A 102,690-nucleotide genomic window follows, 5' to 3' on the forward strand; every position below is an offset into this window, starting at 1 on the left:
AGGTGACGGTCGCCTTCACCGTGGAGCGCGAGGGCGGCGACAAGCCGGTGTGCGTGGCGGAGTCGGTCTCCCGGTACTACCTGTGACGAGCGGGCGCCCTACCCGGCGCCCACCATCCGCAGGACGAGGTCGGCGTAGAGCGCGCCGACCTCCTCGGGGGTGCGCGGGCCGTTCACGGTGAACCAGCGGGCCACGTCGATGCAGAGCGAGAGCACGGCGAGCGTGGTGCCCCGGACGTCCAGCACGTCGAACTCGCCCGCGGCCACGCCGTCCTCGATGATCCCGCGCACCTCGGCGTCGACCTGGCGGCGCAGCGCCACGATCTCCGCGCGGGCCTCGGGGCCGAGGGCGTCGAGTTCGTACTGCACGACCCGCGCGGTGGTGCGCCGCCCGGCGTGCCACCGCACGAAGGAGCTGACCGCGTCGGCCAGCCGCTCGGCCGCGGTGCCCTCGCGCCGCGCCGCCGTGCGCAGGATGTCGAGGGCCTTGTCGTGGCCGATCCGGCTGATCCGGTGGAGCAGTTCTTCCTTGGTCTTGTAGTGGATGTAGAGCGCGGCCGGGCTCATGCCGGCGCGGCCCGCGATGTCCCGGGTCGTCGTCGCGTGGTAGCCGCGCTCGGCGAAGGCCTCGACGGCGGCGACGAGCAGCCGCCGGGCCGCGTCAGGGGTGACCTGTTCCCACGGCTCCATCTCGCCGCCGGTCGTCTCCTGCGCCGCACTCATCGCTCGCTCGCCCCTCTCGATGACAGGAGCACCACCATACCGCCGAAGGTGAGCGGTCGCTTAGCGCGCCTGCCCGGATCTTCGCGGTCCGGATCTTCGCGGTTCAGATCTTCTCGAAGGGGTCGTGCTCGGCGAGGAGCTTCTCCAGGCGGGCCTGGTCGACCCGGCTGACGATCTGCCCGGCCTCCTGCCGGTCCCGGATCACCTTGGCGAGCGTGAAGGCGGAGGTGACGAGGTACAGGACCGCGATCGCGAGGAAGGCCCGGACCCAGGCGCTGGTGTCGAGCTGGTAGATGCCGATGGCGGTGGCCGCCATGGCGATGGCGAAGGAGGCGACGGACTGGCCGTAGAAGGCGGTCGTGCTCTGCTGCTTGACCGGTGTGTCACTCATGGGGAAGAGCATCGGCGGACGTGGCCCGCGCCACATCCGCCGAGATACTCAGACGACGTACTCAGCGACGTACTCAGAACGCCGAAACCCCGGTCAGGGAACGGCCGATGAGCAGTTTCTGGATCTGGGTGGTGCCCTCGTAGAGGGTCATCACACGGGCGTCGCGCAGGAGTTTGCCGACCGGGTACTCGTCGATGTAGCCGTAGCCGCCGAAGACCTGGAGGGCGTTGTTCGCGGCGCGTACGGCGGCCTCGGAGGCGAACAGCTTGGCCTTGGAGGACTCGACGGCGAACGGCTGCCCGCGGTCGATCAGATCGGCGACCCGCCAGGTCAGCAGCCGGGCCGCGTCCACGTCGACGGCGATGTCGCTGATCAGCTCCTGCACCAGCTGGTGCCGGGCGATCGGCTTGCCGAACTGCTCGCGCTCACCGGCGTAGCGGACGGCCGCGTCCAGTGCGGCCTGCGCGATGCCGACGCATCCGGCGGCCACCGACATGCGCCCCTTGGCCAGCGCCGACATGGCGACCGAGAAACCCTTGCCCTCCTCCCCCAGCATCGCCGAGGCGGGCACCCGGACGTCCTCGAAGGCGAGTTCGGCGGTGGCCTGGCCGCGCAGGCCGAGCTTGCCGTGGACGGTGCGGCGGGTCAGACCGGGAGTGTCGGTGGGCACGAGGAAGGCGGAGACTCCCTTGTGACCGGGGGCGTCGGTGGAGCGGGCGAAGAGCAGGACGACGTCCGCCCAGGTGCCGTTGGTGATGAACATCTTCGCGCCGTTGATGACGTAGTCGTCGCCCTCGCGTACGGCGCGGGTGGTGAGGTTGCCCGCGTCGGAGCCGGTGCCGGGCTCGGTGAGGCCGAAGCAGCCGACGTACTCCCCCGAGGTCAGGCCCGGCAGCCAGCGGCGCTTCTGCTCCTCGTCCCCCCAGGCGGCGACGGTCTTGGCGACGAGCCCGAGGGAGACGGAGACGATCCCGCGCACGGAGGAGTCGCCGCGCCCCAGCTCCTCGGTGACCAGGCAGTACGCGAGATGGTCGCCGCCGGAGCCGCCGTACTCCTCGGCGACGGTCAGCCCGAGGAAGCCGACCTCGCCGAGCTTCCTCACGATGCTCCGGTCCACCTCCTCGGCGCGGTCCCAGGCCACGACGTGCGGGGCGATCTCGCGCGCCACGAAGTCCCGGGCGAGCTGCCGTACGGCGGTCTGCTCCTCGCTCAGCTCCAGGTTCACCACGCGATCACCCCACACCAGACGTAGCTTGAAATCCGTACATTTAAATTAGCACTGCTAGTTTCTGTTCCCAGCCCTACTATGTGCGCCATGGCCCGACCGCGCAAGCCCCTCCTCAGCACCGACCGGATCGTCGAGACGGCCCGGGAACTCGTGGACCGCGAGGGACTGGCGGCCGTCTCCACCCGCCGGCTCGCCGCCGAACTGGGGGTGAGCGGGCCCTCGCTCTACAACCACTTCCGCACCAAGGACCAGATCCTGGAGGCGGTCGCGGACTCGGTGAGCGCCCTGGTGGACCTGGCGATGTTCGAGGACGGCCGCGACTGGCGCACCGCGCTGCACGACTGGGCCGTCTCCTACCGGGCCGCCCTGCGCGACCACCCCAACATCGTCCCGGTGCTGGCCCGGGGCCCGGGCCGCCGTCCGGCCGCACTGCGCCTCGCCGACGCGGTCTACGGCGCGATGGTCGACGCGGGCTGGCCGCCGGCCCAGGCGACCTCGATCGGCGCGCTGATGCGGTACTTCATCATGGGCTCCGCGCTCGGTTCGTTCGCCGGGGGCTTCGTGGACGACGCGAGCGCGTACGACCCGGCCGACTACCCCCACCTCGGCCAGGCCCACCTCCTCGCCGAGCAGCAGGAGAAGATCGACGAGCGGGCCTTCGAGGCGGGGCTGACGGCACTGCTGGACGGGCTCGAGCGGCAGTACGAGCAGGTCGGGCAGGACGTACAGCGATAGTTCGGCGGGCGCCGAAGTGTCCGTGCGGCATGCTGGGACGCATGACCACCAAAGATCCGCGGGCCGCCGCACTGGCCGCGCTCGCCGCGTTGATCGCCGACGAGACCCGGGCCACGTGTCTGCTGGCGCTGCTCGACGGGCGGGCCTGGACGGCGGGTGAGCTGGCCCGGCACGCGCAGGTCGCCGCGTCCACGCTCAGCGAGCATCTGGGCCGGCTGGTCGCCGGTGGTCTGCTCGCCGAGGAACGGCAGGGACGGCACCGCTATGTACGGCTGGCCGACGCGCGGGTCGCGGGGCTCGTGGAGGATCTCGCCGCGCAGGTGCCCGCGGCGGCGCTGCGGCGCCCTCCCCGGACGCTGCGGGAATCCGGTGCCGGGTCGGCGATGGCGCGCGGACGCACCTGTTACGACCATCTCGCGGGGCGCGTCGGCATCGCGCTCACCGACGCGCTGACGCTGCGGGGGCTGCTGCGGCAGGACACCGGGTTCGCACTCACGGACGCGGGGGTGGCGTGGTTCCGGGAGGTCGGTGTTCCGCTGGAGGTCTCGGGCCGGCGTCCGCTCGCCCGCGCCTGCCTGGACTGGACCGAGCGGCGGCCCCATCTCGCGGGAGCGGCCGGGGCCGCGCTGTGCCGGCACGCGCTGGATGCCGGGTGGTGTGTGCGGATCGGGTCGGAGCGGGCGGTGAAGGTGACCCCCTCGGGGGAGCGGGAGTTGTCGGAGTTGCTCGGCGTTCCGCCGGAAGCGTGGCGCTGAGTCCGCGCCCCCGCACCCCTTCGGGGCACGCACCTCAGAACACCACGAGTGCCCGGCCGCCCTTCCCGGCGAGCATGTTCTCGAAGGCCGCCGGGATGCCCTCCAGGCCGATGCGATCGGTGACCAGTGCGGACAGGTCCAGGCGGCCCGCGCGGACGTGCTCGGCGAGGACCGGGAGGTCGCGGGCCGGATCGGTGTTGCCGTAGACGCAGCCCGACAGGGTGCGGCCCCAGTGGAAGATCTCCAGGGCGTTGAAGGTGACCTGCTCGTCCTTGCCGCCGATGCCGACGACCGTCGTGCGGCCGCCCCGGCGGGTGGAGTCCCAGGCGGCGCGGATGCTCACCGCACGGCCCGCGCACTCCACGGCGACGTCCACGCCCTGTTTGCCGGTGAGGGCGCGGATCTCGCGGGCGGTGGTGTCGGAGGCGAGGACGAAGTCCGTCGCGCCGGCCGCGCGGGCCAGTTCCTCCTTCGCCGGGGAGACGTCCACGGCGACGATCCGGGACGCGCCCGCGATGCGCGCCGACTGGAGGGTGGCGAGGCCGACGCCGCCCACACCGAAGACCGCGACCGTCTCCCCGGGGCGGACCTTCGCCGAGTGGTGGACGGCGCCGTAGCCGGTGAGGACGGCGCAGCCGAGGAGGGCGGCGTCCACCAGGGGCACGCCCTCGGGGAGGGGAAGCACGCAGGACGCGGGGACGACCGTCTCCTCGGCGAACGCGGCCACGTTCAGGCCGGGGTGGAGGTCGGTGCCGTCGGCGGTGCGGGCGTGGACGTCGGCGGCGCCGTTCAGCGCGTTGGCGCACAGCCAGACCTCGCCGAGCGAGCAAGCGTGACAACTGCCGCAGGAGGGAGCCCAGTTGAGGACGACCGGGGCTCCCGGGGACACATGGGCGACGCCCTCGCCCACCGACACGACCGTGCCCGCGCCCTCGTGGCCGAGGACGGCCGGGACCGGCACCCGCATGGTGCCGTTGGACAGGGACAGGTCGGAGTGGCAGACGCCCGCGGCCGCGAGGCGGACGCGGACCTGTCCGGGACCGGGGTCGGGCAACTCGACGTCGGTGATCTCCAACTGCGCGCCGACGGCGGGCAGGACGGCGGCTCGTACAGCCATGGGTCACGTGCTCCCTTGGAACTGGAAGGACTTCAGAACTGGAGGGACTTGGTCTGGAGGTACTCGGCGAGTCCGTGCGCGCCGAGTTCCCGCCCGACCCCGGACTGCTTGTAACCGCCGAAGGGGGCGAGAGGGTTGAACCGGCCGCCGTTGATGTCGACCTGGCCGGTGTCCATGCGGCGGGCGAAGGCGACCGCCTCGGCCTCGTCGGCGGCCCAGACGGCGCCCGCGAGGCCGTACACCGTGCCGTTGGCGATGCGCAGCGCGTCCTCCTCGTCGTCGTACGGCAGGATCGCGAGGACCGGGCCGAAGATCTCCTCCTGGGCGATGGCCATCTCCGGGGTCACGTCGGCGAAGACCGTCGGGCTGACGAAGTAGCCCTTCTCGTGCGGCGATTCGGGGCCGCCGGTGACGAGGCGGGCGCCCTCGGCGACGCCCTTCTCGATGTAACCGCGCACGCGTGCCCGCTGCTTGGCGCTGACCACCGGCCCGATGCGGTCGCCGTACTTGACGGCCGCGGTGCGGGCCAGTTCGACGGCCTCGTCGTACCGGTCGCGGTGGACCAGCATGCGGGTCCAGGCGCTGCACGTCTGGCCGGAGTTGGACATCACGTTGGCGACGCCGACGTTCACCGCCCTGGCGAGGTCGGCGCTCGGCAGGATGACGTTGGCGGACTTGCCGCCGAGTTCGAGGGCGACCCGCTTCACGGCCGCTCCGGCGACGGCGCCGATCTGCCGGCCGACGGCCGTGGAGCCGGTGAAGGAGACCAGGTCGACGTCTGGGTGCTCGGCGAGGGCCTGGCCGGCGACCGGGCCGAGGCCGGTCACCAGGTTGAACACCCCGGCCGGCACGCCCGCCTCGTGGACGGCCTCGGCGAACAGCTGGGCGGTGAGCGGGGTGTCCTCGGCGGGCTTGAGCACGACCGTGCAGCCCGCGGCCAGGGCCGGGGCGACCTTCGCGACGATCTGGTGCAGGGGGTAGTTCCAGGGGGTGATCGCACCGACGACACCGACCGGCTCGGCGAGGACGGTGGAGTTGCCGACCTTCTCCTCGAAGGAGTGGGCGGCCGCCAGTTCGGCGTAGGAACCGGCGACCGCGATCGGCACCGCCGCGTGCACGGCCTGGGAGAACGGGAGCGGGGAGCCCAGTTCGGCGGTGACCGTCTCGGCGATCTCGTCCTTGCGGGCCACGAGGGCGTCCCGCAGCGCCGTGAGACGTGCGGCCCGCTCGGCGGGGGGCGTGGCGGCCCAGCCGGGCAGGGCGGCCCGGGCCGCTCGGACGGCCGCGTCGACGTCCGCCGCGCCACCGGCCGGGACACGGCCGATGACCTGCTCGTCGGCCGGGTTCACGACGTCGATCGCGTCCGCGCTCGCGGCGGGGCGCCAGGCGCCGTCGATGTACAGGCCGTCATGTGCCTTCATGATGGTGCTTCCTCCCGGCGGGTCGGCGTCGTCCGGCACACAAACTAGCGGCGTTAGTTTTTCTGCGCCAGACACCGCCGGCTCCACCGGACGCTCCCGGACATCATCGCCGGACCGGGCGGCGGTCACTCGTCCAGGTCGGGCAGCCGGTCGGGGGACGGGCAGATCCGGTCGCCGTGCCGGTCGAAGACGAACAGTCGCTGCAGGTCGACGAGGAGCGGGACCTGCATGCCGTGGTACAGCCGGACGTCCGGGGTGGTGCGCACGACCAGGTCACCCGGGAGCCGGACGCCGGACCGCGCGGATTCGGCTTCCGCCGTCGCGTCCTGCGGCGGCTGCTCCATGACGACCACCGGACCGGCCACCGGACCGCCCACCGGCCCCGCGCGCCGGGACCCCGCCCGCTCCCGCAGCCGGTCCAGCATGCCCGGCTGCCCCTGCCGGCGCAGCCGGCGCGGGGGCCGGGCGGCGGGGCGCGGCGCCTCCAGTTCCGGCACGACGGCAGGCCGCGAACCGGTGGTGAAGTGCACGAGGACCTCGTGCCCCTGGAACTCCACGTGCTCCACCAGCCCGGTGATCAGCGCCTCGCTCGGCCGGGCCGCGTCCCGGTCGGCGATCCGCACCACCTCCGAGCGCAGCCCGACGATGACCTCCCTGCCCTGCTGCACCCGCAGCAGCCGGTGGTCCTGGCAGAGGGGTTCGGGCAGCCGCAGCGCCTGCTTGCCCAGGCTGATCGTCATGGCGCCGTCGAGCGGGGCGCGGACCACGCCCTGGAGCAGGTTGATGCGCGGGATGCCGATGAAGGCGGCCACGAAGACGTTGCGGGGCAGGGCGTAGACCTCGCGCGGGGTGCCGACCTGCTGGAGCACTCCCCCGCGCAGCACGGCGACCCGGTCGCCGAGTGACATGGCCTCGGCCTGGTCGTGCGTGACGTACACCGTGGTGATCCCCAACTCCCGGGTCAGCTGGGATATTTCGGCCCGCAGCCGATTGCGCAGCTTGGCGTCCAGGTTGGACAGCGGCTCGTCCATCAGGAACGCCGAGGGGTGCCGGGCGATGGCCCGGCCCATGGCGATCCGCTGCCGCTCGCCGCCGGAGAGCTGGCTCGGGTAGCGGTCGAGCAGGTCTTCCACGCCCAGCATGCGCGCGGTGGCGGTGACGCGCGGGGCGGGGTCGGCGCCGGGGTCCTCGATGCGCAGCGGGAAGCCGATGTTGTCGCGGCTCGTCATGCTCGGGTAGAGGGCGAAGTTCTGGAACACCATGGCGATGTCCCGGCCGGCGGGCTGCCAGTCGTTGGCGCACTCCCCGTCGAGCAGCAGTTCGCCCGCGTCGATGTCCTCCAGGCCCGCGATCATCCGCAGCACGGTGGACTTGCCGCAGCCGGACGGGCCGAGCAGGACCAGGAACTCGCCGGGCGCGATGTCCAGCGAGAGGCCGTCGACCACCCGCGTGCCGCGCATGTAGGACTTGCTCACGTCGTGCAGTGAGATGGCGCGTGTCATGCCTGCCGCCCCCGGGGGCTGTCCGGAGCGCCGCTGCTCCGTGGTCCGAACGCCCCGCGCGGTCTCACGGGGCCTGTGGGTCACGGAAGTTAACGGAATGGGCCCGGGCGGGGAAGACGCGCGAGGACGGAGAGAACGGCGGGGCAGGTGGGAGCGGAAGCGGAGGCCCGAATTCAGCGGGCGGCGAGGGCGTTGTCCGTATGACGGACGCCTCACGTCCCGGCGGACGGTCGCTCGCCGGGCCGGCTACAGGCTGCCGTGGCTCAGCGGGTCGCCGCCGTGCCCGGTTCGCGTACGGCGGTGAGGTGGGCGAAGACGACCACGTTGCTGGTGTAGCCCGTCCGCCGGCTGTAGTAGCCGCCGCACGTCAGCACGCGGAGCTCCGGACGCAGGGCCGGGGCGTAGACCTCCCTGTCCGGGAAGCCCGCCTTGTCGTAGACCTTCATCCGGTCCACCGTGTAGACGGCGGTGCGGCCGTCGGCCCGCTCGACCTCGATGGGCTTGCAGGGCTCGACCTGGGCGAGCCCGGCGAAGACGGCCGGGCCGGTCGACGTGTCCCGGTGCCCGACGGCGATCGCGGTGCCGGACTCGCCCGGTGTGGGGCCTCCCTCGTACCAGCCGACCAGCTTGGGTCTGTCCATGGGCGGGGTCTCCAACTCCCCCGCCCTGCCCAGCCGAAGGCCCGTGATCCGGCCGTCGATGCCCAGCGAGGGGATGCGGAAGGACGTCGGCCGGGACCGTGGCAGCGGCACGGGCGGGGGTCCGGGGGGCGCTTCGCAGATGCGCGCCCCCGCCCCCGCTCCATGGGCGGCCGTCATGCCGCCCGCCCGGCCAGGCCCGGTGTACCCCCCCGCGCACCGGCGCCCCGCCGCCACCAGGACGGTCACCAGGAGGGCCGTCCTGGCGAGGCGGTAGGCACGGGTCCGGTGCCAGGGCCTGCGTCGGCGTCTACGCGGCGCCATGAGAACGCCGGCGGCTGCGGCGGAGATAGATCACACCGCCGACCGCGCTCAGCCCCACGGCACCCGCGGCGGCCACCGGCGAGTACGCGGCGGCCGTGTCGACGAGACCGCCCCCGCCCGCGTGCACACCGCCCCGCGGCGGGTCGTGGCGGTCTCTCCCGTCCCAGCCCGGACCGTCCTGCTCATGGTGGTCCCGGTGGTCCTCGATCTGTCCGTTCGCACCGTGCTCGTCGTCGTGCCGGCCTTCGTGGCAGTTGACGCGGAAGAGCTTCTCCTTGACGGCGCCCGCCGCGACCCAGGTGAGCTTGTACTGCCCGTCGGTCAGGCCGATCGCGTCGGTGTGTCCGGCGCCGCCGGCGAGCGTGATGACCCCGGTGACGGTGGCGGCAGTCGGCAGCGGGGGCTGCGCCTGGATGATGTAGGGGATATTGGGCAGGATGTCGAAGTTGACGGCATCGAGGTAGAACTTGCAGACCGTCGGCTCATCCTTCGTCACACCGTAGGGCACGCCCACGCTGTGCACCCTGATGTCGCCGTTCTCCCCTTGGGCGGCCGCGTGCGGCGCCGCCACCCACGACGCGCCCACCGCGGCGAGGGCAGCGATGGCGACAGTGACGCCCGCACGGGGGCCGAGAACACGTGGTGAGGTCTGAGTGGGCATGCACGTTCCTCCGAGTCAGATGATTTTCATACAAATCCATCTTTTGTCTGGACTCTGCGCGATGGCCGCCTCCTCCCACGGCACCGACGTCCGGCGCGCCGTCAGAGATCGCTCGTGCGGCGCAATCCCGTGCCCCCCGCCCGCTCCCCCGCCACCCGTCCGGCCCCCTCGGACCGCCCCGGCGAGCGCACCGCCACCCCCGCCGACAGCAGCAGCAACGCCCCCGGCATCACGAACGGCGCCGCCGCACCCATGACCCCGGCGGCCAGACCGGCGGCGGCCGGGGCGGCGACCTGGCCGAGCCGGTTGCCGGTCAGGCGCAGGGCGAGCGCGGTGGACCGGGCCTCGTCGGGCGCGGCCTGCACCACCGTGGTCATCGACAGCGGCTGGCCCACCCCCAGAAAGAAGCCGAGCGGCGTCAGGAGCAGGCCGAGCGTCCACACCGGCAGCGGCAGGGCGGTGCCGGCGCACACCAGCGCCACCGGGGAGCAGGTCACGGTGAGCAGCGCGGCCCGGCCCAGCAGCCGCAGCAGCGGGGTGAGGACCAGCCGGCAGGCGATCGTCGCCCCGGCGCGCAGGCTCAGCAGGACGCCGAAGGCCGTCGGCGCGATGCCCCGGTGTTCGCCGACGACCGGGAGGTAGGCGGTGAGGACGTCCGTGGCGGACAGCACGGAGAGGCTGACGAGCAGGCCGGCCGGGACGCCCGGGGCGCGCAGGATGCGGCCGACCGGGACCCGGTCGCCCCGCCCCGCACGGGACGTGCCGGCCGTAGAGACGGTGCGGGTGACGCGGGCCGCGTTCCCGAAGGGGAGCCTGGCGATCCGGGTCCGGCGAAGACCATGCCGGAGACGTCGAGCACGTTCTCGGCGTGGGCGGCGATGCGGGCCTTCTGGCCGGGCTGTGCGGCCGACGGCTCAGTCCAGGACGCGGCCCAGGTACGCCCGCAGCAGTTCGCGGGTCTCGGTGATGATCGGCTCGTCGCCCTGGGGGTCCGTGCGGAAGGCCAGTTGGACGAGGGCGTCCGCGCTCTCCACGGCGACCAGGAAGACCCGCCGCAGTTCGTCGTCCGGGGCGCGGCCGACATAGCCGGAGAGCAACTGGATGAGCCGCTCGGCGACCCGGGTGTTGGGTTCGGCCCGGTGGACGCCGACCGGTATCTGGTTGCCGAAGTCGACCAGCGAGAAGCCGGGCGCGGTGCGCTTCATGGCGAGGTACTCGTCGAGGACGGCGTCCATCGCGGCCCGCCAGTCTCCCGCACGGGTTTGCTTCAGCCGCTCGGTGACGCGCTCGGTGTAGCGCTCCAGGTTGCGCTGGGCGAGGGCGTCGGCCATCTGCCGCTTGTTGCCGAAGAAGCGGTAGACGGAGCCGATGGGCACACCGGCGCGCAGCGCGACCGCGCGGGTGCTCAGGTCGTCGTAGCCGACCTCGTCGAGGAGTTCGGCGCAGGCGTCGAGGATCCTGGTCAGCCGTTCGGCACTGCGCCGTTGGACGGGCGCACGGCGGAGCGATGTCGCATGGGGCACGGGCTTCATGATGCCTCTCCGCCCTGGGTCCGGTGAACCTCGCCCTCCCGTACGGACGACGACGGGTGATCCGCTCACCGCACCGGGGAGCCGCCCATCGTCGGCGCGGACGACGCCTTCCCCCCGGACCGCGCCGAGCCGGGCGACGAGGCCGGCGCCGGGCTCCGCGAGGGCTCCGGGTCCGACACGGTGATGTCGGCGGTGCTCTGCACCGGCTTGCCGTGCACGGCCCACGCGGTGCCGTCGTCGGCGTACAGGCGGGCGGTGACGTGATGGGTGCCGCGCGGGACGAGCCGGCCGGGCAGGTGGTAGTCGTACGAGCGCAGCCGGGCGGTCTCGTGGCCGTCGACGAAGAGATAGGCGAGCCCGCGTCCGGTGGCCGCCGCGCGTCCGGCGCCGGGTGCGGAGCAGTGGAAGCGGCGGAAGGTCAGCCGCACGTCCCAGCCGTCGTGCGTGTCCGGCGTGACCTCGACACCGACCCCGGGCGCGTTCTTCGTGCCGGCCTCGCGCAGGTGGCGCCCCGCCCCGTCGGTGTCGCCCAGGACCTTGCCGACCGGCGCGGGCGACGGCGCGCCGCCCCGGGTGTGACCGCTCGTGCAGTCCGCCGCACCGAGCGGCAGCAGGACGCACGCCGCGAGTGCGGTGAGGGTTCTGCGGGTCCACGGCGTCCTGGGCATGGTCGCGAGAGTAGAACAACATTCCGGTCTTTCGAATCCGTCTGAAGTCTGGTTCCAGCCGGTCTCCGTGGTCCCTCGGACGGAGTGGGCGAGATCCTCTTGCGTCCGCCCCCACTCATTCCTACGGTGTTACATAGGAATCGGGAACGCAAGGGAGCGATCATGAGCGGGGACCCCCGGAAGACCGCCGCGGGACTGTCGTACCTGACCGGGTTCGGCAACGAACACGCCTCCGAGGCGGTGCCGGGCGCCCTGCCCGAGGGCCGCAACTCGCCGCAGCGCGCGCCGCTCGGGCTGTACGCGGAGCAGCTGAGCGGCTCGGCGTTCACCGAGCCCCGGGCGCACAACCGCCGCTCCTGGCTGTACCGCATCCGCCCGTCGGCCGCGCACCCCGCGTTCACCCGCACCGACAACGGCGCGCTCCGCACGGCGCCCTTCACCGAGTCCGTGCCCGACCCCAACCGGCTGCGCTGGAACCCGCTGCCCGAGCCGCCCGTCGGCACCGACTTCCTGGCCGGCCTGTGGACGCTCGGCGGCAACGGCGACGCGGCCCAGCGCACCGGCATGGCCGTGCACCTGTACCACGCCAACTCCTCGATGGAGCGCGTCTTCTCGGACGCCGACGGCGAGCTGCTGATCGTCCCCGAGCGGGGCGGGCTGCTGCTGCACACGGAGTTCGGGCGCCTGCAGGTGGAGCCCGCGCACGTGGCGCTGGTCCCGCGCGGGGTGCGGTTCCGGGTGGAGCTGCTGGACGAGTCCGCGCGCGGCTACGTCTGCGAGAACTACGGGGCGCCGTTCCGCCTCCCCGACCTGGGTCCGATCGGCGCCAACGGGCTCGCCAACGCACGGGACTTCAGGGCACCGGTGGCCGCGTACGAGGAGGCGGCGGGCCCGGTGGAGGTGGTGAACAAGTTCTGCGGCAACCTCTGGGCCGCGACGTACGACCACTCCCCGCTCGACGTGGTCGCCTGGCACGGCAACCACGTGCCCTACGTCTACGACCTGCGCCGGTTCAACGTCATCGGCAGCATCTCCTACGACCACCCGGACCCGTCCGTCTTCACGGTCCTGACCTCCCCGTCGGACACCCCGGGCCTGGCCGGTGTCGACTTCGTCGTCTTCGCGCCGCGCTGGCTGGTGGGCGAGGACACGTTCCGGCCGCCGTACTTCCACCGGAACGTGATGAGCGAGTACATGGGCCTGATCGAGGGCGCCTACGACGCCAAGGCGGAAGGCTTCGTGCCGGGCGGCGGGTCGCTGCACAACATGATGTCGGCACACGGCCCGGACCGGGAGACGTTCGACCGGGCGAGCACGGCCGAGCTGACGCCGCAGAAGATCGACGACGGTCTGGCGTTCATGTTCGAGACCCGCTGGCCGGTGACCCTCACCCCGCACGCGGCGGGCGCCGACCACCTCCAGCCCTGCTACGACGACGTGTGGCGGGGTCTGGAGCCCCACTTCCGGGCGTGACACCCGTGTTGCGCCCGATGTTCATCGACAGGTACGGATAATCGTGTGACCTCCTTCGCCCCGGACTCGATCGTCCTGAACCGCAAGCTGCCGCTCTGGTACCAGGTGTCGCAGTCGCTGCGCGCGTCGATACTCGGCCGCTCGGCCGAGGCCCCGCTGCGGCTGCCCACCGAGGAGCAACTGGCGGAGCACTACGGGGTGAGCGTGCTGACCATGCGGCAGGCGCTGAAGGAGCTGGAGGACGAGGGGCTGATCAGCCGGCACCGGCGGCGCGGCACGTTCATCGAGCCGGACGTCCACCGGGGCGCCCCGGTGCGGCTGCTCGGCTCGGTGGACGCGATCGTGGCCCAGCAGTCCGGCATGACGACCGAGTTGCTGGACCACGGCAGCGCGCCCGTGCCCGCGCCGCTGGCCGAGTACTTCCCGGACCTCGACGAGGTCGCGACGTACCACCGGCTGCGCAGCGACGAGCGGACCGGCGAGCCGACGAACCACGCCGTCAACCACATCCGCCCCGAACTGGCCGCGCACGTCGACCTGGAGGACCTGATCCGCTGGCCGATGACGAAGGTGCTGCGGGACGTGGTCGGGGCGGACATCAGCCGCATCACGGACACGGTGGAGGCCCGGCTCGCCGACCCGGAGACCGCCCGCCTCCTCCAGGTCCCGCTGCTCAGCCCGATCCTGCACTACACGGGCGTGACGTACGACACCGAGGGCCGGGTGCTGGACGTGGCGGTGATCCACTACCGGGGGGACCGGTTCTCGTTCACGGTGACCCTGGAGGCGACCTGAACCGGTCCGCGCGGCGAGCCCGTACCATGCCCTGCGTGCCGTACGACGACGCTCCGCTGCTGGCGGACCTCATGCCGTGGTCCGTCGCACCGCCGCGGCCGGGGCGCGCCTGGCCCACGGCGCCCGATCCGGACTCCCTGACGGCCCGCTGGGACGCGCTGCTGAGGGCCGAAGGGCCGGACCGGCTGGCCCTGTTCGAGCCGAGCCGCGCCCGCACCCTCGACTCGGCGGTGGGTCAGCTGCCCGGGCAGTCGACCGGCACGGAGCGGCTGGCCCGCGCCGAGGGCCCCTGCGCGCAGCCGGTACGGGTGCTGGCGGCCCCCTTCGACGAACAGTGGCTGATCCCCGACCACCGGCTGCTCGACGCCGCCCGCCCGGAGCTGTGGCGCGTGGCGGACGCCCACCAGGTGTTCACGGCGGAGACGGCCGACCCGGGTCTGCCGCTACTGGCCACGTCGCTCCTGCCCACCCTGCGCGGCACCCGGATCCGCCCCCTCTACCGCCGCCCGGGCGGCACGGAACCCAATCTGGCGCCGGGACTGCTGGACCTTCTGACGGACCGCCTCGGCAGTCGTCCCACGCCGTCGGACCTGCTGGCCTGGATCCTGGCGGCGGTCCGCCCGGACCTCACCGTCCCGCTCACCGGGGACGCCGAAGTCTGGGACCGGGGTGTCGCGTTGGGCCGCCGCACCCGGTGGCTGATGCGCCGCGACGGCGACCGCCCCAAGCTGCCGGGCGGCCGCCGCCCCTACGTCCGCGCCCCCCTGCCGCCCCGCCCCCTCACCATGCGCTACGACGCCGAGGAGGAGACCCTCCACCTGGACGACGGCCGCATCTCCCCCGTGCCGCCGCAGGCCTGGGACTTCGAGGTGGCGGGGGTCCGGGTGTTGGAGTCCTGGTTCACGGCCCGTACGGCCCCGCCCCCCGCCGGCACCCTGGCGGCGATCCGCCCGGCGGTCTGGCCGCAGGGCTGGACGTCGGAGCTGCTGGAACTCATCACGGTCCTGTCCCTGCTGGCGGAACTGCGGCCGGGCCGCGCCGAGTTGGAGACGATCTCGCCGATCACCGCCACCGATCTGCGCGCGGCCGGCATCCTCCCGCCACCGGCCGCGTCCCGCCGCCCCGCCTCCGTCCTGGACCACCACGAGGAGGGCCCGGAGGGGCAGTTCGCCCTGATCTGACGCTCCCGCAGGGCCCTCTCCAGCCGGGCGACGTCCTCGGCATCCTTCGGCCGTCGGGGACGGGAGGGGTCCCACACGGGCATCATGCGTTTGATCTCGATCTGGGCGAGCGGGGCGACGATCGGGGCCTCGATCTCTCCGATGCGCCCCGGCTCGGCGTCCAGCAGCCCGTCGGGCCAGGGGGTGCCGGCCCAGGGGCCCCCGGCGACCGTGACCCGCCCGGCCGCGTCCCGGTCGACGAGGGTGAAGCTGCTGTCCAGCGCGTCCCGGACAAAGTCCAGCCGGAGGTCGGGGGGCGGGCCGGGCACGGGCGTGTAGCCGAGCCCGCGCAGCAGTTCGGCGACGGGCACGGCGTCCCGCGACCACGCGAACCAGTCGATGTCCCCGTGCTCCCGGGTGACCTCGCCGAGGAAGAAGTCCATGGCCCAGCCGCCGCGTAGCCAGAGCGGCACGCCCTGGCGGCGGGCCGCCGCCAGGGTCTGTGCGATCAGGGCGAGCCGATGCCCGGCGCGTTCCGCGTCCACCGGTCGGCGCTGTCCGGTGTGAAGCCGTCGAGCAGCCGCCCGACCGCCCGCTCGAAGACCTCCTCCAGATCCACCGGCCCCGTGTCCTCGCCGAACGCCTCCGCCATCCTCGGAAACGCACCGGAGGCCAGCTGCCGCCCCAGATACGCACCGCGCACCCCGTTCTCCTCGGCCTCCGACCACGGCAGCGCCCGCACCCGCTCGGCGGTGTCGAGTTCGCCCCGGACGTACGTCGTCACCACGCCGTTGATCATCGCGATGAGCTCCAGCTTCGTGCCGTAGCGCGCCTCCAGCGGGTCCAAGCAGGCCAGGCAGTGCTCCAGATAGCGCAGGGCGTGCGGGCTGAAGCCGTAGACGGGGGACATCAGGCGCGGCATCCACGGGTGCCGGCGCAGCAGCGCGCGCGTCTCGTGCGCCACCCTTGTCATGTCGGCCCGCCAGTCGCCGCTCGGCTCCCACAGGACGTGCTCCGCGCTGGCCGTGTCCATCATCAGCTCGTACAGGTCCTCCTTGCGGGGGACGTAGTTGTAGAGCGACATGGTGCCGCAGCCCAACTCGGCCGCGACGTGCCGCATCGACACCGCGTCGAGCCCCTGCGCGTCGGCGATCCGGACGGCGGCGGCCGCGACGTCGTCGCGGGTGTACGCCGGTTTCGGACCCCGCCCGGTGCGCTCGGGGCGCGCCCAGATCACCTCGGGGACGGCCCCTCGGACTGCCATCGGTCATCACCTCGGCCACCATCCTAGTTACGTACGGCGTACGTAGTGCGCTATGGTCGGCACATGACGACTACGTACGCTGTACTTAGTGAAGGCCTGGAGAAACGCTTCGGGGCCGTCCACGCCCTGCGCGGACTGGATCTGGCCGTCGCCGGGGGCACCGTCTGCGGACTGCTCGGCCCGAACGGCGCCGGGAAGACGACCGCCGTACGGCTGCTGACGACGCTGCTGCGGCCGGACGGCGGATCCGCGCGGGTCGCCGGGCGCGACCTCGTGCGCGAGCCCGCCGCCGTACGGAGCCGGATCGCGGTCACGGGGCAGTACGCCTCGGTCGACGGCGACCTCACCGGCCGGGAGAACCTGCGGCTGTTCGCCCGGCTGCACCGGGTGCGCGGACCGGCCGCCCGGGCCGGTGAACTGCTGGAGGGCTTCGGGCTCACCGAGGCCGCCGACCGCAGGGCCTCGACCTACTCGGGCGGCATGCGGCGCAGGCTGGACCTCGCGGCGAGCCTCGTCCGCCGCCCCGACGTGCTCTTCCTCGACGAGCCCACCACCGGGCTCGACCCGGCCAGCCGTCACCACATCCACCGGGCGGTACGCAAGCTGCGGGCGGACGGGACGACGGTGCTGCTGACCACGCAGTACCTCGAGGAGGCGGACCAACTCGCCGACGACATCGCCCTGGTGGACCGGGGCCGGGTGGCGCACACCGGCTCGCCCGCCGAACTGAAGGCGCTCATCGGGTCGTACGCCGAGGCCGTGGTCGCGGATCCGGACGCGCTTGCGAAGGCCGCCGCCGTGCTCGACCAACTCACCAGCAAGGAACCGGTGTTGGACCGTGCGCGCAACGCCGTCGGTGCGGTCACCACCGACCCGACGCTGACCCTGCCCCGTCTGGTGCGCGAACTCGACGCGGCGGGCGTGCCGTTGCTCGACGCGAGCCTGCGCCAGCCCACCCTCGACGACGTCTTCCTGCGGCTCACCGGACAGCCCGGGGCCGCGTCCGTCGACAGCAAGGAGCCGGTGACATGAGCGCGTTGGCCCACGACGGACTGGCGATGACGGGCCGGCAGCTGCGCCGGGTCCGCAACACCCCGGGCCTGGCGGTCCTGACCCAGCTGATGCCGATCAACATGCTGCTGTTCTTCGGCTACGTCTTCGGCAGCGCGCTGGCGATGCCCGGCCGCGAGTACCGCTCCTTCCTGGTGCCCGGACTGCTGGTCGCGACCGCCGCCGGCGGCCTGATGAACGGCATGTTCCAGGCCGCCGCGGACACCCACCGGGGCGTGATGGACCGGTTCCGGACGATGCCGGTGAGCCGGGCCGCCGTACCCCTCGGGCAGGCCGTGGCGGACCTCGTGGTCACGACGCTCGGCACGATTCCGCTGCTGCTGGTGGGGCTCGCGGTGGGCTGGCGGATCGAGGGCGGCGCACTCGACGCCGTCGGCGCACTCGGACTGCTGCTGCTCTTCCGGTTCGCCTGCACCTGCGTCGGGATGCACCTCGGGCTGCTCACCCGCAGCGAGGACGCGGCCGGGCAGCTCGGCGCCTCCTCCTTCGTGCTGCCGCTGCTGTCCGACGCGTACATCCCCACGGACAACCTGCCGGGCTGGCTGCGCACGATCGCCGAGTGGAACCCGATCAGCGCCGTGACGACCGCCCTGCGCGATCTGTTCGGCAACGCGCCCGTCCCGCGCGGCGCCGCCTGGCCCGTGGCGCATCCGGTCGCCGGGTCGCTCGCCTGGAGCCTCGCGCTCGTCGCCGTGTTCCTGCCGCTGGCGGTGCGCCGGTACAGCCGCGGCGGGTGACCCCGCACTACTGACAACCCGGCCGCTCAGAGGCATGATCCACCTCATGGATCAGCCCCTGGACCAGCCCCTGCCCCTGGAGGGCATCACCGTCGTCGCCGTCGAACAGGCCGTGTCCGCGCCCTTCGCGACCCGGCAGCTCGCCGACCTGGGCGCCCGGGTCATCAAGGTGGAGCGGATCGACGGCGGCGACTTCGCGCGCGGCTACGACACGGCGGCCCGCGGACTCGCCTCGCACTTCGTGTGGTGCAACCGCGGCAAGGAGTCCATCGCCCTGGACCTGAAGGACCCGCGCGGCCTGGCCGTCGTACGGCGGCTGGTCGCGGACGCGGACGTGTTCGTGCAGAACCTCGCACACGGGGCGGCGGCCCGGCTCGGCCTCGACGCGGCCACCCTGTGCGCCGCGCACCCACGGCTGATCGCCGTCGACATCTCGGGCTACGGCGGCTCGGGGCCGTACGCGGACAAGCGGGCCTACGACATGCTGGTGCAGTGCGAGGCCGGTCTCGTGTCGGTGACCGGGACCCCGGAGCGGCCGGTGAAGGCGGGGATCCCGGCGGCGGACATCGCGGCGGCCATGTACGCGTTCTCGGGCGTGCTGGCCGCGCTGGTGCGGCGGGGGACGACCGGGCGGGGCGGGCCGGTGGAGGTGTCGATGCTGGAGGCGCTCGCGGAGTGGCTGGGGCATCCACTGCACCATGCGATACACGGGGGCGAACCCCCGGCGCGCACCGGGCTCGCGCACGCCGTGATCGCGCCGTACGACGCCTATCCGACGGCGGGCGGCGGGCGGGTGCTGCTGTCCGTGCAGAACGACCGGGAGTGGCGGCGGCTGGCCGAGCAGGTCATCGGGCGCCCGGAACTGGGGGGCGATCCGGCGTACGCGACGAACGCCGCACGGGTCGCGCACCGGGAGCAGACGGACGAGCTGGTGGCGGGGGCGCTCGGTGCGCTGGACGCCGAGGAGGCGATGGAGCGCCTGGAGAAGGCGGGCATCGCCTGTGCGCGCCTGCGGGACGTGCACGAGCTGGCGGCACATTCGCAGCTCGCGGCCCGGGAGCGGTGGCGTCAGGTGGGTTCGCCGGTCGGGCCGCTGAAGGCGCTGCTGCCTCCCATCACTTTGCCGGGCGGGGACGAGGCACGGATGGGTGATGTGCCCGCGCTCGGGCAGCACACCGGGGCGCTGCTGCGTGCCGTGGGGATGACGGACGACGAGATCGCAGCGATGCGCCGGGACGGCGTGGCGGCCTGAGCGCGGGCACCCCGGATGGAGTCCAGGGGGCCGCCCACTCGGTCAGCGGCGGCTCACCGCCCGCTCGGCTCGTTCAGTGCCCGCGTCCGTGGCCGCCGAAGAGCGAGCGGCGCAGCCGGCGCAGCGGCGCGAACAGGGAGACGCGGCTGACCCGCTTGCCCCGGTCGCTGCGCTGGTGCGCGGTGTCACGCGCCGTCAGTTCGAGCATCAGCGAGGTCGCCTCGATCGTCTTCTGCTGCGGTATGGCGGGTCCCGCCAGCACCGACAGATGGCGGTCCAGGCGCGAACTGGTCGCGCTGCTCCCGCAGGTGATCGCAGGGACCCTGGCCCTGCTGCGCACTGTTATCTGATCCATGTCACTCCCCACCCGTACGAGTCCACCCGGCCCGGGCAGGGTAACCCTATCGCCCCAGGGCGGCACGCGTGTATCGCGGCCACAGGATTCACCTTCCCCGCAAGGAGGTTGACCATCCCTCGATGACTACTCTCCGAATCCGACCGATTTCAGGGTGAGTTGGACAATGGGCTGGCCGGTGGGCTGCGCTGAGCCGCCGTCAGGCTCGACGGTTACGGCGAGTGACGTCGAGGAGGTCTCGAGCCCCCTGGCGATCAGAGGCGTGTCGCCCGCGAAGAGCCCGAGGGAGCGCGGTTGTGCATGGGGGCGCATCTGCCAGAGCTGGTGGACGCGGCCGCCGGACGGAGTGCCGTATCCGCTGAGGGTGACGACGGCCTCCTGCTCCGAGGCGGAAGCGATCACTCCGATACCGCGGCCCCGATCGTCCTTGCTGCTCGTGGCGCGGACGTCGGGAGCGGCCAGAACGTGGGCGATCTCACGTGCCCGCATCTGTGCGGCGTCGAGCCGGTCCTGTGCGCGGTGCGCCTGGACCCCGAAGAGCGAGGCGACCACGAGGGCCGCCGCCGCGGTCGCCGTGGCGAGCGGCACGAACAGGGGGCGCGTGCGGGGCGTACGGGTGCGTCCCGGCGGCGGCTGGGTGCCCCAGACATGCGGCGGCAGCCGGCGCGCGCGCTCCGCGCCCGGCATCGCGGCGCCCGGCGCCGGGTCCTGCGGTGTCGCGCGTACGGCGGCCAGCACCCGGTCCCGCAGGGCGGCCGGCGCCGGGGCCGCCGTGGACCAGGCGAGCCGCACCGCGTCCTCGGCCAGCGCCCGGGTCTCGGCGCCGCAGTGCTCGCAGTCCCGCAGATGCTTCTCGTACCGGCGCCGCTCGCCGGGTTCGAGGGCGTCGAGCGCGTACGGGGCCGCGAGGGAGTGCGGATCGCCGTGGCGCAGCAGCCTGCCGAGGATGCTCATGCGGCGCCTCCCAGGCACTGGCGCAGCCGGGTGAGTCCGTCGCGCATCCGCGTCTTGACCGTGCCGAGCGGCAGCGAGAGCCGCTCGGCGACCTCACGGTAGGTGTAGCCGTCGTAGTAGGCGAGGGTCACCGACTGGCGCTGGAGGTCCGTGAGCCGCTGCAGACAACGGCGCACCCACTCCCGTTCCAGCCCCGCCTCGACCTCCTCGGCGACCTGGTCGAACGCCGGTTCCCCGGCGCGCTGCGCCTCCCGCTGCTCGCGCTCGCCGGCCGCGCGGGCGCTGCGCACCCGGTCGACGGCTCGGCGGTGGGCGAGGGTGAGGATCCAGGACAGCGCGCTGCCCCGGCCCGGGTCGAACCGGGCGGCGGACCGCCAGGTCTCCAACAGCACCTCCTGAGCCACCTCCTCGGACTGGGCGGGGTCCCGCACCACCCGCCGGACGAGCCCGTACACCGGGCCGGACACCAGGGCGTACAGGTCCTCGAACGCCCGGTGATCGCCGCCGGCGACGAGCACGAGCAGCTCGTCCGCCTGTATGCGAGCCCCCTCGCCGTGGCCGCAGCCGGCCCCTCCCCGTGCTCCACGCATCCGCACGAACGCCCACCTCCCGCCGGTGATACGGATCAGCGGGCCGAAAACGCGGGTCGGGGGCCGCCCAAAACTTTTTCTCCGTCCGGCCAATCCGATCCCCTGCCCGGCTCCGAATGGGCGTCCGTCAAGGGCAAGTCGGCACCGAGGACGGACGGACAGACGGCATGACACCTCTTGTTTCCAGGCGCGGCCGGGGCCACACGGGCCTGGTCACGCTCCTGTGCGGCGTGCTGGCGGCCGGCGGGCTCACCGCCGCGGGCGTCGCCGCGCTGGCCCCCGGGACGGCCACCGCCTCCTCGCACCGGGAGGCCCCGTTGATCTCGGGGACCCCGCAGTACGACAACACGGACCTGTACGCGTTCGTCAGCCCGGACAAGCCCGATACGACGACGATCGTGGCGAACTGGATCCCGTTCGAGGAGCCGACGGGCGGGCCGAACTTCTTCACGTTCGCCGACGACGCCCAGTACGACCTGCACATCGACAACAACGGTGACGCGCACGACGATCTGGTCTTCCGCTACACCTTCAGGACCCACACGAAGAACGGCAACACGTTCCTCTACAACACCGGTGTCGTGAAGAGCCTCGACGACCCGAACCTCAACATCACGCAGACCTACGACATCGACCTGCTGCGGCTCAGGCACGACCGGGTGGTGTACCGGACCAGGCTCGCGAACGACGTGCCGGTGGCCCCCTCGAACGTCGGCAAGGCGTCCATGCCGGACTACGCGAAGCTGCGCGCGCAGGCCGTCCGCAGGACCTCGGGCGGCGGCACGACCTTCGCCGGGCAGGCGGACGACCCGTTCTTCGCCGACCTGCGCGTCTTCGACCTGCTGTACGGCGGCAACCTCAGCGAGGTCGGCAACGACACCCTCAAGGGCTACAACGTGAACACGATCGCCCTGCAGGTGCCCACCGCCCTGATCCGCGAGTCGGCGGGCCAGCCGGTGGTCGGCATCTGGTCCACCACCCAGCGCCGTAACGCGCAGGGCTACTACAGCCAGGTCTCCCGCCTGGGCAACCCGCTGGTCAACGAGGTCGTGAACCCGCAGAAGGACAAGGACAGGTTCAACGCCTCGCAGCCCGCGTACGACGCCCAGTTCCTGAACAACGTCACCCACCCCGAGCTGCCGAAGCTCATCGAGCAGATCTACCGGATCAAGGCGCCGAGCGAGCCGCGCAACGACCTCGTCGACGTGTTCCTCAAGGGCGTCAAGGGCCTCAACCAGCCGCCGAACGTGCGGGCTTCGGAGCAGCTGCGCCTGAACACGTCGATCAAGCCGAGCGCGCACCCCAAGCGGCTCGGCGTCCTGGACGGCGACAACGCGGGCTTCCCGAACGGGCGTCGGCTCGGCGACGACGTGGTGGACGAGGCGTTGCAGGTCATGGAGGGCGCGCTGGTCGGCCAGAAGACCGGCCTGAGCGACGGGGTCGACGCGAACGACCAGACCTTCGAGAAGTCCTTCCCGTACGTCGCCGAGCCCAACTCCGGTTCGCACGGCCCGCTCGCCAAGGGCACGAGCGCGGGCACGGACGTCCGCAGCCAGCTGGGCGACGCGCTCCAGCCGGCGGGCTCCTCCGCGGGCTCCGGCGACACGATGCTGATCGCCGCCTCGGCGGCGTCGGGCGCGGCCGGGATCCTGCTCCTCGGCACCGCCTTCGCCTGGTGGCGCCGCCGCCTGCAGCGCCCGTACTGACCCGTCCCCACCCCAGACCGGCGCGGCCCGTATTCCCCCCCCCACGGCGGGCCGCGCCTCCCATCCCATCGACGGAGCAGACGGAGCAGAGGAGAGGCGGAAAGGCCATGGGCCCGCGCGCGAAGAACGAGAACGACGATCCTGCGGCCGACGAGCGGGTTGCCGCCGTGCGGCGCGTCGCCGCTGCCGTGCGGCGGTGGCGGTCCCTTCAACTCGGGGGAGCTGCCGTGCTGTTGGCCCTGGCTCTGACGGGTGGTGCGGTGGCCGTCGGCGCCGGCCGGGCGCCCGCGGCCGCGCCGGCCGCGTCGCGCGCCGTGGATCCCGGGGTCCTCGGCACCGGGAACCTGGACGCGAGCATCGCCTCGCTCCAGGCACATCTGCGCACCCAGCCCAAGGACGCCGGGAGCTGGGCCACGCTCGGACTCGCCTACGTCGAGCAGGCGCGGACCAAGGGCGACCCGGCGCGGTATCCGCAGGCGGACCAGGCGTTGCGGCGCTCCCTGGCGCTGTCGCCGGACAGTGACCAGGCCCTGGCCGGACGCGCCGCGCTCGCCGCCGCACGGCACGACTTCGCGGACGCGCTGACCTACGCGGACCGGGCGCTGCGGCAGAACCCGTACAGCGAACGCGCGTTGTGCTCCCGCATCGACGCCCTGGTGGAGCTCGGCCGGTACGACGAGGCGGCGCGGGCCGCCGACACCGCCGACGCGCGCAGGCCGGGCGTGCCGGTCTTCACGCGGTACGCGTACGTGCACGAGCTGCGCGGGGACGTGGCGACCGCACGCCGGGTGCTCCAGCAGGCGCTGTCCTCCGCCACCTCGCCCGGCGACATCGCCTACGTGGCCGCCCAGCTCGGCCAACTCGCCTGGAACCAGGGCGAGTACGCGGCCGCGCTCGGCGAGTACACGCGCGCCCTCGCCGCCGACGAGACCTACCTTCCCGCGCTGGAGGGCCGGGCCCGGGCGCAGGCCGCGAGCGGTGACCGGGCCGCGGCGATCGCGGGCATGGAGTCGGTGGTCTCCCGGTATCCGCTGCCCGCTCCGCTCGTCGAGCTGGGCGAGCTGTACGAGGCGCGCGGCGCGGCCGGGGACCGGGCCAGGGCGCGGCAGCAGTACGCCCTCGTGGACACCTGGGTCGCGCTGGCCCGCGCGAACGGCGTCGACGCGGACCTCGACACGGCGCTGGCCGCCGCCGACCACGGCGACAAGGCGGCCGCCCTGCGCGCCGCACGCGCCGAGTGGGCCCGCCGGCACACCGTGCACACGGCGGACGCGCTCGCCTGGGCGCTGCACGTCAACGGCCGGGACGGAGAGGCCCTCTCCCACGCCCGTGAGGCCACCGCCACCGGCTACCACAACGCCGTCTTCCTCTACCACCGCGGCATGATCGAGCTGGCCACCGGCCACCGCGCGGCCGGCCGCGCCTCCCTGGCCGCGGCCCTGAAGCTGAACCCCGGCTTCTCCCCCGTCGGCGCGGCCGCGGCCCGCACGGCCCTGGAGGCCGGGAAGTGAGACTGCGTCTGCCGTTCGTCCTCGCCGCCGTGTGCGCGCTCGTGTTCCTGCCGGCCGCCGGCGCGAGCGCGCATCCGCTCGGCAACTTCACCGTCAACCGGTACGACGGACTCGTCCCGGCACCGGGGCAGCTCCGGGTCGAGCACGTCGAGGACCTGGCCGAGATACCGGCGACCCAGGCGAAGCCCGACATCGCGCGGCTGGGGATGACCCGCTGGGCCCGGCAGCGCTGCGAGCGGGACGCCCGGGACAGCGAGGTGACCGTGGCCGGGCGCCGGGTCCCCCTCACCGTGCGGGACAGCCGGGCCACACCGCGGCCCGGCCAGGCGGGGCTGAGCACCCTGCGCGTGGAGTGCCGTTGGACCGCCCCGCTCCCGCGCGCCGGGTCGCTCGCCCTCGGCTTCCGCGCCGACGCGAACTGGTCGGGGCCCGGCTGGCGGGAGATCACCGCGCGCGGCGACCGGACGACGCTCACCGGCTCGGACGTGCCGAAGACGTCCGTCTCGCACGAACTGACCACGTATCCCAAGGACTTGCTGTCGTCCCCGGCCGACGTCTCCACGGCGTCGCTGCGGGTGCGCCCCGGCGGTCCCGCCCTCGCCGAGGAACGGCCGGACGCCCCGGCCGCCTCCGTGCTGCCCCGGGGCGCCGACCGCTGGACGCGGGCCCTCGACGCCCTGGTGGCCCGCCAGGACCTCACCGTCGGCTTCGCCGCCCTCGCGCTGCTCGTCGCGGTCGCCCTCGGGGCTCTGCACGCCCTCGCGCCGGGGCACGGCAAGACCCTGATGGCGGCCACCGCGGCGGCGCGCGGCGGCCGGGCCGGGCTCCGGGACGTGCTGCCGCTGGCCGCGTCGGTCACCGTCACGCACACCCTCGGCGTCGTCGCCCTGGGCCTGCTCGTCACCGCCGGGTCCGCCGCCACGCCCTCGGTGATCGCCTGGCTGGGCCTGGCGAGCGGGGCCCTGGTCCTGGCGGCGGGCGTGAACCTCGTACGACGGGCACTGCGGAACCGGGCACACGGACACACCCACACCCACACCCACACCCACACCCACACCCACGGGCACGGTGAGCACGCCCACGCCCACCCTCATGGCGGTCACACCCACGGTGAGCACACCCACACCCACACCACCGTGCCCACCCTGCGCGGCACGGTCCTGCTCGGCTTCGCCGGGGGGCTCGTGCCCAGTCCGTCGGCCGTGGTCGTGCTCGTCGGCGCCGCCGCACTCGGCAAGGCCTGGTTCGGGCTGCTGCTCGTCGTCGCCTACGGCGCCGGGCTCGCGCTGACGCTCACGGCGGCCGGGGTAGCCGTGGTCCGGCTGGGCTCGGGGGCGTCCCGGGTGCTCGAACGGCGCCCGCGCTGGAGCGTGCACCCCGTGGCCGCGCTGGTGCGCCGGAGCCTGCCGCTCGCCTCCGCGCTCACCGTCCTGGCCCTGGGCGCCGGATTGGTGCTCAAGGGGGCCGCAACAGCCCTCGGTTGAGCTACGTTTGTGGAGAAATCACGCGACATGCCTGGGGGCGCTCGTGTCCGAAGATCCGGACCGCGACCGTGTGATCGCGGACCGCTACCGTCTGCTGTCCCCGCTGGGCGAGGGCGGCATGGGCACCGTGTGGCGGGCCCGGGACGAGGTGCTGCACCGGGAGGTGGCCGTCAAGGAGGTGCGCGCCCCGGCCGGGCTGCCCGCCTCCGACATGGAGCGGATGTACGCCCGCCTGGAGCGGGAGGCGTGGGCCGCGGCCCGGGTCGCGAACCGCAACGTGGTCACGGTGTACGACGTGGCGGTGGAGGGCGGCCGGCCCTGGATCGTGATGGAGCTGGTGCGCGGGCTGTCGCTCGCCGACCGGCTGGAGGCGCAGGGCCCGCTGCCGCCGCAGGAGGCCGCGCACATCGGTGCCGAGGTGCTCTCCGCGCTGCGCGCCGCGCACGCGGCCGGGGTCCTGCACCGGGACGTGAAGCCGGCCAATGTACTGCTCGCGAACGACGGCAGGGTGGTGCTGACCGACTTCGGGATCGCCTCGGTCGAGGGCAGCTCGGCGCTCACCATGACCGGCGAGGTCGTCGGCTCGCCCGAATTCCTGGCTCCGGAGCGGGCGCTCGGCCGCACGCCGGGGCCCGAGTCGGATCTGTGGTCGCTGGGCGTGCTGCTGTACGCGGCCGTCGAGGGCGTCTCCCCGTTCCGTTACGACACCCCGCTGAGCACCCTGCGGGCCGTGGTGGACGAGGAGTTGCCGCCGCCGTTGCGGGCCGGTCCGCTCGCGCCGGTGATCGCGGGGCTGCTGCGCAAGGACCCGGCCGAGCGGCTGGGTGCCGAGCGGGCGGAGCGGGAGCTGCGCCTCGTCGCTGCCGGGGGTGCCCCCGCCGGAGGAGGGGCGCCCCACCCGCAGCCGCCACCGGATCCGTCCGCGTACGCCCGGACGGTCGTGGCCCAGGAGCCGTGGTCGCGGCAGCAGTCCTGGCCGCCCCAACCACCGCCCGTCGCAGCGCAGTTACCGCCCGGCGAGCCGGAACCCGGGCGCCGTCGCGGGGCCGTGGTCGCACTGGTGGCGGGGCTGCTCGTGATCGTGGTCGCGTTGGCGGGGCTGGCGTACGCCCTGCTCAACCGTGACAACGGCGGTCACGGGAGCGCCGGCACGAGCGGCACGGGCGGTCCCCTGGTGAGCGGCAGTGCCCAGGCGTCCACGCATCGCGGCACGGACGCGGCCACGGACACGCCGTCGGCCCCGCGCGGCAGCGCCTCGTCGTCGGCCCGGCCCGGTCAGTCCGTACAGGTCACGCTGGTCGGCGCACACACGGCGTACTCCGGCCCCTGTCCGCCGCCGAGCGGTCAGGCGCCCGCGTTCACGGCGACGTTCGCGGTGGGGCGGGTGCCGGCGCGGGTGGAGTACCGGTGGGTGCTCGCGCACGGCTCGGTCGCGGATCCCGGCTGGCAGACGCTGTCGTTCGGGGCCGGTGACGGGACGAGCCGGCGGGTGCGGGTGACCCTGACGACGTACGCCCCGAACGGTTCGGCCGACAACGCGGTCAGCGTCGAGGTACGGGCCCCGGTGCGGGCCACGTCGAACGCCGTGCCGTTCTCGGTGAGCTGTGCGACGGCGACGGAGACCCCGTCGGGCGGGGCCTCCGCTTCCGCTTCGGACTCGTCCGGAACATCACCCTGACGAGTGAGCCGGTACGGGTGACGCGTTGACGTACGGGTCACCCGTACCAGGTACGGCCGGTTACGCGTTGTTGCTGAACACCGGCAGATAGCCGCCGGAGTGGCCGGCCGCGGTGGGGTGGTACGACTCGGTGATGTCGAGCCAGTTCACACTGTGCAGCCACGAGTCGCCGGAGCAGATCTCGTGACTGGAGAAGACGGAGCGGATGTCGGCGAAGACAAAGCCGTGTGCCGCGGCACGCGCCTGGATGGCGGTGTCGATGTAGTCGGCCGCGCCGTTGATCGCGGAGCGCTTGGTGTCGGACAGGCCGAGGCAGGTCTGGCCGAGCAGGTAGAAGCGGGGGTAGCTGAGTACGACCACCTTGGCGTTCGGGGCCTTGGCGCTGATCTGGTTGTAGACGTTGTCGAGCTTGCCGGGGAGCGTGGAGTCGACGTACGCCTTGGCGGTGTTGATACGGCTGATGCAGCTGCTGTCGGACTGGAGCACGCAGGTCGTCATGACGTCGGAGAACCCGGCGTCGTTGCCGCCGATGGTGATGGAGACCAGTGAGGTGCCGGAGTTGAGCGAGCCGAGCTGGTTGCTGAGGACATCGTCGGTGGTGGCGCCGGAGCAGGCGTTGAAGGCGAACGACGACGGGGAGTGGGCCGCGTTCCACAGGTACGGGTACGCGTTGGTGCTGCGGTCGCAGCTGCCGCTCGAGCTGATGTAGCTGCCCGCTCCCACTCCGGAGGAGTAGGAGTCACCGAGCGCCACATAGCCGCCGGTTGCCGCTGTCGAGGCCTGGGCCGCCGCGGCTCCACTGAGTCCGAGGCCGGCGGCGAGGAGGAGCGAGGTCACGAATCCGGTAAGTCTGAAACGACTCATGGTGCCTCCCTATAGCAGGATCTCTGCCTACAACTGTGGTAACTCCTACGCGCGTTGACCGGAAGTGTTCATGCCAAGAACTTTTGAAGTCTGAACAAGATCGGCCGAAGAGGTTCACCGCTCGGCATCTTGCGTGCGCATGCCAATCGTGTTGACCACGAGTCAACTCGGCCCCGGATCGCGTCTTGACGCCCCGCCCCGGCCTGCGTCACATTGAAGCCCGACATCCCGCGCGTCGGGGTCATATCGGGGGGCACGGTCGCCAATGCAGACCTTACGCATCAAGTCACGTTCATCGGACGGCGCCACCGAGGACCCCACAGGGGCGCGGCCAGGACCGGGGAGGGGCCTGTCGCCGCTGCTCATGGGGGCCGCGACAGCCGTCGCGGCGGTCGGCGCACTGCTCGCCCTGACCGGCTCCGGCTCACCGCTGCGCGGTCCGTGCACACTGTTCTTCCTGCTCGCCGCGCCGGCCGCCGCCGTCGCGGCGGCACTGCGCGGGCTGGATCCGTACGCCCGGACGCTCGCCGCCCTTGCGGGCTCGGTCGTCCTCAACATGCTGGTTGCCCAGGGCATGCTGGCCGTGCACCGCTGGTCCGTCCACGGCGGAGTGATCGCCGTGACCGCGCTGAGCCTGCTGCTGCTCCTGTGGGTTCTCCTACGTAAAAGTGAGTAACTCCGGCCAAAGTTATGCAACGGCCAAACCAACAAAAACGTGGGGCTGATATCCAGGTCTTGCCATTCTGGTTCAATCGTCAATACCGTCATACGTCTCACCCGCATCGGTCCGTCAGCACGCGGCTCAGGGGAGGGCTCAGGGCCGTGACGTTCCGGCGCGGGGCGCGGTAGGGGGGTGCCGTGCTCGGTGACCACAGCTGTGACCGAGTCGTGCCGCGCGACCGGCTGCCCTGTTTCCCGGGCAGACCGGCCAGTTCTGCCAGCTCGTCCACGTGCACGGAGATCGATTCGCCGTGCCGAAGATGAGTAACCCCCCTTTCGAACCGGACAGACAACTGGGCCGCCCGGGGGTGGGCGATCCACCGGACGAGAGGGAAAAACCCATGAGTTCCGTTCTGCGACCGCCGGCTTCGGGGCAGGATCCGTTGATCTCCGCGAACTACCGGCCCATCTCCTCGCATCTCGCGATCACTCCGCCGGTGAGCGTGGTGATTCCCGCGATGAATGAGGCGGAGAATCTGCCCTACGTCTTCAAGACCCTTCCGGACTGGATTCACGAAGTCGTACTGGTGGACGGCAATTCCACCGACGACACGGTCGAGGTGGCCCGGTCCCTGTGGCCCGGCGTCAGGGTCGTCGAACAGAGTGGCAGGGGCAAAGGGGATGCCCTGATCACCGGGTTCGAGGCCTGCCGTGGCGACATCATCGTGATGGTCGACGCGGACGGCTCGGCAGACGGCGGCGAGATCGTGTCGTACGTCTCCGCGCTCGTCTCCGGCGCCGACTTCGCCAAGGGCTCCCGCTTCGCCAACGGCGGCGGCACCGACGACATGACCTTCATCCGCAAGCTCGGCAACCGTGCGCTGTGCGCCGTGGTCAACCGCAAGTTCGGGGCGCGCTACACCGATCTGTGCTACGGCTACAACGCCTTCTGGCGGCACTGCCTCGACAAGATCGACCTCGACTGCACCGGCTTCGAGGTCGAGACGTTGATGAACATCAGAGTGGTCAAGGCGGGGCTCAAGGTCCAGGAGATACCGAGCCACGAGTACCTCCGCATCCACGGCACCAGCAATCTGCGCGCCGTACGCGACGGGTTCCGGGTGCTCCAGGTCATCCTGAAGGAGCGCTCCAACCGGCGTGAGCTGCGCCGCCAGGAGCGCCACTCGCCGATGCTCGAAGCGGTGCGGGGAGAGGTGTCTTGAGAGATCCCGACATCTCCGTCGTGATCTGCGTGTACACCGAGGACCGCTGGGAGGACATCCTCGCGGCGGTCTCCTCGGTGCGCGCGCAGTCGTATCCGGCGCTGGAGACGCTCCTGGTCGTGGACCACAACCCGGCCCTGAAGGACCGGCTGGAGCGCGCGTACAAGGAGGAGGAGTGCGCGGCGAGCGGGGGCGTCCGCGTGCTGGCCAACACGGGCCCGCGCGGCCTGTCGGCCGGCCGCAACACCGGCATCGCGGCCTCCCACGGCGACGTGATCGCCTTCCTCGACGACGACGCCGTGGCCGAGCGGGACTGGCTGCGCCACTTCGCCGCCGGGTACGCCGACCCGCGCGTCATGGCGGTCGGCGGCCGTACGGTGCCGATCTGGGCGTCGGGCCGGCGCCCGGACTGGTTCCCGGAGGAGTTCGACTGGGTGGTGGGCTGCACCTACAAGGGTCTGCCGCCCGGCCGGGTGCGGGTCCGCAACGTGCTCGGCGGGAACGCCTCGTTCCGGCGTACGGCCTTCGACGCGGCGGGCGGCTTCGCCACCGGCATCGGCCGCGACGGCGACCGCCGCCCGCTCGGCTGCGAGGAGACGGAGCTGTGCATCCGCCTCACCCGCGCCCGCCCCGACGCCGTCCTGCTCATCGACGACCGGGCGGTCATCCACCACCGGGTGCCCGCGCCCCGCGAGCACTTCGCCTACTTCCGCACCCGCGCCTACGCCGAGGGCCTCTCCAAGGCGCTGGTCGCCCGCAGCGTCGGCGCGGACAAGGGGCTGGAGTCCGAACGCCGGTACACCACCCGGGTGTTGCCCGCCGGAGTCGCCCGCGGTCTGCGCGACGCCCTGCTGGCCCGCCCAGGTGGCGCGGCCCGCGCGGGCGCCATCCTCACGGGCGTACTCGCCGCCGCCGGCGGCTACGCCGTGGGCAGCGCACGGGCGCGGCGGGGCGGTACGACGTTCTCGTCGGCACCGATCCAGACGGCGCGGCCCGCGACGCCGGGCCCCCGGACACGCGCCGCTGCCGCAGGGGGCACCGATGGCTGACGCGCCCGTGCCCATCCTCATGTACCACTCCGTCGCCGCCGCGCCCAACGACGCCACCCGGGCCCTGTCGGTCACGCCGGAGGCGTTCGCGGAGCAGATGGCGCTGATCGGTGACCTGGGTCTGGCCCCGCTGACCACCGCCGGTCTCGCGGAGCGCTGGCGCACCGGCCGTCCGCTGCCCGCCCGGCCGGTGCTGATCACCTTCGACGACGGGTACGAGGGCGTGCACCGGTACGCGCTGCCCGTGCTGGCCGAGCACGGCTTCCGGGCCACGCTGTTCGTCTCCACCGGCTGGCTCCGGGGGGCGTACGACACGGGAGGCGGCCTGGACACCATGCTCGACTGGCCCCAGGTGCGCGAACTGGCCGCCGCCGGCGTCGAGATCGGCGGCCACAGCCACACCCACCCGCAGCTCGACCAGCTCGGCGACGACGAGCTGCGTGCCGAGCTGGACCGCTGCACCGAGATCGTCGACGGCGAACTCGGCGCCCGCCCGCTGTCGTTCGCCTACCCGTACGGCTACTCCAGCCGCCGGGTCCGCCGGGCGGTCCGCGCGAGCGGGTACGCCCAGGCCCTCGCCGTCGGCAACACGCTCGCCCGCCGCCGCCAGGGGCCGTACGCACTCGAACGGGTCACGGTCCGGCGCGGCACCGGCGTCGAGGAGTTCGAGCGGCTGCTCCAGGGCCGTGCGATCGCCCGCGCCTTCGCCGCGGACCGCGCCCTCACCAAGGGGTACGCCCTCGTCCGCAGAGCCCGCCAGGTCCGCCGGAAGGCCATCCGTTCCCGTGTCTGACACGACGACCACCACCGAGGCCACGACCGGCGCCGCCGAGGCGCCCGGGACGGGCCGGTCCCCGCACGGCGGCAGTCCGCTGTTCCGCAACGCCTACGCGCTGATGCTCAACACCGGCATCAGCGCCGTCCTCGGGCTGGGCTTCTGGCTGGCCGCGGCGCGCTACTACTCCGAGTCGGCGGTCGGGCAGGGCTCGGCCGCCATCGCCGCGATGAAGTTCCTCGCCGGACTGACCGCGGTCACCCTGACCGGTGCCCTCGCCCGCTTCATCCCGGTGTCCGGGAAGCGCACCGGAACGCTCATCTTCCGTACCTACGCGGGCAGTTCGCTGGTGGTCGCGGTCGCGGCCGGTGTCTTCCTGCTGACCCTGGACTCCTGGGGGCCGTCGTACCGGTTCCTGCACGGCACGCTGCACGGGCTCGGTTTCGTCGTGGCCGTCATGGCCTGGAACCTGCTCACGCTCCAGGACGGTGTGCTGACCGGGCTGCGCAGCGCGACCTGGGTGCCGGTGGGCAACACCGTGTTCTCGGCCGTGAAGCTGGCCCTGCTCGCCGCGTTCGCCGTCGCCATACCCGCCACCGGCGTGTTCGTCTCCTGGGTGGCCGCGATCGCCACCTCGGTCGTGCCGCTGGGCTGGCTGGTGTTCCGACGGCTGGTGCCCCGGCACGTCAGGGCGACCGAGGGCCGCACCGAAGCGCCGACGCTGCGGCAGGTCGGCCGGTTCCTGGCCGGGGACTACACCGGCTCGCTGTTCTCGCTCGCGGTGATCTACCTCGTCCCGGTGATCGTCGCCTCGCAGGTCAGCTCCGCGCAGAACGCGTACTTCTACATCGCCACCACCATCGGCGGCACGACCGACCTCCTCGCCATCAACATGGGCGCCTCCCTCACCGTCGAGGGCTCGCACGACCCGGACCGGCTGGCCGCCCACACCCGTGCGGCACTGCGGCGGATGGCCCGGATCATGCTGCCCATCGCCGCCGTGCTGATCGTCGGCGCGCCCTGGATCCTCGGCGTGTTCGGCGCGGGCTACGCGGACGCGGCGACCCCGCTGCTGCGCTGGCTCGCGCTCGGCTCGGTGCTGCGGGTCGTGATCGAGACGTACTTCGCCGTGCTGCGCGCACGCAGCCGTACTGGCGGACTCGCCCTGTTCCAGGGCCTGTTGTGCGCGCTGGTGCTGGGGGCGACCCTGCTGCTCCTGCCCCGGATGGGGCTGACCGGCGCGGGTGTCGCCGAGGCCGGCAGTCTCGCGGTGGTCGCCGCGCTCGCCGCCCCGCGGCTGTGGCGGACGATCCGGAGCGCCCCCGCCACCGCGGCCGACACGGCCGCACCCGACGGGGACCTCGCCGACCTGGGTCCGCCCGAGGTCCCGGCCACCGGTGTCACGGCGCGCCGGCCCGGTCCGGCCTGGGCGCTGGACTCGGACACCCTGGCCCTCGGCATCCACGTCGACTTCGACCACGCCGAGCGCCGCCCGGACGTCCGTCCGGGCCCCGGTACCCCGCCCACCGGCATACCGCTGCCCGCACCGGGACTTCCGGTGGAAGGGCGCGAGCCCGGCAGCGAGACCTCGCTGGGCCCGGCCGAGGCGGCGCTGCTGCGGGAGGCGGCGGAGGCCGACGCGCCGTTCACGACGGGGGAACCGGACGCGTCCCTCGCCGCCGGACGTGCCGTACCGGAGGAGGAAGAGGCCCATGGGGCGCACGTGCCGCTCGCGCAGCGGCTGTCGCCCACCCGCTCCGGAGTCGTCCTCGGCTGTCTGCTGATCGCCGCCCTGTTGCTGTACTGGGTGCCCGCGCTGCGGCTCGGCGACGCCGACCTGGACCGGATGGACGGACTCGGGCTGGTCTCGGTGCTGCCGCTGCCGACCCTGGCCGGGGCCGGGCTGCTGGTCACGGTGTTCGCCGCGCTGCTGTGGCTGCGCCGCGAGCACCGGGCACTGCTGCTGCTCACCCTGCTGGCGACGGTCGTGTCGCTGCACGCGCTGCCCGCCGTGATCGAGACCGAGCCACGCTTCCCCACGGCGTGGCAGCACCTCGGTTTCCTCGACTACATCGACCGCACCGGCTCCGCCGTACCCGACCTGGACGCCCGCTGGAGCTGGCCCGGGTTCTTCGCGGTCGCCGCGTTCGTGGGCCGGGCCTGCGGGGTCACGGACTTCACCGAGGTGATCCGCTGGTGGCCGACGGCCGTCCAACTCGCCTATCTGGCACCGATGTTCCTGCTCACCCGGTCGCTGCGGGCGGGCTGGCGGGCGAAGTGGACCGGTGTCTGGCTGTTCGTGCTGTGCGGCTGGGTCGGCCAGGACTACTTCTCCCCGCAGGGCTTCACCTACCTGCTGTACCTGATGTTCGTGGCGATCCTGCTGGTCTGGTTCCGGTCGCCGCGTGTGATCTGGACGAGGTTCCGCCCCGGCGAGGCCGAGCCGGCGCCGGCCGACCGGCGCGGGCGGGCGGTTCTGCTGCTGGTGTTGATCGGCCTGTACGCGGCGAGCGTGCCCGCGCACCAGCTCACCCCGTTCGTCATGCTCGGCGTGCTCGCGGCCCTGGTCCTGCTCGGCCGGTCCGAACTGCGCGGCCTGCCCCTGCTGTTCGGGGTGCTGGCCGCGGTATGGCTCGGCTTCATGGCCGAACCGTACTGGTCGGGGCACTTCAACGATCTGTTCGGCGGGGTCGGCGGGGTCGGCAGCAATGTGTCGACCTCCGTCTCCGGCCGGATCCAGGGCGGCAGTTCGAGTCACAAGCTGGTGCTGTACGTCCGCGTCCTGCTGGCCGGCTCGGTGCTGGCGCTCGCCTGCTGGGGCTGGTGGCGCCGGCGCTCCCACCGCTACCGCGAGCGCTCCCTGCTGGTCCTCACCTTCGTGCCGTTCCTCGGCTTCGGCATGCAGTCGTACGGCGGGGAGATGGCGCTGCGCGTCTTCATGTTCGCGGTGCCGGGCGCGGCCCTGCTCGGCGCCCTGGCTCTCTTCCCGCGCGCCGGAATCACCGCGAAGGAGCGCGCGAGGAACCGGGTGAGCCTCGCCCCGCTGGCCGCGCTGCTCGCCGGGCTGCTGCTGGTGGGCGGCTTCCTGGTGGCGCGCTGGGGCAACGAGACGTTCGAGCGGACCCGGCCGGGCGAGGTCGCCGCGATGAACTGGGTGTACGCCCATGACAGGCCGACGGTACGCCTGCTGTGGCTGACGCAGGACACGGTCAACGACGTGACCCCGGCGCTGCCGTGGGGCGCGAAGGACATGGAGCGCGTGAACTACGTGCCCACGCTGGCGCCGACCGACCCGGTGCTGGTGTCGGGCCTGGTCAAGTCGTTGAAGGACGCGGGCCCGAACTCGTATCTGATGATCAACCGCAGTCAGGTCACCTATCTCCGGCTGGACGCGGGCTATCCCGCGACCTGGGAGCGGCGGCTGATCGAGAACCTGGACGACCGGCAGGACCTGACCAAGGCCTACGTCGACGACGACGTCACCGTGTACGCGATGCGGCAGCGGCCGGCCGGCGCGGTGCCGAAGCCGGACCCGGGGCCGATCGGGCCGATCGTGACCTGGACGCCGTGGTCGGTGGTCGGCGCGCTGGCCGCCGTCGTGCTGATCCTGCTGCTGGCCGCACGCGAGGTCGTACGCGTCGCGATGCGTCCGGGCGTACGGCAACTGGGCCTGCTCCAGGGCTCGTTCTGGTTCTCGCTGCCGCTGCTGGCGGTGGTGCTGGCCTCGCTCGTGCAGCGGTTCCTGACCATGAAGTGAGGGTGGCCCGGCCGCTCAGCGGCCGAGCCACTTCACCTCGTACGGCCCCATGTCGAACCGTTTGCCGTCGATCTGTGCGCTGATCGTGCGGTCCTGCGTGTTGACCACGAGGACGGTCCTGTCGCTCGCCAGGACGCGCACGTTCGGCACGTCGTCCGCGGCGACCGACACACTGGTGTACCGCGTGCCCGGCGGGAACGCCTCGGCGAACCGGGACACCAGGTCGTACATGGGCAGTTCCCGGCCACCGCCGGCGCTGTCGGTCGGCGTCCACAGACAGCCCGCGCATCCGCGGCCGGACCTGTCCTCCGGGTTCCAGTAGAAGCCGGAGCCGGCGCCGCCCTTCACCAGGGCGATCAGGCCGGTGGCCTGCGCGGCGACGCGGCGAGGCTCGGTCCAGCCGGTGCGGTTGCCGTTGCCGTCGGCGGGTTCGACGTAGTACTCGGCCCACCACAGCGGCAGATCGTGCGTCTGCCGCCGGATCCACTCGCCGACCGCGGTGAACTTGTCGGCGGCCGCGAACTCGTCGGGCAGCAGGTCGTCGTCGCGGGTGTAGCTGGAGCCGTCGACCGCGGTGAAGTCGGCGCCCGCCTTGTGGGCGTTCCAGTAGGAGAAGGCGTCCAGCACCCGCTGGTCCACGGCGCCCCAGGGGCCCTTCACCGCAGTGGAGGCGTTCTGCTCGCGCGGGTCGACGCTGTCCATGTCCAGGTACGGCCCGCCGACCATGATGTCCTTGTCGACCTTCTTCAGTGCCGTGTACACGAGGTTGTAGAGCCTGGTGTAGCCCTCGTAGTCCCAGCGGGACCTGGCGTCGTTCCAGAAGCCCTTGAACTCGTTCCAGACGATGAAGTGCTTCACGTCCGGGTAGCGCCGGGCGACGGTCGCGGCGAGGTCGGCGTAGTCCTGGTAGTGGTCGGGGGTGGGGGCGGTCTCCAGGGCGGACTGGCTCCAGTTCGTGTTGCCGACCCCGGCCCGCCCGCCCTTCATCCAGTCCGGGGCGCAGCACAGGGTGATCACCGGGGTGCCGCCGGAGGCCCGCATGAAGTCGATGCGGCGGTCCAGGGCGCCGAAGTCGTAGTGCCCCTGGACCGGTTCGGGGTTGTCCGCGCCCCAGCCCATGATGGCCTGGTTCTGCGCCAGCCCGCGGCTCCGCGTGAGCAACTGCTCCACGCGCGTGGTGGCCGCGCCGGCGCCCTCGTCAGCGCTGTACCGGGTGTGTGTGAAGCCCCAGCCGACGTACGGCTCCGGCGCCGCGCTCGGCCGGGCCGGAGTGCCGTGGACCGTGGCGCCGTCGCGGGTGGTGCCGGTGGTGCCGGGACCGCCGGACAGCGTGCTGACGAGGGTCACCACCAGGGCCAGCGCGACCGCGCCGACGCCGAGCAGGGCGGTGAACCGCCACCGCCGAGTATCCGAATCCCACCCATGACGTCCCATCAAGGACAACAGTAACGGCGGAGGGCATCCGTCCGGCGGGAGTTCGCGACACCGGGAACGGCTCTTCGGAACACCCGGCACAAGGGGAGGAAATGCCGTGCGCGGAGGTCATCGGTGTCGGATCATGGCGGCATGTCTGCGAACCCACACGACGCTCTGCCGATCCGGCTCCACGTCGACGACTCCGACTCGCCGTCCGACGTCGTCGACGCGCTGTTCCTCGGCCGCTTCGCGACGGGCGAGCAGCCGTACTCGCACTCCGTGAACATCGACCGCGTCCGCTCCGGCGCGACCCTGCTGCCCGAGGGCGCGCGCGTGCTGCGCGCCGCCCGCGACGACGACCGCAGCGCCACGCTCGCCGAGGGCGACGGCTGGACCCTGCTGGTCTCGCGCTGGAACCGCGGCGCGGACGTCACGGTCACCGCGACCAGCGCGGACCTCGCCGAGCGGGTCCTCGACCAGGCCACGGACGGCGCGGCCGACGAGCCCGAGCCGCAGCCCGAGAACGTGACGATGGGTTTCTGGTACGTCTCCCCGCGGCGCGGCCCGCACCGCACCACCCGGCAGATCTCCGCAGGCACCTGGGACGAGATCCGGCCCAACTACACGGCCCCGGTGGCGGACGCGATGGACCGCCTGATGAAGACGACCCCCGAGGACATCGCCGGCCGTCTCCTGCTGCTGCATGGCCCGCCCGGCACCGGCAAGACCTCCGCGCTGCGCACGCTCGCCCGCTCCTGGCGGGACTGGTGCCAGGTCGACTGCGTCCTGGACCCCGAGCGCCTCTTCTCCGACGTCGGCTATCTGATGGACATCGCGATCGGCGAGGAGGACGGCGCGGGCAAGGGCCGCTGGCGCCTGCTGCTCCTGGAGGACTGCGACGAGCTGATCCGCGGCGAGGCCAAGCACACGGCGGGCCAGGCCCTGTCCCGGCTGCTGAACCTGACCGACGGCCTCCTCGGCCAGGGCCGCAACGTCCTGGTCGGCGTCACCACCAACGAGGACCTGGAGCGGCTGCACCCTGCGGTGGTCCGCCCCGGCCGCTGTCTGGCCCGTGTCGAGGTGGGCCCGCTCACCCGCCGGGAGGCGGTGAACTGGCTCGGCACCGAGGAGGGCGTCGGCCGCGAGGGCGCCACCCTGGCCGAGCTCTACGCGCTGCGCCGGGGCACGGCCCCGACCTCGGTGCCGGGGGCGCGGGACGGCGCGGACGCGGGGCTGTACCTGTAGTGCTTTGATGGTGGTGTGACCTTGTTCGTCGGCACCTCCGGCTGGCAGTACAAGGACTGGCGGGACCGGGTCTATCCGCCCGGGGTCCCGGCCCGGCTGTGGCTGGAGGAGTACACCCGGCTGTTCGCGACGGTGGAGCTCAACAACGCCTTCTACCGGCTGCCGACCCGGGAGAACTTCGAGACCTGGCGCGAGCGCGTGCCGCTGGACTTCGTCGTCGCGGTCAAGGCGAGCCGCTATCTCACCCACATCAAGCGCCTGAAGGACCCCGCCGAGCCGGTCGAGCGGCTGATGAACCACGCGGCGGGCCTCGGCGGCCGCCTGGGCCCGGTCCTCCTCCAGCTCCCGCCGACCCTGCGCGCGGACCCCGCGCTGCTGGACGCGTGTCTGGCCCGTTTCCCGTCCGGTACGCGGGTGGCGGTCGAGCCCCGCCATGCCTCCTGGTGGACGTCCGAGGTGCGCCAGGTCCTGTCGGCCCGGGGCGCGGCGCTGTGCTGGGCGGACGTGCAGGCCCACCCGACGACCCCGCTGTGGCGCACCGCCGACTGGGGCTACGTCCGCTTCCACGAGGGCCGCGCCCACCCCTGGCCCCGCTACGGCCGTCGCTGCCTGGACACCTGGGTGGACCGCGTCGCGACGACCTGGTCCGACGCGCGTGACGTGTACGCCTACTTCAACAACGACCCGGGCGGGGCGGCGGTGGCGGACGCGGTGACGTTCGGGAGGGCGGCGCAGCGGGCGGGGCTGACGGTGACGCGCGTACCGGAGCCGGCCCAGGTCCGCTGAGTCCGCCTCGCCGCCCCGGGACTCCCCGCCGTCCCGCTACTTCCCGTAACCGGCCCGCAGCGCGTCCCGCACGGCGGCCAGCGCCGCCGACTCGCCCAGCCCCAGCCTGCGGACGTGCTCGACATACGTCTGCGCCGCGACGGCGGCCCCCCGCTCCGCGGCCGAGCCGGCGGCCGCCACGAAGGTGCCGTTGCGCCCCCGGGTCTCGATCACCCCGTCGGTCTCCAGCGCCCGGTACGCCTTGGCCACGGTGTTCACGGCGAGCCCCAGCGACTCGGCCAGCCCCCGTACGGTCGGCAGCCGGTACCCCACCGGCAGCACCCCGGACCGCGCCTGCTCGGAAATCTGCGCGCGCACCTGCTCGTACGGGGGCGCGCTGTCATCGATGCGGATCTTCAGGCTCACGACCCGATTGTCCCGCACCCGCCGGAGGACTCCCGCCGGAAAATGAGAGGCGTCCCGGCGCGTCCGTCCGTACGGTCGCCTGTCATGACTGTGACCGTACGCGATCTGCGCCCTGGTGACCCGCCCGATGTCGAGGACTTCGCCCGGGTACGGCATCAGGCCCTCCCTCATATCCTGTGGACCTCCGCGTCCGTCCTGCACACGCTCGCCCGCACCCCGCCCGAGGCCTGGGCCCGGTCCCTCGTGGCGGAGGAGGACGGCGAGGTGATCGGTACCGCCCAGGTGATGCTGGCGCACGACAGCCCCGAACCCGGCCAGGGGATGCTCAACATCTATGTCCACCCGGAGCGGACCGGGCGCGGCGCGGGCGCCCTGCTGGTCCGCGCCGCCGAGGAGCATCTGGCGGCGCACGGGGCGACGAAGCTGTTCGCGTGGGTGCTGGACGAGCCGGCCAACCGCGCCTTCGCCGAGAGGCGCGGCTACCGTGCCGGCCGCTGCGCCCACTTCCTCCGGCTGGACCTGTCGCGCGCCGCACTGCCGCCCCTGCCCGCTCCCCCGCCGGGCGTCGAACTGCGCACGGCCGCGGACTTCGCGGACGACCCGCGCCCGCTGTTCCGGCTGGACGCGGAGACGATGTCCGACGAACCGGGCGACATCGACATCGAGTTCACCGACTACGCGGCCTGGCTCACGCAGACCTGGGAGCATCCGCTGCTCGACCGCGAGCTGACGACGGTCGTGGTGGCCGAGGGCCGACCGGTCGCCTTCAGCGTGGCGTTCACCGACGGAGGCAGCCGCTATGTCACCGCGATGACGGGCACCGCGCGCGCCTTCCGCCGGCGCGGCCTGGCCAAGCTCGCCAAGACCGTCGCGCTGCACCGCGCCCGCGCCGCCGGCCTGACCGACGCGCGGACGGGCAACGACACCGGCAACGCCCCGATGCTCGCGATCAACAGGTCGCTGGGCTACGAGATCTGTGCGACGGAGGTCCGCCATGTCCGCGAACTGGTCTGAGCCGGCGGCCGGGTTGACGCTCGAGCCGTCGTCCGGGCTGACGGTCGTCCTGGTCAAGGGCGGCCGCACGAAGATCCGTTACCCCGCCGAGCTGCTCCACGACGACGGCACGCGCATCGCCGTACGGGCGCCGTGGGCGGGTGCCGGGGTCCGGGACTTCGGCTTCGTGCGCTTCGAGCCGGGCGACGTCTTCACCGAGTACTACTGGCGGGACCGCTGGTACGCGGTCAAGGAGGTCCGGGCCGGGGACGGCACGGTGAAGGGCTGGTACTGCGACATCACCCGCCCGGCGGTGCGCACCGGTGCCGAGCTGGTCGTGGAGGACCTCGACCTGGACCTGTGGCGCTCCGCCGACGGCGGCGACGTACGACGGTTGGACGAGGACGAGTTCGCCGCGAGCGGGCTGACGGAGGCGGACCCCGCGGCCGCGTCCGCCGCCGTGGCGGCCCTGGACACGCTGGAGGCGCTGGCCCGCGCCGGCGGCTTCGCCGGCCTGCTGGCCTGACGCGCGCCCGGCGCGGCTCACACGGTCGCCACCACCGCGTACCGCTCGTCCTCGACGGTTCTGCCCCACAGCAGCGGGTCGCCGGACAGTCGCTCCACGCGCACGTCCGCACTCAGCGGGGCGAGCAGGGCGGTGAGGCGCCCGGCGGGGATGCCGACGGGGTGCACGGTCCCCCAGACCCCCTCGACCAGCACGAAACGGCCTCCGGGCCGAGCAGCCCGCGCCAGTGCCGCAGCACCCGGTCGGGCGCGGGCAGGGCCCACAGCACATGCCGTACGAGGACGACGTCGAAGCGCTGCTCGCCCACCGGCGGGGATGCGGCGTCCCCGCACAGGACCGCCGCGTCCCGCCCGGCGAGCTTGGCGCGGGCCCGCTCGACCATCGCCGGGGACGCGTCGACACCCGTGACCCGGTGTCCCCGCTCGGCGGCGAGGAGCGAGAGACTGCCGGTGCCGCAGCCCAGGTCGAGGACGTCGGCGGGGCGCTCGGGCAGCCAGCCGCGCACTCGGGCCGCCCAGGCCGCGCGGACCTCGGGGTCGCGCAGCCCGTGGTCCGGTTCGTCGTCGAAGCCGGCGGCCTCGGCGTCCCAGTCGATCTCGTCCATGTCCACAGCGCTCATGCCCACAGAGTGACACCCGCCACTGACAATCCGGCTCCGATGAGGAACTCTCCCCAAAAGCGTCTGCCTCCGTGACATCACGGAATCCGGTAGGTGCTGAAGGAGGCAGCCATGCGCCGCGCGACCGTGCAGAAGCCCCTGAAGAAGACGGACAGCCGCCGTGTCCGCGAAGAGGCGGAGGAGCGCCCCGCGGGGCGTCCGGAGGTGCGCAAGGACATCGCCCGCACCTGGTGGCCGGACGGCTGACCGGACCGGTCCATCGCGTTCGTGCAGAACCTGACCTCGGGCAGACCGAGCGCACGCGCGCGTGCGTCCACGCATTCGTGGACGCCATCTACCTCAGCGCAGTCTGAGCACTCCCTTAACGCCGCCATAAGGATCTCCCCCGCCCGCCCCCGGCAGGCGATTTCCCGGTTCCCTGGGGCTAGCTTCGGATCACCCCACGCCGAGGGTTCCGGGGCCCGTCCGGCGGCTCAGGTCGGACAGGCCCCGGCGCGCGTCAGCTGAGGGCCGACGCGCAGGTGGTGGCGCTGGCGTGGGCCGGATCCAGCGCGTTCGCCACCTCGTGGAAGGCGATGCGGTCGAACAGGCCGATCGCGACGTGCTCGGTGAGGTCGAGCGGGCACAGGTCCTGGAGCAGGACGTTGTGGACGTCCGAGCCGCTCAGGTACTGGCTCTGCCAGGGCGTGGCCACCTCGTCGTACTTGGTCGCGATGACGGTGTAGTGCACTCCGGGGACGGTGTCGCCGCCCGCGTTGAGCTTGGTGAGGAAGTCCGAGCCGGGGATCTGGCCGGCGAGGCCGGGGGTGGTGGCCTTGATCAGGTCCGAGGCGCCGGGGAAGTACGGCAGCAGGTTGGTGAGGCCGCTGAGGGAGGCGCCGTGGTTGTCGGGGGCGAGGCCGACGAGGGCGTTCACCTTGGCGGCGCCGCCGAGGAACTTCAGGTAGTAGCGGGGCATCATGCCGCCCTGGGAGTGGCCGACGAGGTCGGCCTTGGCGGCGCCGGTCGCGGCCAGCACCTTGTCGACGAAGGCGGAGAGCTGCCCGGCCGACTGGTCGATGGGGCCGAGGCCGTAGAAGAGCGGGACGCCGGTCAGTTGTCCGTAGTCGAGGGAGAAGACGCAGTATCCGCGGGCCTCCAGGTAGGGGGCGAGGGAGAGCCAGTTGTCGACCGAGTTGCCCAGGGTGCCGTGCACCAGGACGACCGGCCGGGGATGGTCGGCGGAGGGCTTGCAGCCGAAGTCGTTCCAGCCGGTGCTCGGGGCCGAGTCGGCCGCGTTCGCGGTGGCGGCCGGTACGACGGCGACGGCGGCGGTGAGCAGCAGTGCGGTGAGCGGTCTGAGGGCTCGCTTCCAGGGCAGCATCGGGTGATCTCCTTGCGGCTCAAGGGAGGTACGACGGCCTGACCCTGTGATCCGGATCACGAGGATGCTGTTCACTCATCAAGTTACGGGCGAGTAGCGCAAGTGTGAAGTTACGCGCCAGTAAAAAACTTCCAGCACCAGGGGAACATCGCCTGACCTTGACGCTTCGTCACCAGACGGGCCGTATCACTCCGCCCCGGGCCGGCTGACACCCGGCCGAACGGAGTCACGCCGCCAGCGAACCCGGGATCACCGCCCGGGGCCCGAACTTCGCCCGCGCGCGGTCCGCGACCTCCTCGATGCGGCGGACCTTCTCGTCCACGGGGTCGAAGGTGAGCTGGTAGGAGGCCTGGTCGGCGCAGGTCAGGCCTTCGGCGCGCAGGGCGATCGCGCGGACCCGGGCGCGCTGGAGGCCGAGCGCCTCGTACATGCCGCAGGCCGTCCGCGTCAGGGCCGCCGAGTGGGCGGTGGGCTCCTTCAGGGTGCGGCTGCGGGTGGTCGAGGATCGGTCGGCGTAGCGCACGGTGAGGGTCAGGGTGCGGCAGACCTGCTCCAGCGCGCGCAGCCGGGCACCCAGTTCCTCGGCGGCCGACAGCAGCGCCCTGTGGTGCCGGTCGGGGTCCAGCTCATCGAGTGCGAAGGGCCGTTCGGCGACGAGCGACCGCGACACGGCGTTCGGCACGACGCGCCCGCGATCGATGCCGTTCGCCTTCTCCCGCAGTTCCCGGCCCGCCCGCGCGCCGATCAGCCGCTGGAGCGTGGACAGCGGCGCGGCGGCGACCGGCCCCAGGGTGTCCAGGCCGTACTCGCACAGGGTGCGGGCGGTCGCCGCGCCGACGCCGGGCAGCGCGGACACCGGCAGCCCGGCGAGGAACTCCGCGACGGCGTCCGGGTCCTCCGGCACGGCACACGTCACCCCGGGCCGGGCGTCGCGCAGCGCCACGCGGGCCAGCATCGGCCCCGGCCCCGCGCCGATCGCGCAGTCGACGCCGTACCGCGCGAGGGCCCGCACCCGGATCACCGAGGCCAGGTCCACGGCATCGCGCCCGAAGTACCGCTGGGCGCCGCGCAGATCGGCCAGCGCCCCGTCCGGGGGCAACGCCTCGACGACGGGGGTGAAGTCCTCCAGCAGTCCGAGCAGCCCCGGCAGGGCCGCCTCGTACATCGGCGGCAGCTGGAAACGTACGCAGAGGATGGTCATCCCGCACTCCCCGGACTCTGGTGCCACAACTTCCGCATCGCCGCGGGCCCTTGCGCGGCCTCCTGCCCGGCGGGGCGCAGGTCGGCCCACGGATGCATCTCGTATCCGGTGGGCAGACGGATCCGCCGCCCGCCCGTGCCGTCGCCCGCGCCGTCTCCGTCGCCGCCCCCGGTCAGCGGCTCCGCGAGCCGCGCGGCCACCACGTCCAGCCCGCCCTCGGCGCGCAGTTCGACCAGCTCGGCGAGGTTCCAGGCGGCGGAACCCACCACGCTCAGGCTGCGCGGCCCGCGCCGCTGCACCACTCCCCGGACTAGCAGCAGCCACGAATGGAAGACGGTGTGGGCGCAGGCGTCGTGCGAGTCGTCGAAGAACGCCAGATCGACCAGCCCGGTGCCGTCGTCCAGCGTGGAGAAGATGACCCGCTTGCCGGACCGGATCGGCGGGGTCTGGGTGGCCGCCTTGGCGCCCGCGACCAGCACGGTCTCCCCGTGCCGCGCCGCACGCAGCCGGCGCGCGGAGACCACGCCCAGCTCTTCGAGGAACTCCCGGTGGTCGTCCATGAGATTGCGCGAGGCGTCCATGGACAGCACTCCCAGCTCGGCGCTGAGCCGCTCGGCATCCGACAGGTCCGGCAGTCCGGCCGGGGCGGTCCTGCGCCCGCCGGACAGCGGCAGCTGGCCACCGCCACCGCTGCGCGCGCCCCGCTGCAGCTCGGTCAAGTGCAGTTGCAGATCACGCCGGTTGGCGCCGAACGCGTCCAGCGCCCCCACCTGGGCGAGCCGCCCGGCCAGCGGCCGGCTGGGCCGCCCCCGCTCCCAGAAGTCCACCAGGGAGGCATACGGCTGCCCGTCCTCGATCCTCTTCGCCTCCGCCTCGCTGATCCCGTGCACATCGCACAGGGCGAGCCGCAGTCCCCACACCCCGGATTCAGACACCAGTTCGATCCGATGAGCGACCCCGGACACGTTCACGTCCAACGGCAGGATCGGCACCCCCCGCCGCCGCGCGTCGGCCAGCAGCAGCCGCTTCGGGTACATCCCCGGGTCGTGCGTGAGCAGCCCGGCGTAGAAGGCCGCCGGATGATGGGCCTTCAACCAGGCCGACTGGTACGTCGGCACGGCGAAAGCCACGGCGTGCGCCTTGCAGAACCCGTACGACCCGAAGGCCGCCACGATCTCCCAGGTCCGCCGGATCGTCTCCAGGTCGTACCCGTTCGCCGCCGCACGCTGCGCGAACCACACCCGGATCCGCCCCTGCGACTCCGGGTCGGACAGCCCGCGCCGCACCCGGTCGGCCTCGCCCCGCCCGCACCCGGTCAGGATGGCGACGATGTCGATGATCTGCTCGTGGAAGACGACGACGCCGTACGTCCCCCGCAGCGGCTCTTCCAGATCCGGATGCGGATACCGCACGGGCGCCCGCCCGTGCCGCGCCTCGATGAACGGCCGCACCATGTCGGCGGCGACGGGCCCGGGCCGGAACAGCGAGATGTCCACGACCAGATCATGGAAGGTGCTCGGCTGCAGCCGCCCCACCAGATCCCGCTGGCCCGGCGACTCGATCTGGAAGCATCCCAGCGTCTCGGCGGACCGGATCAGCTCGTACGTCGCCGCGTCCCCCGCCGGCACCGCGTCCAGGTCGACCCGCTGCCCGGTGGCCCGCTCCACCTCGGCCACGGCGTGCGCCATGGCCGACTGCATCCGCACCCCCAGCACATCGAGCTTGAGCAGCCCGAGGTCCTCCACGTCCTCCTTGTCGAACTGCGACATCGGCAGCCCCTCGCCGCTGGTCGGCACCACCGGCGTACGAGCGAGCAGCGAGGCGTCGGACAGCAGCACCCCGCACGGATGCATGGCGACCCCGCGCGGCAGGGCGTCGAGCGCCTCGACCAGTTCCCAGAGCCGCCCGTACTTCTCCTTCTCCCCCGCCAGTTCCCGCAGTTCGGGCAGTTCTTCCAGGGCGGCTCGCGCGTCCCGGGCCCGGATGTGCGGAAAGGACTTGGCGACCCGGTCGATCTCCTCCGGATCCATCGACAGGGCGGCACCCACGTCCCGGACGGCATGCCGGACCCGGTAGGTCTCCGGCATCGCGACCGTCGCGACCCGCTCCTCGCCGAAGCGCCTGATGATCGCGCGGTACACCTCCAGCCGCCGCGCCGACTCCACGTCGATGTCGATGTCGGGCAGCACGACGCGTTCCTTCGACAGGAAACGCTCCATCAGCAGCCCGTGCTCGACCGGGTCGGCGTGCGCGATGCCCAGCAGATGGTTCACCAGCGACCCCGCGCCGGAACCACGGGCGGCGACCCGGATGCCCATCTCCCGCACGTCGTCCACGACATGGGCGACCGTCAGGAAGTAGGAGGCGAAACCGTGGTGGCCGATGATGTCCAGCTCGTCGTGCATCCGCTCCCAGTACGCGCGCCGCCCGCCGTAGCCGAGCCGCAGCATCCCCGCCACCGCCCGCGAGGCGAGGGTCCGCTGGGCGGTCCGTCGCCCGGCACCCACGAGGTGGGCCTCGGGGAAGTGGACCGTACCGATCCCGAGGTCGTCCTCGGGATCGACCAGGCACTCGGCGGCCGTCGTCCAGGTCTGCTCCAGCAGCCGGTGGGCGGCGCTGCGCCGGTAGCCCGCGGCCTCCACGATCCGCTCGGCCGCCCGCAGCATGTCCCCCGCCCCCTTGAGCCAGGCCTCGCCGGAGTCCAGCTCCTTCGTCGGGTCGATCGGGACCAGCCGCCGGGCGGCGTCCAGCACGTCGGCGACCGGGCCCTGGCCGGGGTCGGCGTACCGGACCGCGTTGGTCAGCACCGGCCGCACCCCCTGCTCGGCGGCGAAGCCGACGGTACGGGCGGCGAGCCGCAGCGAGCCGGTCCCCGTCCCCGTACGCCCGTGCCAGACGGCCTCCAGCCGCAGCGCGTCCCCGTAGACCTCACGCCAGGCGGCGAGCAGCCCGGCCGCACGGTCCGGCCGCCCCGCGGCCAGCGCACGCCCCACGTCGGAGCCGGGCCCGAGCAGCACGGTCAGCCCGTCGCCGTGGTTGTCGGGCCAGGTCAGCCGGGGGGTGTCCGCGCTCTTGTGCGCGGCCGTGACGAGCCGGCACAGATCGGCCCACCCCCGGGCGCCGGCCCGGGCGAGATAGGTGACCCGGGGCGTCGACTCGTCGACGAAGGCGCCACCGCGGACCGGGGCACGCCGCCTCTCGCCTCGCGGCGCCCGCACCGGAGCCGCCGCGAGATTCACCCCGAAGACCGGCCGCACGCCCGCCTGCGCGCAGGCCTTGGCGAAGCGCACGGCCCCCGCGACGGTGTCCCGGTCCGTCAGCGCGAGCACGTCCATGCCCCGCTCCGAGGCACGCTCGGCCAGCCGCTCCGGATGGGAGGCCCCGTATCTCAGGGAGAACCCGGAGACGGTGTGCAGATGCGCGAAGCCCGGCACACACACCTCCCGCACTCGAACATCAGTTCCCTATTTCCACCCCCACCATACCTCCATTCTCGAACGTATGTACGACATCCGTTCGATCGCCTCCCACCTGCGCAAACACCCGTCCGCAGGCATGCCGAAGCCCCGCCCCCACCACCGGGGACGGGACTCCGTGAGAAGCGCGGATCAGCCGAGCTGCGCCCCGGTGGCCGACAGGGCCGCCGTGACCGGCTGGAAGAACGTCTCCCCGCCGGAGGTGCAGTCACCGCTGCCCCCCGAGGTCAGCCCGACGGCGTTGCTCCCGGAGAACAGCGACCCGCCGCTGTCACCGGGCTCGGCGCACACATCGGTCTGGATGAGCCCGCTGACGGTCCCCTCTTGATAGTTCACGGTGGCGTTCAGCCCGGTGACCGTCCCGTCGTGCACATGGGTGGTGGACCCGCTGCGGGTGACCTTCATCCCCACGGTCGCCTCGGCGGCCCCGGTGATCTTCCGGGTGGACCCGTCGTACAGGTCGACCTCGCTCGGGTGCGCCACGTCCGCCGTGTACTTGACGAGCCCGAAGTCGGTGCCCGGGAAGTGCGACTCGGCGTTCTGCCCGATCTCGTTGCCGCTGGAGTCCGACCAGGTGGAGATGGCCGCCGTGCAGTGCCCGGCGGTCAGGAAGTACGGCTGCCCGCCCTTGACCACGTTGAACCCGAGCGAGCAGCGCCCGCCCGACCCGCTGATCGCGTCGCCTCCGGCGATGAAGGGCTTGAACTCCCCCTTCGACCGCTTCAGTTCGGCCTTCGTGCCGAGCCCGTCGACCACCTTGCTCAGCTTGGCCCACTGCGCCCCGGACACCGTCCTGTCGGCGGTGACGACGACCTTGTTGCTGACCGGGTCGGTCGCCCAGGACGTACCGGCGATGGTCGCGTCCTTCTTCAGCACGGTCCGCGCGCCGTCGAGCGCGGCGAGCGAGTTACCGACGAGTCTCGCCTTGGCCCCGGCCGCCTCGACCGTTCGGGCGGCACCCTGGTCGAGCACGTTGACGACGAGGTTCTTCGCCCGGGCGTCGTAGTAGCTCCCGGCGGCATCGGAGCCCAGACGACTGAGCAGCGTGGAGGCGAGATTTCCGGCCGCGGGAGCGGACAGGACCCGCACCTGCGGAGCGGACGTGACCGGCTCGCTGGCGTTCGCGTTCTGCAAGGTGACACCCGCGGCGACCAGCGCGGCGATTCCCGCGCCGGCCACGGCGGCCCGCCGCCCGGATATGCGTCGGTGCTTCAACTCACGTCCTCCTGTGGGGGGACGGCCCGCAGGCTGTGGGGACCTGGTCGGACCGGAAGGCTGGTTGACGATCGCCCACTCTTCCGAACGACACAGGGAGCACACAAGGTTGACTTCAGGACGCGCGCGGAGCGGTCTCGCGCACCCCACCGCCTCGACCGTCCGCCGTTCGCGCCAGGAAGTTCGCTCTGCAAACACCACGGGCGAGTAGCGTCGCTCGGAGCGTGATGGCCGAAACAGAGCCCCCGCAGGCGCGACGCCTGCGGGGGCTCCGGAAACCGAGGCCGGAGCCGGGAACGCTACGGCAGCGTGACCCCGTAGTAGCTCAGCGCCTCGGTCACCGGCTGGAAGAACGTCGTACCGCCGGAGGTGCAGTCACCGCTGCCACCGGACGTCAGTCCGTACGCCACGGACCCGCCGTACAGCGGACCGCCGCTGTCGCCGCCCTCGGCGCAGACCGTGGTCTGGATGAGCCCGGAGACGATGTCCCCGCTGCCGTAGTTGACGGTGGCGTTCAGCGCGGTGACCCGCCCGCTGTGCGTACCGGTGGTGGAACCCCGGCGGTAGACGGTCGTGCCCACGGACGGCGTGGCCGCGCTCGTGATGGACTGGCCGCCCACCGAACTGGGGTGCGCGATCGAGGAGTTGGTGTACCGGACCAGAGCGAAGTCATTGCCCGGGAAGCTGTAGCCGACGTTGGTGCCGAGCACCGTGCTGTGGCCGGAGTTGCTGTACCAGGTGGAGGCGACCTGTCCGCAGTGGCCGGCGGTGAGGAAGTAGTACGTACTGCCGCTGTGCACGTTGAACCCGAGCGAGCAGCGGTAGGAACCACCGTAGATGGCGTCGCCACCGGAGATCAGCTTGTTGAACCTGCCCGGGGTGTGCTTGATGGTGAGCGCGTCCGACTCGGCACCGGCCTGCCGCTTGATCCTGGCGATCTCGGCCTGGGACACGGTGCTGTCGACGGTGACCACGACATGTCCGGTGCTGCTGTCGACGGCCCAGGCCGTACCGGCCACGTCGGCCTGACGGACGGAGTCGCTCGCTCTGGTGAGCTGGGTGGCGCTGAACGTGTGGGCGTCACCGGCGTGCGCGGTGGGCGCGGCGAACGCCGCTGCGGCAAGGAGACCGGTCGCCACGGCGATCAGTCGGGTCCGTCTCGCCGTACCGCTGCGGGGAGTGGTGCGCTTGATCCTCACTTTTCGTTCCCTCCAAGGGAAGTCGGGGGCCCGCGTGGGGTCGGGGCCCGTGAGGCGCAGCCAGGGACAGGCCGGGATTCCGAACACACATGCCCTTGGCAAGCGCTGAGGGGGAGTATTCGGCCGAACGACCGGTCGCCACAAGGGTGCCTTTCAGCCGTTGAAATTTAAACCCCCTTTACGTGGAGCGCTCCGCCCCTCCGCCGCGCCGCCCGGCGTTGCCCCGGTCATGACGTACTGCCGGGCGGACCGGGCCAGCCCGAGGTGGTCGCGCAGCGTGCCGCCCGGATAGAAGGTGCGGAACAGGCCCCGGTGTTGGAGCAGCCCCACCGTGCCGTTGACGAACCGCTCCAGGTCACGGCGCGGCTCGACGGGCACGAGATGGAAGCCGTCGGCGGCACCGTCGGCGTGCCAGCCGGCGAGCAGTTCCGCGAGGTCGACCGGTCCGCCCCGGTACAGCGGGCCGCGCTCGGTCGGCCGGGGTCCGCCCCCGCCGTATCCGGGGCCGGCCGCGTACTCCCCGCCGCCGAGGTCGATCAGCAGGCTCACCAGCACCCGCAGCGCGTCCGGCCCGCGCCCCGACTCGGCGGCCAGCTCCCGCAGTTCGGCACGTACGGCGGCGGCCTCCTCCGGGCGGGCGACCCGCACCAGGGCGACGTCCGCGTACCGGGCTGCGACGGCGCGGCTGTGCCCCTCGGTGGCGTCGGCCACCCGCACACAACACCCCCGCAACGACTCCCCTTCCTCCGCCTCCCCCTTCTTCCCGGACACATCACCCCGCCAGCCGGCCCGCCCGCCGCTGACCCAGTCCAGCGTCACCACCGCGTCCCGCACCCGGACGGGCTCGGCGCGGGCGGCGGCGATCGTCGGGACCAGGCCGATCCGGCGGGTCGCGGGCGCCACCCGGCACAGCACGTCCAGCGCGTCGGGCCCGGGCCGGCCGAGGGAGTCGTCCAGTGTCACGAAGTCCAGCCCGCCCCGCTCGGCGAGCAGGGCCAGTTCGAGGTAGGCCCCGGCGTCGAAGGAGCCCGGCAGATCGATGCCGGCGGCAAGGTGCAGCAGCCCGGGCCGGTACCTGCCCGCGGCCATGACACTCATGAACGGTTCCCTTACTGACCGTTACCGGTCGTTACTGGTCTTTGTCGGCCGTTTCCGGTCGAGGCAGGTGGCTCAGGCGGCGGCCCGGCCGGCCAGGTTCCGCAGGATTCCCAGCGCCGCCCGGACGGTGGCGTCGTTCTGCCGGAACGCGGGCCCGCCGGTGCCCGGCCGGGTGAAGGCGCCGGAGGTACGGGCGTCGGTGTACGGGCCGAGCGCGAAGCGCCGGGAATGCGGGCGCCCGGCCGTGTCGAGGACGCGGCCGTCGCCGCGGTCGACCCGGAGCAGCCCCTCGGGGCTCTCGGCGACGCCGTCGGCGTGCAGTTCGCGCAGCAGACTGTCGCGGGCCCGTCCGACGGCGGGGTCGGGCAGCCGGGCCTCGACCAGCGCCCGGGCCGAGACGGAGAAGCCCGGCACGGTGGGACTGGCACCCCGGAACACCCCGTCCTCGGCCCGCACCGTCATGTCGGCGCCGACAAAGCGGAGCAGTCCCGCCCGGGACAGCGCGAGCATCTGCCGCAGCCGGGGCCCGGGCGGACCGGACGCCAGGTAGCTGAAGAACCCGTGCCACCAGGCCCCGACGCCGCCGAGCCGCACGATCTGCCCGTAGACGGACAGCAGCCCGAGAAAGACCGCCAAGTCAGCGCTGTGCGACGCATCATGACGTTGCGTCAGATCACTCTCGACATACCTCCGCAGCCCCTCCTGGAACGCCTCGTGCGACGCGTACCGCACCCCCTCCAGCGGACGGTCGAGCGCGCCGAGGTCGAGCCGGTCGGCCGGGTCCGGTACGGCGGCGGCGACCAGCGCCCGGGTCTCGGCGGGGCCGGCGGCGGCCGCGTACTTCTCCTCGAAGTCGGCCCAGGCCATCGCCGTACGTCCGGCGTGGGCGGTGAACAGCCGGTGGTAGTGGGCGAAGCCCAGTTCCTTCTCCACCAGCGGCCACACGTCGCGCCGGAAGTCGAAGCCGGCCGGCCGGGCGAGCAGCTCCTCGACCTCGGCGGGGCCGAAGAAGCGGGGCAGCGGGGGCCGGTCGCCGGTCCACTCGTAGCCGATCTTCGCGTGGTACGGCACGCCGCGCCGCGAGCCGACGTACAGCACCGGCTCCCGCCCCGAGGGGACGTAGGTGTCGCCCTCGTACCGGCCGCCGCGGCCCTCGGTGAGCAGGACCATCAGGTCGACGAAGGCGAGACCGAAGCCGCGCACGAGCACGGGCTCGCCGGGACGCAGCGGGGACAGGTCCGTGTCGGCGGTGAAGTCGGGCGGCAGGTGCACCAGGTCGTGTGCGCGGGCGTAGGCCGCCAACTCGGTCTGTTCATCGTCGAGTTCGGCGTCGAGGTGGCCGAGGGCGAGAATCACCAGGTCGGCGAGGAGGGGGCGGGGCCGGCCCGCCAGCCACACCTGCTGGCGCCCGTCGCGCGGGCCGCTGACCCGCAGGGCGCGCCGGGGGTGGTGGTGGACGGTGATGCCGTCGGGCAGTTCGGCCAGGGCGCGCTCGTACACGTGGCGCAGATAGCGCCCCTGGAGCTGTCGGTCGGCGAAGGTGGCGCCGTCGACTCCGGCCCACTGGTGCAGGGTGGGGCCCTCGCGCACCGGGCCGTCCATGGCCACGGTGTCGTCGGTGAACATGGTGACGTCCTCGGCGTGCGAGTTCATCCACAGCAACGGCGACTGCGCCTGGCGCCAGATGCGGCCGCCGCCCGGCGGGTGCGGGTCGACCAGATGGATGTCCAGGCCCGTGTCGGCATACAGCTCGGGGGCGTTGGCGGCGATGCGCTCCAGCAGGCCGGTCCCGCGCGGCCCGGCTCCCACGATCACCAGCTGCGGCCTCATCGGGCACGCTCCGTGCCGAGTTCGTCGTGCGGGAGGGTGGCGGGGGTGTCGAATGGCATGCGAAGGCTCCATGACGCGAAGAGTCAGGGTTGGCGCCTTCACACGGCCGAGCCCCTCAGCAAGACCGTCCGACGAGAGTACGTGGGCGTTTCCCGGCGCTGTCAAGGCTGTCCGAACTGTGAGCCGTACGTCTCACGTCAGTTGACGCGGAACCGGATGCCTGTTCCACTTGCCCCATGCATCCACAGCAGTGGCTGGTCACCCGCTCCCACATCGACTTCGGTCGCGTGTGGTCCTGTTCCTGTTGAGCCGACCCCCTGCGCGCACTCGCGCTCTCTCCTCCCCTGCATCTCTCCGCGCCTTCACCCCCTCCCCTCGCGCCTTTTGCCGCTAGCACCCGTCACAGGGACAGCAGCAGTCGCATCCGTCGCAGCATCCGTCACACCCGTCGCATCCGTCGCACGGGCAGTCGCAGTCACAGTCCGAACAGCACCCCTCCCGCTTCTTCCGCGACCAGGGGCCCTCGTACTCGTCCGCGCAGCACATCTGGCAGGTGCAGCACACCAGAAGGAACGCCCCGCACCCGGGCAGGAATCCGCGCGGCGCCCCGGGCTGGTGCGGATGCGGACGAGGGGGCTGTTGCGGGTCGTACGGCGCGAACGCCCGGTCCACCGACCGCCGCAACTCGTGCACGAGCAGCAGATGCACCAGCTTGCCGTCGGCGAACTCGGCGTCGCGCAGGGCGAGCCGGATGCCGTGCAGGGCGTCGTCGGCGAGCCGGCGGGCCTGGGCACGGGGCGTGCCCGTGGCGGTGAGCGGGTTCCAGGCTCCCGACAGGGCGTCGGACTCCTGGTCCTCCACGGCGTCCAGCAGATGCGCGAGCCGGCCGAAGAGGCGTCCGGCCTCCGCCAGGGGCCGCGCGTTGTCGGGGCGGCCGGCCAGCACCGCGGTGTGCGCGAAGGCCGCCGCCGTCGCGGTCTCGGTCGGCTCGGTGACCGTCAGGATCGGGGTGCCGTACCCGGCGAGGGTCTCCAGGCCGAGCTGCCGGTCGACGGCCTCGACGAGGACGCCGGTGTCGAAGCCGACGGCCCCGCCGCTGCGCGCACCGGCCCGGCCCCAGCCCGCGGCGACCCGGCGGGCCGCGGCGGCCACGGGTCTGCGGGCCAGCAGCCCGTCCCGGTCGGCGACATGGTCGCGGACCTTCGCCGCGGCGAGCACCAGCGAGACGGCCGCGGCGAGCCGCGCGCCCTCGCCCCGGGCGACGGACGCGGTCCGCATCCCGCGCAGCGCACACGGTCCGGCCGTGCGCCGCGAACCCTCGGCCGGACCGGCCTGAGCATCCGTCAGAACCGATATGAGCAGCCCGTCGTAGTTCGTCACGATGCGCGCGAACTGGCCGTGGTCGCGGCGCAGCGCGAGGCACAGCCCGCACAAGTGCGCCATCCACTCGGCTTTGAGGCGTTCACCGAGCCGGTGCGAGCACGGTCTGACGATTCCGAACACTGCCGATCCCCCGTTTTGTGGCGCGGCGTTGGTGTTCACCCGTACGCAGTGACGCTCACCCATCCGCCGCCGACGATCATATTTCACTCACAGTCAGCAGCCATATGTGGCTGCACCCTTGGGGCACAAGGGCTCTCGACGGATCGGCTGTGCACCAGTACCGTCACAAACCCCCCGCGCGGCGTCTATCCACTTGGCGCACCGTCCGCATCATGGATGACCATAGGGGTGCGGAAAGCGAGAAAGCCTGCTGTGAGAGGAGGCGTCCATGGGATCGGTACGCAAGGCGAGTGCGTGGCTCGGCCTCGTCGACGACAACGATGACGAGCGTTACTACGACGACGAGTACTCCGAGGGCACCGAGTCCGGGGACGCCTGGGTCACGGACCCCCGGGTGAAGGTGGCCACGGACACGGCCGAGGAGAAGGGCCACCGGATCGGCACGGTCACCCCGGACAGCTTCCGGGACGCCCGCGCGATCGGCGAGCTGTTCCGGGAGGGCGTCCCGGTCATCATGAACCTCACGGCGATGGACCCGGCCGACGCCAAGCGCGTGGTGGACTTCGCGGCGGGGCTGACCTTCGGTCTGCACGGCACGATCGAGCGGGTGGCAACGCGCGTGTTCCTGTTGACTCCGTCGAACACGGAGATCATCAGCGGTGAGCCGGCGGCGCGCCGCGAGGACGGGTTCTTCAACCAGAGCTGAGGCAGGGCCGCTCACCGGCCCTGCCTCCTGAGCCCCGCCCCCGAAGGGGCTCACCGGAAGGCGGGCTCACCGAAAGGCGTCGAGCCCGGTGAGCGCCTTGCCCAGCACGAGCTGGTGCATCTCGACGGTGCCCTCGTAGGTGAGCACCGACTCCAGGTTGGTCGCGTGCCGCATCACGGGGTATTCGAGGGAGATCCCGTTGGCGCCGAGGATCGTCCGCGCCGTACGGCAGATCTCGATGGCCTCGCGGACGTTGTTGAGCTTGCCGAAGCTGACCTGCTCGGGACGCAGGCGGCCGGCGTCCATCCGCCGCCCCAGATGGTGGGCGAGCAGGATCCCCTTGTGCAGTTCGACCGCCATGTCGGCGAGTTTGGCCTGGGTGAGCTGGAAGCCGCCGATGGGTCGCCCGAACTGCTCGCGCGACTTCGCGTAGTCCACGGCCGCCTCGAAGCTGCTGCGCGCCGCGCCCATCGCACCCCAGACGATGCCGTAGCGGGCGTGGGACAGACAGCTGAGCGGGCCGCGCAGTCCGGTGGCCTCCGGGAGTACGGCGTCGGCGGGCAGTCGTACGTCGTCCAGGACGAGTTCGCTGGTGACCGAGGCGCGCAGGGACCACTTGTGCTTGATCTCGGGCGCCGAGAAGCCGGGGGTGCCGGTCGGGACGACGAAGCCGCGGATGCCGTTCTCGGTCTGCGCCCAGACGACGGCCACCCCGGCGACCGAACCGTTGGTGATCCACATCTTGCGGCCGTTGAGTACCCAGTCTCCCCCGCCGTCGCGCTTGGCGTGGGTGCGCATCGAGGCGGGGTCGGAGCCGTGGTCGGGTTCGGTGAGCCCGAAGCAGCCGATCACCTCGCCGGCCGCCATCCGGGGCAGCCACTCGTTCTTCTGCTCCTCGCTGCCGAAGCGGTGGATCGCGTACATGGCGAGCGAGCCCTGCACGGAGACCAGGGAGCGGATGCCGGAGTCGGCCGCCTCCAGCTCCAGACAGGCCAGGCCGTACTGCACGGCCGACGCGCCCGCGCAGCCGTATCCGGTCAGGGACATGCCGAGGGCGCCGATCGAGCCGAGCTCGCGGGCGAGTTCCCCGATCCCGGGCAGCTCCCCGTTCTCGTACCACTCGGCGACGTACGGCAGCACGCGGTCCGCAGCCCAGGCCCGCACGGTGTCCCGCACGGCGAGGTCTTCGGGCTCCAGCAGGTCGTCGATCCCGAGCGGGTCGGCGGGATCGAAGGGGGGCAACTTCGAGGACGCGGACATGGGAACACCCTCCGGCACACAAGAAAACTAGCACCGCTAGTCACATTTTGCCGCTGACGTTACGGTGCGGTGCCCCGCACGTCCAGTACGTCAGGCCGAGACCCGGGACTCCGCCACTTCCCGCGGCGCGGGCAGCTCCACCGTCGTCACGGCCTCGGTGCCGCAGTGCATGAGCCGCGGCAGCCGCAGCGCCATCACCGCGCCCAGCAGCAACAGCCCCGCGCTCACCAGCAGCGTCACATGGAGCCCGTGCACGAAGGAGTCCCGTGCGGCCTGCCGCAGCGCGGCCCCCGCGGGGCCGCCGAGCCGGTCGGCCAGGTCGTAGGCCTCGCCGAGCGAGTGCCCGGCCGCGCGCGAGGCGTGCCGCGGAACACCCGGCACCGACCGCAGCCCCGGCGCGTAGGCGGCGTTCATCACGCTGCCGAGCAGGGCGATGCCGATGCCGGCGCCGAGCTGGTACGACGTCTCGCCCATCGCCGCGGCGCCGCCGGCCTGGTCCGCCGGGGCCTCGCTGAGCATCGACTCGTACGCCCCGAAGAGCGTGGTCTCCAGGCCGAAGCCGAGCAGCACGAAAGCGGACAGCAGCAGCGGCGCGTTGTCGCTGCCGCCCATCGCGGTGAGCGTCAGGACGGCGGCGGCGGTCAGCAGGAAGCCGGTGCAGACCATGCGGCGCGGCCCGAAGCGGCGCAGCATCCGCGCGCCCGCCAGGCCCGCCGCCATCGCCGCGACGGTGAGCGGCAGCAGCCGCAGGCCGGTCCGCAGCGGCGACAGTCCGAGGACCAGTTGCAGATACTGCGCGGCGATCAGCTCCAGGCCGACCAGCGCGAGCATCGCCAGCACGATGCAGCCCACCGAGGTGCCGAACGCGGGGCGGCGGAACATCCGCAGATCCACCAGCGGATGGAGCTGCCGCCGCTGGCGGCGTACGAAGAGGACGAGGAGCGCCGCGCCGATCAGCAGCGGCAGCACGGTGCAGGGGCTCGCCGGGGCCTCTGCCCCGCCCAGCCGCTTCACCCCGAGGACGACGCCGAACAGACCGCCGGCCGCCATCAGGGCGCCGACGACGTCCCAGGGGCCACTGCGGTCGCCACGGGACTCGGGCAGCAGGATGCGGCCGACCGGCAGACTGACCAGCATCAGCGGGATGTTGACGAGGAAGACCGCGCCCCACCAGAAGTGCTCCAGCAGAAAGCCGCCGAGCAGCGGGCCGACCGCCGCGCCGACGGCGGCGACCGCGCTCCAGATGCCGATGGCGAGCGCGCGCTCGCGCCGGTCGGGGAAGACCTGGCGCAGGATCGACAGGGTCGCGGGCATGATCATGGCGCCGCCGACGCCGAGCAGCGCGCGGGCGAGGATCAGGGCCTCGGCGGTCGGCGCGAAGGCGGCCATGGCGGAGGCGACGCCGAAGCAGCCGTAGCCGAGGAGCAGGACGCGTCGGCGGCCGATCCGGTCGCCGAGCGTGCCGAAGAGGATCAGCAGCGAGGCGCAGACCAGCGGATAGACGTCGACGATCCAGAGCAGTTCCATGGCGCCGGGCCTGAGGTCCTCGGTGACGGCGGGAACCGCCACGTGCAGCACGGTCGCGTCGAGGGCGACGAGCAGCAGGCTGACGCAGAGGACGACGAGCACGACCCAGCGGTTGGCACCGGCTCCGACTGCCCCGCGGCGCGGGCGCACGGCAGCCGTGGTCGTACCGGTCATGCACGTACCTCCCAGCTGATCCCTCGCGTGCGGCGGACCGACGGGTGGGGACTCCCCGTCGCTGAACCGGAGAGGAGCGGTGTCTCCGGCCCGCTCGAACCCACGCGGGTGACTCGTCAGCGTACGCGAGTCCGTCGCGGGCACACGTGGCGGACCTCTCACACGCCCGACCGGACCCGTGTGGCGTATGCCACTTCGCCCCCTCTTGGCCGAAACATCCCCCATGTTCCGGGGGCGGGACCGGTTCCGCGGTCGTCCGATAATCGAGCCCGTGACCGTTCTTGACACGCGCCCGGGCGACACCCGCGCCCCCCTGCTGCGCCGAGCCGCCCCCGCCCTGCTGGGCTACGCCGCGGTGCGCGCCCTGGGGCTGGTGGTGCTGGCGGTGTGGAGCGCCGCGCGCGGCAAGAGCGCGCACCACCTCCTGGCCGCGCGCTGGGACTCCCTCTGGTACACCCGCGTCGCCGAGCTGGGCTACGGCTACGAGGTGCGCCTGCCGAACGGCGACGTCCACTCCAACCTGGCTTTCTTCCCGCTGCTGCCATGGCTGGAGCGGCTGCTGCACGCGCTCTCGCCGCTGTCGTACGCGGACGCGGGACTCACGGTGAGCCTGCTCGCCTCACTGGCCGCCGCGGCGGGGATCTTCGCGGTGGCGGAGCGGGTGTACGGCGCCCGGGTCGGGGTCTGCGCGGTGCTGCTGTGGGCGGTGCTGCCCGTGGGGATCGTGCAGTCCATGGCGTACAGCGAGTCGCTGTTCACGGCGCTGGCGGCCTGGTCGCTGTACGCGCTGCTGGCCGGCCGCTGGGTGAGCGCCGGGCTGCTCGCGTCGCTGGCGGGGCTGACCCGGCCGGTCGGGGCGGCGGTGGTCGCGGCGGTGTGGGTCACGGGGGTGCTGTCGTTCGTACGGGACCGCCGCGAGCGCGCATCGGCAGGCGGGGGTGTGACGGCGGGGCCCACCCCGCGGGCCCCCGCCCGGCGCCGCGTCCTCGGGATGCTGCTGGCCCCGCTCGGCGCGGCCGGCTACGTCCTCTGGGTCGGGCACCGCACCGGCAGGGGTCCGCTCGGATATCTGGACGTCCAGGCCGGCTGGCGCAACGGGTTCGACGGCGGCTACGCCTTCGCGCGTTTCGTGGCCGCCACGTTCACGTCATTTCCGTCCGCGCTCGCCGGTGTCGGCCTGACCGTCGGCGTCGCCCTGCTGCTGTGGCTCTACGTCGTCGGCGTCCGGCAGCGTCAGCCCATCGCCCTGCTGGTGTATACGGGTGTCGTACTCGCGCTCGCCCTGTGCGCGTCGAGCTACTTCGGCTCCAAGCCCCGGCTGCTGCTGCCCGCCTTCCCGGTGCTGCTGCCGCCGGCCCGCGCCCTCGCCCGGTCGCGCATCGCCAAGTCCGCGCTGGTCACCGTGGCTTTGGCGGTGGCCTCGGCGATCTACGGGGCGTTCTGGCTGAACGGCTCCGGTCCACCATGATCGACTTCTTCCGGCGGTGACGCTCCGGAGAATTCCGCCCCAGGACCCGGTTAACGCATTTATAAGCGCCATATAAACAACACCCGGAACGATCAAAGGAATTGAAGACGGCGACCTCACCGGATTCCGGAATCCCCGGAATTCGAGCCACGCTTGAGAGGTTTGCCACATCACATCGTCATCACAAAGCCGCAGTTTCGACGGGGTTCACACCTCACTCGCTGTAACGTCGATTGGGTGCGTACCGAACGAAACATCACCCGGCGTCTGGACCGGGTGTTCGCCAGACTCGACCGTGAGCCGGAACGACCGGCCCACATCGATGTGCCGAGGATGAGCCGGCACCGGGTCGTGCTGTTCACGGCGACCCTGGCCTTCTACCTGGCGATCGTGTGGGCCGTGGTGATCACGTCCTGGCTGGTCCGGCTCGACTGGCAGGTCATGTTCTTCCGGCCGTACCAGCAGTGGCCGCAGATCCACGCCTTCCTCGACTACTACGTGGTGCTCGGCCAGCGCGGCCCCACCGCCGTGATGGTCGCGGCCTGGCTCGGCTGGCGCTCCTGGCGGCAGCACACGCTGCGCCCGCTGCTGACCCTGGCCGCCTCGTTGCTGCTGCTGAACATCACGGTCGGCGCCGCCAAGTACGGGATGGGGCGCCTCGGTCCGCACTACGCGACCGTGATCGGCTCGAACGAGATGATGCGGGGCGGCGATATATTCCCCAGCGGCCACACCGCCAACGCGGTCGTGACGTGGGGGATCCTGGCGTATCTGGCCTCCACTCCCCGGGCGCGCCGCTGGCTGTCGGCGCTGTCCGCGATCACCTCGCTCGGCGTCGGCATGACCACCGTCTACCTCGGTACGCACTGGCTGAGCGACGTGCTGCTGGGCTGGGCCGCGGGCCTGCTGATCCTGCTCGCGTTGCCGTGGTTCGAGCTGCCGATCGCGCGGACGGAGGACTGGCTGTTCGACCTGCGCGACCGCTGGCGGGCCCGCCGCGGCCGCCCGGCGGCCGAACCGGCCGTCCCGGTCACCCCGGTGGTGCTCAAGCCGCGCAGCGCCCCGCGGGCCGAGCAGCCGTCGCCGGCGCGCGAGCCGGTCGCCTCGACCCGTGCCTCCCGGGGGCTCGCCCACCTGGCCCCGGGGCCGCACACGACCCGCTCGGAGCGCACTCCGGTCACCCCGGCGGGCAGTCGCCGTCCGCCGCACACCGACCACCGCGTCCCGCGCGGCACGACCCAGCCGGCCCGCCCCCTCACCGGCGGCTGACGGCCGGGTCCGGTACGCACACCCCGCCACCGCGCACGAGCAAGGCCCCGCCTCCCTCATCGGGAGCGGGGCCTTCGCCGTACGTACGGCCGCCGACGGGGCGGTCAGCCCTTCCAGGCGCGGGCCACCCGGCCGCCCTGCACCTCGAAGTTCAGCCGCCCCACCCGGTACTCCATGGTGATGATCGCGCCCGGCGGCAGCGGCCGCACCGTCGCCCAGCCGCGCTGCCGGGCGAGCCGCTCGGCGTCGGCGGCCTCGAGGCCGACGTACCCGTCCGGACTGTCCTGGGGCTCCGCGGGCGGAGTGGGAATCGGTGCCATACCACCAAGCTAGCAAGGTAAGAGGAAGATCTGCCCCGGGTCACACTTCTGTCACAGCTTCCCGGGTCACACGTACGGGGGTTTCCACACGGCTCGCCCGGCCAATCGAACAGAATTCACACCCGCCGCCGGGCCGCTTCGAATTAGCTGCGGAAAGGCCCGAGGCGGGCAGCGGGGACGGTGCACGGACGGCATTCCCCGGGCAATCCCGTGCGATACCCGGGCAGCTGACGTCGCATAGGAATTTCACGGGACCAGCACATGGCGCGGGCCGCGGCACGGATGCGGGACAGCCGCCGCCCTGAGTGGACGGCGGCTGTCGGGCGCGGCGCTCGGTGCTCAGAGTGCCAGGCGCTGGCCGGGCAGGATCAGGTTCGGGTCGTCGCCGATGACCTTCTTGTTGGCCGCGTAGACCCGCTGCCAGTCGGTTCCGTGCGCGACCGCGATCGCGCTCAGGGTGTCACCCTCGCGGACCGTGTAGTCGCGGCCCTCCGGGGAGTCGCTGCGGCCCGAACGGGACGCCGGGCGCTCCTCCGTCCGCGCCGGCGCGGACGGTGCCGGAGTGGACCTGGTCGGGGCGGACTTCGTCGTCACGCCCTTCGAGTCGGCCGAGCCGGAGGCCGTACCGGAGGAACCGGTGCGGTCGGCCGCGGGTGCCGCGCCGAAGGCTCCGGCGCGGCCCGAGCAGACCGGCCAGGCACCCCAGCCCTGGGCCTGCTGGACCTTGGTGGCAACGGCGATCTGCGCGCTCCTGGAGGCCTGGTCGGCCGTCGCGGCGTAGGCGGAGCCGCCGTACGCGCGCCAGGTCGAGGCGGAGAACTGGAGCCCGCCGTAGTAGCCGTTGCCGGTGTTGATGTGCCAGTTGCCGCCGCTCTCGCACGCTGCGATGCGGTCCCACACCCCGTTGTCCGCCGCCGCGGCGTTGCCGGTCGCGGCGAGCAGCCCCAGCGGGGCGAGCAGCGCGGCTCCGGCGAGCGCGGCCGTCGTACGGACCTTGCGGTCACCGTCGCGACGGGCGGCGTTGCGGGTGGTATCGGCACACTCGGACATGTAATTCCCTCTCCACGAACCCGGGGTCCCCCAGGCGGAGCACGTCTCGCCGCGCATGAACGCGGCTCCTCGTGTCCGCCCGTCCGCCGCGGACCGGTGCCGGCGGTACTGCTGCCGGCGCCGGGCGGTGGACGTTCCCGAGCGGTGCTCGTTGCACACGGCGGAGGAATGTATGGAGGGTGACCTGCCGAAATCAACCAACTCCCCGTCCTTCCAGGCCAGTTGGCCGTTACCGCAGGTAGCGGCGAATTCAGGCCACCCACTACATCCCTTGATTTCATGATTTCTCGACCAACAGCCGACGCCAAACGTGATTCACTTCACCCGTTCAAGCTCCTTGACTGGGCGGCGAGTTGACGGTGAGTGGCCGATTCCGCACGTCTCGTGACCGAGTGAGGTGGTTGATGCGAACCGGTCCCCGCCGGGGCGTGACTCCCACCACAGGACGCCCGTTGTCTTCTTCATGAGCCCGGAACCCCGGGGCTCATCGGCCGGGAGCCACCCGGCCGACCCAGCACGCATCCCGAGGGAGCCCCCGTGCCGCGCATGCTCGACGTCAGTGACGAGGTACGCGCCGAGATCGGCGACGAAGAAGCCGACCGGCTGCTCGCCGACGAGAACACCCCGGGCAGTTACGACTGCACCTCCTGCCGCACCCCGGGCGACTCCGGACAGGAGCGCACCAGCACCGTTCTGTTCGTCGGGGACGAGACCGCCGTCCTCGCCTTCGCCCACGCCAGCTGCCTGCCCTCGCAGGTCGTCCAGGTCACCGAGGAGCAGCTCCAGGGCGCCGTCCGGTCCATCGGCGGGGTCGCCCCCGGCGCGGGCGAGCCGCCGAAGGCCGTGCCCGAGCAGGCGGTCCTCGGTGTGACCAGCGGACTCGTGCTGATCGAGGGCGAGTTGCACCCCGCACTCGTCGTCGAGCCGACCACGCCGATCGTGCGTCCGGGCACCACCGGCCCCGGCGACGACTTCCTTCCGCTGCTCATCGAGCAGGGCTTCACACCGGTGACCGAGCTGACGTCCGTACCGCCGGTGCTGCACGGCTGGTCGGTGCTGCTCGCCATGGGCCAGCTGCACGCGGTGCTCCAGCCCTCGGCCGGCGGCGGGCAGCCGGTGGCCTGGTGGCAGGCGCATCAGCCGCTCCAGGTCACCGACAGCTGGCGGGCCGCGGCCAACAAGCACCAGCAGGTGCTGATGTTCGCGGCGCCGGTGGGGTCGATCGGGCGGCAGCCGCGCGAGGATCTGCTGCGGGAGTCTCTCGACAAGGCGGCGGCGGTGGGCAAGCTGGTCGCTGCCGCTTTGCCTCTCGCCGGTACGTGACGTTCTCCCCAGGGGGCAGCCCCGCGCACCTCGGGAGATCACAGAACCGCATCTCTTCAGGGTCCCGGTCGTTTGGACATACGTGCACGCATACGACACTCCTCCCCCTCGCCGAACCTCCTTCGTCTCCGTTCCGTCAGCCCGGCTGGCGCAGGACGGGGCCGTGGGGGGTTCGGCCACGCCCATCTACGACATGCTCTACGCGGAATGGGTCAAGTCCTTCCGCACGCTGCCGGGGGACCGCAGCGGGGAGGAGGGGCTGAGGTTCAGTCCCTTCGGTGAACTCCCAGGCGTGACAGGCTCGTACGGAGGCCCGCGGGCGGGGTCGTTCAGCAGCTCGTACAGCGCGTACAGCGCCGGGGCCTACAGCGCGCGACAGCAGTCGCAGTGGCAGCGGATCGGCACGATCGGGCGGCCCCACCCGCACGACACCGGGATGCACTACGTCGCCCCGGCCCTGCCGCCGGGACCGCGACAGGGCGCGTGAGGTACGGCGAGGGCGGCCCCCCGGCCTTCTCGGTCGGGGGGCCGCCCTCGTGCCGTACGGCGGTTACTTCTTCTTCTGGCCGCGCTTCTCGCGCACCCGCACCGAGATGTGGATCGGGGTGCCCTCGAAGCCGAACTCCTCGCGCAGTCGGCGCTCGATGAAGCGGCGGTAGCCCGCCTCGATGAAGCCGGAGGCGAAGAGGACGAAGCGCGGGGGCTTGGTGCCGGCCTGGGTGCCGAACAGGATGCGGGGCTGCTTGCCGCCGCGGACCGGGTGCGGGTGGGCCGAGACCAGCTCGCCGAGGAAGGCGTTCAGGCGGCCCGTGGGGACGCGGGTCTCCCAGCCGGCGAGGGCGGTCTCGATCGCCGGGACCAGCTTCTCCATGTGCCGGCCGGTGCGCGCCGAGACGTTCACGCGCGGGGCCCAGGCGACCTGGCCCAGCTCGGTCTCGATCTCGCGCTCCAGGTAGTAGCGGCGCTCCTCGTCGAGGGTGTCCCACTTGTTGAAGGCGAGGACGACCGCGCGGCCCGCCTCGACGGCCATGGTGACGATCCGCTGGTCCTGCACCGAGATGTTCTCGGCGGCGTCGATCAGGATGACCGCGACCTCGGCCTTCTCCACGGCGGCCGCCGTGCGCAGCGAGGCGTAGTAGTCGGCGCCCTGCTGGAGGTGGACGCGCTTGCGGATGCCGGCGGTGTCCACGAACTTCCAGGTGACGCCGCCGAGTTCGATCAGCTCGTCGACCGGGTCGCGGGTGGTGCCCGCCAGCTCGTTGACGACGACGCGCTCCTCGCCGGCGACCTTGTTCAGCAGCGAGGACTTGCCGACGTTCGGGCGGCCGATGAGCGCGATGCGGCGGGGGCCGCCGATCGCGGTGCCGAAGCTCTGCGCGGGCGCCTCGGGCAGCGCCTCCAGGACGGCGTCCAGCATGTCGCCGGTGCCCCGGCCGTGCAGCGCGGAGACGGGGTGCGGCTCGCCGAGGCCGAGGTTCCACAGGTAGGCCGCGTCGGCCTCGCCGCTCGGGCCGTCGACCTTGTTGGCGCACAGCACGACCGGCTTGCCGGCCTTGCGCAGCAGCCGGACGACCGCCTCGTCGGTGTCGGTCGCGCCGACCTTGGCGTCCACGACGAAGACGACCGCGTCGGCCGCCTCGATCGCGTACTCGGCCTGGGCGGCGACGGAGGCGTCGATGCCGAGGACGTCCTGCTCCCAGCCGCCGGTGTCGACGACCTTGAAGCGGCGGCCGGCCCACTCGGCCTCGTAGGTGACGCGGTCGCGGGTGACGCCGGGCTTGTCCTCGACGACGGCCTCGCGGCGGCCGATGATCCGGTTCACCAGGGTCGACTTGCCGACATTGGGACGGCCGACGACGGCGAGCACGGGCAGCGGGCCGTGGCCCGCCGCCTCGATGGCGCCCTCGACGTCCTCGATGTCGAAGCCCTCTTCCGCGGCGAGCTCCATGAACTCCGCGTACTCGGCGTCACCGAGAGCCCCGTGGTCGTACTCGTGCGCGTCCTCGTACGCGGCCGAGCCGTCGGGCTGGATGTCGTCGTTCATGAAGTCCGTACCTCGTCGTTCATTCGTGGTGATCGGTGGACCGGCCCAGCCTGGGCTGATCCACTACTCAAGTGTCGCTTAGCGCCCGGTCAGGCGCCTGGCGTTTTCCAGGTGGCTGGTGAGCTGCTTCTGGATGCGCTCGGTCGCCTCGTCCAGCGCCCTGCGCGTGCGCCGCCCGGTGCGGTCGCCCGCGTCGAAGGGGTCGCCGAAGACGACGTCGACACGGGAGCGCAGCGGGGGCAGCGCCTTTATCAACCGCCCCGGCTCCTCCGCGCTTCCCAGTACGGCGATGGGCACGATCGGCGCCCCGCTGCGTACGGCGAAGTAGGCGAGCCCGGCGCGCAGCGAGGCGAAGTCGCCCTCGCCCCGGGTGCCCTCCGGAAAGATGCCCAGCACGCCGCCGGCCTCCAGCACGCCGAGCGCGCGGGTGATGGCGGTGCGGTCGGCCGTGGTGCGGTCCACCTTCAGCTGGCCGATGCCGGTCAGGAAGGAGCCCAGCAGGCCGACGAACGCCTCCTGCTTGATCAGGAAGTGCGTCGGCCGGGGTGCCACGCCCATGACCATCGGGCCGTCGACGTTGTGGGAGTGGTTCACCGCGAAGATCACCGGACCGGTGGCCGGCACCTTCCAGGCGCCGAGCACCCGCGGCTTCCACAGCCCGTACATCAGGCCGACGCCGATGCGCCGCCCGACCTCGGCGCCCCTTGGGGAGGGAACCGGCTCGCTCACTTCCCGGCCCGCTTCTCCTCGACCAGGGTGACGACGCACTCGATGACCTGGGCGAGGGTCAGCTCGGTGGTGTCCACCTCGACCGCGTCGTCCGCCTTGGCGAGCGGCGAGGTCTTGCGGGAGGAGTCGGCCGCGTCCCGCTTGATCAGCGCCTCACGGGTGGCGTGGACGTCGGCGCCCTTCAGCTCGCCGCTGCGGCGGGCCGCACGGGCCTCCGGGGAGGCGGTGAGGAAGATCTTCAGGTCGGCGTCGGGCAGGACGGTCGTACCGATGTCCCGGCCCTCGACGACGATGCCCCGCTCCGCGCCGGCGGCGATCGAGCGCTGGAGCTCGGTGATCAGGGTGCGCACCTCGGGCACCGCGCTGACCGCGCTGACCCTGGAGGTGACCTCCTGGGTGCGGATCGGACCGGCCACGTCCACGCCGTCGACCGTGATGGTCGGCTTGTCCGGGTCGGTGCCGGAGACGATCTCCGGCTTGCCGGCCACGGCGGCGATGGCGGTCGGGTCCTCCAGGTCGATGCCGTTGGTCACCATCCACCAGGTGATCGCCCGGTACTGGGCGCCGGTGTCCAGGTAGCTCAGGCCGAGCTGGGCGGCCACGGCCTTCGACGTGCTCGACTTGCCCGTGCCGGAGGGCCCGTCGATCGCGACGATCACGGGCTTGGCGGTCGGGGCGGCGCCGTTTTCCACGGAGGGACACCTTCCTGGTGCGGTGTGGGCGGGGTGCGGGGAGCGAGTGCGCCCTGCACAAGGTTACTGGGTGCGGGTCACTCGTCCGGACGCGTGCGCCCGCTACTGCCGCAGCGCCCAGCCGCGCTCCCGCAGCGCGGCGCTCAGCACCGGTACCGCCTTGGGCTCCACCATCAGCTGCACCAGACCGGCCTGCTGACCCGTCGCGTGCTCGATGCGGACGTCCTCGATGTTGACCCCGGCCGCTCCCGCGTCGGCGAAGATCCGGGCCAGCTGGCCCGGCTGGTCGTCGATCAGGACCGCCACGACCTCGTAGGCCCGCGGCGCGGACCCGTGCTTGCCGGGCACCCGCACCCGGCCGGCGTTGCCGCGGCGCAGCACGTCCTCGATGCCGGCGGTGCCCTCGTGCCGCTTGGCGTCGTCGGAGGACTGGAGGGCGCGCAGGGCCTCGACGGTCTCGTCCAGGTCGGCGGCGACGTCGGAGAGCAGGTCGGCGACCGGGCCGGGGTTGGCGGACAGGATGTCGATCCACATGCCCGGGTCGGAGGCGGCGATCCGGGTCACGTCCCGGATGCCCTGCCCGCACAGCCGTACGGCGGCCTCCTCGGCGTGCTCCAGGCGGGCGGCGACCATGCTGGACACCAGCTGGGGCATGTGGGAGACGAGGGCGACGGCGCGGTCGTGGGCGACGGCGTCCATGACGACCGGCACGGCCCGGCAGTGCGAGACCAGCTCCAGGGCGAGGTTCAGCACCTCGGTGTCGGTGTCCCGGGTCGGGGTGAGCACCCAGGGGCGGCCCTCGAAGAGGTCGGCGGTCGCGGCCAGCGGGCCCGACTTCTCCCGGCCGGACATGGGGTGGCTGCCGAGGTACGTCGACAGGTCCAGGCCGAGCGCCTCCAGCTCGCGGCGGGGGGCGCCCTTGACGCTGGCCACGTCGAGGTAGCCGCGGGCCACGCCGCGGCGCATGGCGTCGGCGAGCACGCCGGCGACGTGCGCGGGCGGTGCGGCGACGATCGCGAGGTCGACCGGGCCGTCGGGGGCCTCGTCGCTGCCGGCGCCCAGCGCGGCGGCCGTACGGGCCTGCCCGGGGTCGTGGTCGGCGAGGTGGACGGTGACGCCGCGCCGGGTGAGGGCCAGGGCGGCGGAGGTACCGATGAGGCCGGTGCCGATGACGAGTGCGGTTCTCACTGGGCGATGTCCTTGCGCAGGGCGGCCGCGGCACCGAGGTAGACGTGCGCGATGGCGGCGCGCGGCTTGTCGGACTCGACGTGGGCGAGGACCCGGACGACCCGGGGCATGGCACCCGCGACGTCCAGTTCCTGGGCGCAGATCAGGGGTACGTCGGCGAAGTGGCTGCCGAGCCCCCGGGCGGCGGCGGCCGGGAAGTCGCTGTGCAGGTCGGGGGTGGCCGTGAACCAGATGCTGATCAGGTCGTCGGCGGTCAGTTCGTTGCGCTCCAGGATGGCGGTGAGCAGGGCTGCGACCTGCTCGTCCATGTGCGCGGCCTCGTCCCGGTCCAGTTGGACGGCCCCACGGACCGCTCGTACCGCCACGGCGCTGCTCCTTGCTGACATGCGGATTGTTGTTGGTCCGTCCAGCGTAGTCAGCCGGGGCGGGCCGGGCGCGCGGCGCTCGATCACTGAGACGATGCGAAGCGTCCGGGACATCCCGGTTTCGACGTCGGTACGGAGGGCGGCATGGCCGAGGGCACGAAGCGGCGCACGGTTCTGGTGACGGGGGCGGCGGTACTGGCCGTACCCCTCGCGGCCTGCGGCGGCAACAAGTCCGGCAGCAACGAGAGCAGCGGCCGCACGCTGGGCGACACCGGCGAGATCCCGGAGGGCGGCGGCAAGGTCTTCAAGGATCAGAAGGTCGTCGTCACACAGCCGGCCAAGGGCGACTTCAAGGCCTTCTCCGCGATCTGCACGCACGAGGGCTGCACGGTGAGCCGGGTCGCCGACGGCACCATCGACTGCCCGTGCCACGGCAGCAGGTTCCACATCGCCGACGGCTCGGTGGCCCACGGCCCCGCGAAGAGGCCCCTGCCGCCGAAGTCGATCAAGGTGAAGGGAAATTCGATCCAGCTGGCGTGAGGGCCCGCGTACGCTCCGGGCATGCGGCCCACCGACCTCGTTCGCGAGCACACGATCTACGCCTGTGTGATGGGTTCCCGCGCCTTCGGCCTGGCCACGGACGCGAGCGACACCGACCGGCGCGGGGTGTTCCTGGCACCCACTCCCCTGTTCTGGCGGTTCGAGAAGCCGCCGACGCATGTCGAGGGGCCGGGCGAGGAGCAGTTCTCCTGGGAGCTGGAGCGGTTCTGCGAGCTGGCGCTGCGCGGCAACCCGAACATCCTGGAGTGCCTGCACTCCCCGCTGGTGGAGCACGTGGACGACACCGGCCGGGAGCTGCTGTCGCTGCGCGGCGCCTTCCTGTCCCGCCGGACGTACGACACCTTCACGCGCTACGCCCTCGGCCAGCGCAGGAAGCTCGACGCCGACGTGCGCACGACGGGTGCCCCGCGCTGGAAGCACGCCATGCATCTGCTGCGGCTGCTGACGAGCGCGCGGGACCTGCTGCGCACCGGCGAGCTGCGCATCGACGTGGGCGAGCAGCGCGAGCCGCTGCTCGCGGTCAGGCGCGGCGAGGTCTCCTGGCCACAGGTCGAGGCCCGGATGGCCCGGCTGGCGGCGGAGACGGAAGAGGCCCTGCACCGCACACCGCTGCCGCCGGAGCCGGACGGCGCCCGGGTGTCCGACTTCCTGTTCCGCACCCGCCGCGCCTCCGCACTCGCCGGACGGCCCTAGGCCTGTCGTCACACTCCCGCCTGCCCCGCGACGCCATGCACGCTCCCCCAGCCTTCGGCCGGGGGTGCCCCCACGCGCCGCACCGGGCCCCGGCCCAAGTACATCCAGTACGGGGGCCAAGGCCCGGCACGCCGACAGCACGCACCTGACGCCGCGAGGCCCGCCCTCCGGGCGGACGGCGGGAGTCTGACGACAGGACCCAGCCGCCGGACCGCCCCGCAGAGTCGTCAGTTCTCCAGCCGGACGCGGACCACGAAGTCGTGCAGGGCGTCGTGGGCGCCGTGCGCGTCCGGGAGGACCGAGGCGGCCTGGGCCTCGTCGAGGACGGCGTGCAGCCGCTCCACATCGGCCTCCACGCGCGCGTGCACGAGGCCCTCGGCCTTCCCGTGCTCCCGTTCCCGCTTGGCGGCTATCAGCTCGGGCAGATAGCCGGGCGCGTCGATCTCGTCCAGCAGGGTGGGCAGATGGGCCTGGACCCGGCCGCTGCGCATGAGGTGGATGCCGGTGAGCAGCACCCGGAACGTGTAGAGCAGCGGCTTGAGTTCGCCGGTCTTCTCGAACAGCCGCCACTGGGTCACCGCGAACCCCCGGTAGTGGTGGGCGTGGTGGCTGGTGAGGACGGCGGGCGCCAGCGCGGCCAGCTCCCGGTGCGTGTCACCGGTGTGCACGACCAGGGACGAGAGCAGCTGCTCCAGCACATAGCCGTTGCGGCGGAGCATCAGCCGTACGAACTTGCGCAGGTCGTGGGTGACAAGATCCAGCTCGACGCCGTAGCGCACCCAGGCCCGCGAGCGGGTCTCCTCCGGCTCGCGCAGGCCGACGAGGTCGGCGACGGGGAGCAGATGGACGCCGCGCAGGTCCACGTCGGAGTCCTGCGAGGGGAAGCCGTAGAGATGGGCTCCGGAGACGGTCGCGAACAGCAGCGGGTCGGGCTGTTCCGCGACCACGGGCGCGAGGTCGAGGTCTTCGATCATGGACTCAAGCGTCCCAGAGCGTCCCCGGCGCCAACAGGTCGCCCCGGTACTCGATCCGCCCGGTCCGGTCGGCGGACCGGGCGTCCGCGCCCGGCCACGCGCCCGCGAAGGCGCCGGTGAGACAGGCGATGGAGTCGGAGTCACCGGCGGTGCAGGCGGCCCGGCGCAGGGCGGTGACGGGCTCGTCGGGGAAGAGCGGGAAGCACAGCAGCCCGGTGGCGAGGGCTTCCTCGGCGATCCGGCCCTCGCCGCCGGCCTGGCACGGGTCGGTCGCCGGGGAGACGGTCCGCACGGCTTCCTGGAGCCGGTCGAGAACGGCGAGGCACTCGTCCCGGCCGCGTGCGACGAAGTGCTCGGGGCTCGGGTCCTGGGAGCGGGTCCACAGGTCGTCGAGCCAGGTGTGGTGGTACCGCGTGCGGTGGTCGACGGCGTACGCGCGCAGCTGTCCGACGAGTCCGGCCGGGTCGGTGTCCGCGGCCGGCAGGCGGACGGCGTGGGCGGTGGGGTGGGAGGCGGCGAGCACGGACTGCAACGGGGCGGCGCCTGCGCGCTGTTCGTCGCGCAGGCCGGGGACGAGCCCGATCGGGGCGACGCGCAGGGTGGCGCCGTAGCCCTTGGAGCCGGCCTGGCCGGCGTCCTGCCGGCGCGGGCCCTCCTCCTTGCGCAGCCGGCGGGCGGTCAGGCGGGTGTCAGCCGAGGGCGTCCCCGAGGGCGAGGCCGAGCAGCGCTCCGGTTGCGGCACGTTCGGACACACGATCACCGCCCCCACTTATCGTCACCATGACAAAGTGGGGGCGGTGATCACTGCACGGCGTTTGCGGGGCCGGCCTAGAGGTCGACTTCCTTCATCAGCATCCCGACCTCGGTGTTGGACAGCCGGCGCAGCCAGCCCGACTTCTGGTCGCCCAGGGTGATCGGGCCGAAGGCGGTGCGCACGAGCTTCTCGACCGGGAAGCCGGCCTCGGCCAGCATGCGGCGCACGATGTGCTTGCGGCCCTCGTGCAGGACGACCTCGACCAGGTAGTTCTTGCCGGTCTGCTCCACGACCCGGAAGTGGTCCGCGCGCGCGTAGCCGTCCTCCAGCTGGATGCCGTCCTTCAGGCGCTTGCCCAGGTCGCGCGGGATCGGACCCACGATGGCGGCGAGGTAGGTCTTCTTCACGCCGTACTTCGGGTGCGTGAGACGGTGCGCCAGCTCGCCGTGGTTGGTGAGCAGGATGACGCCCTCGGTCTCGGTGTCCAGCCGGCCGACGTGGAAGAGCCGCGTCTCACGGTTGGTGACGTAGTCCCCCAGGCACTGGCGCCCCTCCGGGTCCTCCATGGTGGAGACGACACCGGCGGGCTTGTTCAGCGAGAAGAACTGGTACGACTGCGTCGCGACCGTCAGGCCGTCGACCCTGACCTCGTCCTTCTCGGGATCGACCCGCTTGCCCTGCTCCAGCACGATCTCGCCGTTGACCTCGACGCGCGCCTGCTCGATCAGCTCCTCGCAGGCCCGGCGGGAGCCGTAGCCCGCGCGCGCGAGGACCTTCTGCAGCCGCTCGCCCTCCTGCTCGGCGCCCGGGAAGGTCTTGGGCGGCTTGACGTCCTTCTTGCCCGCGTACCGCTCGCGGTTGCGCTCCTCGGCCCGCGCCTCGTACTCGCGGGAGCTGCCGGGCGCCGTACGGCCGCGCTGCGGCTGGGCCTTCCTCGGGCCGCCCTTGGCACCGCCGCGGGCCGCTCCGCCGCGCCCGGACTTGGGGCCCTCCTGGGAGGCGCCGGGGCCCACGTCGTAGCGGCGCTCCTCGGGGCGGGGCTTGCGGGGACGGCCCTGCCCCTGCCGCTCGTCCCGGTTGTTGCCGGCGCCGCGGTAGTTACCGCGCCCGCCGCTCTTGCCGCTACCGCTGCCGCTGCCGCTGCTTCGCATCAAAGTTCCGTCTTAGTCGTCTGCGTCCTGACCGCCGGGCGCGTCGGGCGCGTCCGGGTCGAACGACGGGACTCCCTCCTGGGTCTCCGCCTCGATCGCCTCCGCCTCCGGGAGGAAGGGCGCGAGTTCCGGAAGCTCGTCCAGGCCGCGCAGGCCCATCCGCTCCAGGAAGTAGTTCGTCGTCCTGTACAGGATCGCACCTGTTTCGGGTTCCGCGCCCGCCTCCTCGACCAGACCGCGCTGGAGCAGGGTGCGCATCACGCCGTCGCAGTTGACCCCGCGCACGGCGGAGACGCGACTGCGGCTGACCGGCTGGCGGTAGGCGACGACCGCGAGGGTCTCCAGCGCCGCCTGGGTGAGCCGGGCGGTCTGGCCGTCCAGGACGAGCCGCTCGACGGCCGGCGCGTACTCCGCGCGCGTGGAGAAGCGCCAGCCGCCCGCGACGAACCGCAGCTCGAAGCCGCGGCCCTGGACGGCGTACTCGTCGGCCAGCTCCCGGAGCGCGTCGGCGATCTGCCGTCTCGGCCGTTCCAGCAGCCTCGCCAGGTGCTCCTCGGTCGCGGGCTCGTCCACGACCATGAGCATGGCCTCCAGGGCGGGCTTGAGGCCGAGGTCGGCGACGGTCCGCAGCCCGGCCGGGACCTCGGCGGTCTCCTCGCTCATGCCTTCATCTCCTCCTCGGGCGGCTCGGGCCGCTCGTCCCTGGGCGCCTCGGGCGGCCGGTCGAACTCGTCGGTGACCACCGGCGCCGTGTCCGTGTCCCCGCCGGTCCAGCGCACGAGCAGCTCTCCGAGCGCCGCCTCCTGCTCCAGGGCGACGGCCTTCTCGCGGTACAGCTCCAGCAGGGCGAGGAACCGGGCGACGACGGTGAGGGTGTCGTCGGTGTCCTCCACCAGGGCCCGGAAGCTGGCCTCGCCCAGCTCCCGCAGCCGGGCGACCACGATCCCGGCCTGCTCCTGCACGCTGACCAGCGGGGCGTGGATGTGGTCGACGTAGACCTGCGGTTTGGGCCTCGGCTGCATCGCCTTGACCGCGAGCCTGGCGAAGCCCTCGGGGCCGATGCTGATGACGACCTCGGGCAGCAGCTCGGCGTACTGGGGCTCCAGGCCGACGGTACGGGGGTACCGGCGGGCCTCCTCGTCCAGGCGCGCGTTGAAGATGTCCGCGATCTGCTTGTAGGCGCGGTACTGGAGCAGCCGCGCGAACAGCAGGTCCCGGGCCTCCAGCAGCGCCAGGTCGCCCTCGTCCTCGACCTCGGCGGCGGGCAGCAGCCGGGCCGCCTTCAGATCGAGCAGCGTGGCCGCCACGACGAGGAACTCGGTCGTCTGGTCCAGGTCCCAGTCCGGCCCCATGGCGCGGATGTGCGCCATGAACTCGTCGGTGACCTTCGACAGGGCGACCTCGGTGACGTCCAGCTTGTGCTTGGAGATCAGCTGGAGGAGCAGGTCGAAGGGACCCTCGAAGTTGGCGAGGCGGACCTTGAAGACGCCGTCGGAGACGGGCTCGGGCTCCGGCCCGGCGTCGACACCTGCCTCGGGCTCGGTCCCTGCCCGGGGTTCGGGACCGGTACCCGGCCCCGGCGCATCGGGCGTTCGCCGTCCCGGGTCTGCCGCCTTGGGGCCTCCCGCCCCCGTGTGGGGTTCCGCGACGGGCTGCGGCCCCGGCTCGGGCGTCCCGGTCGTCCCGGTCGTCTCGGGCGTCTCCGGTGGGGAAGTCGGCGGTGCGGCGGCCTGTACCGAAGTGTCCGGGCAGGTGTCCGGGTCGTCCTCCGTCGGTGCCGCGATCGGCTCGGCGTACCCGGCCGGTGCGACCGGCGCGGCACCCGGCCCGCGTCCCAGCACGCGCCGCCGCCCGGCAGCCGGGCCGGAGGCGGACGCGGAGGCGGGAACGTCGTTCGAGGTCATAGCCCCCGCAGGCTACCCCTACCGGCCTCGCAGCCGGCGTACGAGGATGCTCGCGTCCCCGCGGGATTCCAGGTCGGCCAGGACCACGGCCACCGCCTCGCGGACGATGCGCCCGCGGTCCACCGCCAGCCCGTGTTCGCCGCGGAGCACCAGGCGGGCGTGTTCCAGGTCCATCAGTTCCTCGGCGGACACGTACACCGTGATCTTCTCGTCGTGCCGCTCGCGCCCGCTGGGCCGCCGGTTCGCCGCCCGCCCCCGCTTGCGCTGCTGGGCGTCGGCAGAACCTTCCTGCGGCGCCTGGCGTCGCGCCGGCCGGGTGCGGGACTCGCCGGACTCGCCCCGTTCGGCCTCCGCCGCCACGTGCTCCGCGCCCTCGCCGTCACCGCCCTGGACCGGCACCGACTGCGGTGCGTCCTCGGCGGCGGCGACGTCGTCGCTCTCCTGCGCGGGGGACGGCACCCGGGCCTCACCGTTCGCTGGGCGGCGGGGGGTCGACGGCTGGAGCGCCATCCCCCCGGTCGTACGGAAGAGTTCGTCGGCCCCGGGCAGACTCACTCGGCGTGACACCGGGCGAGCACCTCCCTGGCGAGCTGGCGATAGGCGGCGGCACCGACGGAGTTGGAGGCGTAGGTGGTGATCGGCTCCCCGGCGACCGTGGTCTCCGGGAAGCGGACCGTGCGGCCGATGACCGTGTGGTAGACGTGGTCGTCGAACGCCTCGACCACCCGGGCCAGGACCTCGCGGCTGTGGACCGTGCGCGAGTCGTACATCGTGGCGAGGATGCCGTCCAGCTCCAGGTCGGGGTTGAGCCGCTCCTGGACCTTCTCGATGGTCTCGGTCAGCAGGGCCACACCGCGCAGGGCGAAGAACTCGCACTCCAGCGGCACGATCACCTTGTGAGCGGCCGTCAGGGCGTTCACGGTGAGCAGGCCGAGCGAGGGCTGGCAGTCGATCACGATGTAGTCGTAGTCGTCCATCAGCGGCTTCAGGGCGCGCTGGAGCGTCGACTCGCGGGCGACCTCGGAGACCAGCTGGACCTCGGCGGCCGACAGGTCGATGTTGGAGGGCAGCAGGTCCATGTTGGGGACCGCCGTCTTCAGCAGGACCTCGTCCGCCGACATGCCCCGCTCCATGAGCAGGTTGTAGACGGTCAGGTCCAGCTCCATCGGATTGACGCCGAGTCCCACCGACAGCGCGCCCTGCGGGTCGAAGTCCACGAGCAGCACGCGCCGGCCGTACTCCGCGAGCGCGGCACCCAGGTTGATGGTCGACGTCGTCTTGCCGACGCCGCCCTTCTGGTTGCACATCGCGATGATCTTCGCGGGGCCGTGGTCGGTCAGCGGGCCCGGGATCGGGAAGTACGGCAGCGGGCGTCCGGTCGGACCGACGCGCTCACGGCGCTGGCGGGCCGCGTCGGGCGCGAGCGTGGCCGCGTACTCCGGATCGGGCTCGTACTCGGCGTCGGGGTCGTAGAAGTGCCCCTCGGGCAGTTCGTCGTAGTCGGCGAAGTGGTTGTGGGGCGCGCCACTTCCGTCGCCGGCCATGGCGTTCACGTGATGGCCATCCATGCTCTGGTGTGCTGTCCGGATCACCTGCGGAACCGGACTCTGGTGGGCTGAGAAGGTGCGCACTGCGACGGAGCCGACAGCCTCGAATCCCGTGGGCCCCTGGCCCTGTGCCGGCATTCCTGGTTGACCACCCCCGGGAGAAAATGTCGACTCATTCACAAGTCGTCTTACCTCCTTGGTGACCAGGGAACTTCTAGACAAGGTCAGCGTGGCACCATGCCGACGGTTGGCGACTCTATGGCGTGTCGGCGGTCCGCAGCAACACAATCCGCCGGACCCGGCACGATGTGTCGGCAATGAAACATCTCGCTGTCAAGGGCGTACGGCCGTCGCACAGCAGGTTTCACCGGTGTACGAATCGGTCGAAGGGTTACGTTCGAGGCGAGTTGACCGAGAGTCGCAAAGTGACCATACACACATCCGGCCGGACCTTGTCGGGCAAGGTCCGGCCGGGTGCGCGCTGTTGACGAGACGTGTTGACGAATCGCCTTTTACCTCCTGGTGACTTAGCGACTCACCAGGTCACCAGGGGTCGGTCGGGGTACGGTCGGGCTCAGCCGAGCAGGGACTCCAGCTCCACGTGCTCCAGACCGTGGGCCTCGGCGACCTCCTTGTAAACGACCTTGCCGTCATGGGTGTTGAGTCCCTTGGCGAGCGCGGCGTCGCGGCGCAGCGCCTCGACCCAGCCGTTGTTCGCGAGCGAGACGATGTACGGCAGCGTCGCGTTGGTGAGGGCGTTGGTGGAGGTGTTGGGCACCGCGCCGGGCATGTTGGCGACGCAGTAGAAGACCGAGTTGTGCACCTTGAAGGTGGGCTCGGCGTGGGTCGTCGCGTGGGAGTCCTCGAAGCAGCCGCCCTGGTCGATCGCGATGTCGACAAGAACACTTCCGGGCTTCATGCGGGCCACCAGCTCGTTGGTGACGAGCTTCGGGGCCTTGGCGCCCGGGATGAGGACGGCGCCGATGACGAGGTCGGCGTCCAGGACCGCCTTCTCCAGCTCGAAGGCGTTGGACATGATCGCCTTCACCTTGGTGCCGAAGACCTTGTCGGCCTCGCGCAGCTTGTTGATGTCGCGGTCGAGCAGGGTCACGTCGAAGCCCATGCCGACGGCGACCTGCGTGGCGTTCCAGCCGGAGACACCGCCGCCGATGACGACGGCCTTGGCCGGGGTCACGCCCGGGACGCCGCCGGGGAGCACACCGCGGCCGCCGTTCGGGGCCATCAGGTGGTAGGCGCCGACCTGCGGGGACAGGCGGCCCGCGACCTCGGACATCGGGGCGAGCAGCGGCAGCGCGCGGTTCGGCAGCTCGACGGTCTCGTAGGCGATGGCCGTGGTGCCGGACTCGACGAGCGCGTCCGTGCACTCCTTGGAGGCGGCCAGGTGCAGGTAGGTGAAGAGGATCTGGTCCTTGCGCAGGCGGTGGTACTCCTCCGCGATGGGCTCCTTGACCTTCAGCAGCAGGTCGGCGGTGGCCCAGACCTCGTCGGCGGTGTCGAGGATCGTGGCGCCGGCGGAGACGTACTCCTCGTCCGTGATCGAGGAGCCGAGGCCGGCGCTCCGCTCGACGACGACCTGGTGGCCATTGCGCACCAGCTCGTGCACACCGGCGGGGGTGATGGCCACCCGGAACTCGTTGTTCTTGACCTCGCGGGGGATGCCGACCTTCACGTCGATCACGGTCCTTGGCTCAGAGGGTATGGGGGCATTGCAAGACATACCCAGGCATGCGGGGGCACACCGGGAGACACCGCAGGAGAACGTGCGGCAGAGCCAGTTTAATGAAGGTGTTCTGCGTGTCTAGCCTTTCATTGCATCAATCTTCACTGGATGGACTACGGATTTCGCAGGCGTTCCTGTCCTGTTCCGCCCTTGTGTCGTCCTCGGTGCCGTCCTGCGGGGCCTTCTCACCCAGCATGCGCTCGGCCGCCGCACGGTGCAGTCGGGCGGCGGTGGGGTCCCCGAGGTGCTCCAGCGTGTCGGCGAGCCGGAGCTGGAGCGCGGCCTGCAGCCGGACGTCCTCGGCACGGCGCGCCCACTCCGCCGCCTCCTGGCAGGTGCGCAGCGATTCCTCGAAGCGTCCGGCGTACTCCTGCACCCGGGCCAGCTCGCTCAACGCCCGTGCGTGGGCGGCGACATCGCCGCCCTTGCGGTAGCCGGCGACGGCCGCCCGCCAGTTTCTGAGTCCCTCGCCGTAGCGGCCCGCGTAGGTATGGGCGGTGGCGATCCGGCCGTACAGCCGGGCGGCCTGCTCGCGCTCGCCCCGGGCCAGCCGCTCGGCCAGGGCCCGGCCGAACCAGTCGGCGGCCCGGTCGTGGTCCCCCAGCTCCTGGTACGCCCCGCCTACGGATTCCATCGCGCGGCCGGTCGCGTACGGGTCGTTCGCCTCGCGTCCGGCCGCCAGCGCCAGCCGATAGCGGGCCAGCGCGTTTCGGGTACGGCCGGTCTGCGCGTCCACGTCGCCCAGGTTCAGCAGCGCGGCGGCCCTCTCCCGGGGCAGCCCGCGCCGCTCGGCGACATCGAGGACGAGGCTGTGCAGGCCGTACAGGTCGGCCGCGGCGGCCTGGGTGCCCTCGTGCGCCACCAGGGCCCTGACCAGCTGGGACATCAGCCGCCGGGCGAGCGTGTCCAGCTCGCCGTCGGCCACCGCGAGCCGGGCGGAGGCGAGCAGGGCGGGCCGGCGGATGCGCAGCCAGTCGGCGGCCGCCCGCGGGGTCGGGAAGCGCACCTCGCGGGGCATGGCGTTCAGCTTCTCGCGGGCCTGCGGACTGTCCGTCTCGGTGATCGCCCGGCACGCCTGGAGCAGCCGTACCGTCCGCTCCAGCATCCGGGCCCGGGCCAGCTGGAGATCCGCGGGCCGCTCCTGGCTCCGGGCGAGGGCCCACAGCAGCGGGTGCAGCCAGCCGGGGACCTCGTACTGGGGCAGCGGGGAGTCCACCGCGCGCAGCAGGCCGAGGGTGACGAGGTCGTCCAGGACGACGCGGGCGGAGCCGACCGAGCAGCCGGCGAGCGCGGAGGCGGTGTGCGGGTCGGCCAGGCCGGCCGGGGCGAGCGCGAGCAGCCGCACGATCCGGGCGGCCGGCGTGGACAGCTCGTCGTACACATGCCGGAAGACCCGGGCCGGCGGACTGGCGTCCACCGCGTCGTCGGTGCCGGCGTGCAGCCGTTTGGCCAGGTCGGAGACGGCGGCCTGGGGGCGGGCGGCGAGCCAGCCGCCGGCCAGCACCAGCGCGGCCGGGTGGCCCTGGCAGGCCTCGGCGAGGCTCTCGGCGGCGCGTGGGTCGACGGTGATGCGGACCGCGCCGGTGTAGCGGGTGAGCAGTTCCACCGCCGACTTGGTGTCGAGGCCGCCGACGGTGCAGGGCCGGACGTCCGCGATGCCGGTGAGCGGGCCCGTGGAGACGGCCACGACCAGGCAGTCCGGGGAGTCCGGCAGCAGCGCGTCGACCTGCTCGGCACCGGTCGCGTCGTCCAGGAGCAGCAGGGTGCGCCGGTCGGCGAGGGCGGTGCGCAGCGCCTCGGTCAGCTCGTCCTCGGCGGCGCCGGGCGGGGCCGGCCGGTCCAGCGCGGCGAGCAGGTCGCGGGCGGTGCGCTCGACCGGGACGGGGGTGCCGTCGGGCTCGCCGAGCCGGGCGCGCAGCACCCCGTCGGGGTAGCGGCGGGCGATCTGGCGGACGAGTTTCTCGGCGAGCGCGGTCCGGCCCGAGCCGGGGCGGCCCGCGATCAGAAGCACGCGCGCGCGAGGGGCCTTGCGGCCGGCGAGGGTGTCCAGGCCCGCGCGCTCGATGTCGGCGCGCAGCTCCTTCAACTCCCGTGTGCGCCCGAGGAAATAGTCTTCCGTGACCTCGTGCGCCGACCGTCCCACGCCGCCTGCGTCCACCGCCTGATCCGTCACGGGCCACGCTCCCGTCCCACCGCACGCGCAAGCCCGCCGGAACTTTTGAGACGGGCGTGAAAAGCCTAGTTCACGCTGTCTGACGTGCCGTGAGGAGCGCGGCGCACGCATCGCCCGATCGGATCAGGCGATCGTCACACCACCGGTCCGAACGGGTGGCTCAGGAGGTGAAGGGCCGGGCGGGCCAGGGGGCGTCGGCCGGGCGCAGGGCGTCGAGGCCGTCGCCGCTGCGGGCCGCCACCAGCGAGAGCACGCCCACGACCAGGCAGTTGTTGTGCACGTCGCCGGCCAGGACGCGGCGCACCAGCTCGTCGACCGGCACGCGCGCGTACTCCATGTCGGTCTCCTCGTGCTCGGCCTCGAACCGCTCGCCCTCTGCCTCCGCCAACTCCCGCGCGAGGAAGACCCGTACGGCCTCGTCGCAGCCGCCGGGGGTGGTGTACACGTCGGTCAGCACCCGCCAGTCCCCGGCCTTGACGTGCGCCTCCTCGTAGAGCTCGCGCTGGGCCGCGTGCAGCGGGTTCTCGCCGGGGACGTCGAGCAGGCCGGCCGGGATCTCCCACAGCTTGTGCCGCACGGGGTGGCGGTACTGGTTGATCAGCAGGACCCGGTCCTCCTCGTCCAGGGCGAGGACGGCGACCGAGCCGGGGTGGACCTGGTAGTCACGGCGGACGACCGAGCCGTCGGGCATGACCACGTCGTCCGTGCGCACGGAGGTCTTGTTGCCCACGAAGGGGGTGTCCGTCGCCCGGATCTCCCACTCCTCGGGGATGTCCCTGATCGTCATGCCCTGTCCTTCCACACATGCGCCGGCGGCCGGGGCGCGAGCGTGCTGATCACACGCGCCCCGGCCACCGTACAGCTCCTGTGCTACTTCGCGATCTTCCGCTCGACCGCGGCCTTCACCAGCCCGGCGAAGAGTGGGTGCGGGCGGGTCGGCCGGGACCGCAGCTCCGGGTGCGCCTGGGTGGCGACCAGGTAGGGGTGCGCGTCACGGGGGTACTCGACGTACTCGACGAGCTTGCCGTCCGGCGACGTGCCGGAGAACAGGATCCCGGCCTTCTTCTCCAGCTCCGCGCGGTAGGCGTTGTTGACCTCGTAGCGGTGGCGGTGGCGCTCCTCGACGTACTCCTTGCCGTCGTAGACCTCGCGCACGATGGAGCCCTCGGCGAGCTTGGCCGGGTACATGCCGAGCCGCATGGTGCCGCCCATGTCGCCCTCACCGGCGACGATGTCCATCTGCTCGGCCATGGTCGAGATGACCGGGTGGGCGGTGGCCGGGTCGAACTCGGTGGAGTTGGCGTCCGGGATGTCGGCCAGGTTGCGCGCGGCCTCGATCACGATGCACTGCAGGCCCAGGCACAGGCCCAGCAGCGGGATCCTGTTCTCGCGGGCGAACCTGATCGCGCCGACCTTGCCGAGCACACCGCGGTCGCCGAAGCCGCCGGGGATGCAGATGCCGTCGACGTCGCCGAGCTGGGCCTTGGCACCGGCCGGGGTCTTGCAGTCGTCGGAGGTGACCCACTTGATCTTCACGCGGGCCTTGTTGGCGAAGCCGCCGGCGCGCAGGGCCTCGGTGACCGACAGGTAGGCGTCGGGCAGGTCGATGTACTTGCCGACCAGGGCGAGGGTGATCTCGTGGTCGGGGTTGTGGACGCGGTCCAGCAGGTCGTCCCAGGTCGTCCAGTCCACGTCGCGGAAGGGCAGGTCGAGCTTGCGCACGACGTAGGCGTCCAGGCCCTCGGTGTGCACGACCTTCGGGATGTCGTAGATGGAGCGCGCGTCGGGGCAGGCCACGACGGCGGCCTCGTCCACGTCGCACATCAGCGAGATCTTGCGCTTGATGGCGGTGGGGACCTCGCGGTCGCAGCGCAGCACGATCGCGTCGGGCTGGATACCGATGTTGCGCAGCGCGGCCACGGAGTGCTGCGTCGGCTTGGTCTTCAGCTCGCCCGAGGGGCCGATGTAGGGCAGCAGCGAGATGTGGACCACGAAGACGTTGTCGCGGCCGACCTCGTGGCGGACCTGGCGGACGGTCTCCAGGAAGGGCAGCGACTCGATGTCGCCGACGGTGCCGCCGACCTCGGTGATGACGACGTCGACCTCGTCGGTGGCCATGCGCCGGATGCGGTGCTTGATCTCGTTGGTGATGTGCGGAATGACCTGCACGGTGTCACCGAGGTACTCGCCGCGGCGCTCCTTGGCGATCACGGTGGAGTAGACCTGGCCTGTAGTGACGTTGGCGGTGCCGTCCAAGTCACGGTCCAGGAACCGCTCGTAGTGTCCGATGTCGAGGTCGGTCTCGGCCCCGTCGTTGGTGACGAAGACCTCACCGTGCTGGAAGGGGTTCATCGTGCCCGGATCGACGTTCAGATACGGATCCAGTTTCTGCATCACGACGCGCAGCCCGCGGGCCTTGAGCAGCATGCCCAGGCTGGAGGCGGTGAGGCCCTTGCCGAGCGAGGAGGCGACACCCCCGGTGACGAAGATGTGCTTGGTCGTCGTGGATTTCGGCGGCATGGCCAAGAGGGGGCTCCCGTGGTCGCTGGCTTTCGTGCGGTGCGGCTGCCGGTCCGGACATCGCTGTGCTTCCGGGTGGGGGCGCCGCCGCTGCGGTTCGGGGGACCCCGGCTGTCTTCCTTCGGGTCCCACCGGTCCACGGGCTACCAGGGTATCAGCGCCCGGAGGAGATGGCTTCCGGCCACGCTCCGCACCCGCGCGGACACGAACCGGCCCGCCGCACGGGGCCCGTCCACAGGTCTCCGTCACGGCCGCCCCACGTGTCACCACAAAAACGCGCCGGTCACATCGTCATCACCCGCTGCTCACTCGTTCGGCCCACACGGGTTGCCCGGAGCGGCACGCAGATCATCTGGGTGCGTCGTATCCTGCTCGGACATTCGCTGCCGAGCCAGGCCGGAACGACGGCACACCCCCGCCGATAACCCCCGGAACAACGAGCGCGCGGCAGTTCGTTGAGCAAGGACTGTCGTTTTGCCTCAGGGCTCGGCGGGCTGCTTTGCTTCACCGCTCAACGACGCACAACAACGACCCCTTGACCGCATCAGCGACAGCCCCCTGCGCGGGGGCGTGACGTGGCCGTTCGACTGGAGTTGCACGTGGCCGGGCGCATCGAAGACTACGCACTCATCGGAGACATGCAGACCGCGGCTCTGGTCTGCCGGGACGGCACGGTGGACTGGCTGTGCCTGCCCCGCTTCGACTCGCATGCCGTCTTCGCCGGCCTGCTGGGCACCGAGGAGCACGGCGTCTGGCGGCTCGGCCCGGCGCACGCGGCCGACGCGACGCCGCCGGTCGCCGCCCGGCGGAGCTACCGGGGCGACTCGCTGATCCTGGAGTCCGAGTGGGACACCCCGCGCGGCACCGTGCGCGTGACGGACTTCATGCCGCCGCGTGACGGCGCGCCGCAGCTGATCCGGATCGTCGAGGGCGTCACCGGCCGGGTGCCGATGCGCTCCGCCCTGCGCATGCGGTTCTCCTACGGCCGGGTGGTGCCCTGGGTGCACAAGAACGAGGGCCGTACGGTGGCCGTCGCGGGCCCGGACTCGGTGTGGTTCGACACCGAGGCGGAGACCTACGGAAAGTCGCTGACGACGTACGCCGACTTCACGGTCGCCCCCGGTGACCGGATCGCCTTCACCATCTCGTGGCAGCCCTCGCACCGGGAGCCGCCGCCGCTGCCGGAGCCGGAGGCCTCGCTGGAGGCGACGGAGGAGTTCTGGCACGAGTGGGTGGACCACTGTACGTACCACGGGCCGTACCGCGAAGCGGTGATCCGCTCGCTGATCACCCTGAAGGCGCTGACGTACGCCCCGACCGGCGGCATCGTCGCGGCCCCGACGACCTCCCTGCCCGAGGACATCGGCGGCGTGCGCAACTGGGACTACCGCTACACCTGGCTGCGCGACGCCGCGATCACCCTGTCGTCGCTGCTGCGCACCGGCTACCGCGAGGAGGCCCGCGCCTGGCGCGAGTGGCTGCTGCGCGCGGTCGCGGGCGACCCGGAGAACCTGCAGATCATGTACGGCATCGCCGGTGAGCGCGAGCTGGGCGAGGCCGAGCTGGACTGGCTGCCGGGCTACGAGAAGTCCGCCCCGGTCCGGGTCGGCAACGGCGCGGCGCACCAGCTCCAGCTGGACGTGTACGGCGAGGTCACCGAGGCCCTGCACCTGGCCCACATGACGGGCCTGGCCCGCAACGACTACGCCTCGCTGCTCCAGCTGAAGCTCATCCGCTATCTGGAGGACCACTGGCAGGAGCCGGACGAGGGCATCTGGGAGGTGCGCGGCCCGCGCCGGCACTTCGTGCACTCCAAGGTGATGGCCTGGGTCGCCGTCGACCGCACGATCAAGCTGATCGAGTCCGGCGACGCGGACGGCCCGCTGGAGCGCTGGAAGGAACTGCGCGACGACATCCACCGGGACGTGTGCGAGAAGGGCTACGACAAGGAGCGCAACACGTTCACGCAGTCCTACGGCTCCCAGGAGCTGGACGCCTCGCTGCTGCTGATCCCGCAGATGGGCTTCCTGCCGCCGGACGACAAGCGGGTGATCGGCACGATCGAGGCGATCCAGCGCGAGCTGTCCACCCCGGACGGGTTCATCCTGCGCTACCCGACCTCGGGCGGCGACGAGGGCGTCGACGGCCTGCCGGGCGACGAGGGCGCCTTCCTGGCCTGCTCGTTCTGGATGGCCGACGACCTGGCGATGATCGGCCGCGTCGACGAGGCCCGCAAGCTGTTCGAGAAGCTCCTCGCGCTGCGCAACGACCTCGGTCTGCTCGCCGAGGAGTGGGACCCGCGCCTGCAACGCCAGGTCGGCAACTTCCCGCAGGCCTTCAGCCACGTGCCGCTGATCGACACGGCACTGCGGTTGACGGCTTCGGGGGCGTACGGGGGTTGACGCGACCGGGTGACCGGGCCCGCCTAGGCTGAAACCGCACGATTCCCCTTTCCGGGAAGGGGGCGGCCGGCCATGGCTTCCCTCTCGAAGGCGCGGGCGGCCCTGGCCGTGCTGCGCGAGGATCTGGCGGGCGACGTGTTCGCCCCGGGGGATCCCGGTTACGACGGGGCACGGGCCGTCTCCAACGCACGGATCGACCGACGCCCGGCCGTGATCGCGCGGTGCGCGGACGTGGCCGACGTCGTCCGGGCGGTGCGCTTCGCGCGCGACCTGGACCTGCACATCGCGGTGCGCGGCGGCGGGCACGGCCTGGCGGGCGGCTCGGCCGACGGGGCGCTGCTGGTGGACCTGGGCCGGATGCGCACGGTCACCGTCGATCCGGCGGACGAGGCGGTCCGGGTCGGGGGCGGGGCCACGACGAGCGACCTGGACCGGGCGAGCCGGCCCTACGGTCTCGTGGCCACGGGGTGCCATGTCCCGGGTGCGGGAGTCGCCGGCTTCGTCCTCGGCGGCGGTACCGGCCGCCTGGACCGCGCCTTCGGCCTGGCCGTCGACGACCTCATCGCGGTGGAGCTGGTGACCGCCGACGCCGAGCGGGTGCACGCGAGCGCCGACGACAACCCGGAGCTGTTCTGGGCGCTGCACGGCGGGGGCGGCGGTTTCGGCGTGGCGACGGCGCTCACGCTGGAGGTGCACGAACTGCCGCGGTACGCGGTCGCGCTGCTGCGGTACCCGCCGCGGGACGGCCCGGACGTGGTCCGCGCCTTTCGCGAGATCATCCGTACCGGTCCGGACGAGGTGGGCGGCGCCGTGCTGTGCCTGACCGACGCGCAGGCGCGGTCCGGGCCGCGGTGCTGTGCCCTGCTGACGTACGCGGGCGGCGAGAGCGGCCTGCGGGAGCTCGCCGGGCCGCTGCTCGCGCTGCCGCACGAGGCGGAGCCGGGCGCCCTGCCGTGCCTGCCGTGGGGCGTGCGCGCCCACTGGTCGGCAGAGTGCCTGGACGCTCTGCCCGACGCCGCGGTGGACGCCTTCTGCGCCCGCGCCGCGAACCTGCCGGTGCCGGGCGCGTACCGGCTCGCGCTCGTCCCGCTCGGCGGCGCGATCGCCACCGGCCCGCACACCTACCCGGTGCCGTACCGGGACGCGTCCTGGCTGCTGCACCCGTGCGCCGGCTGGGCGGGCCCGGCCGGCGACGCGCCTGCGACCGCCTGGGTGCGGGACGCGTGCGCCGACGTACGGCCCTGGAGCACCGGTGCGGTCTGCCTCGGCCTCGTCGGCGACGAGGGCCCCGAGCGGCTGCGGGCGGGCCTCGGCGCCGGGAACCTGCTGCGGCTGGCGAAGGTGAAGCGGCACTACGACCCGGACAACGTCTTCCGCTTCGGTCACACCGTCGAACCGGTGTGACCCGAAGCCGTCCCGAAGCTGTCCCGAAGGGCGTTCGCGCAGGTAGCGTCCGCTGCATGGACAGCCGCACCGACCACCGACTCGACACCCAGGGCGCCGGGATCACCGTGCAGCGGGCCCTGGAGCTGCCCGGCCTGCGCAGCGGACTGCCCGAGATCCTGGCGGGCGCCGACCGGCTGGGGCGCACGGTGCGCTGGGTGCACGCGGGCGAGGTGCCGAACATCGCCTCGCTGCTCAAGGGCGGCGAGCTGCTCCTCACCACGGGCTACGGCCTCGGCACCCGCCCCGCCGAGCAGCGGGCGTTCGTGCGCACCCTCGCCGAGCGCGGGATCGCCGCCCTGGTGGTGGAGCTGGGCCCGCGTTTCACACGGCTGCCCGCCGCCCTGGTGGACACCGCCCGCGCCGCCGGGCTGCCGCTGGTCCAGCTGCATCGCGAGGTGCCGTTCGTGACGGTGACCGAGGAGATCCACACCGAGATCGTCAACGGCCACTACGCGCTGCTCCAGCGGGCCGAGGAGGTGCACCGGCGCTGTACCGAGGCGCTGCTGGCCGGTGGCGGGGTGCCGCAGGTGCTGGGCATCCTGGCCGGCTTCGGCGGCAACCCCGTCTTCCTGGAGACGGCCGACGGCCGGCTGCTGTACGCCGCCGGGGAGGGGCCCGAGGGCGCGGATCCGCTCCAGGTGTGGGAGGGGCTGCGCGGACCGCACAAGGACGCGCCGCCGCCCGCCGGTTCGGTGCTGGTGGACGTGCCCGGCGGCGGAGCGGGGACGGCGGGCTCCGTCCGCGCCCGCCTGGTGCTGCTGCCGGTGTGCTCACCGCTGGCTCCGGTGCACCGGATGGCCGCCGAGCGGGCCGCGGGCATCGTGGCCGTGGTGCTGATGCAGGCCCGGCAGGAGGAGGAGCTGGCGGCGCGCGGGCGCGGTGACTTCCTCACCGATCTCGCCGAGGGCCGGATCTCGGCGCAGGACGCCCCGGCGCAGGCCCGGGTCCTCGGCTTCAAGCCCGGCGAGAGCCCGCTGCTGCCCGTGGTGATGCGGATCGGCGACTCCCTTTCCCCGGGCGGGGGTTGGGCGGTGCTGGCGCGGGCGGTGTCCGAGGAGCTGGCGGCGGTGGGGGTGCCGGTGCTGCTGGGTGTGCGGCCGGTGGAGGGCCGGGTGCTGGTGCTGCTGGGCCTGCGCGCGGAGCCGGAGCGGGCCGCGGTCGCGGACCGGGTGGCGGCGGCCCTCAGGGCGGGGGTGGAGCGGGCCGGGATGCGGCGGCCGGGCTCGCCGCCGCCGGTCGTGGTCGTCGCCGCGGCGGGCGGCTGGGCGGCCGCCTCGGCGGGCCTGCGGCACGCGGCGGAGACGGCGACGGCCGCGCAGGGCCTGACCGACCGGCCCTGGTACGACGCCCGGCGCCTGGACATCGACCTGCTGCTGTGGCGGCTGCGCGACCACCCGGACCTCGCCGCCTTCGTGGACCGCGCGATCGGCCCGCTGCGCGACCACGACCGCCGCTCCAGGCCGCCGCTGCTGCCGACCCTGGAGACGTATCTGGCGCACGCAGGCCGCAAGGCGGAGACGGCCCGCGAACTGCATCTGAACCGGCAGACCCTCTACAACCGCCTCGCCCGCATCGGGGAGTTGCTGGGCACCGACCTCGACGACCCGCAGACCGTACTGGCGTTGAGCCTCGCGCTGCGGGCCCGCCGCCATGTCAGCTGAGGCCTCGCAGGCTCAGGCGAGCGGCCGGGGCTGGGTCAACTCGTCGTAGACGCTGAGCACTTGGGCGACCGTCTCGTCCTCGGTCGGCCAGCCCGCGGTCTGCCGCACCCCCGCCTCGCGCAGCTCCTGGCAGCGCTCGGGGTCCGCGAGGAGGCGTACGACGGTGTCGGCGAGCGCCTCCGCGTCGCCGTACGGGACGAGGGCGGCCGCGTCGCCGACGAGGTCGGGGATGCCGCCGACCCGGGTCGCGACGAGGGGCACGCGCGCGTACAGCGCCTCCTGGGCGAGGACCGAGCGGGACTCCCAACTGCTCGTCAGGAGCGCCAGATCGGCGGCGGCGAGCAGTTCGGGCACGTCCTCGCGGCGGCCGATGAGCCGCACGGGCAGCTCCTCGTCCTCGATCCGTCGCGCCAGGTGCGGGCGCAGCGGCCCCTCCCCGGCGATCACGACCAGCGGCGCGGGGTCCAGGTCCCGCCAGGCGCGGGCGGCGTCGAGCAGGACGTCGTAGCCGCGGTGGCGGTCGAGGGAGCCGACGGCGATGAGCAACGGGCCCGAGCCGGCGCCGAGTTCGGCGCGGATCTTGGCCCGCAGCCGGTCGGGGTCGTCGCGGTCGACGGGCGTGCGCTGTCCGGGCAGGCCGACGGCGGCCAGCCGGGCGTCCCGCGCCCCGGTCCGCCGGGCCCGGTCCACCAGGTCGGAACTGGTTCCGAGGACCACGGTCGCCGTACGGACCACGCGCCGCTCCAGCACCTTCAGCAGATGGGATCGCGGGCCTTCCGCGCGGGCCCGGTCGTGCCAGGTGACCACGAGCGGGGTGCGCCGGCCGCTGAGCGCGAGCACGGTGCGGAAGGAGGCGTGCAGTCCGTGTGCGTGCACCAGGTCGGCGCCCGAGCAGGCCGCCCGGAGCGCGGCCACGGAGACCGGGTCGCTGCTGCGCGGCACGTGCACGTGCTCGGCACCGGCGCCGGTGAAGTCGTAGGCGCGATCGGCCTCGACGGGGGCGCACACGGTGACCCGCACGCCCCGCGCCACGAGCCCCTCGGCCAGGGAGCGCACATGGACGCTGCTGCCGGCGTTGCCTCCGCCCAGCACCTGCACGGTGCGCAGCGTCGACTGGCCGTGCGGCGCGTTGCTGCTCAGGGGGCTCACGTGGCCGGGGCTCCTGGTTCGACGTGGGCGGTCACGAGGAAACGTACAGAAAGTAGCGGGCGCAAGGGAGCGGAAGGACATACCCCGCGCGCCTCCCGCGCGGACCGGTCCGGGCCGCCGCCCGCCCGCGTTCTCCGCCAAGCATGCCAGGACGCGGGGCCGTTGCGGGAAACCCGGACGGGCGCACACCGCGGTGGGCCGGGGCAATGCGCCGGCGCACGTCACCCACACGGGTGAAGGAATCCCCGGCGCGGACGAACGTCGCGCGCCCCCGTCCGGCGAGGTCGGACGGTCACAGCGAGCGCGCCGCCGCGGTCACCCGGTCGCCGTACGCCGCGGCGGCCACGACCGCGATGGCGTGCGCGAGCAGTCCCGCGCGCCGGTTGCCCGCCACGATGGCCGCACCCAGCGTGGCGCCGAGGGCGTGCGCCCCCGTGTCGCCGAGCATCGCGCGCTCCCCCAGGTCGTCCGGGAGCACGGCAGCGGCGGCACCCATCGCGGCGGCCGACAACTCGGCCCCGGGCCCGGTGCTCAGCAGTCCGGGCGCACCGAGCGCGAGCACCGTGCCGGCGGCCCGCCCGGGCCGTACGTCGACGAGATTGACGAAGTGCGCCGTACCGGCGATCACGATCCCGGCGAGCAGCCTGTCCAGCGCCCGCTGCTTCAGCAGCGCGCCGGCGGCCAGCCCGGCGGCCGAGATCCCGAACAGCTTCACGGCCCCGCTGGTGACCTCGCCGTTCCGCAGTGCGCCCAGGTGCGCGCGGAAGCCGCGCCGGGTGTCCCCGGAGAGGTGACCGGCGACATCGTCGTGGGCCCCGCAGGCGCCGGCGGCGAGTACGGCGACCCCGGCGGCCGGGTGCACACGGGCGGCGGCGAGCGCCGTGCCGACGGCGGAGGCGGGCCCGGCGTACAGCTCGACGGTCCGTCCGGCGTAGTTCTCGCGCTCCCAACGCGCGCGCGTGCCCGGTGCGCCCAGGCGCAGGGCGGCCGTGCCGGCGCGGGTGACGGCGGCGGCGAGCGCGAAGGAGCCGGCCAGGGCGGCGCGGGTGCCCGTCCGGCCGCTCACGCGTCCGCCCGGGCCGTCGCCAGCAGTTCCTCGGCGTGGGCGCGGGCCGTCTCGGAGTCCTCCTGGCCGGCCAGCATCCGGGACAGCTCCCGGACCCGCTCCTCCCCCTCCAGGACCTTCACGCCGGACCGGGTGACGGAGCCGTCGTTGGTCTTCTCGACCAGCAACTGCCGGTCGGCGAAGGCGGCGACCTGGGGCAGGTGGGTGACCACGACGACCTGCGCGGTCTTCGCGAGCTTCGCCAGGCGCCGCCCGATCTCGACCGCGGCCTTGCCGCCGACACCGGCGTCGACCTCGTCGAAGAGGTACGTCGGCACGGGGTCGGTGCCCGCGAAGACGACCTCGACGGCGAGCATCACACGGGAGAGCTCACCGCCGGAGGCACCCTTGGCGATGGGCCGCGGCGGGGCGCCGGGGTGCGGGGCGAGCAGCAGCTCGACCTCGTCCGCGCCCGACGGGCCGTAGGCGACCGTGCGCCCGCCGACCTCGACGCCCTCCGGGTCCTCGGTCTGCCGGATGTCGAAGGACACGCGCGCGTGGGGCATAGCCAGCGAGGCCAGCTCGGCGGTCACGGCGGCGGCGAACCGTTCGGCGGCGTCCGTGCGGGCGTCCGTCAACGCCTGGGCGAGGCCGCCCAGTTCGGTGCGGAGCGCGTCCCGCTCGGCGGTCAGCTCCCCGATCCGCTCGTCGTCGCCGTCCAGTTCGGTCAGCCGGGCGGCGCTCCGCTCGGCCCACGCCAGTACGGCGTCGACGCCGTCGCCGTACTTGCGCGTCAACGCCGTCAGCGCGGCCCTGCGCTCCTCCACCGCCGCCAGCCGCAGCGGATCGGCGTCGAGATCGTCGGCGTACCCCGCCAGTTCGCCGGCGACGTCACCGAGCAGGATCCCGATCTCCCCGATCCGGTCCGCCATCGCGGCCAGCGCCGGGTCGTGGGACCTGACGGCCTCCAGGGCCCGGTGGGCGCCCGCCACGAGCGTCGAGGCGTCGATCCCCTCGGGGTCCTCGGGGTTGCCCGCGAGAGCGGCGTGCGCGGCCGTCGCGGCGGACGACAGCGCCTCGGCGTGCCCCAGCCGCTCGGCCTCCTCGGCCAGCTCGACGTCCTCGCCGGCCCGCGGCTCGACCCCGGCGATCTCGTCGAGGCCGTAGCGCAGCATGTCGGCCTCCTGCGCCCGCTCACGCGCGCGCGTGGTGATCTCCTCCAGCTCGACGGAGACCGCCCGCAGGCGCCGGTAGGCCTCGGCGTACTTCGCCAGCGGTACGGCGACGGCGTCGCCCGCGTACCGGTCCAGGGCCTGCCGCTGCCGGGTCAGCTTCAGCAGGCCCTGCTGGTCGGTCTGCCCGTGCACGGCCACCAGTTCGTCGGCCAGGTCGGCGAGCAGCCCGACGGGCACGCTGCGGCCGCCCACGTGCGCGCGTGAGCGGCCCTCGGCGGAGACGGTACGACTGATCAGGAGCGCCCCGTCGTCCAGCTCGGCACCGGCCTCCTCGGCACGTACGACGACGGGCGCGCCCGCGGGGACGGTGATCCGCCCCTCCACGACCGCCTTCCCGGCACCGATCCGCACGAGCGCCGGATCCGCCCGGCCACCGAGCAGCAGTCCCAGGCTGGTGACCACCATGGTCTTGCCCGCACCCGTCTCACCGGTGACCGCGGTGAACCCCGGCGACAACTCGACGACGGCATCGTCGATGACGCCGAGCGACCGTATCCGCATCTCCTCCAACACGGAACAGACCATACGAGGTCCGGGGCGGGGAGTGCACACAGGCCGCCCCTCTCACTCCGTCGAGTGGTGCGGAGCCCCTCGCCATCCCGTGGTCGGCAGCGCGAACTTCGCGACCAACCGGTCCGTGAACGACGAATGGTGCAACCGGGCCAGCCGCACCGGCACCGCCCCCCGCCGCACCTCCACCCGCGCCCCGGGCGGCAGCTCGACGGTCCGGCGTCCGTCGCACCACAGCACGCCCGGCGGGATGTGCGGCAGCACCTCCACCGCGAGCACGGAGTCCGGCGAGGTCACGAGCGGCTTGGCGAACAGCGCGTGCGCACTGATCGGCACCATCAGCAGCGCCTCCACCTCGGGCCACACCACGGGCCCACCGGCGGAGAAGGCGTACGCAGTGGACCCCGTCGGGGTCGACAGCACGACACCGTCGCACCCGAACCCCGTCACCGGCCGCCCGTCGATCTCCAGCACGACCTCGAGCAGCTTCTCGGCGCCGGCCTTCTGCACGGCCGCCTCGTTCAGCGCCCAGTCGGTGTGCACGATGTCCCCGTTGCGGTGCACGACGACGTCGACCGTCATCCGCTCCTCGACCTCGTACGACCGCGCCACCACCCGGTCGACCACCCGATCGAGGTCGTCCCGCTCGGCCTCGGCGAGGAATCCCACCCGCCCGAGGTTGACGCCGAGCATCGGCACGCCGGACGCCCGGGCGAACTCGGCGCCCCGCAGCAGCGTGCCGTCACCGCCGAGGACGATCAGCAGCTCGCACCCGTCGAGGCAGTCCGGTGTCGCCTCCTTGACCAGCTCCACCTCTTCGGGGAGCGGCAGGTCGCACGCCTCCTCCTCCAGCACCCGCACCCCGATGTCATGCCGGAGCAGGCCCTTGACGACGAGTTCCGCACTGCGGATCGCCGCGGGCCGCCCGGTGTGGGCGAGCAGGAAAACAGTACGCGCCAGGTTCTGTGTCAACGCGGCCCCTCCGCCACTGCACGGTCGACGTCGGCCGGGTCCAGGCGGGGGGCGCCGGACCGCAGCCAGAGAAAGTACTCGACATTGCCCGAGGGACCGGGCAGCGGACTCGCGGTGACACCACGCACCCCGAGTCCCAGCTCCCAGGCCTTCTCGGCCACCCCGCGCACGGCCTCCGCCCGCAGCTGCGGACTCCGTACGACACCCCCGCTGCCGAGGCGTTCCTTCCCCACTTCGAACTGCGGCTTGACCATCATCACGAGGTCGGCGTCCGGCTTCACGCACCGCTTGAGGGCCGGCAGCACCAGCCCGAGCGGGATGAAGGACAGATCGCCCACGACAAGATCCACAGCTTCCCCATCGATCGCCTCGAGCGTCAACTCCCTTACGTTCGTACGGTCCTTGACGGTGACGCGTTCATCGCTCTGGAGCGACCAGGCGAGCTGTCCGTACCCGACGTCCACGGCGACGACGTGCGCGGCACCCGCGCGTAGCAGGACGTCGGTGAAGCCGCCGGTGGACGCGCCGGCGTCCAGCGCGCGCCGGCCCTCGACCACGAGCCCCCGCGGCCCGAAGGCCGCCAGCGCGCCCGCGAGCTTGTGGCCGCCCCGGGAGACGTAGTCGGGGTCGCTGTCGTCGCTCTGCACGACGATCGCCACGGCCGTCTCCACCTGCGTGGCCGGCTTGGTCGCCACGGTCCTGCCGACGGTGACCCGCCCGGCGGCGATCAGCTGGCTGGCGTGCTCGCGCGAGCGCGCCAGCTTCCGGCGGACCAGCTCCGCGTCCAGACGACGGCGTGCGACTCCTGCCACGTTCGGTTCAGCTCCTGCTTTGTCTGTTCTTGCCTACGACCGTGGGGGCGCCGGAGGTCCCGGGCGGGCGTCGAGCGCGGTGAGCGCGTCGCGCAGCCCCCGATGTACATCCTCGTACACCTCGACGTGTCCGTCGGTGGCGAGGTGGTCGGTGTCGGCCAGCCGGTCGAGCTGGGCGTCGACCTCGGCGTTGCCGGTGGGGGTGCGCGGGACGTCCAGCGGGGCGGGCGCGGCGGGGTCGTACCCCTGTGCCACGTCCTCCGCCTCCGGCGCGTCCGCCGGGATCTCCGTCTCCGGAACCGAGTCGCTCATGCCCCGACGCTACCCCGAACCGCTGGTATACCGTCGGGGGCGATGGCCACGATCGAGGCGTGCCGCGCCGCACTGGAAAAGCTTTCGGACAACATGCAGGGCGCCGACGGCGACGTCCGGGCGGCCGCCGCCCTGGACCGGTCGGTGAGCTGCCACATCACGGACCTGGACGTCACCTTCGTCGGCCGGCTGACCGGCGGCCGGATCGAGGTGGACGACACCCGCCCCGGGCCGCCGCACGAGAAGGCGCAGATCAGGCTCGCCATGGCCGGGGACGACCTGGTGGACCTGGTGGGCGGCGAGCTGAACTTCGCGACCGCCTGGGGCACCGGCCGGGTGCGGCTGGAGGCGAGCCTGCTGGACCTGTTCCGGCTCAGAAAGCTGCTGTGACCGTCCTCAGGACACCGCCGCGGCCCTGACCTTGCGGGCCGCCGGCACGACCAGCGGGGTACCCGTCTCGGGGTCGTCGATGATCTGGCAGCGCAGCCCGAAGACCTCCTCGACCAGTTCGGCCGTGACGATGTCGTTCGGGGCGCCCTCGGCGACGACCGTGCCGCCGCGCAGCGCGATCAGATGGGTGGCGTAGCGGGCCGCGTGGTTGAGGTCGTGCAGGACGGCGACGAGGGTGCGGCCCTGGGACTCGTGCAGCTCGGCGCACAGGTCGAGGACGTCGATCTGGTGCTGGATGTCGAGGTAGGTGGTCGGCTCGTCCAGCAACAGCAGCGGAGTCTGCTGGGCCAGCGCCATGGCGATCCACACCCGCTGGCGCTGCCCGCCGGACAGCTCGTCGACGTACCGGTCGGCCAGCTCGGCGACCCCGGTCTGCCGCATGGACTCCTGGACGACCCGCTCGTCCTGCGTGGACCACTGGCGCAGCAGCCCCTGGTGCGGGTAGCGGCCGCGGCCGACGAGGTCGGCGACGGTGATGCCGTCGGGCGCGATGGACGACTGCGGCAGCAGGCCGAGGGTACGGGCCACCTTCTTCGCCGGCATCGACTGGATGACCTGCCCGTCCAGCAGTACCCGGCCCGCACTGGGCTTGAGCATCCGCGACAGCGCCCGCAGCAGCGTCGACTTGCCGCACGCGTTCGGGCCGACGATCACCGTGAAGGAGTTGTCGGGGATCTCCACCGACAACTGCTCGGCGATGACGCGCTGTTCGTAGGCGAGGGTGACCTTCTCGGCGGACAGGCGGTTCACAGTGCTCCTCGGGGTGTTCGTGTGGATGGCGCTCATATCCGGCCCGCCCTGCGCTCGGTGACCAGCAGCCACAGCAGATAGCCGCCGCCGAGGACGCCGGTGACCACGCCGACGGGCAGCTGGTCGGCGCCGAAGGCGCGCTGCGAGGCCCAGTCGGCGGCGACCAGCAGGGCGGCGCCCATGCAGAGGGAGGGCACGAGGTTCGGGCCCGGCGAGCGGGTCAGGCGCCGGGCGAGCTGCGGCGCGGTGAGCGCGACGAAGGCGACGGGTCCCGCGGCGGCCGTGGCGGCGGCGGTGAGCAGCACGCTGGAGACCATCAGCACCAGCCGGACGCGCTGCACGCGCACCCCGAGGGCGTTGGCGACATCGTCGCCCATCTCCATCATCCGCAGGCCGCGCGCGCCCACGAGGACCACGGGTACGAGAACGGCGCACAGGGCGAGCAACGGCCAGACCTGGTCCCAGTCACGGCCGTTGAGGGAGCCGGTCATCCACACGATCGCGCGGGCCGCGTCCACCATGTCGGCCTTGGTGAGCAGATAGCCGTTGACGGCCGTGGCGATCGCGGAGATTCCGATACCGACCAGGACCAGCCGGTATCCGTGCACGCCCTGCTTCCAGGCGAGCAGATGGATGGCGCATCCGGTCGCCAGACCGCCGATCAGTGCGCCGAGGGTGACCTGGGCGGCGGTGCCGGACATCAGCACGATGACGATCAGCGCGCCGGCCGTGGAGCCCTGCGAGAGGCCGAGCACGTCGGGGCTGCCGAGGGGATTGCGGGAGACGGACTGGAAGAGGGCGCCGCCGAGGCCGAGCGAGGCGCCGACCAGCAGGCCGACCAGGACGCGCGGCAGCCGCAGCTCGTTGACGATGAAGTCCTGGTACGCCGTGCCGTTCCCGGCGAGGGTCCTGAGCACGTCGGCCGCCGGGATCTTCGCGTCGCCGGTACCGATCAGCAGCACGCCCGCGGCACCGGCGGCCACCAGCAGGAGTACGACGACGAGCACGGCCCGCGGGTCCAGGCGCAGGGAGAGCCCGCCGGGCGTGCGCAGGGCCCGGTTCGCGCGGACGGTCCGGTTCATGTCGGCGGCCCGGTTCACGGTTGGGGTCTTCACAGCTGGGCCGTCCTCCGCCGTCGTACGAGAAAGATGAAGACCGGTCCGCCGATGAGCGCGGTGACGATGCCGACCTGGAGTTCCGAGGGACGGGCCACGACCCGGCCGATCACGTCGGCGCCGAGCAGCAGCACGGGCGACAGGACCGTGGCGTACGGCAGGATCCAGCGCAGGTCGGGACCGGTGAACGAGCGCACGACGTGCGGCACCATCAGGCCGACGAAGACGATCGGACCGCAGGCGGCGGTCGCGGCACCGCACAGCACGGTGGCGGCCAGCATGGCGAGCCCTCGGGTGCGGCCCAGGTGGGCGCCGAGGGCGCGGGCGGTGTCGTCACCCATGGCCACGGCGTTCAGCGGCCGGGCCAGCCCGAGCGCCAGCAGGGTGCCGGCCGCGAGGAACGGCAGTACCTGCAGGATGGTCGAGTTCGTGGCCGAGGCCAGCGAACCCACCGTCCAGAAGCGCATCCTGCCCAGCGCCGCGCCGTCGGTGATCATCACGGCCTGGAGATAGCCGTAGAGGGCCGCGCTGATGGCCGTACCGGCGAGGGCCAGGCGGACCGGGGTGGCGCCCCGGCTGCCGCCGAGGAACCACACCAGCGCCCCGACCGCCGCCGCGCCGAGGAAGGCGAACCACACATACCCGGTGAGGCTGGTGACGCCGAGATAGGTGATGGCGGTGACGACGGCCGCGGAGGCACCCGCGTTGATCCCGAGCAGACCGGGATCGGCCAGCGGATTGCGGGTGAGCGCCTGCAGCACGGCACCGGACAGACCGAGCGCGGCCCCGGCGAGCAGCCCGAGCACCGTGCGCGAGACCCGCTCGTCCACGACGACATCGCCGTACGAGCCCGTGTCGTGGAACAGGCCGTGCCAGACCTGGTCCGGCGACAGTGCTTTGGCCCCGATCGCGATGCTCGCCAGAGCGACGAGCACCAGGACCGCGACGGAGAGCAGGAGCCCAAGGGCCCGGACCGCCTTGCGACTTGGGGGCGCGGGGGCGGTCTCCGCGCGCTGTTCCGGAGGACTGTCGACCAACACGAGGTTAGGTTAGCCTACCCTCGCTCCCGATCTCGATCCCCGGGGCCCCTCACAACCCGAGCCGCGCCAGCGCCTTCCCCCCGTCCAGCTCGCAGGAGCCCTCCCCGGCCGCCGTCCAGGCCGCCGCGCACAGCGCCCGCAGCCCGTCCAGCGCCTCGCCGTCGCCCTCCAGCTCCAGCCGGTCCGCCCCGGCCGTCGCCGTCCAGCCGCCGCAGCGAAAGCCCTCGCCCGCCGCCGCGACCTCCGGCTGCCCGGTGAGCAGCCCGCGCAGATCGGCGTCCACGTACGTCGGCCGGTGCTGCGGCGGCGCGGCCAGCAGCCGGGCCCCGTCGGTGACACCGGTCAGCACCAGCAGCGAGTCCACCGCGCCGTTGAACGCGCCCTCGATGTCCGTGTCCAGCCGGTCCCCGACGACCAGCGGCCGCCGCGCGCCGGTACGGATGATCGTCTCCTTGTGCATCGGCGGCAGCGGCTTGCCCGCCACCTGCGGCTCCTTGCCCGTCGCGATCCGTACGACCTCCACCGCTGCCCCGTTGCCCGGCGCGATGCCCCGCCCGCTCGGGATCGTCAGATCCGTGTTGGACGCGAACCACGGCACCCCGCGCGCGACCGCGTACGACGCCTCCGCGAACCGCCCCCAGGTCAGATCCGGCCCGCCGAAGCCCTGCACCACTGCCGCCGGATCGTCCTCCGCCGACTCCACCGGGGTCAGCCCCCGCTCGCGCAGCGCCACCCGCAACCCGTCACCGCCGATCACCAGCACCCGCGCCCCCGCCGGCACCTGCTCGCTGATCAGCCGCGCCACGGCCTGCGCGGACGTGATGACATCGTCCGCCCCCGTCGGTATGCCCAGCTCCGTGAGGTGCTCCGCCACCGTGTCCGGCGTGCGCAGCGCGTTGTTCGTGACGTACGCCAGATGCATCCCGCCCGTGCGCGCCACCGCCAGCGAGTCGACGGCGTACGCGATCGCCTGCCCACCCGCGTACACCACCCCGTCCAGATCGAGCAGCGCCGTGTCGTACGCCTCGCTCAGGGGCTGCCCACTGCCCTCGGGCCTCGTCCTGACCGCCTGGCTCATTCCACATCGCTCCTCGTTCGCTCGCCTTTCCCCCGATCATCCCGCACGCCACTGACACACGTACGATGCCGGGATGAATACCGCAGGTCACTCGGAAGCAAAGGCGCACCGAGGCCTGGAACTCACGCCGTTCCGAGGCCTTCGCTACGACCCCGAACGGGTCGGCAGCCTCGCCTCCGTCACGTCCCCGCCGTACGACGTCGTCGTCCGCCCCGACGGGGTGCACCACCTCCAGTCCGCCGACCCGCACAACATCGTCCGGCTGATCCTGCCCGAGGCCGGCACCCCGAGTGCCCGCACCGCGCAGGCGGCCGAGACCCTGCGCCGCTGGCTCGCCGAGGGCATCCTCACCATGGATCCGGAACCCGGCCTGTACGTCTACGAGCAGAGAGACGGCGACGGCATGCTCCAGCGCGGTGTCATCGGCGCGCTGCGGATCTCGGAGCCGGCCGAGGGCGTGGTGCTGCCGCACGAGGACGTCATGCCGCCCGTCGTCGCCGACCGCGCGGACCTGATGCGCGCCACGCGCGCGAACCTGGAACCGCTCCTGCTGACCTACCGCGGCAACGGGACGACCGCCGAGGTCGTCGAGCGCACGGCGGAGCGGCCCCCGCTGCTCTCCACGACCACCGAGGACGGCTTCCACCACCGCCTGTGGTCGCTCACCGACCCCGCCGAGCTGACCCTGGTCCAGAACGACCTCTCCCGGCACCAGGCCCTGATCGCCGACGGCCACCACCGCTGGGCCACCTACCGGCTGCTCCGCGCGGAGCAGCCCTCCCCCAGCCCCTGGGACTACGGCCTGGTCCTCCTCGTCGACACCGCCCGCTACCCGCTGCGCGTCCGCGCCATCCACCGCCTGCTGCACGGTCTGCCGGTCGCGGACGCGCTGGCCGCCGTGGAGGGCCTGTTCCGGGTACGGCGGCTCGACGCGCCGCTGGCCGAGGCCCTCGACGTGCTCGCGGACGCGACCTGCACCGGCAACGCCTTCCTGCTGGCCGGCGACGGCGCCTTCCACCTGCTCGACCACCCGGACCCGGATCTGCTGGCCCGCACGATCCCGGCCGACCGCCCGGCCGCCTGGCGCTCCCTGGACGCCACCGTCCTGCACGCCACGCTCCTCGAGCACGTCTGGCACATCCCCGAGGACTCCCCCGCCGACATCGCGTACATCCACGACACGGCCGCGACGGTCGCCAAGGCGGAGCGCGACGGCGGTACGGCCGTCCTGATGCACCCCGTCCGCGAGGAGGTCGTACGGGACCTGGCCCGCCAGGGTGTCACCATGCCGCGCAAGTCGACGTCCTTCGGCCCGAAGCCGGCGACAGGGCTGGTCCTGCGGGCGCTGGGGACCTGAGCCGGCGGCAACGCGAAAGAGGGCAGACCCCCGCTGGGGCCTGCCCTCTTTTCAGTGACGGACGTCAGTCCTTGTCAGCGGCTTCGTCGGCAATCTCGTCGCCGTCCTCGCCACCATGGTTCTCCTCGGACTCCGAGGCCTTCGCAGCCTCGCCGTCGCTCTCGTCCAGGGCGTCGACGAACTCCACGCCGTCCAGCTCGGCGAGCCGGTCCGAGGCGTCGGTGCTGCCGTCCCGGTCGGCCTCGACGGCCTTGGCGAACCACTCGCGCGCCTCGCCGTCCCGGCCGGCGGCCAGCAGGGCGTCGGCGTAGGCGTAGCGCAGCCGGGCGGTCCACGGCTGCACCGAGTTGGAGGCCAGCTCGGGGCTCTGGAGGGTCACGATGGCCGCGTCCAGCTGGTCCATGTCACGCCGGGCACCGGCCGCGACCAGGCGCATCTCGACCTGACCGGCCTTGTCCAGCTTGTGCACCTCGGGGGCACCGGCCATGTCCAGCGCCTTCTCCGGCCGCCCGAGCCCACGCTCGCAGTCGGCCATCACCGGCCACAGCTCCACGGTGCCGGTCATCCGCCGGGCGGCCCGGAACTCGGCCAGGGCCTCGCTGTACTTCTGGTTCGCGTACGCGGCGAACCCGGCGGCCTCGCGTACGGCGGCCACGCGGGACGCCAGGCGCAGGGCCACCCTGGAGTAGCCGTAGGCGCCCTCGGGGTCCTCGTCGATGAGCCGGGCGACCATCACCAGGTTCCTGGCGACGTCCTCGGCGAGCGTCTTGGGCAGGCTCAGGAGCTCCTGCCGCACGTCCTTGTCGATCTCGTCGCCGGTGACGTCCTCCGGGATGGGCAGCCGCTTGATCGGCTCCCGGTCCCGGTCACGCTCCCGCTCGTCACGGAAGCGGCCGCCGCCGCGGTTGTCGTCACGGCGTCCGTAGCCGCCCCGGTCGTCACGGCGGTCATCACGGCGGAAGCCACCGGGCCGGCCACCGCGGTCGTCCCGACGGGGCCCACGACCACCGCGGTCGTCCCGGCCCCGGAACCCGCCGCGCTCACCGCGCTCGCCACGGTTGTCGTCCCGACGGAAACCGCCACGCTCGTCACCGCGCCGGTCGTCACCGCGTCGGTCGTCACGGCGGTCGTCGCGGCGTCCGTAGCCACCGCGGTCGTCGTCACGGCGGAAGGCCGGACGGTCGCCGCCACGGTCGTCCCGACGGAACCCGCCCCGGTCGTCACGGCGGTCGTCACGACGCGGCCCACGATCCCGGTCGTCCCGCTGGAACGCCGGACGCGCACCCCGGTCCCCCTCACGACGGTCATCCCTACGACCGCCAAAACCACCCCGGTCACCACGGTCACCACGGTCACCGAAACCACCACGACGATCGTCACGACGGTCATCACGGCGATCGTCACGACGGAAGCCACCACGCTCGCGATCGCCGGAGTAGCCACCACCCCGGTTGTCGTCGCGGCGGCCGTAGCCGCGTCGGTCGTCACCGCGTCGGTCGTCACGGCGGTCGTCGCGGCGTCCGTAGCCACCGCGGTCGTCGTCACGGCGGAAGGCCGGACGGTCGCCGCCACGGTCGTCCCGACGGAACCCGCCCCGGTCGTCACGGCGGTCGTCACGACGCGGCCCACGATCCCGGTCGTCCCGCTGGAACGCCGGACGCGCACCCCGGTCCCCCTCACGACGGTCATCCCTACGACCGCCAAAACCACCCCGGTCACCACGCTCACCGAAACCACCACGACGATCGTCACGACGGTCATCACGGCGATCGTCACGACGGAAGCCACCACGCTCGCGATCGCCGGAGTAGCCACCACCCCGGTTGTCGTCGCGGCGGCCGTAACCACCCCGGTCATCACGACGGTCGCTGCCACGGCGGTCGTTGTCGCGGCGGTAGCCACCGCGGTCGCCGCGGTCACCACTGTCCCGTCGCCGCTGGTCGCGCTCCGGTCGGTCGTCGGGAGAGTTGGTGGACATGGTGACTCCTGTCTTCGGTACCGCAAGCATTGTAAAAACAAAAGGACCCCTGGTCCCAGCTGAACGCTGGGACCAGGGGTCCTCCAAAGATTGTTCGGCGGCGTCCTACTCTCCCACAGGGTCCCCCCTGCAGTACCATCGGCGCTGTGAGGCTTAGCTTCCGGGTTCGGAATGTAACCGGGCGTTTCCCTCACGCTATGACCACCGAAACCCTAATGGTTTCGAGCGAACAAGCACACTCTGTAGTTATGTGTTCTGCTCAAAGCCGGCAACGGTCGTTGCCTCAGAACTAACACAGTGGACGCGAGCAACTGAGGA

General features: G+C 72.8%; 92 protein-coding genes, 1 rRNA gene and 3 pseudogenes (1 of these 96 running past the window's edge). 35 read left to right on the forward strand and 61 right to left on the reverse strand.

Annotated features, from left to right (window positions below; all coding sequences use genetic code 11):
• Positions 1-86, forward strand: partial view of a MaoC family dehydratase gene (locus BIV23_RS19980; protein WP_071382266.1) — the final stretch only. The gene continues 376 nt to the left of window position 1, outside the view; only the last 86 of its 462 coding nucleotides appear in the window; its start codon lies beyond the left edge, outside the window; the stop codon is at positions 84-86.
• 12 nt (positions 87-98) lie between these two features.
• Here the strand turns inward: BIV23_RS19980 and BIV23_RS19985 are convergent, their stop codons facing one another.
• The 3 genes from BIV23_RS19985 to BIV23_RS19995 all read right to left on the reverse strand — a co-directional run bounded on the left by BIV23_RS19985 (position 99) and on the right by BIV23_RS19995 (position 2,338).
• Positions 99-722, reverse strand: a complete 624-nt coding sequence (locus BIV23_RS19985) for a TetR/AcrR family transcriptional regulator (RefSeq protein ID WP_071382267.1) — start codon at positions 720-722, stop codon at positions 99-101.
• A 103-nt stretch (positions 723-825) separates the two neighbouring features.
• Positions 826-1,113, reverse strand: a complete 288-nt coding sequence (locus BIV23_RS19990) for a YiaA/YiaB family inner membrane protein (RefSeq protein ID WP_071375916.1) — start codon at positions 1,111-1,113, stop codon at positions 826-828.
• Between the two features lie 73 nt (positions 1,114-1,186).
• Positions 1,187-2,338: an acyl-CoA dehydrogenase family protein gene (locus BIV23_RS19995; protein WP_071382342.1), complete on the reverse strand. Its 1,152-nt coding sequence runs from the start codon at positions 2,336-2,338 to the stop codon at positions 1,187-1,189.
• A gap of 90 nt (positions 2,339-2,428) precedes the next feature.
• On the opposite strand from BIV23_RS19995, the gene BIV23_RS20000 reads away from it, so the two are divergent.
• Positions 2,429-3,076: a TetR/AcrR family transcriptional regulator gene (locus BIV23_RS20000; RefSeq protein ID WP_071382268.1), complete on the forward strand. Its 648-nt coding sequence runs from the start codon at positions 2,429-2,431 to the stop codon at positions 3,074-3,076.
• 41 nt (positions 3,077-3,117) lie between these two features.
• A complete protein-coding gene (locus BIV23_RS20005) occupies positions 3,118-3,831 on the forward strand; it encodes an ArsR/SmtB family transcription factor (protein WP_079173259.1) in 714 nt (237 codons plus the stop codon).
• A 34-nt stretch (positions 3,832-3,865) separates the two neighbouring features.
• Here the strand turns inward: BIV23_RS20005 and BIV23_RS20010 are convergent, their stop codons facing one another.
• From BIV23_RS20010 to BIV23_RS20045, 8 genes and pseudogenes are all read right to left on the reverse strand, one after another.
• Positions 3,866-4,948 (reverse strand): Zn-dependent alcohol dehydrogenase, encoded by a 1,083-nt coding sequence (locus BIV23_RS20010; RefSeq protein WP_071382270.1) that lies wholly within the window; start codon positions 4,946-4,948, stop codon positions 3,866-3,868.
• A 32-nt stretch (positions 4,949-4,980) separates the two neighbouring features.
• Positions 4,981-6,369: an aldehyde dehydrogenase family protein gene (locus BIV23_RS20015; RefSeq protein ID WP_071382271.1), complete on the reverse strand. Its 1,389-nt coding sequence runs from the start codon at positions 6,367-6,369 to the stop codon at positions 4,981-4,983.
• 125 nt (positions 6,370-6,494) lie between these two features.
• Positions 6,495-7,871, reverse strand: coding sequence for an ABC transporter ATP-binding protein (locus tag BIV23_RS20020; RefSeq protein WP_071382272.1), 1,377 nt, complete (start codon positions 7,869-7,871; stop codon positions 6,495-6,497).
• Between the two features lie 263 nt (positions 7,872-8,134).
• The gene (locus BIV23_RS20025) at positions 8,135-8,833 is read right to left on the reverse strand and encodes a class F sortase (RefSeq protein WP_071382273.1); all 699 of its coding nucleotides are present in this window, start codon (positions 8,831-8,833) and stop codon (positions 8,135-8,137) included.
• Positions 8,820-9,494 carry a hypothetical protein gene (locus BIV23_RS20030; protein WP_071382274.1) on the reverse strand — a complete coding sequence of 225 codons (675 nt, stop codon included), beginning with the start codon at positions 9,492-9,494 and terminating at the stop codon, positions 8,820-8,822. Before BIV23_RS20030 ends, BIV23_RS20025 begins: the two co-directional genes overlap by 14 nt.
• A 101-nt stretch (positions 9,495-9,595) precedes the next feature.
• Positions 9,596-10,264: pseudogene (locus BIV23_RS20035) on the reverse strand (MFS transporter); the annotation flags it as partial.
• 144 nt (positions 10,265-10,408) lie between these two features.
• Positions 10,409-11,026, reverse strand: a complete 618-nt coding sequence (locus BIV23_RS20040) for a TetR/AcrR family transcriptional regulator (RefSeq protein WP_071382275.1) — start codon at positions 11,024-11,026, stop codon at positions 10,409-10,411.
• A gap of 65 nt (positions 11,027-11,091) precedes the next feature.
• On the reverse strand, positions 11,092-11,694 hold the full coding sequence (locus tag BIV23_RS20045; protein WP_071382276.1) for a hypothetical protein: 603 nt from the start codon (positions 11,692-11,694) through the stop codon (positions 11,092-11,094).
• Between the two features lie 162 nt (positions 11,695-11,856).
• On the opposite strand from BIV23_RS20045, the gene hmgA reads away from it, so the two are divergent.
• The 3 genes from hmgA to BIV23_RS20060 are packed head-to-tail and all read left to right on the forward strand — an operon-like array spanning position 11,857 to position 15,143.
• Positions 11,857-13,167, forward strand: a complete 1,311-nt coding sequence (hmgA, locus tag BIV23_RS20050; protein WP_071382277.1) for a homogentisate 1,2-dioxygenase — start codon at positions 11,857-11,859, stop codon at positions 13,165-13,167.
• Between the two features lie 45 nt (positions 13,168-13,212).
• On the forward strand, positions 13,213-13,962 hold the full coding sequence (locus BIV23_RS20055) for a GntR family transcriptional regulator (protein WP_071382278.1): 750 nt from the start codon (positions 13,213-13,215) through the stop codon (positions 13,960-13,962).
• 26 nt (positions 13,963-13,988) lie between these two features.
• Positions 13,989-15,143: a type ISP restriction/modification enzyme gene (locus BIV23_RS20060; RefSeq protein ID WP_177239968.1), complete on the forward strand. Its 1,155-nt coding sequence runs from the start codon at positions 13,989-13,991 to the stop codon at positions 15,141-15,143.
• A 326-nt stretch (positions 15,144-15,469) separates the two neighbouring features.
• Here the strand turns inward: BIV23_RS20060 and BIV23_RS53950 are convergent.
• Positions 15,470-15,667: pseudogene (locus BIV23_RS53950) on the reverse strand (nucleotidyltransferase domain-containing protein); the annotation flags it as partial.
• Positions 15,631-16,386, reverse strand: a complete 756-nt coding sequence (locus BIV23_RS20070) for a TetR/AcrR family transcriptional regulator C-terminal domain-containing protein (protein WP_071382280.1) — start codon at positions 16,384-16,386, stop codon at positions 15,631-15,633. The pseudogene BIV23_RS53950 and the gene BIV23_RS20070, both read right to left, overlap by 37 nt.
• 63 nt (positions 16,387-16,449) lie before the next feature.
• On the opposite strand from BIV23_RS20070, the gene BIV23_RS20075 reads away from it, so the two are divergent.
• Genes BIV23_RS20075 through BIV23_RS20085 form a run of 3 tightly spaced genes read left to right on the forward strand, consistent with a single transcriptional unit; the run spans position 16,450 to position 19,446 of the window.
• Positions 16,450-17,418, forward strand: a complete 969-nt coding sequence (locus BIV23_RS20075) for an ATP-binding cassette domain-containing protein (protein ID WP_071382281.1) — start codon at positions 16,450-16,452, stop codon at positions 17,416-17,418.
• Positions 17,415-18,194: an ABC transporter permease gene (locus BIV23_RS20080; RefSeq protein ID WP_071382282.1), complete on the forward strand. Its 780-nt coding sequence runs from the start codon at positions 17,415-17,417 to the stop codon at positions 18,192-18,194. The genes BIV23_RS20075 and BIV23_RS20080 overlap by 4 nt, the downstream gene beginning before the upstream one ends.
• A 46-nt stretch (positions 18,195-18,240) precedes the next feature.
• Complete coding sequence (locus BIV23_RS20085) at positions 18,241-19,446, forward strand: CaiB/BaiF CoA transferase family protein (RefSeq protein WP_245790581.1); 1,206 nt, start codon at positions 18,241-18,243, stop codon at positions 19,444-19,446.
• 73 nt (positions 19,447-19,519) lie between these two features.
• Here the strand turns inward: BIV23_RS20085 and BIV23_RS20090 are convergent, their stop codons facing one another.
• From BIV23_RS20090 to BIV23_RS20100, 3 genes are all read right to left on the reverse strand, one after another.
• A complete protein-coding gene (locus tag BIV23_RS20090; protein WP_071375850.1) occupies positions 19,520-19,801 on the reverse strand; it encodes a hypothetical protein in 282 nt (93 codons plus the stop codon).
• 126 nt (positions 19,802-19,927) lie between these two features.
• The gene (locus tag BIV23_RS20095; RefSeq protein WP_071382284.1) at positions 19,928-20,755 is read right to left on the reverse strand and encodes an anti-sigma factor; all 828 of its coding nucleotides are present in this window, start codon (positions 20,753-20,755) and stop codon (positions 19,928-19,930) included.
• Positions 20,752-21,294 (reverse strand): sigma-70 family RNA polymerase sigma factor, encoded by a 543-nt coding sequence (locus tag BIV23_RS20100; protein WP_071382344.1) that lies wholly within the window; start codon positions 21,292-21,294, stop codon positions 20,752-20,754. The genes BIV23_RS20095 and BIV23_RS20100 overlap by 4 nt, the downstream gene beginning before the upstream one ends.
• A gap of 218 nt (positions 21,295-21,512) precedes the next feature.
• Here BIV23_RS20100 and BIV23_RS20105 point away from each other — a divergent pair, with 218 nt between their 5' ends.
• From BIV23_RS20105 to BIV23_RS20120, 4 genes are all read left to right on the forward strand, one after another.
• Positions 21,513-23,051, forward strand: coding sequence for a DUF4331 domain-containing protein (locus tag BIV23_RS20105; RefSeq protein ID WP_071382285.1), 1,539 nt, complete (start codon positions 21,513-21,515; stop codon positions 23,049-23,051).
• A 107-nt stretch (positions 23,052-23,158) separates the two neighbouring features.
• Positions 23,159-24,562 (forward strand): tetratricopeptide repeat protein, encoded by a 1,404-nt coding sequence (locus BIV23_RS20110; RefSeq protein WP_245790582.1) that lies wholly within the window; start codon positions 23,159-23,161, stop codon positions 24,560-24,562.
• Entirely contained in the window at positions 24,559-26,046 is a 1,488-nt protein-coding gene (locus BIV23_RS20115; protein ID WP_071382286.1) for a nickel transporter, read from the forward strand. Before BIV23_RS20110 ends, BIV23_RS20115 begins: the two co-directional genes overlap by 4 nt.
• A gap of 43 nt (positions 26,047-26,089) precedes the next feature.
• Positions 26,090-27,724, forward strand: coding sequence for a serine/threonine-protein kinase (locus BIV23_RS20120; protein ID WP_071382287.1), 1,635 nt, complete (start codon positions 26,090-26,092; stop codon positions 27,722-27,724).
• A 60-nt stretch (positions 27,725-27,784) separates the two neighbouring features.
• Here the strand turns inward: BIV23_RS20120 and BIV23_RS20125 are convergent, their stop codons facing one another.
• Positions 27,785-28,588, reverse strand: coding sequence for an SGNH/GDSL hydrolase family protein (locus BIV23_RS20125; RefSeq protein WP_071382288.1), 804 nt, complete (start codon positions 28,586-28,588; stop codon positions 27,785-27,787).
• Positions 28,589-28,952: 364 nt separating this feature from the next.
• Here BIV23_RS20125 and BIV23_RS20130 point away from each other — a divergent pair, with 364 nt between their 5' ends.
• The 5 genes from BIV23_RS20130 (at position 28,953) to BIV23_RS20150 (ending at position 36,052) form a co-directional block, all read left to right on the forward strand.
• Positions 28,953-29,264, forward strand: a complete 312-nt coding sequence (locus BIV23_RS20130; protein WP_245790583.1) for a hypothetical protein — start codon at positions 28,953-28,955, stop codon at positions 29,262-29,264.
• Positions 29,265-29,649: 385 nt separating this feature from the next.
• The gene (locus tag BIV23_RS20135; RefSeq protein WP_071382290.1) at positions 29,650-30,471 is read left to right on the forward strand and encodes a glycosyltransferase family 2 protein; all 822 of its coding nucleotides are present in this window, start codon (positions 29,650-29,652) and stop codon (positions 30,469-30,471) included.
• Positions 30,468-31,520, forward strand: coding sequence for a glycosyltransferase family 2 protein (locus tag BIV23_RS20140; RefSeq protein WP_071382291.1), 1,053 nt, complete (start codon positions 30,468-30,470; stop codon positions 31,518-31,520). The genes BIV23_RS20135 and BIV23_RS20140 overlap by 4 nt, the downstream gene beginning before the upstream one ends.
• Positions 31,513-32,313 (forward strand): polysaccharide deacetylase family protein, encoded by an 801-nt coding sequence (locus tag BIV23_RS20145; RefSeq protein WP_177239969.1) that lies wholly within the window; start codon positions 31,513-31,515, stop codon positions 32,311-32,313. Before BIV23_RS20140 ends, BIV23_RS20145 begins: the two co-directional genes overlap by 8 nt.
• The gene (locus BIV23_RS20150) at positions 32,306-36,052 is read left to right on the forward strand and encodes a lipopolysaccharide biosynthesis protein (protein WP_071382292.1); all 3,747 of its coding nucleotides are present in this window, start codon (positions 32,306-32,308) and stop codon (positions 36,050-36,052) included. Before BIV23_RS20145 ends, BIV23_RS20150 begins: the two co-directional genes overlap by 8 nt.
• Positions 36,053-36,067: 15 nt before the next feature.
• Here BIV23_RS20150 and BIV23_RS20155 read toward each other — a convergent pair whose 3' ends face one another.
• Complete coding sequence (locus tag BIV23_RS20155) at positions 36,068-37,486, reverse strand: GH39 family glycosyl hydrolase (protein ID WP_071382293.1); 1,419 nt, start codon at positions 37,484-37,486, stop codon at positions 36,068-36,070.
• Positions 37,487-37,618: 132 nt separating this feature from the next.
• Between BIV23_RS20155 and BIV23_RS20160 the strand changes: the two genes are divergently transcribed.
• Positions 37,619-38,713 (forward strand): DUF5925 domain-containing protein, encoded by a 1,095-nt coding sequence (locus BIV23_RS20160; RefSeq protein WP_071382294.1) that lies wholly within the window; start codon positions 37,619-37,621, stop codon positions 38,711-38,713.
• Positions 38,714-38,728: 15 nt separating this feature from the next.
• Entirely contained in the window at positions 38,729-39,499 is a 771-nt protein-coding gene (locus BIV23_RS20165) for a DUF72 domain-containing protein (protein WP_071382295.1), read from the forward strand.
• Positions 39,500-39,535: 36 nt separating this feature from the next.
• Here the strand turns inward: BIV23_RS20165 and BIV23_RS20170 are convergent, their stop codons facing one another.
• A complete protein-coding gene (locus BIV23_RS20170; RefSeq protein ID WP_071382347.1) occupies positions 39,536-39,904 on the reverse strand; it encodes a GntR family transcriptional regulator in 369 nt (122 codons plus the stop codon).
• A gap of 84 nt (positions 39,905-39,988) precedes the next feature.
• On the opposite strand from BIV23_RS20170, the gene BIV23_RS20175 reads away from it, so the two are divergent.
• Both BIV23_RS20175 and BIV23_RS20180 read left to right on the forward strand, forming a co-directional pair.
• Positions 39,989-40,918, forward strand: a complete 930-nt coding sequence (locus tag BIV23_RS20175) for a GNAT family N-acetyltransferase (protein ID WP_071382296.1) — start codon at positions 39,989-39,991, stop codon at positions 40,916-40,918.
• Positions 40,899-41,423 (forward strand): ribonuclease FAU-1 family protein, encoded by a 525-nt coding sequence (locus tag BIV23_RS20180; protein WP_071382297.1) that lies wholly within the window; start codon positions 40,899-40,901, stop codon positions 41,421-41,423. Before BIV23_RS20175 ends, BIV23_RS20180 begins: the two co-directional genes overlap by 20 nt.
• 17 nt (positions 41,424-41,440) lie before the next feature.
• Here BIV23_RS20180 and BIV23_RS20185 read toward each other — a convergent pair.
• Positions 41,441-42,042, reverse strand: a pseudogene (locus tag BIV23_RS20185) (class I SAM-dependent methyltransferase).
• 111 nt (positions 42,043-42,153) lie between these two features.
• On the opposite strand from BIV23_RS20185, the gene BIV23_RS53260 reads away from it, so the two are divergent.
• Positions 42,154-42,288, forward strand: coding sequence for a hypothetical protein (locus BIV23_RS53260; RefSeq protein ID WP_107471216.1), 135 nt, complete (start codon positions 42,154-42,156; stop codon positions 42,286-42,288).
• 253 nt (positions 42,289-42,541) lie between these two features.
• Here the strand turns inward: BIV23_RS53260 and BIV23_RS20190 are convergent, their stop codons facing one another.
• From BIV23_RS20190 to BIV23_RS20225, 8 genes are all read right to left on the reverse strand, one after another.
• Complete coding sequence (locus tag BIV23_RS20190) at positions 42,542-43,405, reverse strand: esterase/lipase family protein (RefSeq protein ID WP_071382298.1); 864 nt, start codon at positions 43,403-43,405, stop codon at positions 42,542-42,544.
• Positions 43,406-43,631: 226 nt separating this feature from the next.
• Positions 43,632-44,606, reverse strand: a complete 975-nt coding sequence (locus BIV23_RS20195; RefSeq protein ID WP_071382299.1) for a DNA polymerase Y family protein — start codon at positions 44,604-44,606, stop codon at positions 43,632-43,634.
• Positions 44,603-48,040: a DNA polymerase III subunit alpha gene (locus tag BIV23_RS20200; RefSeq protein ID WP_071382300.1), complete on the reverse strand. Its 3,438-nt coding sequence runs from the start codon at positions 48,038-48,040 to the stop codon at positions 44,603-44,605. The genes BIV23_RS20195 and BIV23_RS20200 overlap by 4 nt, the downstream gene beginning before the upstream one ends.
• 174 nt (positions 48,041-48,214) lie before the next feature.
• Positions 48,215-49,297, reverse strand: a complete 1,083-nt coding sequence (locus BIV23_RS20205; RefSeq protein ID WP_071382301.1) for a S1 family peptidase — start codon at positions 49,295-49,297, stop codon at positions 48,215-48,217.
• Positions 49,298-49,596: 299 nt separating this feature from the next.
• Positions 49,597-50,496, reverse strand: coding sequence for a S1 family peptidase (locus BIV23_RS20210; RefSeq protein ID WP_071382302.1), 900 nt, complete (start codon positions 50,494-50,496; stop codon positions 49,597-49,599).
• A gap of 153 nt (positions 50,497-50,649) precedes the next feature.
• Positions 50,650-51,585 carry an LLM class flavin-dependent oxidoreductase gene (locus tag BIV23_RS20215; RefSeq protein ID WP_071382348.1) on the reverse strand — a complete coding sequence of 312 codons (936 nt, stop codon included), beginning with the start codon at positions 51,583-51,585 and terminating at the stop codon, positions 50,650-50,652.
• Between the two features lie 81 nt (positions 51,586-51,666).
• Entirely contained in the window at positions 51,667-53,424 is a 1,758-nt protein-coding gene (locus tag BIV23_RS20220) for an FAD/NAD(P)-binding protein (RefSeq protein WP_071382303.1), read from the reverse strand.
• A gap of 390 nt (positions 53,425-53,814) precedes the next feature.
• Complete coding sequence (locus tag BIV23_RS20225) at positions 53,815-54,927, reverse strand: DUF5685 family protein (protein WP_071382304.1); 1,113 nt, start codon at positions 54,925-54,927, stop codon at positions 53,815-53,817.
• 268 nt (positions 54,928-55,195) lie between these two features.
• Here BIV23_RS20225 and BIV23_RS20230 point away from each other — a divergent pair, with 268 nt between their 5' ends.
• Positions 55,196-55,633, forward strand: a complete 438-nt coding sequence (locus BIV23_RS20230) for a cell division protein SepF (RefSeq protein WP_071382305.1) — start codon at positions 55,196-55,198, stop codon at positions 55,631-55,633.
• A 66-nt stretch (positions 55,634-55,699) separates the two neighbouring features.
• Here the strand turns inward: BIV23_RS20230 and BIV23_RS20235 are convergent, their stop codons facing one another.
• Positions 55,700-56,893 carry an acyl-CoA dehydrogenase family protein gene (locus BIV23_RS20235; protein ID WP_071382306.1) on the reverse strand — a complete coding sequence of 398 codons (1,194 nt, stop codon included), beginning with the start codon at positions 56,891-56,893 and terminating at the stop codon, positions 55,700-55,702.
• Between the two features lie 90 nt (positions 56,894-56,983).
• Positions 56,984-58,594: an MFS transporter gene (locus BIV23_RS20240; RefSeq protein ID WP_071382307.1), complete on the reverse strand. Its 1,611-nt coding sequence runs from the start codon at positions 58,592-58,594 to the stop codon at positions 56,984-56,986.
• Between the two features lie 271 nt (positions 58,595-58,865).
• Here BIV23_RS20240 and BIV23_RS20245 point away from each other — a divergent pair, with 271 nt between their 5' ends.
• Positions 58,866-60,062: a glycosyltransferase family 39 protein gene (locus tag BIV23_RS20245; RefSeq protein WP_071382308.1), complete on the forward strand. Its 1,197-nt coding sequence runs from the start codon at positions 58,866-58,868 to the stop codon at positions 60,060-60,062.
• Positions 60,063-60,299: 237 nt separating this feature from the next.
• Positions 60,300-61,331, forward strand: coding sequence for a phosphatase PAP2 family protein (locus tag BIV23_RS20250; protein WP_071382309.1), 1,032 nt, complete (start codon positions 60,300-60,302; stop codon positions 61,329-61,331).
• 104 nt (positions 61,332-61,435) lie between these two features.
• Here BIV23_RS20250 and BIV23_RS20255 read toward each other — a convergent pair whose 3' ends face one another.
• Both BIV23_RS20255 and BIV23_RS20260 read right to left on the reverse strand, forming a co-directional pair.
• Entirely contained in the window at positions 61,436-61,651 is a 216-nt protein-coding gene (locus BIV23_RS20255) for an I78 family peptidase inhibitor (RefSeq protein WP_071382310.1), read from the reverse strand.
• 339 nt (positions 61,652-61,990) lie between these two features.
• The gene (locus BIV23_RS20260; RefSeq protein ID WP_071382311.1) at positions 61,991-62,701 is read right to left on the reverse strand and encodes a transglycosylase family protein; all 711 of its coding nucleotides are present in this window, start codon (positions 62,699-62,701) and stop codon (positions 61,991-61,993) included.
• Between the two features lie 537 nt (positions 62,702-63,238).
• On the opposite strand from BIV23_RS20260, the gene BIV23_RS20265 reads away from it, so the two are divergent.
• Entirely contained in the window at positions 63,239-64,024 is a 786-nt protein-coding gene (locus BIV23_RS20265) for a hypothetical protein (protein WP_071382312.1), read from the forward strand.
• Positions 64,025-64,106: 82 nt separating this feature from the next.
• Positions 64,107-64,511 (forward strand): hypothetical protein, encoded by a 405-nt coding sequence (locus tag BIV23_RS20270; protein WP_071382313.1) that lies wholly within the window; start codon positions 64,107-64,109, stop codon positions 64,509-64,511.
• A gap of 63 nt (positions 64,512-64,574) precedes the next feature.
• Here the strand turns inward: BIV23_RS20270 and der are convergent, their stop codons facing one another.
• From der to aroH, 5 genes are all read right to left on the reverse strand, one after another.
• Positions 64,575-66,068 (reverse strand): ribosome biogenesis GTPase Der, encoded by a 1,494-nt coding sequence (gene der / locus BIV23_RS20275; protein WP_071375883.1) that lies wholly within the window; start codon positions 66,066-66,068, stop codon positions 64,575-64,577.
• A 78-nt stretch (positions 66,069-66,146) separates the two neighbouring features.
• Positions 66,147-66,734: a lysophospholipid acyltransferase family protein gene (locus BIV23_RS20280; protein ID WP_071382349.1), complete on the reverse strand. Its 588-nt coding sequence runs from the start codon at positions 66,732-66,734 to the stop codon at positions 66,147-66,149.
• Positions 66,735-66,793: 59 nt separating this feature from the next.
• Entirely contained in the window at positions 66,794-67,489 is a 696-nt protein-coding gene (gene cmk / locus BIV23_RS20285; RefSeq protein WP_071382314.1) for a (d)CMP kinase, read from the reverse strand.
• A gap of 102 nt (positions 67,490-67,591) precedes the next feature.
• Entirely contained in the window at positions 67,592-68,677 is a 1,086-nt protein-coding gene (locus BIV23_RS20290; RefSeq protein ID WP_071382315.1) for a prephenate dehydrogenase, read from the reverse strand.
• A complete protein-coding gene (gene aroH / locus BIV23_RS20295) occupies positions 68,674-69,042 on the reverse strand; it encodes a chorismate mutase (RefSeq protein ID WP_071382316.1) in 369 nt (122 codons plus the stop codon). Before aroH ends, BIV23_RS20290 begins: the two co-directional genes overlap by 4 nt.
• A 144-nt stretch (positions 69,043-69,186) precedes the next feature.
• Between aroH and BIV23_RS20300 the strand changes: the two genes are divergently transcribed.
• Together BIV23_RS20300 and BIV23_RS20305 are read left to right on the forward strand one after the other, a co-directional pair.
• On the forward strand, positions 69,187-69,582 hold the full coding sequence (locus BIV23_RS20300; protein WP_071382317.1) for a Rieske (2Fe-2S) protein: 396 nt from the start codon (positions 69,187-69,189) through the stop codon (positions 69,580-69,582).
• Between the two features lie 21 nt (positions 69,583-69,603).
• On the forward strand, positions 69,604-70,296 hold the full coding sequence (locus BIV23_RS20305; protein WP_071382318.1) for a nucleotidyltransferase domain-containing protein: 693 nt from the start codon (positions 69,604-69,606) through the stop codon (positions 70,294-70,296).
• A 227-nt stretch (positions 70,297-70,523) separates the two neighbouring features.
• Here the strand turns inward: BIV23_RS20305 and BIV23_RS20310 are convergent, their stop codons facing one another.
• From BIV23_RS20310 to BIV23_RS20360, 11 genes are all read right to left on the reverse strand, one after another.
• Positions 70,524-71,270, reverse strand: coding sequence for a nucleotidyltransferase domain-containing protein (locus BIV23_RS20310; RefSeq protein ID WP_071382319.1), 747 nt, complete (start codon positions 71,268-71,270; stop codon positions 70,524-70,526).
• A gap of 4 nt (positions 71,271-71,274) precedes the next feature.
• On the reverse strand, positions 71,275-72,012 hold the full coding sequence (locus tag BIV23_RS20315; RefSeq protein WP_281250163.1) for an ADP-ribosylglycohydrolase family protein: 738 nt from the start codon (positions 72,010-72,012) through the stop codon (positions 71,275-71,277).
• Between the two features lie 86 nt (positions 72,013-72,098).
• On the reverse strand, positions 72,099-73,175 hold the full coding sequence (locus BIV23_RS20320; RefSeq protein WP_071382320.1) for a pseudouridine synthase: 1,077 nt from the start codon (positions 73,173-73,175) through the stop codon (positions 72,099-72,101).
• Positions 73,176-73,187: 12 nt separating this feature from the next.
• On the reverse strand, positions 73,188-73,838 hold the full coding sequence (gene scpB, locus BIV23_RS20325) for an SMC-Scp complex subunit ScpB (RefSeq protein WP_071382321.1): 651 nt from the start codon (positions 73,836-73,838) through the stop codon (positions 73,188-73,190).
• Positions 73,835-75,079: a segregation and condensation protein A gene (locus BIV23_RS20330; protein WP_071382322.1), complete on the reverse strand. Its 1,245-nt coding sequence runs from the start codon at positions 75,077-75,079 to the stop codon at positions 73,835-73,837. Before BIV23_RS20330 ends, scpB begins: the two co-directional genes overlap by 4 nt.
• An 18-nt stretch (positions 75,080-75,097) precedes the next feature.
• A complete protein-coding gene (locus tag BIV23_RS20335) occupies positions 75,098-75,646 on the reverse strand; it encodes a hypothetical protein (protein ID WP_071382323.1) in 549 nt (182 codons plus the stop codon).
• Positions 75,631-76,764, reverse strand: a complete 1,134-nt coding sequence (locus tag BIV23_RS20340) for a ParA family protein (protein WP_079173256.1) — start codon at positions 76,762-76,764, stop codon at positions 75,631-75,633. The genes BIV23_RS20335 and BIV23_RS20340 overlap by 16 nt, the downstream gene beginning before the upstream one ends.
• 436 nt (positions 76,765-77,200) lie before the next feature.
• On the reverse strand, positions 77,201-78,316 hold the full coding sequence (ald, locus tag BIV23_RS20345) for an alanine dehydrogenase (protein ID WP_177239973.1): 1,116 nt from the start codon (positions 78,314-78,316) through the stop codon (positions 77,201-77,203).
• 145 nt (positions 78,317-78,461) lie between these two features.
• Positions 78,462-80,540 carry a tetratricopeptide repeat protein gene (locus tag BIV23_RS20350; RefSeq protein ID WP_071382325.1) on the reverse strand — a complete coding sequence of 693 codons (2,079 nt, stop codon included), beginning with the start codon at positions 80,538-80,540 and terminating at the stop codon, positions 78,462-78,464.
• Between the two features lie 160 nt (positions 80,541-80,700).
• A complete protein-coding gene (locus tag BIV23_RS20355) occupies positions 80,701-81,327 on the reverse strand; it encodes an NUDIX domain-containing protein (protein ID WP_071382326.1) in 627 nt (208 codons plus the stop codon).
• Between the two features lie 83 nt (positions 81,328-81,410).
• Entirely contained in the window at positions 81,411-83,060 is a 1,650-nt protein-coding gene (locus tag BIV23_RS20360) for a CTP synthase (RefSeq protein WP_071382327.1), read from the reverse strand.
• 599 nt (positions 83,061-83,659) lie between these two features.
• Here BIV23_RS20360 and BIV23_RS20365 point away from each other — a divergent pair.
• From BIV23_RS20365 to BIV23_RS20375, 3 genes are all read left to right on the forward strand, one after another.
• Complete coding sequence (locus tag BIV23_RS20365; RefSeq protein WP_071382328.1) at positions 83,660-85,462, forward strand: glycoside hydrolase family 15 protein; 1,803 nt, start codon at positions 83,660-83,662, stop codon at positions 85,460-85,462.
• Between the two features lie 72 nt (positions 85,463-85,534).
• Positions 85,535-86,866 carry an FAD-binding oxidoreductase gene (locus tag BIV23_RS20370; protein ID WP_071382329.1) on the forward strand — a complete coding sequence of 444 codons (1,332 nt, stop codon included), beginning with the start codon at positions 85,535-85,537 and terminating at the stop codon, positions 86,864-86,866.
• Between the two features lie 56 nt (positions 86,867-86,922).
• A complete protein-coding gene (locus BIV23_RS20375) occupies positions 86,923-88,569 on the forward strand; it encodes a PucR family transcriptional regulator (protein WP_071382330.1) in 1,647 nt (548 codons plus the stop codon).
• Positions 88,570-88,581: 12 nt separating this feature from the next.
• On the opposite strand, the gene BIV23_RS20380 is transcribed toward BIV23_RS20375, so the two are convergent.
• From BIV23_RS20380 to BIV23_RS20405, 6 genes are all read right to left on the reverse strand, one after another.
• Positions 88,582-89,718: a glycosyltransferase family 4 protein gene (locus BIV23_RS20380; RefSeq protein WP_071382331.1), complete on the reverse strand. Its 1,137-nt coding sequence runs from the start codon at positions 89,716-89,718 to the stop codon at positions 88,582-88,584.
• 292 nt (positions 89,719-90,010) lie between these two features.
• Positions 90,011-90,784 carry a hypothetical protein gene (locus tag BIV23_RS20385; protein ID WP_245790584.1) on the reverse strand — a complete coding sequence of 258 codons (774 nt, stop codon included), beginning with the start codon at positions 90,782-90,784 and terminating at the stop codon, positions 90,011-90,013.
• Positions 90,781-92,523: a DNA repair protein RecN gene (gene recN, locus BIV23_RS20390; RefSeq protein WP_177239970.1), complete on the reverse strand. Its 1,743-nt coding sequence runs from the start codon at positions 92,521-92,523 to the stop codon at positions 90,781-90,783. Before recN ends, BIV23_RS20385 begins: the two co-directional genes overlap by 4 nt.
• Positions 92,524-92,562: 39 nt before the next feature.
• Positions 92,563-93,480 carry an NAD kinase gene (locus tag BIV23_RS20395; RefSeq protein ID WP_071382332.1) on the reverse strand — a complete coding sequence of 306 codons (918 nt, stop codon included), beginning with the start codon at positions 93,478-93,480 and terminating at the stop codon, positions 92,563-92,565.
• A complete protein-coding gene (locus BIV23_RS20400; RefSeq protein ID WP_071382333.1) occupies positions 93,477-94,292 on the reverse strand; it encodes a TlyA family RNA methyltransferase in 816 nt (271 codons plus the stop codon). Before BIV23_RS20400 ends, BIV23_RS20395 begins: the two co-directional genes overlap by 4 nt.
• Positions 94,293-94,325: 33 nt before the next feature.
• On the reverse strand, positions 94,326-94,604 hold the full coding sequence (locus BIV23_RS20405; RefSeq protein ID WP_071382334.1) for a hypothetical protein: 279 nt from the start codon (positions 94,602-94,604) through the stop codon (positions 94,326-94,328).
• A 42-nt stretch (positions 94,605-94,646) separates the two neighbouring features.
• Here BIV23_RS20405 and BIV23_RS20410 point away from each other — a divergent pair, with 42 nt between their 5' ends.
• On the forward strand, positions 94,647-94,994 hold the full coding sequence (locus BIV23_RS20410) for an SCP2 sterol-binding domain-containing protein (protein ID WP_071382335.1): 348 nt from the start codon (positions 94,647-94,649) through the stop codon (positions 94,992-94,994).
• Between the two features lie 6 nt (positions 94,995-95,000).
• Here the strand turns inward: BIV23_RS20410 and BIV23_RS20415 are convergent, their stop codons facing one another.
• From BIV23_RS20415 to BIV23_RS20430, 4 genes are read right to left on the reverse strand one after another with little or no spacing between them, the layout of a single operon-like run.
• Positions 95,001-95,840, reverse strand: coding sequence for an ABC transporter ATP-binding protein (locus tag BIV23_RS20415; RefSeq protein WP_177239971.1), 840 nt, complete (start codon positions 95,838-95,840; stop codon positions 95,001-95,003).
• Complete coding sequence (locus BIV23_RS20420; RefSeq protein ID WP_071382352.1) at positions 95,837-96,886, reverse strand: FecCD family ABC transporter permease; 1,050 nt, start codon at positions 96,884-96,886, stop codon at positions 95,837-95,839. The genes BIV23_RS20415 and BIV23_RS20420 overlap by 4 nt, the downstream gene beginning before the upstream one ends.
• 29 nt (positions 96,887-96,915) lie before the next feature.
• The gene (locus BIV23_RS20425) at positions 96,916-97,959 is read right to left on the reverse strand and encodes a FecCD family ABC transporter permease (protein WP_071382337.1); all 1,044 of its coding nucleotides are present in this window, start codon (positions 97,957-97,959) and stop codon (positions 96,916-96,918) included.
• A gap of 49 nt (positions 97,960-98,008) precedes the next feature.
• Positions 98,009-99,037: an HAD hydrolase-like protein gene (locus tag BIV23_RS20430; protein WP_071382338.1), complete on the reverse strand. Its 1,029-nt coding sequence runs from the start codon at positions 99,035-99,037 to the stop codon at positions 98,009-98,011.
• Positions 99,038-99,110: 73 nt separating this feature from the next.
• On the opposite strand from BIV23_RS20430, the gene BIV23_RS20435 reads away from it, so the two are divergent.
• Positions 99,111-100,394, forward strand: coding sequence for a DUF1015 domain-containing protein (locus BIV23_RS20435; protein ID WP_071382339.1), 1,284 nt, complete (start codon positions 99,111-99,113; stop codon positions 100,392-100,394).
• A 64-nt stretch (positions 100,395-100,458) separates the two neighbouring features.
• Here BIV23_RS20435 and BIV23_RS51130 read toward each other — a convergent pair whose 3' ends face one another.
• The 3 genes from BIV23_RS51130 to rrf all read right to left on the reverse strand — a co-directional run bounded on the left by BIV23_RS51130 (position 100,459) and on the right by rrf (position 102,581).
• The gene (locus BIV23_RS51130; RefSeq protein ID WP_218161871.1) at positions 100,459-101,235 is read right to left on the reverse strand and encodes a hypothetical protein; all 777 of its coding nucleotides are present in this window, start codon (positions 101,233-101,235) and stop codon (positions 100,459-100,461) included.
• Positions 101,172-102,269 (reverse strand): hypothetical protein, encoded by a 1,098-nt coding sequence (locus tag BIV23_RS51135; protein WP_218161872.1) that lies wholly within the window; start codon positions 102,267-102,269, stop codon positions 101,172-101,174. The genes BIV23_RS51130 and BIV23_RS51135 overlap by 64 nt, the downstream gene beginning before the upstream one ends.
• A 195-nt stretch (positions 102,270-102,464) precedes the next feature.
• Positions 102,465-102,581: ribosomal RNA gene (rrf, locus tag BIV23_RS20450) — 5S ribosomal RNA — on the reverse strand.
• Positions 102,582-102,690 lie beyond the last annotated feature (109 nt).

This window comes from Streptomyces monashensis, assembly GCF_001866665.1.
In the GTDB taxonomy this organism is placed as follows: domain Bacteria; phylum Actinomycetota; class Actinomycetes; order Streptomycetales; family Streptomycetaceae; genus Streptomyces; species Streptomyces monashensis.

Bases quoted from the DNA above. Each gene is read 5' to 3' on its own strand.
- BIV23_RS19985 (WP_071382267.1), bottom strand. From the start codon at position 722: ATGAGTGCGGCGCAGGAGACGACCGGCGGCGAGATGGAGCCGTGGGAA.
- BIV23_RS19990 (WP_071375916.1), bottom strand. From the start codon at position 1,113: ATGAGTGACACACCGGTCAAGCAGCAGAGCACGACCGCCTTCTACGGC.
- BIV23_RS20000 (WP_071382268.1), top strand. From the start codon at position 2,429: ATGGCCCGACCGCGCAAGCCCCTCCTCAGCACCGACCGGATCGTCGAG.
- BIV23_RS20005 (WP_079173259.1), top strand. From the start codon at position 3,118: ATGACCACCAAAGATCCGCGGGCCGCCGCACTGGCCGCGCTCGCCGCG.
- BIV23_RS20010 (WP_071382270.1), bottom strand. From the start codon at position 4,948: ATGGCTGTACGAGCCGCCGTCCTGCCCGCCGTCGGCGCGCAGTTGGAG.
- BIV23_RS20015 (WP_071382271.1), bottom strand. From the start codon at position 6,369: ATGAAGGCACATGACGGCCTGTACATCGACGGCGCCTGGCGCCCCGCC.
- BIV23_RS20020 (WP_071382272.1), bottom strand. From the start codon at position 7,871: ATGACACGCGCCATCTCACTGCACGACGTGAGCAAGTCCTACATGCGC.
- BIV23_RS20025 (WP_071382273.1), bottom strand. From the start codon at position 8,833: ATGGCGCCGCGTAGACGCCGACGCAGGCCCTGGCACCGGACCCGTGCC.
- BIV23_RS20030 (WP_071382274.1), bottom strand. From the start codon at position 9,494: ATGCCCACTCAGACCTCACCACGTGTTCTCGGCCCCCGTGCGGGCGTC.
- BIV23_RS20040 (WP_071382275.1), bottom strand. From the start codon at position 11,026: ATGAAGCCCGTGCCCCATGCGACATCGCTCCGCCGTGCGCCCGTCCAA.
- BIV23_RS20045 (WP_071382276.1), bottom strand. From the start codon at position 11,694: ATGCCCAGGACGCCGTGGACCCGCAGAACCCTCACCGCACTCGCGGCG.
- hmgA (WP_071382277.1), top strand. From the start codon at position 11,857: ATGAGCGGGGACCCCCGGAAGACCGCCGCGGGACTGTCGTACCTGACC.
- BIV23_RS20060 (WP_177239968.1), top strand. From the start codon at position 13,989: ATGCCCTGCGTGCCGTACGACGACGCTCCGCTGCTGGCGGACCTCATG.
- BIV23_RS20070 (WP_071382280.1), bottom strand. From the start codon at position 16,386: ATGGCAGTCCGAGGGGCCGTCCCCGAGGTGATCTGGGCGCGCCCCGAG.
- BIV23_RS20075 (WP_071382281.1), top strand. From the start codon at position 16,450: ATGACGACTACGTACGCTGTACTTAGTGAAGGCCTGGAGAAACGCTTC.
- BIV23_RS20080 (WP_071382282.1), top strand. From the start codon at position 17,415: ATGAGCGCGTTGGCCCACGACGGACTGGCGATGACGGGCCGGCAGCTG.
- BIV23_RS20085 (WP_245790581.1), top strand. From the start codon at position 18,241: ATGGATCAGCCCCTGGACCAGCCCCTGCCCCTGGAGGGCATCACCGTC.
- BIV23_RS20090 (WP_071375850.1), bottom strand. From the start codon at position 19,801: ATGGATCAGATAACAGTGCGCAGCAGGGCCAGGGTCCCTGCGATCACC.
- BIV23_RS20095 (WP_071382284.1), bottom strand. From the start codon at position 20,755: ATGAGCATCCTCGGCAGGCTGCTGCGCCACGGCGATCCGCACTCCCTC.
- BIV23_RS20105 (WP_071382285.1), top strand. From the start codon at position 21,513: ATGACACCTCTTGTTTCCAGGCGCGGCCGGGGCCACACGGGCCTGGTC.
- BIV23_RS20110 (WP_245790582.1), top strand. From the start codon at position 23,159: ATGGGCCCGCGCGCGAAGAACGAGAACGACGATCCTGCGGCCGACGAG.
- BIV23_RS20125 (WP_071382288.1), bottom strand. From the start codon at position 28,588: ATGAGTCGTTTCAGACTTACCGGATTCGTGACCTCGCTCCTCCTCGCC.
- BIV23_RS20130 (WP_245790583.1), top strand. From the start codon at position 28,953: ATGGGGGCCGCGACAGCCGTCGCGGCGGTCGGCGCACTGCTCGCCCTG.
- BIV23_RS20135 (WP_071382290.1), top strand. From the start codon at position 29,650: ATGAGTTCCGTTCTGCGACCGCCGGCTTCGGGGCAGGATCCGTTGATC.
- BIV23_RS20145 (WP_177239969.1), top strand. From the start codon at position 31,513: ATGGCTGACGCGCCCGTGCCCATCCTCATGTACCACTCCGTCGCCGCC.
- BIV23_RS20155 (WP_071382293.1), bottom strand. From the start codon at position 37,486: ATGGGACGTCATGGGTGGGATTCGGATACTCGGCGGTGGCGGTTCACC.
- BIV23_RS20160 (WP_071382294.1), top strand. From the start codon at position 37,619: ATGTCTGCGAACCCACACGACGCTCTGCCGATCCGGCTCCACGTCGAC.
- BIV23_RS20175 (WP_071382296.1), top strand. From the start codon at position 39,989: ATGACTGTGACCGTACGCGATCTGCGCCCTGGTGACCCGCCCGATGTC.
- BIV23_RS20180 (WP_071382297.1), top strand. From the start codon at position 40,899: ATGTCCGCGAACTGGTCTGAGCCGGCGGCCGGGTTGACGCTCGAGCCG.
- BIV23_RS53260 (WP_107471216.1), top strand. From the start codon at position 42,154: ATGCGCCGCGCGACCGTGCAGAAGCCCCTGAAGAAGACGGACAGCCGC.
- BIV23_RS20190 (WP_071382298.1), bottom strand. From the start codon at position 43,405: ATGCTGCCCTGGAAGCGAGCCCTCAGACCGCTCACCGCACTGCTGCTC.
- BIV23_RS20195 (WP_071382299.1), bottom strand. From the start codon at position 44,606: ATGACCATCCTCTGCGTACGTTTCCAGCTGCCGCCGATGTACGAGGCG.
- BIV23_RS20215 (WP_071382348.1), bottom strand. From the start codon at position 51,585: ATGGCCGCGGGCAGGTACCGGCCCGGGCTGCTGCACCTTGCCGCCGGC.
- BIV23_RS20220 (WP_071382303.1), bottom strand. From the start codon at position 53,424: ATGAGGCCGCAGCTGGTGATCGTGGGAGCCGGGCCGCGCGGGACCGGC.
- BIV23_RS20230 (WP_071382305.1), top strand. From the start codon at position 55,196: ATGGGATCGGTACGCAAGGCGAGTGCGTGGCTCGGCCTCGTCGACGAC.
- BIV23_RS20235 (WP_071382306.1), bottom strand. From the start codon at position 56,893: ATGTCCGCGTCCTCGAAGTTGCCCCCCTTCGATCCCGCCGACCCGCTC.
- BIV23_RS20240 (WP_071382307.1), bottom strand. From the start codon at position 58,594: ATGACCGGTACGACCACGGCTGCCGTGCGCCCGCGCCGCGGGGCAGTC.
- BIV23_RS20255 (WP_071382310.1), bottom strand. From the start codon at position 61,651: ATGGCACCGATTCCCACTCCGCCCGCGGAGCCCCAGGACAGTCCGGAC.
- BIV23_RS20260 (WP_071382311.1), bottom strand. From the start codon at position 62,701: ATGTCCGAGTGTGCCGATACCACCCGCAACGCCGCCCGTCGCGACGGT.
- der (WP_071375883.1), bottom strand. From the start codon at position 66,068: ATGAACGACGACATCCAGCCCGACGGCTCGGCCGCGTACGAGGACGCG.
- BIV23_RS20280 (WP_071382349.1), bottom strand. From the start codon at position 66,734: ATGTACGGGCTGTGGAAGCCGCGGGTGCTCGGCGCCTGGAAGGTGCCG.
- BIV23_RS20300 (WP_071382317.1), top strand. From the start codon at position 69,187: ATGGCCGAGGGCACGAAGCGGCGCACGGTTCTGGTGACGGGGGCGGCG.
- BIV23_RS20305 (WP_071382318.1), top strand. From the start codon at position 69,604: ATGCGGCCCACCGACCTCGTTCGCGAGCACACGATCTACGCCTGTGTG.
- BIV23_RS20310 (WP_071382319.1), bottom strand. From the start codon at position 71,270: ATGATCGAAGACCTCGACCTCGCGCCCGTGGTCGCGGAACAGCCCGAC.
- BIV23_RS20320 (WP_071382320.1), bottom strand. From the start codon at position 73,175: ATGCGAAGCAGCGGCAGCGGCAGCGGTAGCGGCAAGAGCGGCGGGCGC.
- scpB (WP_071382321.1), bottom strand. From the start codon at position 73,838: ATGAGCGAGGAGACCGCCGAGGTCCCGGCCGGGCTGCGGACCGTCGCC.
- BIV23_RS20330 (WP_071382322.1), bottom strand. From the start codon at position 75,079: ATGACCTCGAACGACGTTCCCGCCTCCGCGTCCGCCTCCGGCCCGGCT.
- BIV23_RS20340 (WP_079173256.1), bottom strand. From the start codon at position 76,764: ATGCCGGCACAGGGCCAGGGGCCCACGGGATTCGAGGCTGTCGGCTCC.
- BIV23_RS20355 (WP_071382326.1), bottom strand. From the start codon at position 81,327: ATGACGATCAGGGACATCCCCGAGGAGTGGGAGATCCGGGCGACGGAC.
- BIV23_RS20360 (WP_071382327.1), bottom strand. From the start codon at position 83,060: ATGCCGCCGAAATCCACGACGACCAAGCACATCTTCGTCACCGGGGGT.
- BIV23_RS20370 (WP_071382329.1), top strand. From the start codon at position 85,535: ATGGCTTCCCTCTCGAAGGCGCGGGCGGCCCTGGCCGTGCTGCGCGAG.
- BIV23_RS20375 (WP_071382330.1), top strand. From the start codon at position 86,923: ATGGACAGCCGCACCGACCACCGACTCGACACCCAGGGCGCCGGGATC.
- recN (WP_177239970.1), bottom strand. From the start codon at position 92,523: ATGGTCTGTTCCGTGTTGGAGGAGATGCGGATACGGTCGCTCGGCGTC.
- BIV23_RS20405 (WP_071382334.1), bottom strand. From the start codon at position 94,604: ATGAGCGACTCGGTTCCGGAGACGGAGATCCCGGCGGACGCGCCGGAG.
- BIV23_RS20410 (WP_071382335.1), top strand. From the start codon at position 94,647: ATGGCCACGATCGAGGCGTGCCGCGCCGCACTGGAAAAGCTTTCGGAC.
- BIV23_RS20415 (WP_177239971.1), bottom strand. From the start codon at position 95,840: ATGAGCGCCATCCACACGAACACCCCGAGGAGCACTGTGAACCGCCTG.
- BIV23_RS20420 (WP_071382352.1), bottom strand. From the start codon at position 96,886: ATGAACCGGACCGTCCGCGCGAACCGGGCCCTGCGCACGCCCGGCGGG.
- BIV23_RS20430 (WP_071382338.1), bottom strand. From the start codon at position 99,037: ATGAGCCAGGCGGTCAGGACGAGGCCCGAGGGCAGTGGGCAGCCCCTG.
- BIV23_RS20435 (WP_071382339.1), top strand. From the start codon at position 99,111: ATGAATACCGCAGGTCACTCGGAAGCAAAGGCGCACCGAGGCCTGGAA.